The sequence below is a fragment of the Pseudomonas sp. ATCC 43928 genome, assembly GCF_005938665.2.
GTDB lineage: Bacteria > Pseudomonadota > Gammaproteobacteria > Pseudomonadales > Pseudomonadaceae > Aquipseudomonas.
This window is the reverse complement of record NZ_CP041753.1, coordinates 1,210,288-1,325,630: the sequence shown is the minus strand read 5'-3', so window position 1 is coordinate 1,325,630 and position 115,343 is coordinate 1,210,288. Positions and strand designations below refer to the sequence as shown.

Below are 115,343 nucleotides of genomic sequence, written 5' to 3'. Positions count from 1 at the left end.
GGCAGCTGAATGCGAACTCATGTCCATTCCTTCCATGGCGGCCACTTCGTGCTCTTTCTTCTCGTGGTGCACTGGCTTGCCCGGTTTCATGCCTTCGTACTTGTCGACGATGATCTGGAACAGGTTCGGCGTGACCGAGGAGTAAAGCTCGACTGGGTTGTTCTGGCTTTGTTTGGACAGGGCTGCGTATTCAGCTTGTTCAAGCTGTTTAGGTGCCTTTTTGACTTCGCTTACCCAGGCGTCGAAATCTTCCTGAGAAGTGGCGATAGCTTTGAATTTCATGCCGGTGAAACCCGCGCCGCTGTAGTTGGCGGAGATACCGTCCATTTCAGCGTTCTGGTTGGCGATCAGGTGCAGTTTGGTCTGCATGCCCGCCATCGCGTAGATCTGACCGCCCAGAGCAGGGATGAAGAACGAGTTCATCACGGCGTCGGAAGTGATCTTGAAGTTGATCGGGGTGTGCGCCGGGAACACGATCTTGTTGACCGTGGCGATGCCTTGTTCCGGATAGATGAACAGCCACTTCCAGTCCAGCGCGACCACTTCAATGGTGACCGGCTTGACGTCGGATTCCAGCGGCTTGTAAGGGTCCAGCGCGTGGGTCGACTTGTAGGTGACGTAACCCAGGGCAATGATGATCAGTACCGGAATAGTCCACACCGCGATTTCGATCTTGGTGGAGTGGGACCATTTTGGCGTGTAGACGGCGTCCTGGTTGGAAGCGCGGTATTTCCAGGCGAACAGGAACGTCATGACGATGACCGGCACGACGACCAACAGCATCAGCAGCGTTGCGGTGATGATCAGGTTTCGCTCATCCAGGCCGACCTGGCCCTTGGGATCGAGCAAGGTCATGTTGCAGCCTCCCAGCAACAACGTGCCGAGCAGCGGCAATAAGCCTAGTAGTCTGGGGTACCTGTTTTTACTCATCTCACGACCTCTAAAGCAGCTTGCGCAATGCAGTTGGGTTTTGATCGCCAACACTTCACCCTGCCAAGGGTTGGCATTTTTCTTGGATTGAATAAGGGCCTGCCCGTCGCGCGTCAGACGCGGTTCGACAATTGCTGGGCCTGCGGTGTGTTCTTATTCGAATTCGTGGTCAAGGGCCTTGTTACAGACCAATTCCATTTGGTGCGGATCGTCGGAAGGCACCGACAATGGGGGGTCGCATGAAGCCATCAGGCTTCTCGACGCCCTGTTCTACTCATAAGCCTGAGTCAGGATGAGCAGTGCCGGGAATTCAGTGCGGGCGATTGTAGATATGTAGCGATTCATAAACCATGTCTCATCCCGAAATAATTTTTATCCGTTCCAGCAACAATCATTCACGGTTTTTGCAAAAGTGGGCCATGGTATCGAAATTAATTCTCAACAAAAACACCAAAAAATGTAGGTGTACCGCGCGAAGTTCAGACAGCTTCCTGGGCTCTGCGCTCGCCTCAGACCCTGCTCTACCCCCTATGTGACAAGGGCTTTGGCCATTCGCCAGCCCCTGTTAAAACTGCCTGTTTCGGCTGATTGGCACTGAAAGCGGCAGTGGCTTGCGGGGCCTGTTTTGGGTACCTTGAGGTGTCCCGATTCCATGTCTTGAAATGACTTGCGACACTCGAGCTGTGACAACATGTCGCACACATGCCGCATCCATAATTGTCGCGCATCAAGGTCTTTTCATTTGAGCTTTGAACATGCAAAACGCCCCGGCCTCTGATCGAGGACCGGGGCGTTTTTTGTTTCCTGCAACGGTGTGGCGGACGGTCTCAGCGCAGGGCTTTGCGGTTACGCCAAGTGAGCAGCGGCACCAGCACCACGACCAGCACGAACGCCGTCAGCGCCCACTGTGCCAGGGACAAACCAAGGATCGGCGGGTACGGCGTGGAGCAGAAACCGTCGACCTGGAAGCCCAGCGGGAAGATCTTCGCCAGCGGCAGGCCGTCGACGATCGGTTGCAGCACATCGATGCCGCAGCTGACTTCCGGGTACAGCTGGGTATAGACGTGATGCCCGGCCACCCCGACGCCTGCGATGGCGCTGATCACCACCAACGCCTCGAACAGCGTGATGCTGCGGCGGGTGCGCATCGCCGCGCCGATAAACGCGAAGAGCGCGATCAGCAACAATGCGTAGCGCTGCAAGATGCACAGCGGGCACGGCGCCTCGCCCAGCACCACTTGCATGTACAGCGCGCCACCGATCAGCGCCAGGCAGATGATGCCCAGCAACACCAGATAGCGCCGTTCACGTCCCAACCGCATTGTTTCCTCGCTCATCGCGTTTCCCTTCTGTGTCCGTGGGTCAGCTCGCCGGCGGCTGCGCTTGCAGCTGCTGCATCAGGCTGATGTTGTCTTCGATATGCCAATTGGCCGCGATGCGACCGTTGTCGATCTGATAGATATCGGTTGCCCGGAAGTCTACACGCTGGCCCTGACCTTTGAGAGCCTTGAACGGGCCGGTGAAGTGCCCGCGAAAGTGCAAATGCACCACCACCCGATCACCGGCAATGATCATTTGTTCGATCTCGCAGCTCAGGTCCGGCACCGCCGTGCGAAAGAACTTCGACGCCAGCAGCGGCCCGGTCGGCCCCTGAACCCGGCCTTCTGGCGGGGTCTTGTCGACGAACTGCTCTGACAACGCAGCCTTGGCCAACCCCTCCTCCCCGGTGTTCCAGAAGCTGCCATAACGCCGGGCGGCCAATTCCATGGAATCGCGCTGCGCCTTGGGCAGGCTCTGATCGACAATCAGGCTCTTGGGCTGGAGCAAGGTCGGTTCGGCAGAGGCAAACGGACTCGCCAGCAGCGCAGCGGTCAGGCTGAAGCCGACCAGGGTTAAACGGCGGGAGATAGTGATGTGAGTCATGGGGCGATCCTGATCATGTAAACGAACGAGCGCCTATCATCAGCATCGGGGAATAAACGATAAACCGGTTAAGAACGGATTAACCTTTAAGCGTTTTTTACGAATCGGGACCGAGGTGAAGCTTGCCCGCGAAGAAAGCGACTCGGTCCCCCGACCGAGTCGCCGCACTGCTTACTCCAACGCCGCAGCCGGCCCGAAGAACTCGTAACGGCTTTGCTTCTCCGGCACACCCAAGGCCTTGAGGTGACGCTTGATCGCCGCCATGAAGCCTTTAGGCCCCAGGAAGTAAGCATCCACATCGCGTTGCTGCGGCAACCACTCGCCGAGTTGCTCCTGGCTCAGCAGGCCAACCTTGTCCGCCGCCGGGCTGACGCCATCGTCTTCGGCGTAGCAATAGAAACGCTTGAGCTGCGGATGACGCTCGGCCAGCCCGTCGATCCAGTCGCGGAAGGCATGCACGCTGCCGTTGCGCGCACAGTGAATAAAATGCACCGGCCGCTCGGTCGCCAGCGCCGCTTCGAGCATTGCCAGCGTCGGGGTGATGCCGACACCGCCACTGATCAGCACCAACGGTTTGTCGCTAGCGGTCAGGGTGAAGTCGCCCGCTGGCGGGAACAGCATGATGCTCGCGCCGACGTGCAGTTGATCGTGCAAATGGTTGGAGGCGCGGCCACCGGTTTCGCGCTTGACGCTGATGCGGTACTGGCCCTTGTTGGCCAGCGCCGACAGCGAATAATTACGCCGGATTTCTTCGCCGTCGAGGATCAGTTTCATGCCGATGTACTGGCCGGGCTCGGCCGCGAGAATCGGCCCTTTATCCGCCGGTTCGAAGTAGAACGAAGTGATTTCCGAGCTTTCCTCGACCTTGGCCGCCACGATGAATTCCCGCGCGCCGCGCCAGCCGCCCGGTGCCTGGGCTTTCTGGTCGTAGATACTGGCTTCGGCACCGATCAGGATTTCGGCCAGTTGGTTGTAGGCCGCGCCCCAGGCGCTCATCACTTCAGGCGTGGCAATTTCGTCGCCCAGTACTTCAGAGATGGCTCGCAACAGGCAGCTGCCCACGATCGGGTAATGTTCCGGGAGGATTTGCAGGGCCACGTGCTTGTTGATGATCTTGGCCACCAGGTCGCCCAACTGATCGAGCTGGTCGATGTGCCGCGCGTACATCAATACACCGTTGGCCAAGGCGCGAGGCTGATCGCCGCTGGCCTGGTGGGCCTGGTTGAACAGCGGGCGGACTTCCGGGTATTCGGAGAGCATCATGCGGTAGAAGTGAGTGATCAATGCCTCGCCACCGCTTTCCAGCAGCGGTACGGTGGACTTGACGATGGCACGGTCTTGAACGCTAAGCATAAGAGCAACTCCTGGGCTTTATATGAATACCCTTTGCTTATCAGTTTCCATGCCAACAATTAAAACCTTAAAAATCAAACAGTTAAAAACAAAGTAGTCATATCGACACTCATCCATTTATAGTCATAGCGACTACACGGAGTCATTATGACTGCAAAATTACTGCTCACGACCCTGCTGCCCCTGGTCTCCGACCTGTCCCGCGAGCTGCCCGAAGGCGAGCGCTATCGGCGCCTGCTCGAAGCCATGCGCGCCCTGCTCCCTTGCGATGCCGCCGCCCTGCTGCGACTCGACGGCGAATGGCTGGTGCCGCTGGCTGTGGACGGGTTGAGCACCGACACCCTCGGCCGCCGCTTCAAGGTCAGCGAACACCCGCGCTTCGAAGCGCTGCTCAGCAGCCCCGGCCCGACCCGCTTCGCCGCCGACAGCGACTTGCCCGATCCTTATGACGGCCTGGTCGATGGCCTGCACGAGCATTTGGAAGTCCACGACTGCATGGGCTGCCCGCTGTTTATCGACGAGCGCCCGTGGGGCCTGCTGACCCTCGACGCCCTCGACCCTGAGCGCTTCGAGCCGATCGAACTGGATGCCCTGCAAGCCTTCGCCAGCCTCGCCGCCGCCACCGTAAACGCCGCCGAGCGCATCGAACGGCTGGCCAATCGCGCCGAAGACGAACATCAGCGCGCCGAGGTTTACCGCCAGGCCAGCGGCCAGCAGAACCGTGAAATGATCGGCCAGAGCAAGACTTACAAGCGCCTGATGGAAGAGATCAATCTGGTGGGAGGCAGCGATCTCACTGTGTTGATCACCGGGGAAACCGGGGTCGGTAAAGAGCTGGTGGCCCAAGCCATCCACGCCGCGTCGCCCCGGGCCGACAAACCTATCATCAGCCTCAACTGCGCCGCCCTGCCGGACACCCTGGTGGAGAGCGAACTGTTCGGCCACGTGCGTGGCGCCTTCACCGGCGCGATGAATGATCGTCGCGGCAAGTTCGAACTGGCCAATGGCGGCACGTTGTTCCTCGATGAAGTGGGCGAACTGTCGCTGGCGGTGCAGGCCAAATTGCTCAGGGTGCTGCAGAGCGGGCAATTGCAGCGGCTGGGGTCGGACAAGGAGCATCAGGTCGACGTGCGACTGATCGCAGCGACCAACCGCGACCTGGCCGAGGAAGTACGCAGCGGCCGCTACCGCGCCGACTTCTATCATCGCCTGAGTGTTTACCCGCTGCTGGTGCCCGCATTGCGGGATCGCGGTCGGGATGTGCTGCTGCTCAGCGGCTACTTCCTGGAGCAAAACCGCTCACGCATGGGCCTCAACAGCCTGCGCCTGACCAGCGATGCCCAAGCGGCGTTGTTGGGGTATGGTTGGCCGGGGAACGTGCGGGAACTGGAGCACTTGATTGGCCGCAGCGCGTTGAAGGCGCTGGGTAATTGCACGCAACGGCCGAAGATTCTCAGCTTGAGCGCGGCGGATCTGGATTTGCCCAATAGCGGCGTAGAACAGGCAGCTGAACCCGTGGTCGCTGCGCCGGTAGCTGAGTTGATTCCAGGGGATTTGCGTGAAGCCACCGAGCACTATCAGCGCCAACTGATCAGCGCTTGCCTGGAACGACACCATCACAACTGGGCCAGCGCGGCGCGGGAGTTGGGCCTGGATCGGGCGAACCTGGGGCGAATGGCCAAGCGGTTGGGCATGAAATAGTTTCACCAGAATGAAGTAATACCCTTGTGGCGAGGGAGCTTGCTCCCGTTCGGCCGCGAAGCGGTCGTGAATTCAGCGATGGAGTTCTATCTGGAAAAATCAGGGACCGCTTCGCGCTCCAACGGGGGCAAGCCCCCTCGCCACAGGTAAGCTCCCTCCCACAGGGTCACCGTTTGGCTGGCAATGGGCATTTCCCCTAAAGCCAGCCCCCAACAAGTCGATAACCCGGCATCGATAGCTGTTGGCGATGCTCATAATCGCCTCACCTTTTCCACAGAAGGTTTTTATGTCTTCCAACAAAGCCCGCGCAGATTCACTTTCGCTTCTGCTGTTTACCTTGCGCAGCGGCAAGCTGATGGCGATCAACCTGCTGAAAGTCAGCGAAATCATCCCCTGCCCGCCGCTGACCAAGCTGCCGGAGTCGCACCCCCACGTCAAAGGCATCGCCACCCTGCGCGGCGCGTCGTTGTCGGTGATCGACCTGAGCCGCGCCATCGGCGAACGACCGCTGGAAGACCCGAACGGTGGCTGTCTGATCGTCACCGACGTCAGCCGCTCCAAGCAGGGCCTGCACGTTCAGGCGGTGAGCAAGATCGTCCACTGCCTGACCACCGACATCCGTCCACCCCCCTTCGGCTCTGGCGGCGTGCGCTCGTACATCACCGGCGTGACGTCGGTCGACGGTACGCTGGTGCAGGTGCTGGACATCGAAAAGGTCATCCACGGCATTGCGCCGGCGCAGATCGAAATGGCCCCGACCGAACTGAGCATGGAAGAGGCTGAAGTACTGGGCAATGCGCGAATTCTGGTGGTCGATGACAGCCAGGTCGCACTGCAACAATCGGTGCACACCCTGCGCAACCTCGGCCTGCAATGCCACACCGCCCGCAGCGCCAAGGAAGCCATCGACTGCCTGCTGGACCTGCAAGGCACCGCCCAGCAGATCAACCTGATCGTCTCGGACATCGAAATGTCGGAGATGGATGGCTATGCCTTCACCCGCACCTTGCGCGAAACCCCGGACTTCTCGCACCTCTACGTGTTGCTGCACACCTCGCTGGACAGCGCGATGAACAGCGAGAAGGCTCGACTGGCCGGGGCCAACGGGGTGCTGACCAAGTTCTCCTCGCCAGAACTGACCAAGTGCCTGATCGAGGCGGCCAGGGTCGTCGCCGAACAAGGTCACTGAGTGTGGCCGAGGACTTTTGTTTTCTGATGCGGCGCAACCTCGCCGAGGGTGTGCCGCCTTTCACTTGGCCAAACGACATTGAGTTGACCGAGTACCGTCCCGAACTCGCCGAAGCCGTTCATCACTTGATGGAACTGGGTTATCGGGAAGGCGGCGGTCGCGTGCCGGCGCTGGAAGTCTGGCAACAGCGTTTCGAAACCGATCCTGAATACGATCCTACCCTGTGCTTCATCGCTCTGGATGCCAAAGGCATCGTCGGCGTCGCCCAGTGCTGGACCAGTGCCTACATCAAGGACTTGGTGGTGCACCCGCGCGCTCGAGGCCTCGGACTTGGCCGTGCGCTGCTGCTCCATGCTTTCAAGGTGTTTGCGCAGCGCCGCGAAGGTTTTGTGGATTTGAAGGTGCGGGAAGACAACCTTCGGGCGCGGGGTTTGTATGAAAGTGCCGGGATGTATGTGGTCCGCCGGGAGCCTGTGCCTGTCTGACAGACCGCTTTCGCGAGCAAGCCATCAGGCATACTCCGACCTTGACCACTACACGCCAAGGATGCCTGATCATGAAAGCCACCACCCTGACCTTCCTCTGTCTCACCACCCTCGCCGCCCATGCCCACGCCTCCAGCCCCGATGCCTGGGCCGCCTTCGACAGAGCCGTGCTCGCCAGTTGCACCAAGGCCAGCGGCCTGAAAAACCCCCAACCCGTCGGCAACGCCGCGCAGTTCGATGACCGGGTCGGTTATACCGCACTCCTGCTGCAAGGCCAGTACCCGCAAAAACACATGAAAGGCCAGCAAGGCACCGAGCTGTGCCTCTACAACAAGAAAATCAAAACCGCCTACGTCACCGAATGGGACTCCATCCGTCCAACGGCAAAAGCGCAGTGACTGGCGCATAACTTGCTTCGGCACTGGCCTTTGCGGTGGCTTTCTGTCGCCGTTTCATGCCCTCACAGGTCACTGGCCGTTCAATGAATACACCGTTTTCCTGCGTCGGTTGTGGCAAATGCTGCACCGACCACCATGTTCCCCTGACACTGGCCGAAGCCCGCATGTGGGCGGCCGATGGCGGCCAGGTGATCGTGCTGGTGGAAGCCTTTCTCGCCAACGGCCTGGGCCTGCCAACACAACAACGCGAACACGCCGAACGCCGTTCGGCGCTGGTTCGCAGTGGCACTTGCGAAGCGCATGTGGCGATCACCTTTGCCGCCTACAACGTCGGCCCCTGCCGGAATCTTGACGAAGACAACCTCTGCCGCATCTACGAACGCCGCCCGCTGGTGTGCCGCATCTATCCGATGGAAATCAACCCACACATCCCGCTCAACCCGGCAGCAAAGGATTGCCCGCCCGAGTCATGGGAAAAAGGCCCGGATCTGATTGTTGGCGGTGAACTGGTCGATCAGGAACTGGCGGGATTGATCCAGCGCTCCCGCCAGGCGGATCGCGACGAGATTCAGGCCAAGGATGCGATTTGCGCGCTATTGGGGATTCGAACGACAGCGCTGAAGGGCGATGGGTTTACCGCTTATCTGCCGGACATGACCGCGTTTGCCATGGTGATTGATCAGCTGGCGCAGCAATCGCAGGCCGGGTCGGGCGGAGAATGGCTGTTTCATGTGTCTGGCGATGATATCGCCGGGCAAGTGCTGGCGGCCGGGGCGCAGGTGGTGACTGAAGCGCCGCTGAACTATGCGTTTATTTCGTTGCGGGCAGCGTAAACGCCAAACCGCTGCGCAGCATCCGTGCGCAGCGGTTCTTTTACTTTAGCGAGCAGCAACCGCCAGGAATTCGACCTCCACGCGCGCATCCAGCACCAGCTTTTGGCCAGCGAATGTCGTGCGAGCAGGCAAACGGTCCGCCGGAAAATAGCGGCTATACACCGTATTCATCGCAGCAAAATCATTGATGTCTGCAAGGATGACCGTGCATTTGACCAGCTGAGACAACGTCGAACCACTGCGGTGTAATGCGGCTTGCAGATTTTCCATGGTCTGGGTCATCTGCGGGACAATCCCGCCCTTGACCAACTCGCCATCGGAGCCCGTCCCGAGCACGCCGGACAGATAGAGGGTGGTGCCGGCTTGCACCGCTTCGGAGAATGGCAAGCCTCCTTCAGCAGGGAAGTAGCGTGGCGAATCTGGCACGGCGGGCGGTAGGTAGCGCCCGGTAATCGCCTGGTACTGGCCATTCTGCTTGAGACGCTCAAGGGCCGCATTCAGCTCATCGCGCAAGGCGGTGTCGGATTTTCGCACAGCCATCGCCACGCCACTGCCCAGCATGGGGTCCTTGAGCGCAGGCCCGGCAAAATCAAATCCTTGCCCCTGAGGCTGACTTAAAAACGCCTGGGTGATTTCAATCGAGTCTTGCAGGGTCGCGTCGATCTCACCCGCCAGCAGGCTGGCTATCAGTTGACTGTTGAAATGAAAACTGCGCACCGTCACTCCCGCCGGAGCCCAACGGGACTTGGCGAACGCCTCACGGCTGGTACCTGTCAGAACGCCGACACGCTTGCCTTTGAGCGATTGCGCATCCGGCTGCAGATTCGCCCCTGTACGCGCCACCAGACGGCTGTTCAAGGGATAAAGATTATCGGTGAAGTCGAGCCGTTCTCGACGCGCCGGCGTTGCCGTCATGGGCATGATCACATCGAAATGGTTGGCCTCCAGGGCCGGGATATTGGTGGCGTAATCCTGATCAACCCAGACACAGCGTTTTTTGAGTTCGGCACATAGCGCATTACCCAGTTCGATGTTCAATCCGACCAGCTCACCTTTGTCGTTGCGACTCTCGAAGGGGGGAACCAGGGCCTCGACCCCGAAACGGATCTGTGGATTAGCCGCAGACGAAACACAGCCGGCGGTCAGGACCACCAGCGACAACAGGGAGAAGATTTTTACCAAAGGCATTTCGGTGACCGTCATCAAGCATTCAGGGACATGAATCTTTGATGAGTGGTCACCGACTTCCCAGAGGACAAATCGCTCATCCTTGTGGGAATTGTCTCAATGACAGAAGGAACTGCTACCGACAAAAAACGCCTGGCGGTCAGCGTTTGCCCATCGAACGACGAGTGCCGGGAGGCGCTGCGCCCGGGGTCTTGGTGTGGCCGTTCTTGGCGCCATTCTTGTACCAAGGCTGGCTGGCGCTCTTCGCGGCGGCCAGTTCGCCCGGCTTGAACGGAAACTTGAACGCCGGGATCGCCGCTTTGGTTTCGCTGTCGGCGCTGGAGTCGACGCTGTCGGGCAGGTCTGCCTGGTCGTCGCGCAAAGCGTCGGCAACCGGCGGTTGTGTCGGGGAAGTCATGAAAGCTCCGGGTGATGCTAAAGAGTCGGGCCCGGTAGGCGAGCCGCGAAAGGCGGCAGTATACCTGTGTCGGAGGCCGCAAGCTTCAAGCCGCGAGCGAGTCCGTCGGGTTTTGTGCTGACGGACCTGCCGCCTTCGCGGGCAAGCCTCGCTCCTACAGGTCATGTGTCGATCACATCGAATTCTGTAGGAGCGAGGCTGCCCGCGAAGAACGATAACGCGGTCAATCTGACTGAACGCCTGCCTACGTCTGCGGATCGACGTTATCCAGCGCCCGGTTCACCGCCAGCTCCGCCAGCATGATGCTCTGTTGAATCGCCAGCGCCATGTAGCGCTGCGGGCCGGTCAGGTCGTTGGCGAAATCGCTGGCCAGGACACTCGCCGTGGCTAACGATTCGTAGGCGTGGGCCAGGAGGCTTTCGGTATCCATATTCGGGGCGACGATGAACATGGTGCTGGGGCGGCGTTTTTTTTCGGTGTAGGGCGTTGGGGGATCGAGGTAGTAGTCGAGCGCGCGTTTTATGGCTTCGCGGTCTTTGAGTAATTCTTCGGCGCGCAGGGTGTCGGCGATAGGGTTGGTTTTATTGAAGTTCGAATCAGAATTACCGTCATCCATCTGTAGCTCCTAATCTCAATTGGAGCCATCACTTACCGTTATGGTCGTGAGGCTTTCGCCTACTTATTGCGGGGATCTCACGCCCGGTCGCTGAATGTGCAGCGACAGCCAAAGACTAGAGAGCCCGCTTCCGACGGACAACCTGAAAGATACGTGGGAAAGGTCTGCGTTCAGGCACATCCATTAAACATTCAAAAGCGGAACGCGGAGCGTCCCTGGAGGCGTTCCCACGCAGGAGAGTGGGAACGATCATTCAGGGACAGACGAAAGAGATGGGTCGGCTGTCAGGCCGCCTTCGCGGGCAAGCCTCGCTCCTACGATGAAGCGGCGTACACCCGCCAAACTACAGGCCGAGCGTTAGCTCGCCTGCCGCTTTTGATCTTGATTCACCCGCCCCTTCGGGAGGCTGAGTGGAGGTGTTCATCTGGGGATTGGCGCACAGCGCCGTTCGACGCAGTCGAACACATCGCATGTAGGTCGTAGCGAAGCAGACCGTAGGGCGATGCCCCCAGATGGATACCGGAGCGAAGGAACGCCGAGCCTTAGCGAGGGGCCGTACGTTCGGGGCGAGACCTTTTGGTTACTTTTGGCTGGGCCGGCATTCCGGGCGTTTGCCAAAAGTGACCCGCTGTAAGAGCGGAACCATAAGTGGCCGTTACCGCAGAAATGGATATGTACTCAGTCAGCAAGAACCTGGTCGGCTATAAGGCCGCCAAGATCAAAACAAGATCCCGGTCCAAACTGACAGAGCCGTCAGTTACCAGTCACGCTCCTGACCGGCGAACAGGTTTATAAAGGAAGGTATAAACCTGACAAAACCAGACCACTCAGCCCGGCGCCCCACTCGCATGCGAATTCAGAAAAAAACCGCCCTGCTCGCCGCCCTTCTGATCGCCCTGGCAGCGACGGGCGTTTGGTACGCCACCAAACCCGCCGCCACCAAACTGGCCGCCCCCACCGCCATTCCCGTGCGGGTGGTCAGCGTCGTCGAAAAAGATGTGCCCCGCTACGTCAGCGGCATCGGCTCGGTGTTGTCCTTGCACAGCGTGGTCGTGCGCCCGCAAATCGACGGCATCCTCACCAAACTGCTGGTCAAGGAAGGCCAACTGGTGAACCAGGGCGACCTGCTGGCCACCCTCGATGACCGCTCGATCCGCGCCAGCCTCGACCAGGCCCGGGCGCAACTGGGCGAAAGCCAGGCGCAACTGCAAGTGGCCCAGGTCAACCTCAAGCGCTACAAACTGCTCAGTGTCGACGACGGCGTGTCCAAGCAGACCTACGACCAGCAACAAGCTCTGGTCAACCAACTCAAAGCCACCGCCCAAGGCAATCAGGCATCCATCGACGCCGCTCTGGTGCAGCTTTCCTACACACAGATTCGCTCGCCAGTCACCGGTCGCGTTGGTATTCGCACAGTCGATGAAGGCAACTTCCTGCGCATGACCGACACCCAAGGTCTGTTCACGGTGACCCAGATCGACCCGATCGCCGTGGAGTTTTCCCTGCCGCAGCAAATGCTGCCGACCCTGCAAGGCCTGATCAACGATCCACAGCAAGCACCGGTCAAGGCTTACATCGGCGCTGACACTGACGGTGAAACCGGCAACCTGCTGGGCGAAGGTCACCTGACCCTGATCGACAACCAGATCAACGCCAACACCGGCACCATCCGCGCCAAGGCCGAATTCGCCAACCCCGCACAGAAACTCTGGCCGGGCCTGCTGGTGACGGTAAAGATTCAGACGGCGCTGGATAAAAATGCGTTGGTGGTGCCGCCCACGGTCGTACAACGCGGGCTCGATCAACATTTCGTGTACAGGGTCAACGGCGACAAGGTCGAAGCCGTGCAGGTACAGATGGTTTATCAAGGCAGCGGCCAGGACATTATCAAAGGCGTTAAACCGGGCGACGTGCTGGTCAGCGACGGCCAATCGAGACTCAAACCCGGCTCGACGGTTCAGGTACTGAGCGAGCCACCGCAAGTGGTCCAGTCGGAGCCAAAACCATGAAGGGCCACGGTTCCATTTCCGCGTGGTGCATCGATCATCCGGTGGCGACGGTCCTGCTGACCTTTGCCCTTATATTGCTCGGCGTCATCGCCTTCCCGCGACTGTCGATCGCGCCACTGCCGGAAGCGGAATTCCCGACCATTCAGGTGGCCGCGCAGCTGCCCGGTGCCAACCCGGAGACCATGGCCTCATCGGTGGCCACGCCGCTTGAAGTGCAATTCAGCGCCATCCCCGGCGTGACCCAGATGACCTCGAGCAGCGCCCTGGGCTCGACCATCCTGACCCTGCAATTCACCCTCGACAAAAGCATCGACACCGCCGCCCAGGAGGTCCAGGCCGCGATCAACACCGCCGCCGGCAAACTGCCCAAAGATATGCCCAACCTGCCAACCTGGCGCAAGGTCAACCCGGCTGACAGTCCGGTGCTGATTCTCAGCATCAATTCACCGCAAATGCCCGGCACCGAACTCAGCGATCTGGTAGAAACCCTGCTCGCCCGTCAGATCAGCCAGATCGACGGTGTAGGCCAAGTGAACATCACCGGTCAGCAACGTCCGGCGATTCGCGTGCAGGCCTCGGCGGACAAACTCGCCGCCATTGGCCTGACCCTGGCGGACATTCGCCTGGCGATCCAGAAAACCAGCCTCAACCAGGCCAAAGGTGCGTTGTACGGCGAGTCGAGCATCTCGACCCTGTCCACCAACGACCAGTTGTTCCACCCCGAGGATTACAGCCAACTCATCGTTTCCTACAAGAACGGTGCCCCAGTTCATCTCAAGGACGTGGCCAAAGTGGTCAACGGTTCAGAAGATGCCTACATCCAGGCCTGGGCTGACGGCCAGCCGGGGGTGAACCTGGTGATTTTCCGGCAACCGAGCGCCAACATCGTCGAGACCGTTGATCGAATTCAAGCGGCCCTGCCGACACTGAATGCCATGTTGCCGGCTTCGGTGCAGGTCAAGGTGTTGATCGACCGCACCCAGACCATCCGCGCCTCGCTGCATGAAGTGGAAGTCACCCTGCTGATCGCGATCCTGCTGGTGGTGGCGGTGATGGCGCTGTTCCTGCGGCAACTGTCGGCGACCCTGATCGTGACAGCGGTGCTCGGTGTGTCGCTGACTGCCAGTTTCGCCCTGATGTACATCATGGGCTTCAGCCTGAATAACCTGACGCTGGTGGCGATCGTGGTGTCCGTCGGGTTTGTGGTCGACGATGCGATTGTGGTGGTGGAAAACATTCACCGGCACCTGGAGGCCGGCGACGGCATGCGCGAGGCGGCGATCAAAGGCGCCGGCGAGATCGGTTTTACCGTGGTCTCGATCAGTTTCTCGCTGGTGGCGGCGTTCATTCCGCTGCTGTTCATGGGCGGCGTGGTCGGGCGGCTGTTCAAGGAATTCGCCCTGACCGCGACCTCGACCATCCTGATTTCGGTGGTGGTGTCCCTGACCCTGGCACCGACGCTGGCCGCGCTGTTCATGCGCGCACCGGCGCATCATGCCCACAGCAAGCCGGGTTTCGGCGAGCGCTTGCTGGCGCTGTACGATAAGGGCCTGCGCCGCGCCCTCGCCCATCAGACATTGATGATCGGTGTGTTCGGCCTGTCGCTGGGGCTGGCCATTGCCGGTTACATCTTCATCCCCAAAGGCTTCTTCCCGGTACAGGACACCGGATTTGTCCTCGGCACCACCGAAGCAGCTGCAGATATTTCCTACGGCGACATGGTGAAAAAACACTTGGCGATGGCCGAAATCGTCGCCGCCGACCCCGCCGTCGAGACGTTCTCGCACTCGGTCGGCGTTTCAGGCAGCAACCAGACCATCGCCAACGGCCGCTTCTGGATTTCGCTGAAAAAACGTGGCGACCGCGATGTGTCCGCCAGCCAGTTCATCGACCGGATTCGCCCGCAACTGATGAAAGTCCCGGGCATCGTGCTGTACCTGCGCGCCGGGCAAGACATCAACCTCAGCTCCGGCCCGAGCCGCGCCCAGTACCAATATGTGCTCAAGAGCAACGACGGTGCCCTCCTGAGTACCTGGACCCAGCGCTTGACGGAAAAACTGCGCAGCAACCCGGCGTTCCGCGACATTTCCAACGACTTGCAACTGGGCGGCAGCATCACCCACATCAGCATCGACCGCACCGCGGCGGCGCGTTTCGGCCTGACCGCCAGCGATGTCGACGAAGCGCTGTACGACGCCTTCGGCCAGCGGCAGATCAATGAATTCCAGACCCAGACCAACCAGTACAACGTGATTCTGGAACTGGACACCAAACAGCGCGGCAAGGCCGAAAGCCTCAACTATTTCTACCTGCGCTCGCCGCTGAGTGGGGAAATGGTGCCGCTGTCGGCCCTGGCGAAATTCGATGCACCGACCATCGGCCCGTTGTCCATCGCTCACGACGGAATGTTCCCGGCGGCCAACCTGTCATTCAACCTGGCTTCCGGCGTGGCGTTGGGTGATGCGGTGATCATGCTCAACCAGGCCAAGGCTGACATCGGTATGCCGGCCGCCATCAGCGGTAACTTCCAGGGCGCGGCCCAGGCGTTCCAGAGTTCGCTGGCCAGCCAGCCGTGGTTGATTCTGGCGGCGTTGGTGGCGGTGTACATCATTCTCGGCGTGCTGTACGAAAGCTTCGTGCATCCACTGACGATCATTTCGACCCTGCCTTCGGCGGGGCTCGGGGCGGTGATCATGCTGTGGATCTGCGGCCAGGACTTTTCGATCATGGCGCTGATCGGGCTGGTGCTGCTGATCGGTATCGTCAAGAAGAACGGTATCCTGATGATCGACTTCGCGCTGGATGCCCAGCGCAACCGTGGCCTGCCACCGCTGGAGGCGATCCATGAGGCCTGCCTTACACGGTTCCGGCCGATCATCATGACCACGCTTGCCGCCCTGCTCGGCGCCTTGCCGTTGATGATCGGCTACGGCACCGGCGCCGAACTGCGCCAGCCATTGGGCATCGCGGTGGTCGGCGGTTTGCTGGTGAGTCAGGCGCTGACGCTGTTCACTACGCCGGTCATATACTTGTGGCTTGAGCGGATATTCCATAGACCCACACCAGCACAGCAGCCGGTGCTGGCGACCACAGACTGAGGCGGGGTCATGCGCGTTCTGATTATCGAAGACGAGGAAAAAACCGCGGATTATCTGCACCGCGGTCTGACGGAACAAGGTTACACCGTGGACGTGGCCCGCGATGGCGTCGAAGGCCTGCACCTGGCGCTGGAAAATGACTACGCGGTGATTGTCCTCGACGTCATGCTGCCGGGCCTCGACGGTTTCGGCGTGCTGCGCGCATTGCGTGCGCGCAAGCAAACCCCGGTGATCATGCTCACCGCCCGCGAGCGGGTGGAAGACCGCATCAAAGGTCTGCGCGATGGCGCCGACGATTACCTCGGCAAACCGTTTTCCTTCCTCGAACTGGTGGCGCGCCTGCAAGCGCTGACCCGGCGCAGCGGTGGCCACGAGCCGGTGCAGGTGAGCATCGCCGACCTGTGGATAGATTTGATCAGCCGCAAAGCCACCCGCGCCGGCACCCGCCTGGACCTGACCGCCAAGGAGTTCTCACTGTTGAGTGTGTTGGCGCGCAGACAGGGTGAAATCCTCTCGAAAACCGCCATCGCCGAGATGGTCTGGGACATCAATTTCGACAGCGACGCCAACGTGGTCGAAGTCGCGATCAAACGCCTGCGGGCCAAGCTCGACGGGCCGTTCGACGAGAAATTGCTGCACACCATTCGGGGCATGGGTTATGTGCTGGAGAGCCGTGGTGTCCAGTAATTCCATCGCGCTGCGCCTGAGCGAGATGTTTACGCTGGTGGCGCTGCTGGTGTTTCTGTTGATCGGCGGCGCGCTGTATCAACAGGTCGACAAGGGTTTGGGCCTGCTGCCCGAAGCCGAGCTCGATGCCCGCTATAGCGTGCTCGAATCGGCGCTCAACCGTTACGGCACGCCCGAGCATTGGGTGAAGATCAACGCCAAGCTCAAACTGCTGAGCGAAGAAGACAAGCGCATTCGCTTTTGGGTGGTCAGCGGTAATCCCGGTTATGAATACGGCCAACCCGACGCGTCGATCCGCGCGTTCGCCCAAGGCCCATTGGGCATGCGCGACATGGAATTGCCCGACCATCCGTACCCGCTGAAAGTGCTGCTAACCGAGTTGCCGGCCAAGGACCAGCGCCCACCGCTGCGCTTCATGATCGGCATCGACACCGAAACCTTTTACGAGACGCAGCACCACTTGCTGATCGCCCTGATCAGCCTGGCGATCATTGGGGTATTGCTGGCCTCGCTACTCGGGTATTGGGTGGCGCGGATCGGCCTCAAACCGCTGATCAAGTTGTCGCAGGAAGCCCAGCGCCTGGCACCACCGAGGCTGTCCGGGCGCCTGCAATTATCGCCATTGCCCCCGGAGCTCGATCAGTTCGTCAGTTCGTTCAACGCCACGCTGGAACGGGTGGAACAGGCCTACTCGCGGCTGGAATCGTTCAATGCCGACGTGGCCCATGAACTGCGCTCGCCGCTGACCAACCTGATCGGTCAGACCCAGGTTGCACTGACACGCGGGCGCTCCGCCGAACACTATTTCGAAGTGCTGCAATCGAACCTTGAAGAGCTTGAACGGCTGCGCTCGATCATCAATGACATGCTGTTCCTCGCCAGCGCCGACCAAGGCAGCAAGGCCACCCAACTGACGTCCACCTCACTGGCCGACGAAGTGGCGACGACGCTGGAATATCTGGATTTCATTCTTGAGGATGCACAGGTTCAGGTCGAGGTCAGTGGCGACGCGCAGGTGCGAATCGAGATCGCACATCTGCGCCGGGCGTTGATCAACTTGCTGAGCAACGCGGTGCAGCACACCGCGCCTGGGCAAGTGATTCAGGTGCGGATCGAAGTCGAGGAGCACCAAGTAAGCATCGGCGTCGCCAACCCGGGGTCGCCGATTGCCAATGAGCATCTGCCGCGCCTGTTCGAACGTTTCTACCGGGTTGATGCGTCACGCAGTAACAGTGGCAACAACCATGGCCTGGGGTTGGCGATCGTCAAGGCGATTGCGCTGATGCATGGCGGGGATGTGTTTGTGCGCAGTGATCATGGGATGAATACCTTCGGCATTCATCTTCCAGTCTGATAGGACGGAATCCTGTGGCGAGGGGGCAAGCCCCCTCGCCACAGGATGTCCTTCTGCAGGACTGTTACTTTTAGCGCAACAGTCCTTTATGCAATCCACTCTTTTTCCCCTCGCCCAAGCCCCTTATCGTTGCCCCATCAAACAGCACTTGCCAAGCAAGAAGGTTCAAAAGATGTCCAACAGTATGGGTATTGCCAGCGCTTTCGTTTTGTCGTCCCTGTTCCTGTCTCCGTTCGCCATGGCTGAAGAGTCGCAGACATTCGTCGCACAAAATGCCGAACGCGCCATGGCCTACGAACAGTATCAAAACGAACTGACAGCCAAGGCCCAAGAGGCTGCGCAAACCCCTCAAGCGTCGAGCACTCAAGCCCTGCCACGGGTTGAGAAAGACAGCTGATCCATACGTATCGCTCTGTTTCCCTCGACACTTTTCATCGGCTCTTCCCTTTGAAAAGTTGTCTTCAAAGCCGCTGCTATCAGCGGCTTTTTTTCGTGGTGGTTTTAAACCCCTTCAGTTCATCTTCCCTGACAACAAACATCCGCACTTCAAAACAATGAAGTACTTAGTTGACCCAAGGAGCTTTACCGCACGTGCGTTTCCCTCTCAGATTCAGTCCGCTGTTCATTGCAATCACTGCAACGATGGCCAACAACGCGCAGGCCGATGACGAATCCAGCCGCGAAGGCTTTGTCGATGGGGCGAGCCTCAACCTCAATGCCCGCAACTACTACATGAACCGCAATCGCCTGCAAAAGGCCGATGACAACATCGAGTGGGGTCAGGGCTTTCTTGGCCGCTTCGAATCGGGATTCAGCCAGGGCACCATCGGTTTCGGCGTTGATGCCCACGCGATGCTCGGGCTCAAGCTCGACGGCGGCGGTGGCACCGACGGGTCGAGCATCCTGCCGATCAGCGATGGCAACGGCAAGGCACCGGGCTCGTTTTCCACCGCTGGCGGCACCCTGAAAATGCGTGCCTTCGATACCGAATTGAAGGCCGGCGACCTGTTCCTTGCCAACCCGGTGATCGCCGGTGGCGAAACCCGCATGCTGCCGCAGACCTTTCGCGGCGTCAGCCTGACCAACCACAGTGTCGACGGGTTGATGATCGAGGGCGGTCAGGCCAGCTTCACCAAACTCTACAACCAGAGCGGCCACACCCGCATCGGCACGTCCTATGGCAGCCTGGCCGATGGCGATGAAAGCCGGCATTTGAATTGGGCCGGCGTGGCCTGGAGCGGCCTGCCGGGCCTGACCAGCAGCCTGTATGCGGCCGAACTCAAGGACATCTGGAACCAGTACTACTACGACCTGGACTACACCTATGCGCTGAATGACTTGGTCAGCCTCAACCCGGGCCTGCACTTCTATCACACGCAAGACACCGGCGATGCACTGCTGGGCAACATCGACAACAACACCTACAGCCTGCATTTCACCGTCGACGTGGGCCATCACAGCGTCACCGCCGCCTACCAGCGGGTCAACGGCAACACGCCGTTCGATTACATCAGCCAGGCCGACAGCATTTATCTCGACAACTCCCAGCAGTATTCGGACTTCAACGGTCCGAATGAGCGCTCGTGGAAACTCAAGTACGCCTACGACTTTGCTGGCCTCGACATGCCCGGCCTGACCTCGGCAGTGTCCTACTCACGGGGTGAACTGGACCTGACCAAGGTCGATCCGGACAGCCGCGGTTACGCCTCGTGGTACAGCGCCGACGGCAGAAACGCCAGGCATCGGGAACGAGACATCGAGCTCAAGTACGTGGTCCAGGGTGGCAAGGCCAAAGACCTGGCGATGCGCCTGCAATGGGCGTCTAACCGTGGCGGCAATGGTTACGGTGCGGTGGATCAGGACACGGATGAATACCGGGTAATTGTCGACTACCCGGTGAATGTCTTCTAAGCTTCAATTAGCAAAAGGCCAGCATGTTTTGCTGGCCTTTTTTTTATCCGGGATTTATATAGGCGCGCAGGACGCAACCGGTTTCTGGGACTCTGCCCGATTCTTGTAAAAGCACTTTCATAACGCCTTATTTGCAGAAGTCAGAACCATGAGTGTGAACAGTGCGAAATCCGGTGATCCGATCCGTTCGACACGCTCGGAGCGGCTTCTGGTTCTCAGTAGTGTGTTGTTGGTGATCGCAATACTGAGCATCGTCGCGTTCCTGCTGATCCGCGAACACGCCAATGCCAAATTGTCCGCCGCTCGCGCCGCCAACAATATCGTGCAATTGATCGACGCCGACGTGCTGCGCAATGTCGAACTCTATGACGTGTCCCTGCTGGGTTTGATCGCTGCCTCCCAGCGGGAAGACCTCAAGAGCGTTTCCCCAGCCATTCGTCACCTGGCCTATTTCGACCGCGCCACTGCCGCGCCGTACAAGGGCAACATCTTGTTGCTCGACAACAAGGGCTATGTGATCGCCGACTCGGCCTCGGTGGAGCCCAGAAAGGGCAACTTTGCCGATCGCGAATACTTCCAGGCCCACATCAACAATCCGGACCCGGGCATGTTCATCAGTCGCCCTTTCAAGGCCCGGCCGCCGGAACAGGATTGGCGGATCAGTTTCAGCCGCCGGGTGAACGGCACCCAGGGTGAGTTCCTCGGCGTGGCCGAGGCCGCCATGCATTTGAGCTACTTCGATCAGTTGTTCAACAGCTTGAGCATCGGCCGCGACAGTACGGTCAGCCTGATCAGCAAGGACGGGATTCTCCTGGCCCACCAACCCCACCTGGCCGAAGAGCTGATCGGCAAGGATTTCAGCAACCGCCCCAATTTCCAGCGCATCGTCAAAGAAGGCAACGGCAGCTTCACCGGCATGTCCAGTCGATACAACGATGAGCGCTTGTACACCTTCTCCAAGGTCGGGAATTTGCCGTTGATCGTCATCGTTGCGCTGTCCAGCGATGAAGTCTTTGCGGCCTGGAAGCGCACCGCGGTGGTAGTCACTTCTGCGACCGTTGCCCTGTGCGTGAGCCTGCTGTGGCTGACCTGGTTGCTCTGCCGGGAGCTGCGTCGACGCCAAAGCGCCGAGCAGGAACTGGCACAACTGGCCGCCACCGACCCCTTGACCGGTCTGGCCAATCGCCGAAGCCTGGATCAGGCTCTGCACCATGAATGGTTTCGTGCCCAGCGTTCCGGTCAGCCGTTGTCGCTATTGATGATCGATATCGATCATTTCAAGGCGTTCAATGATCGCCACGGCCACCGAGGGGGCGACGATGCCTTGCGCTCGGTGGCCAAGGTGATCGACACCCATGTTCGACGGCCGGCGGACCTGGTCGCCCGGTATGGTGGCGAGGAGTTTTCAGTGATCCTGGCTGAAACCGACAGCGCCGGAGCCCGACAGATTGCCGAAAAAATCCGTATGGCGGTGGAGCAATTGCCGTTGGTGGGAGGTGATGTGTCACCGATTACTGTCAGTATTGGTATCAGTACCTGGACGACAGCAACCGACATCAGCCTGGAACAGTTGCTGTTTGCAGCGGACAAGGCGCTGTATCAGGCCAAGGAAAACGGGCGGAACCGGGTGGTCGCTGCGGATTGATCGTTCCCGCTGGCATAAAAAAAGGCCACCCGAAGGTAGCCTTTAAAAAACTAGAGAGGTTTTTTGCTTACACGGCCGCAACAGGACGCATGTAAGAGATCGGTGCGGTGCTGGCGTCTTCGAACGTCACGACTTCCCAAGCATCTGTCTGCTCAATCAACTTGCGCAGCAGCTGGTTGTTCAATGCGTGTCCGGACTTGAAGCCCTTGAACTCACCAATCAGGCTATTGCCCAGCAGGTAGAGGTCACCAATCGCATCGAGGATTTTGTGCTTCACGAATTCGTCTTCATAGCGAAGGCCGTCTTCGTTCAGTACACCATCCGCGTCGACCACAATTGCGTTTTCAACGCTGCCGCCGAGTGCGAGGTTGTGCTTGCGCAGGTACTCGATATCACTCATGAAACCAAAGGTACGCGCGCGGCTGACTTCTTTTACGAACGAAGTGCTGGAAAAATCCACGCTTGCACTTTGTGTGCGGTCACGGAAAACCGGGTGATCGAAATCGATCTCGAAGCTCACTTTGAAACCTTCGAAAGGGACGAAAGTGGCGCGCTTGTCGCCGTCTTCCACTGTCACTTCCCGCAGGATCCGGATGAACTTCTTGGCGGCGTCCTGCTCTTCCAGGCCGGCCGATTGAATCAGGAATACGAAGGGTCCAGCGCTACCATCCATGATCGGGACTTCGGACGCGGAGAGCTCGACGTAGGCGTTATCGATGCCCAGGCCAGCCATGGCCGAGAGCAGGTGCTCCACCGTGTCCACTTTGACGTCACCGTTAACAAGCGTGGTCGACATAGTGGTTTCGCCAACGTTTTCCGCGCGGGCAGGAATCTGCACCACAGGGTCGAGGTCAGCACGACAAAACACAATGCCGGTGTCGACAGGCGCTGGCTTGAGGGTCAGGTAGACCTTCTCCCCGGAGTGCAGGCCGACACCTGTGGCACGGATAATATTCTTCAGGGTGCGTTGTTTAATCATGGCATGGGCCGCTTCAGCGCAAATTGCGAACTGGTATCAACAAAGGCTGGCGATGATAGCAGACCAGACCTTTGCTGAACACCAATCACCCTAATACCCCTGATACATTTCATCAATCGGCCTGACGACGCAGGAAAGCCGGGATGTCCAGGTAGTCCAGATCATCTTGCGGGTTCATCTTCGCGGCAGTCGCAGCACCGGCCTGAGCCTGGTTGCGCATGACGGTCGGACGGTCCAGGTCACGGTAATTCACCGCTGGCTGTTCCTGACGAACAGGGGCTTGTTGTTGTGGCTGGGAGGCCATCGAGGTGTGAACGGTATTGTCGATGACCTTCACAGGCTTCTCGATTTTAGCGCCCAGACCTGTGGCAACCACAGTCACGTGCAGCTCGTCGCGCATGTCCGGATCGATAACGGTACCGACCTTGACCATTGCGTGCTCGGAAGCGAAGGCTTCGATGATGCTACCCACGTCGGAGTACTCACCCAGGGACAGGTCAGGACCGGCAGTGATGTTCACCAGGATGCCGCGTGCACCTTGCAGGTTCACGTCTTCGAGCAGCGGGTTGCGAATGGCCGCTTCGGTCGCTTCACGTGCACGGTTCGGACCGCTGGCGCAGCCAGTGCCCATCATCGCCATGCCCATTTCGCTCATCACGGTACGTACGTCGGCGAAGTCGACGTTGATCATGCCCGGACGCTTGATGATGTCGGAGATACCGCGAACGGCGCCGGCCAGTACATCGTCAGCCTTGGCGAAAGCCGACAGGAGGCTTGCGTCTTTACCGAGGATGGTCAGCAGCTTCTCGTTGGGAATGGTGATCAACGAGTCGACGCTTTCAGACAGCAGACGGATACCTTCGTCGGCGAGCTGCATGCGCTTGCGGCCTTCGAACGGGAACGGACGGGTCACCACCGCAACGGTGAGGATCCCCATTTCCTTGGCCACTTCAGCAATGATTGGCGCTGCACCGGTACCGGTACCGCCGCCCATGCCGGTCGTGATGAACACCATGTTGGTGCCCTGCAGGACTTCGGCAATGCGCTCACGGTCTTCGAGAGCGGCCTGACGACCTACTTCAGGGTTGGCGCCGGCGCCCAGACCTTTGGTCACGCTGGTACCCAGTTGCAGAATGGTGCGCGCGCTGATGCTTTTCAGCGCTTGGGCATCAGTGTTGGCGCAGATGAATTCAACGCCTTCAATGTTGCTCTTGACCATGTGATTGACAGCGTTGCCGCCGCCTCCGCCAACACCGATAACTTTAATAACCGGGCTTGCGGGGATGTTGTCTACGAGTTCGAACATTTTCCCTCTCCTTACATTCTCTAGTTTTTTCGCCTACTGCTTTTGAAGCGGTGTTGCGGTAAAGCTTTAGAAATTGCCTTGTACCCAACTCTTGATGCGATCGAGCAGAGCGGCTTTCGGTTCGTCATTGCTGTAGCTGTCGCGGCTGCCGATGCCCGAGAACGAAATCCCGTCGGACTGCTTCTGCAGGCCGTACATCAACAGGCCAACGCCGGTGGAATAGATCGGGTTGCGGACCACGTCGTCCAGACCCTTGACGCCATGGGGCACGCCCAGGCGAACCGGCATGTGGAAGATCTCTTCGGCCAGTTCGACCGCGCCTTCCATCTTCGACGTACCGCCGGTCAGCACGATGCCGGCCGGGATCAGGTCTTCATAGCCGCTGCGACGCAGTTCGGCCTGGATCAGGGTGAACAGCTCGTCGTAACGCGGCTCGACCACTTCGGCCAGGGCCTGGCGGGACAGTTCGCGCGGTGGACGGTCGCCAACACTCGGTACCTTGATGGTTTCGCCGGCACCGGCCAGTTTGGCCAGGGCGCAGGCATAGCGAATCTTGATTTCTTCGGCGTACTGGGTCGGGGTGCGCAACGCCATCGCGATGTCGTTGGTCACCTGGTCGCCCGCAATCGGGATCACTGCAGTGTGGCGGATCGCGCCTTCGGTGAAGATCGCGATGTCGGTGGTACCGCCGCCGATGTCCACCAGGCACACGCCCAGTTCTTTCTCGTCGTCGGTCAGCACCGAATACGCCGAAGCCAGTTGCTCGAGAATGATGTCGTCGATTTCCAGGCCGCAGCGACGCACGCACTTTTCAATGTTCTGTGCGGCGTTGACGGCGCAGGTGACCACGTGAACCTTGGCTTCCAGACGCACGCCGGACATGCCCAGCGGCTCGCGCACGCCTTCCTGGTTATCGATCACATAATCCTGCGGCAGGGTGTGCAGCACGCGCTGGTCAGCCGGGATTGCCACAGCCTGGGCGGCGTCGAGGACGCGTTCAAGGTCGGCGGAGCTGACTTCGCGATCACGAATCGCCACGATACCGTGGGAGTTCAGGCTGCGGATGTGATTGCCGGCCACGCCGACGAACGCCGAGTGGATCCGGCAACCGGCCATCAGCTGCGCTTCTTCGATAGCGCGCTGGATCGACTGGACGGTGGACTCGATGTTCACCACTACGCCTTTTTTCAGGCCGCGGGACGGATGTGTACCGATCCCGACGATTTCGAGCGTGCCGTCGTCCGCGACCTCGCCGACCAGCGCCACCACCTTGGAGGTGCCGATATCGAGACCGACGATCATTTTGCCGCTTTGCACGTTTGCCATGGGTCCTGCCTCTTCTTAATTCTTTGCGACAGCGGGTTGGGCTGTCGTCGGCGCTACAGGTTCCCGCCAGCCAACGGCAAGGCCGTTGGCGTAGCGCAGATCGATGCGCGCAATGTTCGTAATCTGCTCTTTGAGCGTCTTGTCATAGATGGCAATGAAGCGGCGCATCTTTTCCACCAGGTTGCCGCGTCCCAGCAGCAGTTCGATTCCGGGACCGGCGCTGCCTGCGCCGGTGGTCAGGAACCAGCTGCCTCGTTCACGCAACTCCAGGCGTGCAATCGAGAAGCCCAATGGCCTGAGCATCTGGCTCAGCACCTGGTATTGCTGCATCACTTGTTGCTGGGCCCGCTGCGGGCCGAACAGCTGTGGCAAGTGTTCGTAGTTCGCCAGCTCGCGCGGGGTGAACGCCTGTCCCTGGTTGTTCAACAGCGACTCATCGCCCCAACGGGCCACCGGCAGTTGTTCTTCCAGGCGAATCACTACCTGATCCGGCCACACCCGACGCACTTCGGCGTGGGCAATCCATGGCATCTGTTCAAGCTCGGTGCGCATGCTCGCCAGGTCGATGGTGAAGAAGCTCGACGCCACGTACGGGGCGATCCGCTGCTGCACCGCTTGCTGGCTGATGTAACTCAAGTCGCCCTGCACGGCGATTTTGGTGATCGGCCGGTCGGCGTACGGCAGCAAACGCTGTGCGCCTTCGTAAGTACCGAACCCCAACGCCACCAGCAACACGGGCCAGAACAGGCTTTTCAGAAAACCGAAGTTGGCTTTCGGCAGGCGCACAGACATCGGCTCTTTGGCCACCATTCGGCTGGCACCCCGCGGCACCGGCTTGCGGCCGGGTGGTGCGGAGGGCTGATGTCTCAGCTGTGCGCCTTGCATGGTCTTACCCTCGTGGCTCAATGCTTGCGGCCAGAATCGCCAGAACCAGTTGCTGGAAATCCAGGCCAGCGGCACGGGCCGCCATTGGCACCAGACTGTGATCGGTCATGCCCGGTGCGGTGTTGACTTCCAGGAACCAGAACTGCCCGTCGGCGTCCTGCATCACGTCCGCCCTGCCCCAACCGGCGATACCCAGCGCCTCACAGGCTTTGGCCGTGAGGTCCATGAGTTCCTTTTCTTTGTCGCTGTCCAGGCCGCACGGAATGCGGTACTGGGTATCGTTGGCGATGTACTTGGCGTCGTAGTCGTAGAAACTGTGCGTCGTGCCCAAGGCAATCGGTGGCAACACCTGGTCACGCAGGGTGGCGATGGTGAACTCCGGACCATGAATCCATTGCTCGACCAACACTTGCGAATCGTAGGTACTGGCCGCTTTCCACGCCTCGATCAACTCGGGCGCGGTAGTCACTTTGGCCATCCCGATACTGGAACCTTCATGGGCCGGTTTGACGATCAACGGGAAGCCCAGTTCCTTGGCCGCCGAAATACAATCGGCCTCGCAGCGCAGTACCGCGTGGCGTGGCGTCGGAATGCCGAGGCTGTGCCAGACCTGCTTGGTGCGCAGTTTGTCCATGGCCAGGGCCGAGGCCAGAATGCCGCTGCCGGTGTACGGAATTCCTGCGCATTCGAGCAGGCCCTGCATGCTGCCGTCTTCACCGCCACGACCGTGGAGGATGATGAAGGCGCGGTCGATTTTTTCGTTCAGCAAGCGTTGCAGCAGGTCATCGCCTACATCAATACCGAACGCGTCCACGCCGGCGCTTTGCAGTGCTTCGAGCACCGCGTTACCCGACTTCAGGGACACTTCACGCTCGGCACTCTTGCCGCCGAACAGCACGGCAACGCGACCGAAATCCTTCGGCGCGACAGTGGAGACGAGGTTGGCGTAAGCAGCAGTCATTTCAACTTCCCCTCTACCGGTGCGGCAACGGCCCCGGCGAACAACGGACTGTTCAACAGTTTGGGTGCGAGACCGCCGATATCACCGGCGCCCTGGCACAGCAGAATGTCGCCGGCACGCAGCAGCGGCTTGACGATCGGCGCGAGGTCGATGCCGCGCTCGATGTAGATCGGGTCGAGCTGACCGCGCTGACGGATGCTGTTGCACAGCTTGCGGCTGTCGGCGCCCGGAATCGGCTCTTCGCCGGCCGGATAGACTTCCATCAGCAGCAGCACGTTGGCGTCGGCCAGCACATTGACGAAATCGTCGTACAGGTCGCGGGTGCGGCTGTAACGGTGCGGCTGGTAGACCATCACCAGACGGCGCTCCGGCCAGCCACCGCGCACGGCCTTGATCACGGCCGCGACTTCGGTCGGGTGGTGACCGTAGTCGTCCACCAGCATCACGTTGCCGCCTTCGACCGGCAGTTCGCCGTACACCTGGAAGCGACGGCCAACACCCTGGAAGCCGGACAAGCCCTGGACGATGGCTTCATCGCTGACGCCTTCGTCGGTGGCGATGCAAATGGTCGCCAGCGCGTTCAGCACGTTGTGGTTGCCCGGCATGTTTACCGAGACATCCAGCGGCTCGCGATCAGGGCGCAGCACGGTGAAGAAAGTCTGCATGCCTTGCTGGCGTACGTTGATGGCGCGTACGTCGGCGTCATCGCCGAAGCCGTAAGTGACCGTCGGACGCTTCACCAGCGGGAGGATTTCACGCACCACCGGATCGTCCAGGCACACCACCGCCAAACCGTAGAACGGCAGGTTGTGCAGGAACTCGACGAAGGTTTTCTTCAGCTTGTTGAAGTCACCGTCGTAGGTCGCCATGTGGTCGGCGTCGATGTTGGTGACCACGGCCACCAGCGGCTGCAAGTGCAGGAAGCTGGCATCGCTTTCGTCGGCTTCGGCGATCAGGTAGCGGCTGGTGCCAAGCTGAGCATTGGTGCCCGCGGCATTCAGACGGCCACCGATGACGAACGTCGGGTCCAGGCCACCGGCGGCGAACACCGAAGCGATCAGGCTGGTGGTGGTGGTTTTGCCGTGAGTACCGGCGACGGCGATGCCGTGGCGGTAGCGCATCAGCTCGGCGAGCATCTCGGCACGCGGCACCACCGGAATCCGGCGTTCCAGCGCGGTCGCGACTTCCGGGTTGGACGTGTTGACGGCGCTCGACACCACCAGCACGTCGGCGGCTGCGGCGTTCTCGGCACGGTGGCCGATGAAAATATGCGCACCAAAAGATTCCAGGCGCTCGGTCACCGGCGAAGCTTTCAGGTCGGAACCGGACACTTGATAGCCCAGGTTCAGCAACACTTCGGCGATACCGCACATACCCACGCCGCCAATTCCGACGAAGTGGATACGACGGATACGGCGCATTTCCGGTTGTGGCATGGCTTTCTTGTTCTCAACCATGGGCCACCTCAAGGCAAGTATCGACCACGTTACGAGTGGCATCGGGTTTGGCCAGGCGGCGTGCCGCGCTGGCCATGTCGTTGAGTCGTTGCGGTTGCATCAAGACCTCTGTCAGGCGAGCGGCAAGGTCCGCTGCGCCAGTCGTTCTTTGCGGCATCAGGAAGGCAGCGCCTTCACGGGCCAAATAATCGGCGTTGCGGGTCTGGTGATCGTCGATCGCGTGGGGCAAAGGCACCAGCATCGAGGGCAGACCGGCGGCCGCCAGTTCACTGATGGTCAGCGCTCCTGCGCGGCACACCACCAGGTCGGCCCAGCCATAGGCTTGGGCCATGTCTTTGATGAATGGCTGCACTTGCGCCTCGACGCCAGCCGCGCGATAGCGCTCTGCAGTCACTTCATCGTGGTTTTTGCCGGCCTGATGGAACACGTCCGGGCGCAGGTCGGGGGCGACTTGCGACAGGGCTTCAGGCAGCAACTTGTTCAACGGCTCTGCGCCCAGGCTTCCGCCCAGGATCAGCAAACGCGCCTTGCGACCGGCCAGGGCAGGTCGCGGTGTTTCGAGGAACAGCTCGGTGCGCACTGGGTTACCGGTGGTCCGACGGCTGTCCGACAGGGTAAAGGTGTCGGGGAACGCTTCACAGACTCGGGCGGCCAACGGCACCAGCAACCGATTGGCGGTACCGGCCACGGCGTTCTGCTCGTGAACGATGACCGGCACGCCGGCCAGTCTGGCTGCAACGCCGCCAGGGCCAGTCACAAAACCACCAAAGCCGACCACACAGACTGGCCGCAGCTGACGAATGATCGCCCGCGCCTGCCAGATCGACTTGAGCAACATGACCGGCGCCTTGAGCAGGGACAATTTGCCCTTGCCGCGCAAACCGCTGGCGTGGATCCGATGCAATTCAATACCGGCCGCCGGCACCAGATCGTTTTCGATCCCGCGGGGCGTGCCGAGCCAGTGCACGGTGTAGCCGCGGGCCTGGAACTCACGCGCACAGGAAAGTGCCGGGAACACATGGCCCCCGGTGCCGCCAGCCATGATCAGTACGTTAGCGCCCATGGTTCGGCTCCTCGGCGAAGTCGCTCTCATGGAATTCCATTTCTTCGCTGCCCAAATGGGTTCGACTCTCCCACTCGATGCGCAGCAACAAGCCAAGACAGGCACAGCAGATCACCAACGAACTGCCGCCATAACTGAGGAATGGCAGGGTCAGACCTTTGGTCGGCAACAGGCCGACGTTCACGCCGATGTTGATCAGGAACTGGCCGATCCACAGGAACGACAAGCCGTAAGCAACGTAGGCGGCAAAAAACTGTTTGGCTTTCTCGGCCCACAGGCCGATGTACATGCCACGAATACACACGAAGACGAACAGCGCCACCGTGCACAAGGAACCTACGGCCCCCAGCTCTTCAGCCAGCACCGAAAACACGAAGTCGGTATGGGCTTCCGGCAGGTAGAACTGTTTCTGCACGCTGTTGCCCAGGCCGACGCCCAGCCATTCGCCGCGACCGAAAGCGATCAAGGCCTGGGAGAGCTGATAGCCGGCACCGAACTGGTCGGCCCACGGATCGGCAAAGTTGGTCAGACGCGCCATTCGATACGGCTGCATCTGAATCAACAACACCACCGCCGCGACGGCCAGGACCACCATCAGGGAAAACCGGAACAGCCCGACCCCGCCGAGGAACAGCATCGCCGCAGCTGCCCCCATCATCACGACGGTGGCACCGAAGTCTGGCTCCATCAGCAACAGACCCGCCATTGGCAACAGCACGATGAACGGCTTGAAGAAGCCCATCCAGCTTTCACGCACTTCTTTCTGGCGACGCACCAGATAACCGGCGAGGTAGATCACCACGAACACCTTGGCGATCTCGGAAGGCTGAACGTTGAAGAAACTGAAGCCGATCCAGCGCATCGAACCGTTCACTTCCCGGCCGATCCCCGGGATGATCACCATCACCAGCAAGCCGAATGCACCAATCAACATCAGCCAGCCCAAGCGTTGCCAGGTGGCAATCGGAATCATCATGGTGACGACGCAGGCACCCAGGCCCAGCACAACGTAAACAAGGTGGCGAATCATGTAGTACAGGGCGCTGCCCGACTGCACCGCCCCCACCTCGGTCGATGCCGAGGCAATCATGATCAGCCCCAGGCCGAGCAGTGCCAGGCAACCGGCGAGCATCGGGAAATCGAGGTCGATACCGCGCCCGGTGATCAGCGGCGATGGATACGGCTTGATGATGTTTCTCAAGCTCATGCCAGATCCTCCACGGCGCGGACGAACTGGTGACCACGGTCTTCATAGTTCTTGAACATGTCGAAGCTGGCGCAGGCCGGCGACAGCAGCACCGCGTCGCCCTTTTCGGCGATGGCGCGGCATTGCTCGACCGCTTCGATCAGCGAGCCGACGCGAATCAGTGGCACGGCATCGCCGATGGCCTCACCGATCTTGTCGGAATCACGGCCCATCAAAATGACGGCGCGGCAGTTGGCCGCCACCGGATCACGCAAATCCTTGAATTCGGCGCCCTTGCCATCGCCACCGGCGATCAGCACAAGCTTGCCGTCGATGTCCGCCCCCAGGCCCTCGATGGCCGCCAATGCGGCGCCGACGTTGGTGGCTTTGGAATCGTTGTAGTAGCTCACGCCATCAAGGTCGCGGACCCACTGGCAGCGGTGCTCGAGCCCGGCGAAATTGCGCAGGGCTGAAAGCATGGCGTCGAACGGCAGGCCGACGGCGTGACCGAGCGCCAATGCCGCGAGGGCGTTGGACTGGTTATGCGCACCACGAACTTTCAGCTCGCGTACCGGCATCAGGTTCTGGAATTCGAAGGCCAGGTATTTCTCGCCGCTCTCTTCTCGAATGCCGAAGGCCTTGAAGTCGGGTTTGTTCAAACCGAAGGTCCAGCACGGCTGACCTTCACCCATCAGCGGACGGCTCAGGGCGTCCTGACGGTTGACCACAAACTGCCTGGCGCCCCGGAAGATCCGGTGCTTGGCCAAGTGATAGGCCGGCAGACCGCTGTAGCGGTCCATGTGGTCTTCACTGATGTTGAGCACGGTCGCCACTTCGGCGTTGAGCTGATCGGTGGTTTCGAGCTGGAAGCTCGACAGTTCCATCACGTACAGCTCGATGTCGTCGCTGAGCAAATCCAGCGCCGGCGTGCCGAGGTTGCCACCAACGGCAACACGCTTGCCGGCCGCAGCCGCCATCTCGCCGACCAGGGTGGTGACGGTACTTTTGGCGTTGGAACCGGTAATGGCGACAATCGGCGCTTTCGCGTTACGCGCGAACAGCTCGATGTCTCCGGACATTTTCACGCCACGGGCGGCGGCAGCCTGCAGGGCCGGGGTCGCCAGCGCCAGGCCGGGGCTCACGTAGAGCTCGTCGGCACGGCACAGGAATTCGACGTCCAGCTCGCCACAACGCACTTCCACGTGCGGATAGTCACGCTTGAGCGTGGCCAGTTCCGGTGGATTTTCCCGCGTATCGGCGACAGCAAACGACACGCCCCGGTTCGCCAGGAAGCGAACCAGGGACATGCCGCTCTTGCCGAGGCCGACAACGATGCGGAAGTGGTCAGAAGCGATCAGAGACACTCGTTCTACCTCAGCTTCAGGGTGGCAAGGCCGATCAACACGAGAATCACGGTGATGATCCAGAAACGGACGATCACGCGCGGCTCGGGCCAGCCCTTGAGTTCAAAGTGGTGGTGAATCGGTGCCATGCGGAACACACGGCGACCGGTCAGCTTAAAGGAGGCAACCTGAATGACGACTGACAGGGTCTCCATCACGAACACACCGCCCATGATGAACAGGACGATTTCCTGACGGACGATCACTGCGATGGTGCCCAGGGCCGCACCCAGCGCCAGCGCGCCAACGTCGCCCATGAAGACTTGTGCCGGATAGGTGTTGAACCAGAGGAAGCCCAGGCCAGCACCGATCAAGGCGCCGCAGAACACAATCAGCTCGCCCGCGCCCGGTACGTAAGGAATCAGCAGGTATTCGGCGAACTTCACGTTACCCGACAGGTAGCAGAAGATCCCCAGGCCGCCGCCGACCATCACGGTGGGCATGATCGCCAGACCGTCGAGGCCGTCGGTCAGGTTGACCGCGTTGCTCGAGCCGACAATCACGAAATAGGTCAGGACGATGAAACCTGCGCCCAGCGGAATGCTGTAGTCCTTGAGCATCGGCAGGATCAGGGTGGTTTCCACCGGCGTCGCGGCAGTCATATAAAGGAAGATCGCCGCGCCCAGGCCGAACACCGACTGCCAGAAATACTTCCAGCGGCTCGGAAGGCCGCGGGAGTTTTTCTCGATGACTTTGCGATAGTCGTCAACCCAGCCGATGGCGCCGAATAGCAGGGTCACCAACAACACGACCCAAACGTAACGGTTGGTCAGGTCAGCCCAAAGCAAGGTGCTGACGCCGATGGAGGAAAGAATCAGCGCGCCGCCCATGGTCGGGGTGCCTGACTTCGACAGGTGCGATTGCGGGCCGTCGTTGCGAACGGATTGACCGATCTGACGGTTCTGCAGAGTGCGGATCATCCACGGGCCATAGCACAGCGACAAGACCAGCGCGGTCAGTACACCGAGAATCCCGCGCAGGGTCAGGTACTGAAAGACCGCGAAGCCTTTGTAGAACTGTTGCAGATACTCCGCTAGCAGCAGCAGCATTAATGTTTCTCCAGACTGGTCCCGCACAAAGCGGCAACGATGTTTTCCATCGCAGCGCTGCGCGAGCCCTTGATCAAAAAGGTAGTGTTTGTGTCCTGCTCGGCTTCCAGGGCCTTGATCAGTTCAGCCTGTGTGCTGAAGTGAAAGGCCTGCTCGCCGAAAGCGTTCACGGCGTGAGCCATCATTGGCCCGACGGCGTAAAGCGCGGAAACCTTGCCGCGGGCGTAATCGCCCACATCGCGGTGCCCCTGCTCTGCCCACGCGCCCAACTCGCCGATATCCCCGAGCACCAAAACGGTGCGACCGGAAAAGCCGGCGAGTATATCAACGGCGGCGCACATAGAGGTGGGGTTCGCGTTGTATGTGTCATCGATTACGCGCATGCCGTTAGGCGCCAGTTGCGCGACGGTGCGTCCCTTGACCGGTTGCACCGCGCCAAGGCCGGTGGCGATGCCGAACAGCGACACACCCAAAGCATGCGCGGCAGCGGCAGCGGCCATGGCATTGGCGACGTTATGGGTGCCGAGCAGATTCAGCTGAACCCGCTCCACACCTTCAGGGCTGTGCAGGTTGAACGCCGGGCAACCGCGGGCATCGCGGTCCAGGTCGCTGGCATGGAAATCGGCGTTGACGTTGCTCAGGGCAAAAGTCAGCACTTTTCGACCGGCGGCACGGGTCTTCCAGATGTCGAAGGCCTTGTCGTCGAGATTCAGCACGGCGATGCCATCGGCATCCAGCCCTTCGAGAATCTCGCCCTTGGCTTCGACGATTTTTTCCGGCCCGCCGAACTCACCAACGTGGGCGGTCCCGGCGTTGTTGATGATGGCCACGTGGGGTTTGGTCATGGCGACGGTGTAGGCAATCTCGCCAATGCGCGAAGCGCCGAGTTCGATCACGGCGGCGGTGTGTTCCGGCGCCAGTTCGAGCAGGGTCAGCGGAGCGCCGAGGTCATTGTTCAGGTTGCCACGGGTCGCCAGCACCGGACCGCGCGTGCGCAGGATGCTTGCCAGCATTTCCTTGACCGTGGTCTTGCCGCTGGAGCCGGTAACGGCCGCGACCGGCTGAGTGAACGCGGCACGGTTGATCGCACCCAACTGGCCGAGGGCCTGGCGGGTGTCCTTGACCAGCAGTTGCGGCAGCGAGCTGTCGGCCACTTCGCGCTCGACCAGTGCACCCACGGCGCCTTTGGCGGCGACGTCATTCAGGTAGTCATGGCCATCGAAACGCGGACCGGCCAGAGCAATAAACAGCTGGCCGGGCTTGATCGCGCGGCTGTCGATGCTGACACCATCGAAGCTGGCATCGACGGAGATCAGACGGGCATTCAGTGCGCCGGTCAGTTCGCTCAGTTTCAAGGCTTTAAGCATGGGCCACCTCCCACGCGGTCAGGGCATGATCGGCCTCGACCAGATCGGAGAAAGCGAGACGCTCACCGTTGATTTCCTGATAGTCCTCATGACCTTTACCGGCCAGGACAATCACGTCATCCGCCGAAGCGCTGGCGATCAACTGGGCAATCGCCTGGCCACGACCGGCGACGAAGGTGACTTTATCCACAGCGGTGAAACCGGCGCGGATGTCGTCGAAAATCGCGGCGGGGTCTTCGGTGCGCGGGTTGTCGTCGGTGACCAGCACACCATCGGCCAGACGCTCGACCACTTCAGCCATCAGCGGACGCTTGCCGCGATCGCGATCACCGCCGCAACCGAACAGGCACAGCAACCGGCCTTTGGCGTGAGGACGCAGGGCCATCAAGACTTTTTCCAGCGCATCCGGCGTGTGGGCGTAATCGACCACCACCAACGGCTGAGTGCCGCCGCCCAGACGCTGCATGCGACCGGCCGGGCCTTCGAGTTTCGGCAGCACGTTGAGGATTTCGTCCAGCGCATAGTCCAGACCGAGCAAGGCACCGACCGCGGCCAACACGTTGCTCAGGTTGAAACGGCCGAGCAAGGTGCTGCGCAAATGGTGTTCGCCCTGCGGCGTAACAAGCGTGGCGCGCACGCCTTCGTCACTGAACTGCGCTTCGCGGCAATACAGGTAAGCGCGGGAGTCTTCCAGGCTGTAAGTGATCAACCGCGACTCACCCTCATCAGCCGCCAGTTGCCGGCCAAAATCGTCGTCGAGGTTGACCACCCGGCACTTCAGATCATTCCAGGCAAACAACTTGGCCTTGGTTTCGCCATAGGCCTGCATGGTGCCGTGGTAATCCAGATGATCGCGCGACAGGTTGGTCATCACCGCCACATCGAAGGCCAGCGCGGTTACGCGGCCCTGATCCAGCCCATGGGAAGAGACTTCCATGGCCACGGCTTTGGCACCGGCCTTTTTCAGGTCGGCGAGGGTTGCTTGCAGCGCAATCGGGTTCGGCGTGGTGTGCAAGCCGCTTTCCAGCGCGCCATGGAAACCGGAGCCCAAAGTGCCAACGATACCGCAGTGTTGACCGAGCAAATCCAAGGCTTGCGCGACCAACTGGGTCACGCTGGTTTTACCGTTGGTGCCGGTCACGCCGATCAGGTTCATGTGACGGCTCGGGTCGCCGTAAAAGCGCCCGGCGATATCCGACAGCTGCGCCGCCAGGCCTTTGACCGGAATCAGCGGCACGTCGGTAATCGGCAGCACGGTCGCGCCTTCGACTTCATAAGCCACGGCGGCAGCACCGCGCTGCAAGGCGTCGGCGATGTGCGCACGACCGTCGAACTTGCCACCAGGGACCGCAAGGAACAAATCACCTGCCCGTACGTTACGGCTGTCCAGCGCCAATTCGCGGATCAATAGATCATGGCCGGCGTGGGCGAAAATCTTGTTCAGGCTCAGCGACATCAGCCGCGCCCTCCATTAGCTTTCAGCGGAACGACCGGTGCGGCGTTCGCTTGTTGAGTGGCTGGCAGGTTGTCCGGGGTGATGTTCATCAGGCGCAAGGTCCCGGACATCACTTTGCTGAACACCGGCGCCGATACCAGACCACCGAAGTAACCGGCCTTGGTCGGTTCGTCGATCACCACCACGATCGCGTAACGCGGGTCGCTCATCGGGCCGAAACCGGCGAACAGCGAGCGGTAGGAGTTCTCGGCGTAGCCTTTGGTTCCGACCGACGTCTTACGCGCAGTACCCGACTTGCCGCCCACGTGATACGCCGGCACCTGCGCACGGAATACGCCGCGCGGGGCTTCGATCACTTGTTGCAGCATGCCTTGCATGGTTTTCGCGACGGCTTCCGGCAGCACCTGAGTGGTTTGCGGCGCCTTGTCGGTTTTGATCAGGGTCAACGGCGCGAGGCGACCATTGTTGGCCAGGGCCGAGAAGGCGTGGACCAACTGGATCGCGGTCACGGAAATACCGTAGCCGTAGGACAGAGTGGCGGTTTCAGCCTTGCGCCATTCGCGGTAGTTCGGCAGGTTGCCGACGCGCTCACCCGGGAAACCCAAGCCGGTGTCCTGGCCGAGGCCAACTTTCTGTGCCAGACGGAAAATCGTTTCGCCACCGATATCGAACGCGACCTTACTCATGCCGACGTTACTGGAATTGATCAGGATACCGGTCAGGTCGAGCACCGGACCTTCGGTCTTGGATACGTCCTTGATGGTGTATTTACCAATCTGCAAACTGCCCGGGTACACCTCGACGGTGTCGCTCGGTTTCCAGCGCCCGGTTTCGATCGCGGCGCTCATGGAGATCGCTTTCATGGTCGAACCCGGCTCGAACACGTCGATCATCGCGCGGTTGCGCATCATCGCCGGTTGCAGGTTGCGACGGTTGTTCGGGTTGTAGGTCGGCTGGTTGACCATGGCGAGAATCTCGCCGGTCTTCACGTCCATGATCACCAGGCTACCGGCCTTGGCGCCGTTCTCGATGATCGCGTTGCGCAGTTCGCGGTTGGCCAGGTATTGCAGGCGCAGGTCAATGGACAACGCCAAGGGCTTGCCGGCCTTGGCGTTTTTGGTGACCTGGACATCTTTGATCAGCCGGCCGCGCCGGTCCTTGATGACCTGTCGCTTGCCGGGCACCCCGGCCAGCCATTCGTCGTAGGCCAGCTCGACGCCTTCGCGTCCGTGATCGTCGATGTCGGTAAAGCCGACCATGTGGGCGGTGACTTCACCCGCCGGGTAGAAACGCCGGAACTCTTCGATGCCATAAACGCCCGGCACTTTCAGATCGAGCACAGCCTGGCCCTGCTCAGGGGTCAGCCCGCGCACCAGGTAGATGAATTCTTTGTTGGCCTGGGCTTCGAGACGTTCGGCCAGGGCTTTGGGATCCTGCCCCAAGGCAGCCGCCAGTGCCGGCCATTTCTCTTTGGCCAGTTGCATTTCCTTGGCGTTGGCCCACAGGGTGGTGACCGGGGTACTCACGGCCAACGGCTCGCCGTTACGGTCGGTGATCAGACCACGGTGAGCCGGGATTGGAATATGACGAACACTGCGCGCGTCGCCCTGACCTTTAAGGAAGTCACGGTCGACCACTTGCAGATCAATGATGCGCCAGGAAATCGCCACCACCATGATGCCGAGCAAGCCCAGCACCAGACGGAATCGCCACGGGAAAAGTGCACCTTCGAGTTTCATCATGGCGCCACCATCTGCACTTCAGCAGCGCCAGGAATGCGCATCTTCAGTTGTTCGGTCGCCAACACTTCGATACGGCTGTGGGCGGTCCAGGTGCTTTGTTCGAGAATCAACCGGCCCCACTCCGCCTGCGCCTTGTCGCGCACGCTCAATTCGTTGTACAGCGAATTCAACAGCTGACGGTTCCAGTGCGCGCTATAGGACACGCCGATGGCCGACACGAGCACACCGATAAACAGCAGCAGCATGAAAAAGCTTCCGCCGGGAAGTGGTTTGGCGAAAAGCTTGCTCACCGCAGTTTCTCCGCGACGCGCATGATGGCGCTACGGGAACGTGGGTTGGCTTTGAGTTCGGCCTCGGAGGCGGACTGCGCTTTGCCATGGACTTTGATTTTCGGTTCGAAGGCGACGTGACGGACCGGCAAGTTGCGCGGCAGGTTGTCGGCTTCGCCTTTCACCAGTTTACGCATGAACAGTTTGACGATGCGGTCTTCCAGCGAGTGGAAGCTGATCACCACCAGGCGACCGCCGACTTCCAGGCACTCCAGAGCGGCTTCGAGACCGGCTTCCAGATCGCCCAGCTCGTTGTTGACGTGAATACGCAGCCCCTGGAATGCACGGGTGGCCGGGTTCTTGCCCTTTTCCCATGCAGGGTTGGCGACTTTCAGCACTTCTGCCAGATCGGCAGTGCGCTCGAACGGCTTGATGTCGCGACGTTCGGCCACGGCACGCGCCATGCGGCCGGAGAAACGTTCTTCGCCGTATTCCTTGAACACCCGGGCGATTTCCTCCACCGGCGCGGTATTGACGAACTCGGCGGCGCTGATCCCGCGGGACGGGTCCATTCGCATGTCCAACGGGCCGTCGTTGAGAAAACTGAAGCCGCGCTCAGGGTCGTCGAGCTGAGGCGAAGACACGCCCAGGTCAAGCAGAACACCGCTGACCTTGCCGGCCAGACCGCGTTCGGCGACTTCCGAACCGAGCTCGGCAAAGCTGCGCTGTACAACGACAAAGCGGCCGTCTTCGGCCGCTAGCGTTTGCCCGGTGGCAATCGCTTGAGGATCTTTGTCGAACCCGAGCAACCGACCATCGGGCCCGAGCTTGCTGAGGATCAACCGGCTATGTCCGCCGCGTCCGAACGTGCCGTCCAGATAGCAGCCATCAGGACGTACGGCGAGAGCCTCGACGGCTTCGTCAAGCAGTACGGTGATGTGGTTAAAGCCGCTATCAATAGTCACAGGATCAAATCACGCAGTTCATCAGGCATGGCGCCCGGTTGTTGAATAGCAGCCAGGTCAGCGGCAGAAACCGCATTCCAGGCATCCTCGTCCCACAATTGGAACTTGTTCAGTTGGCCTACCAACATTGCGCGCTTATCCAACTTGGCATATTCGCGAAGACGCGGCGGGACCAGAAAACGACCACTGCCATCGAGCTCGAGGTCGACGGCATTACCAATCAGTAAACGTTGCAGGCGGCGGTTTTCTTCGCGAAGCGAAGGCAGTGCACGCAGTTTGGTTTCGATAATTTCCCACTCATCGAGGGGATAAACACACAAACACGGATCAACGGCATCGATGGTGACGATTAATTGACCGGAACTACGCGAAACGAGCTCGTCACGGTACCGGCTCGGCATGGCGAGACGGCCCTTTGCATCGAGACTGATAGCGTTAGCTCCGCGAAACACGTCAGCGTTTCTCCAAATATTAGCGTTTTGCGCTCAAAAAACCCACTTCATGCCACTTTCCGCCACTTGCGCACACTATAGGAATGCGCCCACCACACCGTCAAGGCGCGGATAGAAGGAAAAGCCTTACAGAACGGAGATTTAGGAGTGTAAAAGGAGGGGAAACGAGAATCTGGCGGATGAATTCGTTCAATAACTTGAATCAGCACAGAAGGCTGCGTTCAGAAGTTAAAGTAGTTTGTTAAGAGTAAGATTTTTTCGGTATTACAAAAGCGCTTCTGCTATTGATTCAGCAGGGAGGGAAACTGCCATTACGCATATCGCTGCCAATGATTGAAGCAGAGAGAAAAAAAGGTGGAGAGTCGATCTGTAAGCCGGGTTCTGTCTTGAACAGTCATTCGTCTACGATGGCCATCACTGGACATCTTTAGCAACCTACCCGGTCCCAGCGCGGGCCACGCCTTGGGACCCTATTTGGTCTTGCTCCAAGTGGGGTTTACCTAGCCACGAACTGTTGCCAGACGTGCGGTGCGCTCTTACCGCACCTTTTCACCCTTACCGGCGCCGAAGCGCTTAGGCGGTTATTTTCTGTGGCACTTTCCGTAGGCTCACGCCTCCCAGGCATTACCTGGCACTTCGCCCTATGGAGCCCGGACTTTCCTCCCCCCTCTAATTTTCATAGAGGGCAGCGACTGTCCGATCGACTCTCCGCCGCGAAGATTAACGGCAGAGCGGTCGAAGAACAAGCTCTAAAAGCCTCTGGCCAGCGCTGCGCGTCGCTTTTTTACTCGCCCTTCTGCTTATCCAGCGCAACCTGATAGAGCACATTCTTGCGCTCGCCAGTAATTTGCGCCGCCAATGCCGCCGCACGCTTGAGCGGCATTTCTTCAAGCAGCAGATTGAGAATACGCATGGCTTCGCTGCTGACAGCGTCCTCAGTCTCGGGAGCAGACCAGCCAGCGACCAGCACTACGCACTCGCCGCGCTGCTGGTTGCTGTCCGATTCGACGAACTCGCGCAGCTCGGCCAGCGGCAAGCCTTTAAGGGTTTCGAAGGTCTTGGTCAACTCGCGCGCCAGCAATGCCGGACGATCGGCGCCGAATACCAGCTCCATGTCTTGCAGGCATTCAAGGATGCGGTGTGGAGCTTCATAAAAAATCAGCGTGCGCGGCTCTTCTTTTATCAGTTCCAGGCGAGCACGTCGGCCGACAGCCTTGGCCGGTAGAAACCCTTCGAAGATGAAACGGTCCGATGGCAACCCCGCCGCCGAGAGCGCCGCAATCAATGCACAGGCCCCCGGAACCGGCACCACATTGATCCCTGCGGCACGGGCCTGACGCACCAGGTGATAACCCGGATCGGAAATCAGCGGTGTCCCGGCATCGGAGATCAATGCCACATCGTCGCCAGCGAGCAAGCGAGTGATAAAGCGACTGCCTTCATCCCTCTCGTTGTGTTCATGGCAGGCCGCCAGCGGCGTGGGGATACCGAAGTGCTGCATCAATCGCTGGGAATGGCGAGTGTCTTCGGCAGCAATCAACGAAACCTCGCGCAGGATCTTCAGCGCACGCGCACTGATGTCGTCCAGGTTGCCGATGGGCGTCGCCACCACATAAAGCGAGCCAGCAGCGGAATTCAAAGCACCTGGAGCAGTCAAAGCGCACACCTCATGATCGGTAAAAGCCGCCATTGTAGCGCGTAGCGACATTCGCGATACCTGCAAGCAACCCTCGGTTTTCCAGCCTTTTGTGCAGTGTCGCAACATTTGCATGAGCTAAATTGATCGATTCACGCCAGTAACATCGCGCCCCGGCCAGCGCTTGGGTACAATTCCACGCTTATTTGATCGAGTATCAGGAACACTTACATGATCGCTTGCCTGCGGCTGTTCTCTGCCCTCTGCCTCGCTGCCTTGCTGGCGGCTTGCGCCAGCTCGCCCTCCTCCAGCCTTGGCGAACTTCCACGGACCCCGGATGCCAGTGTCGAGCAACTGCTCGAACAGGCCACTCAAAGTAAAACGCCGGACAAGGCAGCCTTGCTGCGCTTGAGCGCGGCAGACCTGGCTTATCGTCAGGGCAATGCCGGCCAATCCGCGCAAATTCTGCAACAAGTACCGATGGAACAACTCAAGCCTGGCCAACAGGTCTTCGCCAGCACCCTGGCGGCTGAATTGGCCATGGTGCGCAATCAGCCCAAAGCGGCGCTGACGGCCCTGAGCCATCCGAGCCTGCAACGCCTGAGCGAACTGCCAGCCGAACAACAGGTTCGCACCGGCACCGTCCATGCCCGCGCCCTTGAGGCCGACGGTCAGACCCTGGCCGCCGCACGGGAGCGCATTTTCATCGCCCCCATGCTGAGCGATCAAGCTGCGAGCAAAAACCACGAAGCGATCTGGACCCTGATCGCTTCACTGCCGACCGATCAATTGCAGCCGACCACCGACGACGACCTCGGCGGCTGGCTGAGCCTGGCCCGGGCAGTGAAAACAGCCGGCACCCTGGAACAGCAGCAAGCCGCGATCGACAACTGGCGCGCGAACAATCCAAAGCACCCGGCCGCCATCCAGCTGCCGCTGCCATTGACCAAACTCAAGGATCTGGCCAGCCAGCCCCTGAGCAAGATTGCCCTGCTGCTGCCGCAAGACGGCCCGCTGGCCTCGGTCGGCAAAGCATTGCGCGAAGGTTTCATGGCCGCACACTACCAGGCGCAACAAGCCGGGCAGAAGCCGCCAGCCATCGAGTTCTATGACAGCTCGCGCCTGACCTCCCTTGACGAGTTCTATCGCAAGGCCCAGGCCGACGGCGTGCAATTGGTGGTCGGGCCGCTGGAAAAACCGCTGGTCAAACAGCTCAGCGCTCGCCCGCAACTACCGATCACCACCCTGGCGCTGAACTACAGCGAAGGCGAACAAGGTCCGCCCCAGCTGTTCCAATTCGGCCTTGCCGCTGAAGACGAAGCCCGCGAAGTATCCCGTCGTGCGCGCGCCGATGGCCTGCATCGTGCCGCCATCATGGTGCCGAAAGGCGAATGGGGTGACCGCGTACTCAGAGCATTCAGCCAGGATTGGCAAGCCAACGGCGGCAGCATTGTCGCGACCGAGCGCGTCGACCAACCGGTGCAACTGGCCCAGCAAATTGCCGACATGTTCCAGCTGCGTCAGAGCGAAGGCCGCGCCAAGAGCCTGCAAAACACCGTTGGCTCACAGGTAGCCGCCCAGCCTTCGCGTCGTCAGGACATCGAGTTCATCTTCCTGGCCGCGACGCCGCAACAGGCTCAACAGATCAAACCGACCCTGAACTTCCAGTACGCGGGTGACGTGCCGGTTTACGCCACCTCCCACGTGTTCAGCGCCAGCGGCGACCAGAACCAGTACAACGACATGAACGGTATTCGCTTCTGCGAAACCCCATGGCTGCTGGATGCCAACGACCCGCTGCGCAAACAGGTCACCGCACAATGGCCACAAGCCGCTGGCAGCCTGGGCCGTCTATACGCGATGGGCGTTGACGCCTATCGCCTGGCACCACGCCTGGGGCAACTCAAGGCCTTGCCGGACAGCCGCATCGAAGGTCAATCGGGCAGCCTGGGCATGACTCAGAATCAACGGGTCGTGCGTCAGTTGCCATGGGCAGAGTTCGTCAACGGTCAGGTTCAACGCCTGCCGGACACCTCGCACTGATGCCCGACAGGTCACGCCAGCAAAGCGGTAAGGATGCCGAGCGCCATGCGCTCGAGCATCTTCAGCAACAAGGTCTGCGCCTGCTGGCGCAGAACTGGTTATGTAAACGCGGCGAGCTTGATCTGGTCATGCTTGATGGCGATACAGTAGTATTCGTCGAAGTCCGCTACAGAAAAAACACCCAATGGGGTGGCGCGCTCGATAGCATCGATGAGCGCAAACGGCAGAAACTGATTTTCGCCGCGCAGTATTTTCTTCAGCGCGAGTCGCGTTGGGCCGATTCCCCCTGCCGCTTCGACGTGGTTGCCATCGACAGCAGCCTCGATCAGTTGAACTGGATGCAAAATGCCTTCGACTGCTGATCGCTTGCGCCCCGAACCGGACACCTACACCCAACACTTTTGCTCTTTGCTTTGCGGGCTGCACTTTCATGTGCCAAGTAGCCGCGCTAATTAAGGTCACACAGATGGACATGCAATCCCGAATTCGCCAGCTTTTTCAGGCCAGTATCGACACCAAGCAAATGGCGATGGACGTACTTGCACCGCACATCGAGCAAGCCAGCCAGGTGATGGTCAACGCCCTGCTCAACGAGGGCAAAATGCTTTCGTGCGGCAACGGTGGCTCCGCCGGCGATGCACAGCACTTTTCGTCCGAGCTGCTCAATCGCTTCGAGCGTGAACGTCCGAGCCTGCCAGCCATTGCGCTGACCACCGACAGCTCGACGATCACCTCGATTGCCAACGATTACAGCTACAACGAAATCTTCTCCAAACAGATCCGCGCCCTCGGCCAGCCGGGCGACGTATTGCTGGCGATTTCCACCAGCGGCAACTCGGCGAACATTATTCAAGCGATCCAGGCCGCACATGATCGCGAAATGATTGTCGTAGCATTGACGGGTCGCGATGGCGGCGGCATGGCATCGCTGCTATTGCCTGAAGACGTCGAGATTCGCGTACCGGCCAATGTCACTGCACGTATTCAGGAAGTCCACCTGCTGGCGATCCATTGCCTTTGCGATCTGATCGACAGCCAACTGTTCGGGAGTGAAGAATGACCCCTAATCGCCTAAGCCTTCTGGCCTTGACCCTGTGCCTCGGCATCAGCGGCTGCACATCAGTGGTTAACGCCAGCCGTGAAGCGCCGATCGAAGATGACCGCGGTACGCGCACCTTCGGCAGCAAGATCGACGATTCTCTGATCGACACCAAGGTCGGCGTGAACATCGCCAAGGCCGATCCGGCCCTGGACAACGATTCGCACATCGTCGTAACCAGCTTCAACGGTGTTGTGTTGCTCGCCGGGCAAACCCCGCGCGCCGACCTCAAGGCCAAGGCCGAACAGGTCGCCGCCTCCGTTCAGCGCGTGAAGAAGGTGCACAACGAACTGCAAGTGCTGCAGCCCTCCTCGCTGCTGGCACGCCAGAACGACACCTGGCTGACCACCAAGATCAAGACTCAGATGCTCACCGATCCCTCCATCCCGGGCTCGCGCATCAAGGTTGTGACCGAGAACGGCATCGTTTATCTGCTCGGCCTGCTGACCAAGCAGGAAGCGGCGCAGGCGACCAATCTGGTGCAAGGCGTTTCTGGCGTGCAGAAGATTGTGAAGCTGTTTGAGTACATCGACTGATACTTGCTTACGCGATGGCATCCTTGAGATCGCCTTCGCCGGCAAGCCTGGCTCCTACAGTAATAAAAAAGGCGATCCTTGCGGATCGCCTTTTTTATTACTTCACCACCTTCAAACTGGGTCGACCGCTGGGACGCGGCGGCTCGCTGTCGGGTGGCGGGATATCATCATCCGGCTCGATGTCTTCCTCGTCCTCTAGCGGCGATTCCATATCGAACACCATGCCCTGGCCGTTCTCCCGAGCGTAAATGCCCAGGATCGACGCGATAGGCACGTACAGGGTGTGTGGCACGCCACCGAAGCGCCCCTCGAAACTGACCGCCTCGTTATCCATGTGCAAATGACGCACGGCTGCCGGGGATACGTTCAGGACAATCTGCCCGTCACTGGCAAAACCCTGAGGCACCTGCACCGACGGATACTCGGAATTGACCAGCATGTGCGGGGTGCAATCGTTGTCCACAATCCACTCGTAGAGCGCGCGGACCAGATAAGGTCGACTGGAGTTCATAGCGGCTCCTTAAGCCTTAGCGCATATCGCGTTCGACACCAGACAGACTCGCCTGGAAAGCCTCACGCGCAAACTGGCGCTCCATGTAATCAAGCAGCGGCTTGGCAGGCCGCGGCAGTTCTATACCCAAAATCGGCAATCGCCAGAGTATTGGTAGTAGGCAGCAATCCACCAGACTTTGTTCCTCACTGAGGAAAAACGGCTTGTCGGCGAATAGCGGCGACACGCCTGTCAGGCTTTCGCGCAGCTCTTTACGAGCCACCACGCGAGCTGCTTCCTTGGTCCGCGAATCCAGAATCAGATCCACCAGGCCACACCAGTCACGCTGAATGCGATGAATCAGCAGACGGCTGTTGGCACGCGCCACAGGATAAACCGGCAGTAGTGGCGGATGCGGGTAACGCTCATCCAGATATTCCATCACCACGGTCGACTCCCACAACGCCAGGTCACGATCGACCAGGGTGGGCAGGCTTCCGTAAGGGTTCACTTCAATCAGTTTAGGCGGCTGACGACCAGCCTCCACGTAAATGATCTCGGCGCTGACACCCTTCTCTGCAAGTACGATGCGCACTCGGTGGGAATAGTGGTCGGCGGGGTCGGAGTAACAGGCCAACCGATTGGTCACGCCCATGGCGGTCCTCCTCGCTTGTTGAAATTATCGAAAACGGAAAAACACGCGCGCCCAGAGGGCGCCTCCCGTAACGCCTGGATCACCAGACTCGTTACACCTTCAGAGACGCCCCTGGGCGCGTGCGATTAACAGCAATGGCTTACAACGTTATCAATGGACGTCTTTCCAGTATTCACGCTTGAGCAAGTAAGCGAATACGAAGAAGAACGCCAGGTACAGCAACACATAGGTACCGATGCGCTGATGCTGCAGCTTCACCGGGTTGGCCGAGTAGGCCAGGAAGGTCACCAGATTCTTGACCTTCTCGTTGAACTGCTCTTCGGTCAGCGTGCCGGTTTTCGGCAATACGGTCAGTTGATCGCAGGCTTCATGAGTCAAAGCGGTGCCGGTCAGCGGATCGAACTGCTTCTTGCCGTCATCGACGACTTGAACCTGTTTACAGCCTACCACCTGGCGACCCTGCAAGCCGACCAGAACGTTAGGCATGCCGACGTTCGGGAACACCTTGTTGTTCACGCCCCATGGACGCGACGGGTCTTCATAGAACGAACGCAGGTAGCCATAGAGCCAATCCGTGCCACGAACGCGAGCCACCAGTGTCAGGTCGGGTGGCGCCGCACCAAACCAGGTCTTGGCGTCAGCCGGCTGCATGCCGATGCTCATGTGGTCGCCGATCTTGGCGCCAGTGAACACCAGCTTCTCGAGCATCAGCTCGTGAGGAATGCCCAGGTCATCGGCGACACGCTCGTAGCGCTGGAACTTGGCACTGTGGCAGCCCATGCAATAGTTGGCGAACGTACGTGCGCCATCCTGCATGGCAGCCTTGTCGGAAACGTCGATGTCGACTTTTTCCAGCTCTGGGCCGCCGTGTTCGGCCGCGAAGGACAGTGCTGGCAGAGCAGCAAGAATCAGTACAGCAAATAGTTTTTTCATCAGCCAGTCACCCTTTCCGGAACCGGTTTGGTCTTCTCGAGCCTGGTGTAGAACGGCATCAGAATGAAGTAGGCGAAGTACAGGAAGGTACAAACCTGCGACAGCAACGTACGTTCCGGGGTAGGCGCCATGACGCCCAGCCAGCCAAGAATCACGAAGGAGATGCAGAATACCCAGAGCCAGATCTTGCTCAGCCAGCCCTTGTAGCGCATGGACTTGACCGGGCTACGGTCAAGCCAGGGCAGGACGAACAGCAAGGCAATCGAAGCACCCATGGCAACAACACCCAGGAGCTTGTCCGGAACTGCCCGCAGAATCGCGTAGAACGGCGTGAAGTACCAGACCGGAGCGATGTGCTCAGGGGTCTTGAAGGCGTTCGCCACTTCAAAGTTCGGCTTCTCGAGGAAGTAGCCGCCCATTTCCGGGAAGAAGAACACGATCGCGCAGAAGATGAACAGGAACACCACCACGCCGACGATATCTTTCACGGTGTAGTACGGATGGAAAGCAATGCCGTCCAGCGGTACGCCGTTTTCGTCTTTGTGTTTCTTGATGTCCACGCCGTCCGGGTTGTTCGAACCCACTTCGTGCAACGCCAGAATGTGCAGCACCACCAGGCCAAGGATCACGATCGGCAAGGCAACCACATGCAAGGCGAAGAAACGGTTCAGGGTAATACCGGAAATCAGGTAGTCACCACGGATCCACTGGGTCAGGTCGTTTCCGATGACCGGGATCGCACCGAACAGCGAGATGATCACCTGGGCGCCCCAGTAGGACATCTGGCCCCACGGCAGCAGGTAACCCATGAAGGCTTCAGCCATCAGCGCCAGGTAGATCAGCATGCCGAACACCCACACCAGCTCACGCGGCTTCTGGTACGAACCGTAGAGCAGGCCACGGAACATGTGCAGATAAACCACGATGAAGAACGCCGAAGCGCCAGTGGAGTGCAGCAGACGCAGGATCGAGCCGTACTCGACGTCGCGCATGATGTATTCGACGGAAGCGAATGCTTCTTCCGCCGACGGGGTATAGCTCATGGTCAGCCAGACACCGGTAACGATCTGGTTGACCAGAACGAGCAGCGCCAGGGAGCCAAAGAAATAGAAGAAGTTGAAGTTCTTCGGGGCGTAATACTTACTGAGATGGTCTTCCCACATTTTGGTCGCGGGAAAGCGCGCATCAACCCAATCCATGAACTTGCTCATCACGCTTTCTCCGTATCGACGCCAACGACAATGATGTCATCGGTCTCATAGGAATGCGGGGGAACTGGCAGGTTCAAAGGCGCGGGTTGCGACTTGTAGACGCGGCCAGCCAAATCGTAGTGGGAACCGTGGCAAGGGCAGAAGTAGCCCCCGACCCAATCCTTGCCCAGATCGGCAGGTGCCACTTCCGGACGGAAGGTCGGCGAGCACCCCAGGTGAGTGCAGATACCGATCAGCAGCAGGACTTCTGGCTTGATCGAACGCGTCTGCGGGTCGACATAGGTCGGTTGCGTCGAGCTCTTGGAGGCGGGGTCAGACAGCTGGCCCTCAATCTTTTTCAGATTCCCCAGGATTTCCTCGGTACGGCGGACGATGAACACCGGCTGGCCGCGCCACTCAGCAATCATTTGCTGGCCTGGCTCGATTTTGCTGACATTCACTTTCACCGGTGCACCTGCGGCTTTCGCCTTGGCACTGGGAAACCATGACCCCACGAACGGGACCGCAGCCCCCACCGCTCCTGCAGCACCCACCACGGATGTGGCTGCTACCAAGAAGCGACGCCGGCCTGCATTCACGCCGTCATTGCTCATTCAGTCCTCTCCCATCAGCTTTGTGGCCTGTTAAATCAGGCGTCTACTAAGTAAAAATCTGAACTTATAAAAATTTTGCCGAATGGTAATGAAAAGCCCCAATTCTGACAAGGTAATTACCGAAGGGCTCCACTGCCAAGCCTTGTAGTATAGGGCCTCTGCGGATGTGGCAAGTTGTCACAGCGCAATTCGTTGATAAATAGCGCCCATAAAAAAACGCCCAGCTTCGCAAGGAAACTGGGCGTTCTTTTTGAACGTGAAAGCGAATTAACGCTTCGAGTACTGCGGACGCTTACGCGCTTTACGCAGACCGACTTTCTTACGTTCAACTTCACGTGCATCGCGGGTTACGAAGCCAGCTTTGCGCAGAGCAGAGCGCAGAGTTTCGTCGTAGTCCATCAGAGCGCGAGTGATACCGTGGCGGATTGCGCCAGCTTGACCACTTACACCACCGCCGATCACGGTGACGTAGATGTCGAACTTCTCGACAGTCTCAGTCAATTCCAGCGGCTGACGAACTACCATGCGGGCAGTTTCGCGGCCGAAGAAATTATCCAGCGAACGGTTGTTGATGGAGATGTTACCAGTGCCCGGACGCAGGAAAACGCGTGCGGTTGCAGTCTTGCGACGGCCAGTGCCGTAATTTTGAGTCGCCGACATAATGAACTATTCCGTTAAAACTTCAGTTCTTGGGGCTGCTGAGCAGTATGAGGGTGAGCAGCGCCCGCATAGACTTTCAGCTTACGATACATGTCGCGACCCAGCGGGTTCTTAGGCAGCATGCCTTTGACCGCGGTCTCGATCACGCGCTCAGGGGCTTTAGCGATCAGCTTTTCGAAGTTGATCGACTTGATGCCGCCCGGGAAACCGGAGTGGGAGTAGTACATTTTGTCAGTGGTTTTAGCGCCAGTAACACGTACTTGCTCAGCGTTGATTACGACGATGTAGTCGCCAGTGTCAACGTGAGGAGTGTACTCAGCCTTGTGCTTGCCACGCAGACGGCTCGCGATTTCAGTGGCCAGACGACCCAGGGTCTGACCAGCAGCGTCGACGACAAACCAGTCGCGCTTTACTGTTTCCGGTTTAGCAGTAAAAGTTTTCATTCTTTATAGCCTCAGGGGCCGCCCTGTAAATTAGACGGCGGATCTTACTGAATAGTGCGTACTTTGACAAGTCAAAGGCAGCCGGATACAGACGCTTTCGGGGGCTCGGGTCGGCGCGTCCGTTCAACGGCAAGATTCTTCGGCGGCGGCGCATCACTTCCACTGCAGAAAGAGGTGCGCAATTATGCAGATTGCGAAAAATATTTCAACCTGCTTTTATGATTGTTTTGCCCAAGGAGCACCCGATGGACTATCGCCAGCTAGGCCGTACCGATCTGAACGTGAGCGCCATCTGCCTCGGCACCATGACCTGGGGCGAGCAAAACAGTGAGACTGAAGCCTTCGCCCAGATCGAACGCGCCAAGGGCGCCGGGATCAATTTCATCGACACCGCCGAGATGTACCCGGTGCCGCCCAAGGCCGAAACCTACGCCACCACCGAACGCTACATCGGCAACTACTTCAAAAGTCGCGGCGATCGCGCCGACTGGATCCTGGCGAGCAAGATCGCCGGCCCCGGCAACACCATCGACTACATTCGCGACAAAAACCTGCGGCACAACCGCCAACACATCAGCGAAGCCGTGGACGCCAGCCTCAAGCGCTTGCAGACCGATTACATCGACCTCTATCAACTGCACTGGCCGGAACGCAGTACCAATTTCTTTGGCCAGCTCGGTTACAAACACAAGATCGAAGCCAATCTGACGCCACTGGAGGACACCCTCGAAGCGCTGGACGAACAGGTCAAGGCTGGCAAGATCCGCCACATCGGCCTGTCCAACGAAACCCCGTGGGGCACCATGCGCTTCCTTGCCCTCGCCGAAGCCCGTGGCTGGCCCCGCGCGGTATCCATCCAGAACCCCTACAACCTGCTCAATCGCAGCTTCGAAGTCGGCCTGGCGGAAATTGCCATCCGCGAACAATGTGGCTTGCTGGCCTACTCGCCACTGGCGTTCGGCTTTCTGTCGGGCAAGTACGAAGGTGGCGCGCGTCCGCCCAAAGGTCGCCTGAGCCTCTACAGCCGCTTCAGCCGCTATTTCAACCCACAGTCGGAAGCAGCGTGCAGTCGTTACGTGGCACTGGCCCGTCAACACGGCCTGGACCCGGCGCAGATGGCGCTGGCATTCGTCACACAACAGCCATTCGTGACCAGCAACATCATTGGCGCCACCACGCTTGAGCAACTGGACAGCAACATTGCCAGCATCAATTTGAAGCTGTCGGATGAAGTGCTGGCAGGCATTGAGGCGATTCACCAGGATCAGCCGAATCCTGCGCCGTAACTTACGTCGACGATCGTTCCCACGCTCTGCGTGGGAATGCATCCCGTGACGCTCCGCGTCACTTCCGAAGCGGACGCAGAGCGTCCATGGCGGCATTCCCACGCAGAGCATGGGAACGATCACGCTGCATTACAGCGACCGCGCAATAATCTCCTTCATGATTTCATTGGTCCCGGCATAAATCCGCTGCACCCGCGCATCCGCCCATGCCCGGGCGATCGGGTATTCCCACATGAATCCGTAACCGCCATGCAACTGCACGCATTCGTCGAGCACCTTGCATTGCAGGTCGGTGCCCCAGTACTTGGCCATCGCCGCCGTCGGCACGTCGAGCTTGCCTTGCAGATGCAGTTCCAGGCAGCGATCGACGAAAACCCGGCCGATCTGGATCTCGGTCGCCATTTCAGCGAGCTTGAAGCGGGTGTTCTGGAAGTCGGCGATGGCCTTGCCGAAAGCCTTGCGCTCACGGGTGTAATCCAGCGTCCACTGCAACGCCGCTTCGGCTGACGCCAAGCCTCCCACCGCGACCGTCAAGCGCTCCTGCGGTAATTCCTGCATCAGGTAAGCGAAGCCCATCCCCGCTTGGCCCAACAGGTTTTCCTTGGGCACCCGAACGTCCTGGAAGAACAGCTCCGAGGTATCTTGAGCCTTCATGCCGACCTTTTCCAGGCGCTTGCCCTTGGCGAAACCCGGCGTGTTGGCCTCCACCAGAAACAGACTGGTGCCCTTCGCCCCCGCTTTCGGATCAGTCTTGGCCACGACGATCACCAGGTCAGCGAGAAAGCCGTTGGTGATGAAAGTCTTCGAACCGTTGATCACGTATTCGTCGCCCTCCAGCACCGCGGTAGTCTTCACCCCCTGCAGGTCGGAGCCAGCACCCGGCTCGGTCATGGCGATCGCAGTGACCATCTCGCCAGACACCAGCTTGGGCAGGTATTTGTGTTTCAGCGCCTCACTGCCGTAATGCAGGATATAAGGCGCAACAATGTCCGAATGAAGAGAAAATCCGATCCCGGTCAGCCCCAGACGACCGACCTCCTCGATCACCACTGCGCTATAGAGAAAGTCTGCCCCCAGCCCGCCGTATTCTTCCGGCAGATGCGAACAGAGCATCCCCGCCTCCCCCGCCTTGTTCCAGAGATTGCGGTCGATATAGCCTTGTTTCTCCCATTGCCCATGGAACGGCACGGCCTCTTTTTCGAGGAACGTTCGCACGCTGTCGCGAAAAAGTTCGTGCTCGGGGCTGAACAAGGTTCTGGGGATCATGCGTCACCTGTCGTTATTGTCAGACGGAATTGATCTTCAGAGACTAAGCCTCGCTTCCGATACAGGACACTGGACACATCCGACAAAAAATAAGACGATCCAGCCGTCTGGTGACCACTTTCCCCTATAAGAATAAAGTTGAATTATGTCTAACCAAGCCTCCAAGCCCTTGCGGCGCATCAGCATCCTGGCTATCGACCGGGTTTTCGCTTCCACTCTCATGCAAGCCAAGGATTTCTTCCATCTGGCCAGCCTGCGCTATGGCAAACAACTGGGCCACGGCCTGACACCGGCGTTCGAAACCCGACTGGTCAGCCCCGACGGCAAACCGGTGAACAGCTTCAGCGACGTGATCATGCCGGTGGACGGCGGCCTGGAAAATGCCGACGTCATCATCCTCCCCGCCTTCTGGGACGATTTCGACACGCTCTGCAAACGTTATCCACAGGTCCTGCCGTGGCTGCGCGAACAACACGCCCGCGGGGCAGTGCTGTGTGGCGAGGCCACGGGGGTGTTCTGGCTCGCCGAAGCCGGGCTGCTCAACGGTAAGGAAGCGACCACGTACTGGCGCTTCTTCAATGCTTTCGCCGAGCGCTTCCCTCAGGTTCACCTCAACCAGGACAAACACCTGACCGACGCCGACAACCTGTATTGCGCCGGCGGCACCACCTCGGCCTGCGACCTCTACATTTACCTGATCGAGCGCTTTTGCGGTGCCAACGTGGCCCAGGCCGTGGCCCGCGACATTCTCTACGAAGTGCAACGCAGCTATGCGCCGGGGCGGATCGGTTTCGGCGGGCAAAAACTGCACCAGGATGTGATCATCCTGCAGATCCAGCATTGGCTCGAAGAACACTTCGCCGATAAATTCCGCTTCGAAGACGTGGCCCGCGAACACGGCATGAGCATCCGCAACTTCATGCGACGCTTCCAGACCGCGACCGGCGATAAACCGCTGCATTACCTGCAACGCCTGCGCATCGAGACCGCCAAGGGCTTGTTGTCCGGCAGCCGCAAGAGCATCAAGACCATCAGCTATGAAGTCGGATACGACGATGCGAGCTTCTTCGCCCGGCTGTTCCGCCAGCATACGGAGTTGTCGCCGAATCAGTATCGGCAGCAGTTTCAACAAGCAGCTTAAGGGCTGGACACCAATCCAGATTGGCTCTTCAGCGCGCATAAAAAAGGGCCTGCAATGCAGGCCCTTTTTATTTTCCGAAATGTCCTACGGCTTGTGCGCCCGGGACAGGAATTCGTGAGACTGCATTTCCAGCAAGCGGCTAAGCGTGCGCTGGAACTCGAAGGTCAGGCGACCGCCGGTGTAGAGGTCTTTAAGCTCGACTTCGGCGGAGATGATCAGCTTCACGTTGCGGTCGTAGAACTCGTCGACCATGTTGATAAAACGTCGGGCGATGTCGTCGGTGGTGACGCTCATCTGCTCGACGCCGCTGAGCAACACGGCATGGAAGATCTTGCCCAGTTCGATGTAGTCGTTCTGGCTGCGCGGGCCGTCGCACAGTTCGCGGAAGTCGAACCAGGCCACGTCATCGCAAGTGCGCACGGCGCGGATTTCACGGTTCTCGATCATCAGCACGTCGTTCTCGACGGCAGCCGTGCATTCCGGCGTCAGGGCCCGGAAACTCTTGCGCAGGCTTTCCTGGGCGGCTTCATCCAGCGGGAAGTGGAACAGCTCCGCTTGCTCGAGGTGACGCAGACGGTAATCGACGCCGCTGTCGACGTTGACGATTTCGGTGTTCTGCTTGATCAGCGCAATGGCCGGCAAGAAGCGCGCACGTTGCAGGCCGTCCTTGTACAGACCGTCCGGCACGATGTTCGAGGTCGCGACCAGGGTCACGCCGTTCTTGAACAGTTCTTCCATCAGCGTGCCAAGGATCATGGCGTCGGTGATGTCGGAGACGAAGAATTCGTCGAAACAGATCACTCGCGTTTCGTCGGAAAAGCGCTTGGCGATGATCGTCAGCGGGTTTTTCTCGCCGCCCAGAGTCTTCATCTCTTCGTGCACGCGCTTCATGAAGCGGTGGAAGTGAGTACGGGTCTTTTCCTTGAACGGCAGCGCTTCAAAGAAGGTGTCGACCAGGTAAGTCTTGCCGCGACCCACGCCACCCCAGAAGTACAGGCCTTTGACCGGCGCCTGGTCCTTCTTGCCAAACAGTTTGCCGAGCAGGCCCGGTTTGTTCTGCGAGGCCGCGACCAGATCGTCGTACAGGCGCTGCAAATGACGCACTGCCGTTTCCTGCGCAGCATCGTGGAAGAATTCCGGGCGTTTCAGATCAGCTTGGTATCGTTCTAGGGGCGTCATAATTCGTTAGCAAGGCAACAAAAACGGGCCGTCACTGTAGCGACGGCCCGTGGGAATGGCAATCGACCCTTGGTCGGACCGAACCGTTGTTTATTCCTGAACCGGTGTCAGTGCAACCCGCAATGCGCCGATGGCAGCATCGCGAGCAGCACTGTCGGCGAAGGCCGGGCTGTCGGCCACGCACTCGCCTTCCAGCCAGACGCTGAAGTTCAGGTCTTCACTGCGCACGTCCAATGGCTGGCCGGATTGCAGTTGTTTGGTCACCTGACCTGCGGTTTTGCCATCGGCGAAGTGCCGCGACAGCAGCAGCTGCTCACCATCGGCTGCCAGCAGACGGAAGCGGAAACTGCCATCGTCTTCACGGAAGCTGACAAAACGCGCGGCTTTCGCGGCTTTCTTCTTGGTGGTGGCAGCGACTTGAGTCTGGGCGACGAAAGAACGCAGGCCGACCGCTTCACGCAACTCGTTGAGGAACGGCGTGGCCACTGCACGGGCCTTTTTCGCGCCGTGTTGCAGGATGTCTTCCAGATCCGCCGGACGCTCGATCAGTTGGTGATAACGCTCGCGGGACTCGCCCAACTCGTTGTCCAGCAACTGGAACAGGCGATTCTTCGCCTCGCCCCAACCCAGGCCCTGGAGCAATTCGCTGCGGAACTCGTCGGCTTGTGCCGGTGTAGCGAAAGCCTGGAACAAGGTGAACAGGTGCGAGTTGTCCGGATCTTTGGCTTCGCCCGGGGCACGGGAGTCGGTCACGATCCGCGAAATCGCGTCTTTCATCTCTTTGGCGCTGCTGAACAACGGAATGGTGTTGTCGTAGCTCTTCGACATCTTGCGACCGTCGAGGCCTGGCAGCGTGGCGACGCTTTCCTCGATCAGCGCTTCGGGCATGGTGAAGAACTCCTTGCCCTGGCCGAACAAGTGGTTGAAGCGCTGGCCGATGTCACGGGCCATTTCCACGTGCTGGATCTGGTCACGACCGACCGGCACCTTGTGGGCGTTGAACATCAGGATGTCCGCGGCCATCAGCACCGGGTAGCTGTACAGGCCCATGGTGATGCCCGCATCCGGGTCTTCGCCATTCTCGACGTTCTTGTCCACCGACGCCTTGTAGGCGTGGGCGCGGTTGAGCAAGCCCTTGGCGGCCACGCAGGTCAGCAGCCAGGTCAGCTCCGGGATTTCCGGGATGTCGGACTGGCGATAGAACGTCACCCGGTCCACGTCCAGGCCACCGGCCAGCCAGGTCGCGGCGATTTCCAGACGCGAGCGCTGGATGCGCAGCGGGTCATCGCATTTGATCAGGGCGTGGTAGTCGGCCAGGAAGTAGAACGAATCGGCATTGCTATCGCGGCTGGCAAGAATCGCCGGGCGGATAGCCCCCGCGTAATTGCCCAGGTGCGGCGTGCCGGTGGTGGTGATGCCGGTGAGGATACGGGTACGAGTCGTCATGGGTAATCGCTTGTCAGACTGCAATCAATTCGAAAGACGCGGCAGGATCAGATCCTTGAGATCGGTCAGCTTGCCATGAAAAAAGTGTCCGCATTCTGCCACTTTCAGCAGCTCATGGGGGCGATCGAGTGCGTCGGACCAATCGTAAACGAGTTGCGGATCGATCACTTCGTCGGTTTCCGGCTGGATCAGGGTCAATGTACCTTGGTGCGGCAGTTGATCCTGATCGCCCAGACGCATGACCGCAGGCGCGACCATGAACAGATGCTTGATCTGCTCACCCTTGGCCTCCAGCCGTCCGCCGAGACTGGCTGCAACAAAACCGCCGAAGGAGAAGCCGAACAGGGTCAAAGGTAATTCAGGATGTTTGGCCCGCAGCCACTCGGCCGCTGCCTGGGCATCGTCGACTTCGCCGGAGCCCATGTCGTGCGAGCCTTCACTGGCACCGACGCCACGGTAGTTGAAACGCAAGGTAATCAAACCGGCGTCCCGCGCGGTGCGCTGCAGGGTCGAGACGACTTTGTTGAGCATCGTGCCGCCCTGCACCGGGTTCGGATGGCAGATCAGCGCCAGGCCGCGGGGCTGCTCATTGTCCGGGCTCATGTTTTCCAGATACAGGGCTTCCAACTGACCCACCGGGCCATCAATCACTACAGGGGTTTCGCGCATAAGCAAGGAAGGAACTCCGTGACCTCGAATCGGGTCGACTCGTCTAGCAAATTGTCTGTGCCAATCTATTGCGAGTGAATCGCGGTATACAGCGCAGGTTCGAGCCGTTAACGTAAAGCAAAGCCGTTTATAGAGGAAGGACTCGTGGAACACTCGCTCTTAGTTTGGTTGTTGCCGACTCTTGCCCTGGTTGTGGGTGTCGCCATTGGATTCCTGATCGCTCGCCTGGTGCCGAATGCCGCTCCGAGCAGCACGCAACGTCAGCTGGATGATATTCAGGAACGTTTTGACAAGTATCAGAACGAAGTGGTCACCCACTTCAACAGCACTGCATCCCTGGTCAAGAAACTGACTCAGAGCTATCAGGAAGTGCAGGATCATCTCGCCGAGGGTGCCAACCGCCTGGCCCTGGACGAGCAGACTCGCCAACGCTTGCTGGCTGCCCTGCACGCTGACGCGGTGCAGGCTCCACGGGAACGCCTGACGCCACCGCGCGATCAGGAACCGCCTCGCGATTACGCTCCCAAAGCCCCGAACGCGCCGGGCATGCTCGATGAGCATTACGGCCTGAAGAAGTAATCAGGTTTCGCGCGACACAAAAAGCCCTCGGACGAGTGATTGTCCGAGGGCTTTTTTATTCTGAATTTTTCATCGCCTGAACAAGCGACACAAAAAAATGCCCGATCCTTTAAGGATCGGGCATTTTCATTTCAGGGAGAGGTCAGCCTCTCATGGGTACTGCTGGACAGTGCCTTGCTGTTGCTGGCCGCCGTATTGCTGGCCCGGAATCGCCTTCAGGTTGACCTCGACGCGGCGGTTCTGTGCCCGGCCATTGGCATCACCGTTGCTGGCAATCGGGTTATCCGGCCCGGCACCACGTGCCGACAGGTTGGCGCCGCTGACACCCTGTGAGGTCAGGTAAGTCGCCACGCTCTGGGCGCGACGCTGGGACAGGTCCATGTTGTGCTGGCGGCTGCCGGTGCTGTCGGTGTAGCCGACGATCTCGATCTGGTTCTGGTTGAACTCCTTGAGCGAGCCCGCCAGGTTGTTCAGCGGCTGGTAGAAGCTTGAGGCAATGTTCGCCGAATCGGTGGCGAACGTGATGTTGCCCGGCATGATCAGCTTGATCTGATCGCCCTGGCGCTGCACCTCAACCCCGGTGTTGGCCATGCTGGCGCGCAGCTTTTTCTCTTGCTGGTCGGCGTAGTAACCGTAACCGGCAGCAGAAGCACCCACCACGGCGGCGCCAATCAGCGCGCCCTTGCCACGGTTATCGTGACTGATGGCAGCACCGGCCAGCGCACCGGCCAGGGCGCCGAGGCCACCGTATTTGGCGGTATTGCTCATGCCCGTGGAGCTGCCATCGGCCTGACCCTGGTTGTCATAAGGGTTCGGCGATGCACAACCGGACAACAGAGCCACTGCAGTAGCGACAACGATCAAACGACGCGAGGTGAACATGGAGGAGCTCCTACTTTTTTTGCATTCTGTGGTGCAACGGACTTAAGCAATGAACCTTTGCGGGTGTTGGATCATTGGCAATGACAAAAATTCCGTCAGAGCCCTTCAAGCTCTTACAAAGGGGTTACCGCGCATTTCATCGCCCAGACAGGTGTCCGGGCCATGCCCGGACACCACGGTTGCCTCTTCGTCGAGGGTATACAACCGCTGCTTGATCGATCGCACGAGTGTTGCCTGATCACCACCCCACAAATCCGTGCGCCCTACCCCACGCTTGAACAGCGTGTCACCGGCAATCAGCAGCTTAGCCTCTGAAAACCAAAAGCTCATGGAACCCGGCGTATGACCCGGCGTGTGCAACGCCACGCCACACCCGCACGCCAACTCTTCATCATCGGCCAACCAGCGATCCGGCGATGGCACCGGGGTGTAAGGCACACCGAACATCTGGCACTGCATCTCCAGGTTGTCCCAGAGAAATTGATCTTCTTTATGCAGGTGCAGGGTCGCGCCGGTTTTCTCCTTCAACTGACCGGAGGCGAGGAAGTGATCGAGGTGTGCGTGGGTGTGAATGATGCTGACCACCTTCAGGCCCAGGGCGTCGAGCCGCGCCAGGATCAGCTCGTGATTGCCGCCTGGGTCGACGACGATGGCTTTTTTGGTGATGGGGTCGCCGATGATTGTGCAATTGCACTGCAAAGGGCCGACGGGGAAGGTTTCGCGGATGAGGGTGGGGGTCGGAGCGTTCACGGGAGGCCCTGATAAGTCGATTTCGAACAGGATACCAGCGCGCATTCCTCAAGACTCACTGGCGCACGTCGACACAGATTTACTGGCCAGTTTTTTGACGCCATTATTAAAAAAATAGTGGCCATGTAATATCAATTGACGCTGACTCTGGTGCAAAATCGCGTCCTTGTAGCGGCCACATACAGGACGGTCGCAGCCTTCTCAGGATATTTAGAATGTCGTCTCCTCTTGGTTACATTTTAACAAAGCCATCTGTTCTAACCGGTAACCAACAAGTCGACAGCCTGATCTATGGCACCTCCTGGCTGAGCCCTGACTTCGGCGCAGACATCTTCGCGACAAGGCTGACCTATAGTTTCGTCACCCCCGGCCAATCGTATTTCTCTGCCAAATACAGCTTAAAAAATGAATTCCTGAACAGCTTCGCTCTGACATCGGCTCAACAAAACGCCGTGACCGGTGCGCTTGGCGCCTGGAGCGCCGTGGCTAACGTCAAGTTCACTCTGGTCAGTGACAACATCAACACTGTGGGCGACTTGCGATTCGGCGGCTATTGGGACATGGACGACGACGCCGCTGCCTGGGCCTACTTCCCCGACCGGACACCGCTGGCCGGGGATGTATGGATCAGCCCGGATACGAACAACCCTACCCCCGTCAAAGGCACTTACGACTTCATGACGTTCGTGCATGAAATCGGTCATGCCCTGGGCCTCAAACATCCATTCGAGTCGAGCCAATCCAACAGTACGCTGATCTCGCCCCTGCTCGATGATACGCATTACACGATCATGAGCTACAACAATGCGTACTCCTATCAGCCGACGACACCGATGCTGCTGGATATTCTCGCTATCCAGAAAATTTACGGCGCCAACATGCTTTGGCAAACCGGTGACAACGTCTATCGCTGGGCACCCGACCAATCAGTATTCGAAACCATCTGGGATGCCGGCGGAAACGATACGATCGATGCCAGCAACCAGCAGGCGGCTGTCAGACTGAACCTGAATGAGGGTGAGTTCAGCAACATCGGCAAGGCATTCGTCGACATCCCGAACCTGCAACTGGTCAATGACGGGCTGGCGATCGCCTTTGGCACCAAAATCGAAAATGCCACCGGTTCGGCTTTTAACGATGAGCTTATCGGCAATGCGCTGGGTAACGTTCTCGATGGTGGTGCCGGCCAAGACGTCATGATTGGCGGTGCAGGCAATGACGTTTACGTTGTGGATAACGTGGGTGACGTGGTGGTGGAAACCGGCACCTCGCTGAGCGAAATCGACACGGTTATGTCGTCGATCAGCTACACCCTGGGCAGCAACCTCGAGAACCTGACACTCACCGGCAGCGACCAGCTCGACGCCACCGGCAACGCCCTGAACAACGTGCTGATCGGCAACAGCGGCAACAACGTGCTAGACGGTGGCCTCGGCGCCGACGTGATGATGGGCGGCTTCGGCAACGACACCTACATCGTCGACAACCTCAAGGACACGGTCACCGAGACCAGCACCCTGCTATCTGAAATCGACACCGTGCGTTCCTCGGTGAGCTGGACCCTGGGTGCCAACCTGGAAAACCTCACCCTCACTGGCAGCGACAACCTCACCGGTGTCGGCAACGCCCTGAACAACGTGCTGACCGGCAACAGCGGCAACAACATCCTCAACGGTGGCGCGGGCCTGGACACGCTGATCGGCGGCGCCGGCAACGACACCTATGTCCTCGACCAGGCCGGCGAACTGGCGCTATTGCAGGATGACGTTGATCAAGGCCACGACCTGCTGTACATCAACTACACCTCGACTCCGGCCACCAACACCGTCGACCTCAGCCAAAGCAACCTGCAAAACGTCGAAGATGTCACCGTCACCGGCCTCGGCAACTTCACCGTGATCGGCAACGACCTGAACAACATCCTGCTCGGCAACAACTACGACAACACCCTGCTGGGCGGGGCCGGCAACGACTGGCTGGATGGTTGGGCCGGGGCTGACAAGCTCATTGGCGGTAGTGGCGATGACACCTATGTCATCTTGAACAATGGTGTACAAGTCACCGAACTGGCTGATGAAGGCCACGACCTGATCAAGACAGCAGTGAGCTACTTTTTGGAAGCCAACGTCGAGGATGGCGAGCTGCTCGGATCTGCAGCGCTGAGCCTCACAGGTAATGGACTCGATAACAGCCTCACCGGCAACGCCGCCGCCAACGTCCTCGACGGCAAGGCCGGCGCCGACACCCTGGACGGCGGTGCTGGCAACGACACCTACTACGTCGACAACCTCGGCGACACAGTGATCGAACGCGGCACCTCGCTGAGCGAAATCGACACGGTCATGTCGTCGATCAGCTACACCCTGGGCAGCAACCTCGAGAACCTGACCCTCACCAACTTACACGACCTGAATGCTACCGGTAATGCCCTGAATAACCGCCTCGTCGGTAACTTCGGCAACAACACCCTGGACGGAGGCCTTGGCGCCGACATCATGATCGACGACCGCGGCAGCGACACCTACATCGTCGACAACCTCAAGGATGTGGTCATTGAGACCGGCTCCTCGCTGTGGGATATCGACACCGTGCGCTCCTCGGTCAACTGGACCCTGGGTGCCAACCTGGAAAACCTCACCCTGACTGGCAGCGACAACCTCAACGGCGTCGGCAATGCCCTGAACAACGTGCTGACCGGCAACAGCGGCAACAACATCCTCAACGGCCAGACCGGCCTGGACACCATGAGCGGCGGCGCCGGTGACGACACCTATGTCCTCGACCAGGCCGGTGAACTGGCGCTGCTGCAGGAAACCGTCGACCAGGGCCATGACCTGCTGAACATTGCCTACGCCTCGACCCTGGCCAGCAGCACCGTCGACCTCAGTCAAAGCAACCTGCTGAACGTCGAAGATGTCACCGTCACCGGCCTCGGCGCCTTTACCGTGATCGGCAACGACCTGAACAACACCCTGCTCGGCAACGCCTACAACAACACCCTGCAAGGCGGGGCCGGCAATGACTGGCTGGATGGCGGCGCCGGCGCCGACACCCTCAGCGGCGGCAGCGGCGACGACACCTACGTCATCGACAACGCCACCGACACGGTCACTGAACTCGCCGACGAAGGCCACGACCTGATCCGCACGGCGGTGAGCTACACCCTCTCGGCCAACGTCGAAGACGGCGTGCTGCTCGGCACCTTCGCGTTGAACCTCACGGGGAATGAACTCGATAACAACCTCACTGGTAACGCCGCCGCCAACCTCCTCGACGGCAAGGCCGGGGCTGATACCCTGGACGGCGGTGCCGGCAACGACACCTACGTGGTCGACAACCTCGGCGACACGGTGATCGAGCGCGGCACCTCGCTGAGCGAAATCGACACGGTGCTGTCGTCGATCAGCTACACCCTGGGCAGCAACCTCGAGAACCTGACACTCACCGGCAGCGACCAACTCGACGCCACCGGCAATGCCCTGAACAACGTGCTGATCGGCAACAGCGGCAACAACGTGCTGGACGGTGGCCTCGGCGCCGACGTGATGATGGGCGGCTTCGGCAACGACACCTACATCGTCGACAACCTCAAGGACACGGTCACCGAGACCAGCACCCTGCTATCTGAAATCGACACCGTGCGTTCCTCGGTGAGCTGGACCCTGGGTGCCAACCTGGAAAACCTCACCCTCACTGGCAGCGACAACCTCAACGGCGTCGGCAATGCCCTGAACAACGTGCTGACCGGCAACAGTGGCAACAACGTGCTCAACGGTGGCGCGGGGCTGGATACGCTGATCGGCGGCGCCGGCGACGACACCTATGTCCTCGACCAGGCCGGCGAACTGGCACTGCTGCAGGAAACCGCCGACCAGGGCCACGACCTGCTGAACATCAGCTACACCTCGACCCTGGCCAGCAGCACCGTCGACCTCAGTCAAAGCAACCTGCAGAACGTCGAAGATGTCACCGTCACCGGCCTCGGCAACTTCACCGTGATCGGCAACGACCTGAACAACACCCTGCTCGGCAACGCCTACAACAACACCCTGCAAGGCGGGGCCGGCAATGACTGGCTGGATGGCGGCGCCGGCGCCGACACCCTCAGCGGCGGCAGCGGCGACGACACCTACGTCATCGACAACGCCACCGACAAGGTCACTGAACTCGCCGACGAAGGCCACGACCTGATCCGCACGGCGGTGAGCTACACCCTCTCGGCCAACGTCGAAGACGGCGTGCTGCTCGGCACCGCCGCGTTGAACCTCGCCGGCAACGAACTCGATAACAGCCTCACCGGCAACGCCGCCGCCAACTTCCTCAATGGCGGTGCCGGCCAAGACCTCATGATTGGCGGTGCAGGCAACGACGTTTACGTTGTGGATAACGTGGGTGACGTGGTGGTGGAAACCGGCACCTCGCTGAGCGAAATCGACACGGTTATGTCGTCGATCAGCTACACCCTGGGCAGCAACCTCGAGAACCTGACCCTCACCGGCAACGACAACCTCACCGGTACCGGCAACGCCCTGAACAACGTGCTGATCGGCAACAGCGGCAACAACGTGCTGGACGGTGGCCTCGGCGCCGACGTGATGATGGGCGGCTTCGGCAACGACACCTACGTCGTCGACAGCCTCAAGGACACGGTCGCCGAGACCAGTACCCTGGCGAGCGAAATCGACACCGTACGCGCCTCGGTGAGCTGGACCCTGGGCGCCAACCTGGAAAACCTCACCCTCACCGGCAGCGATAACCTCACCGGCGTCGGCAATGCCCTGAACAACGTGCTGACCGGCAACAGCGGCAACAACGTGCTCTACGGTGGCGCGGGGCTGGACACGCTGATCGGCGGCGCCGGCGACGACACCTATATCCTCGACCAGGCCGGCGAACTGGCGCTGCTGCAGGAAACCGCCGACCAGGGCCACGACCTGCTGAACATCAGCTACACCTCGACCCTGGCCAGCAGCACCGTCGATCTCAGTCAAAGCAACCTGCAGAACGTCGAAGATGTCACCGTCACCGGCCTCGGCAACTTCACCGTGATCGGCAACGACCTGAACAACACCCTGCTCGGCAACGCCTACAACAACACCCTGCAAGGCGGGGCCGGCAATGACTGGCTGGATGGCGGCGCCGGCGCCGACACCCTCAGCGGCGGCAGCGGCGACGACACCTACGTCATCGACAACGCCACCGACAAGGTCACTGAACTCGCCGACGAAGGCCACGACCTGATCCGCACGGCGGTGAGCTACACCCTCTCGGCCAACGTCGAAGACGGCGTGCTGCTCGGCACCGCCGCGTTGAACCTCGCCGGCAACGAACTCGATAACAGCCTCACCGGCAACGCCGCCGCCAACTTCCTCAATGGCGGTGCCGGCCAAGACCTCATGATTGGCGGTGCAGGCAACGACGTTTACGTTGTGGATAACGTGGGTGACGTGGTGGTGGAAACCGGCACCTCGCTGAGCGAAATCGACACGGTTATGTCGTCGATCAGCTACACCCTGGGCAGCAACCTCGAGAACCTGACACTCACCGGCAGCGACCAACTCGACGCCACCGGCAACGCCCTGAACAACGTGCTGATCGGCAACAGCGGCAACAACGTGCTCAACGGTGGCCTCGGCGCCGACGTGATGATGGGCGGCTTCGGCAACGACACCTACATCGTCGACAACCTCAAGGACGTGGTCGCCGAGACCAGTACCCTGGCGAGCGAAATCGACACCGTACGCGCCTCGGTGAGCTGGACCCTGGGTGCCAACCTGGAAAACCTCACCCTGACTGGCAGCGACAACCTCACCGGTGTCGGCAACACCCTGAACAACGTGCTGACCGGCAACAGCGGCAACAACATCCTCAACGGTGGCGCGGGCCTGGACACGCTGATCGGCGGCGCCGGCAACGACACCTATGTCCTCGACCAGGCCGGCGAACTGGCGCTATTGCAGGATGATGCTGATCAAGGCCGTGACCTGCTGTACATCAGCTACACCTCGACCCTGGCCAGCAGCACCGTCGATCTCAGTCAAAGCAACCTGCTGAACGTCGAAGATGTCACCGTCACCGGCCTCGGTGCCTTTACCGTGATCGGTAACGACCTGAACAACACCCTGCTCGGCAACGCCTACAACAACACCCTGCAAGGCGGGGCCGGCAATGACTGGCTGGATGGCGGCGCCGGCGCCGACACCCTCAGCGGCGGCAGCGGCGACGACACCTACGTCATCGACAACGCCACCGACAAGGTCACTGAACTCGCCGACGAAGGCCACGACCTGATCCGCACGGCGGTGAGCTACACCCTCTCGGCCAACGTCGAAGACGGCGTGCTGCTCGGCACCTTCGCGTTGAACCTCACGGGGAATGAACTCGACAACAACCTGACCGGCAACGCCGCCGCCAACCTCCTCGATGGCAAGGCCGGCGGCGATACCCTGGACGGCGGGGCTGGCAACGACACCTACGTGGTCGACAACCTCGGCGACACGGTAATCGAGCGCGGTACCTCGCTGAGCGAAATCGACACGGTGCTGTCGTCGATCAGCTACACCCTGGGCAGCAACCTCGAGAACCTGACCCTCACCGGCAGCGACAACCTCGACGCCACCGGTAACGCCCTGAACAACGTGCTGATCGGCAACAGCGGCAACAACGTGCTCAACGGTGGCCTCGGCGCCGACGTGATGATGGGCGGCTTCGGCAATGACACCTACGTCGTCGACAGCCTCAAGGACGTGGTCGCCGAGACCAGCACCCTGCTATCTGAAATCGACACCGTGCGTTCCTCGGTGAGCTGGACCCTCGGCGCCAACCTGGAAAATCTCACCCTGACCGGCAGCGACAACCTCAACGGCGTCGGCAATGCCCTGAACAACGTGCTGACCGGCAACAGCGGCAACAACGTGCTCAACGGTGGCGCGGGGCTGGATACGCTGATCGGCGGCGCCGGCGACGACACCTATATCCTCGACCAGGCCGGTGAACTGGCACTGCTGCAGGAAACCGCCGACCAGGGCCACGACCTGCTGAACATCAGCTACACCTCGACCCTGGCCAGCAGCACCGTCGACCTCAGTCAAAGCAACCTGCAGAACGTCGAAGATGTCACCGTCACCGGCCTCGGCAACTTCACCGTGATCGGCAACGACCTGAACAACACCCTGCTCGGCAACGCCTACAACAACACCCTGCAAGGCGGGGCCGGCAATGACTGGCTGGATGGCGGCGCCGGCGCCGACACCCTCAGCGGCGGCAGCGGCGACGACACCTACGTCATCGACAACGCCACCGACAAGGTCACTGAACTCGCCGACGAAGGCCACGACCTGATCCGCACGGCGGTGAGCTACACCCTCTCGGCCAACGTCGAAGACGGCGTGCTGCTCGGCACCGCCGCGTTGAACCTCGCCGGCAACGAACTCGATAACAGCCTCACCGGCAACGCCGCCGCCAACTTCCTCAATGGCGGTGCCGGCCAAGACCTCATGATTGGCGGTGCAGGCAACGACGTTTACGTTGTGGATAACGTGGGTGACGTGGTGGTGGAAACCGGCACCTCGCTGAGCGAAATCGACACGGTTATGTCGTCGATCAGCTACACCCTGGGCAGCAACCTCGAGAACCTGACCCTCACCGGCAACGACAACCTCACCGGTACCGGCAACGCCCTGAACAACGTGCTGATCGGCAACAGCGGCAACAACGTGCTGGAGGGCGGAAGCGGCGCCGACGTGATGATGGGCGGTTTCGGCAATGACACCTACGTCGTCGACAACCTCAAGGACGTGGTCGCCGAGACCAGCACCCTGCTATCTGAAATCGACACCGTGCGTTCCTCGGTGAACTGGACCCTGGGTGCCAACCTGGAAAACCTCACCCTGACTGGCAGCGACAACCTCACCGGTGTCGGCAATGCCCTGAACAACGTGCTGACCGGCAACAGCGGCAACAACATCCTCAACGGTGGCGCGGGCCTGGACACGCTGATCGGCGGCGCCGGTGACGACACCTATGTCCTCGACCAGGCCGGCGAACTGGCGCTATTGCAGGATGATGCTGATCAAGGCCGTGACCTGCTGTACATCAGCTACACCTCGACCCTGGCCACCAGCACCGTCGACCTCAGCCAAAGCAACCTGCAGAACGTCGAAGATGTCACCCTCACCGGCCTCGGTGCCTTTACCGTGATCGGCAACGACCTGAACAACACCCTGCTCGGCAACGCCTACAACAACACCCTGCAAGGCGGGGCCGGCAATGACTGGCTGGATGGCGGCGCCGGCGCCGACACCCTCAGCGGCGGCAGCGGCGACGACACCTACGTCATCGACAACGCCACCGACAAGGTCACTGAACTCGCCGACGAAGGCCACGACCTGATCCGCACGGCGGTGAGCTACACCCTCTCGGCCAACGTCGAAGACGGCGTGCTGCTCGGCACCTTCGCGTTGAACCTCACGGGGAATGAACTCGACAACAACCTGACCGGCAACGCCGCCGCCAACCTCCTCGATGGCAAGGCCGGCGGCGATACCCTGGACGGCGGGGCTGGCAACGACACCTACGTGGTCGACAACCTCGGCGACACGGTAATCGAGCGCGGCACCTCGCTGGCCGAGATCGACACGGTGCTGTCGTCGATCAGCTACACCCTGGGCAGCAACCTCGAGAACCTGACCCTCACCGGCAGCGACCAACTCGACGCCACCGGCAACGCCCTGAACAACGTGCTGATCGGCAACAGCGGCAACAACGTGCTCAACGGTGGCCTCGGCGCCGACGTGATGATGGGCGGCTTCGGCAACGACACCTACATCGTCGACAACCTCAAGGACACGGTCACCGAAACCAGCACCCTGGCGAGCGAAATCGACACCGTACGCGCCTCGGTGAGCTGGGTCCTGGGCGCCAACCTGGAAAACCTCACCCTGACTGGCAGCGACAACCTCAACGGCGTCGGCAATGCCCTGAACAACGTGCTGACCGGCAACAGCGGCAACAACATCCTCAACGGTGGCGCGGGCCTGGACACGCTGATCGGCGGCGCCGGCAACGACACCTATGTCCTCGACCAGGCCGGCGAACTGGCGCTATTGCAGGATGATGCTGATCAAGGCCGTGACCTGCTGTACATCAGCTACACCTCGACCCTGGCCAGCAGCACCGTCGATCTCAGTCAAAGCAACCTGCTGAACGTCGAAGATGTCACCGTCACCGGCCTCGGTGCCTTTACCGTGATCGGTAACGACCTGAACAACACCCTGCTCGGCAACGCCTACAACAACACCCTGCAAGGCGGGGCCGGCAATGACTGGCTGGATGGCGGCGCCGGCGCCGACACCCTCAGCGGCGGCAGCGGCGACGACACCTACGTCATCGACAACGCCACCGACACGGTCACTGAGCTCGCCGACGAAGGCCACGACCTGATCCGCACGGCGGTGAGCTACACCCTCTCGGCCAACGTCGAAGACGGCGTGCTGCTCGGCACCTTCGCGTTGAACCTCACGGGGAATGAACTCGACAACAACCTGACCGGTAACGCCGCCGCCAACCTCCTCGACGGCAAGGCCGGGGCTGATACCCTGGACGGCGGGGCTGGCAACGACACCTACGTGGTCGACAACCTCGGCGACACGGTGATCGAGCGCGGCACCTCGCTGAGCGAAATCGACACGGTGCTGTCGTCGATCAGCTACACCCTGGGCAGCAACCTCGAGAACCTGACACTCACCGGCAGCGACAACCTCGACGCCACCGGTAACGCCCTGAACAACGTGCTGATCGGCAACAGCGGCAACAACGTGCTCAACGGTGGCCTCGGCGCCGACGTGATGATTGGCGGCTTCGGCAACGACACCTACATCGTCGACAACCTCAAGGACACGGTCACCGAAACCAGTACCCTGGCGAGCGAAATCGACACCGTGCGCTCCTCGGTGAGCTGGACCCTGGGTGCCAACCTGGAAAACCTTACCCTCACCGGCAGCGACAACCTCAACGGCGTCGGCAATGCCCTGAACAACGTGCTGACCGGCAACAGCGGCAACAACATCCTCAATGGCCAGACCGGCCTGGACACCATGAGCGGCGGCGCCGGCGACGACACCTATATCCTCGACCAGGCCGGCGAACTGGCGCTGCTACAGGAAACCGTCGACCAGGGCCATGACCTGCTGAACATCAGCTACGCCTCGACCCTGGCCAGCAGCACCGTCGATCTCAGCCAAAGCAACCTGCAAAACGTCGAAGATGTCACCGTCACCGGCCTCGGCAACTTCACCTTGATCGGCAACGACCTGAACAACACCCTGCTCGGCAACGCCGCTGCCAACTTCCTCGACGGCAAGGCCGGGGCTGATACCCTGGACGGCGGGGCTGGCAACGACACCTACGTGGTCGACAACCTCGGCGACACGGTGATCGAACGCGGCACCTCGCTGGTCGAAATCGACACAGTCATGTCGTCGATCAGCTACACCCTGGGTAGCAACCTCGAGAACCTGACACTCACCGGCAGCGACAACCTCGACGCCACCGGCAACTCCTTGGGCAACCGTCTGACCGGTAACAGCGGCAATAACGTTCTGGATGGCGGAACCGGCGCCGACCTGATGATCGGCGGCACTGGCAACGACACTTATATCGTCGACAACCTCCAGGACGCGGTCACCGAGACCAGTACCCTGGCGAGCGAAATCGACACCGTACGTTCCTCGGTGAGCTGGACCCTGAGTGCCAACCTGGAAAACCTCACCCTCACCGGCAGCGACAACCTCACCGGTGTCGGCAACGCCCTGAATAACGTGCTGACCGGCAACAGTGGCAACAATGTGCTCAATGGTGGAGCAGGCAACGACCTGCTTGATGGTGGTATGGGCAATGACCTGCTGATAGGAGGTCTGGGCACAGACATCCTGACGGGCGGCTCTGGTGCCGACCGGTTTGTTTTCAATTTACTCAGTGAGCTGGGCAAAGGGGCAAACAGTGACGTCATCACCGACTTCAGCAGCCTACAGGGCGACAAGATCGACCTGTCAAAACTCGATGCCAATATGCTCACCACTGCGTTCAACGCCTTTACATTCATTGACTCGAATGCGTTCACAGGAGCAGGACAACTGCGTTTCGAAGATCATGTGTTGTACGGCAACGTCAACGGCAGGCTGGATGCAGATTTCGCAATCCAACTGGTAGGCGTCGATACCTTCAGTGCCAAGGACTTGGTAGTTTGACCAAAGTTTGAACAATACGCCCTGACCAATGTCGGGGTGTTTTGTTTTGTATCACCAAGACTGAACCCAAGCGCCAAAACTTGAACGCGAAAAATGTCGGGGCCCCCGTTCACCCCAAAACCCCTAACTCTTTCGCCCGAGCCACGGCCTGCGTGCGCCGCTCAACACCTAATTTGCTGTTGATATGACTGGCATGGGTCTTGACCGTATGCAGCGAAATGAACAACTGATCACTGATTTCCTGATTCGAACATCCCTGCGCGATCAGCCGCAAAACCGCCAGTTCACGCGTACTGAGTTGTTCAGCAACAGGCGATGACTCAACCACTGGACGGGAGGCCATGGCCGGAAGCTTTTCCAGCAGATGCTGCGAAACCGGCGTCGGCGCACAGGGTTGAAGTTGCCCACGCAGCCAGTCCGGATGCTCGGCCAGTAATCGGTCAAACGGTTGCAGGACACCTCCGGCGGCCGCTTCCAAAGCCTGGGCCAGCGCCTTGCGGGCCTCGGGTTCGCGTCCGCCCGCCAACAACAGCGTAACGTTCTGATTCAGCGCCATCACGCTGAGCATCTGCCGACCGCTGCGCTGACCGTGTTCATGCAGCGCATTCAGGCGCCCTTCGGCGAGCATGGGCTGGCCCTTCATCATGTCCAGCACCGCCTGTTGCAACTCAATGTGCAGCGGCAGTTGTGGATGGAATTCCGGGGGGGCAGCCGGGTGCTCGCCGTTATAGGTCTGGCCCAGTCGCGCAAGCCAGGCTTCGGCCAGATCGGTGCGCCCCTGAGCCAGCCAGAGTTCACATTTGACCAGGGTAATCATCGCCAGATAGTAAATCGGCGGGACGTCCCAGATGTGCATCAGGCGCTCGGCCTCGGCAAGTTCGGCGAAGGCCTTCGCGAATTCGCCGCTGTTGCCCTCCAGCCGGGCAATCACGCAGTGGCCGATCAATACGCTGATATCGCGACAGGCCCGGGCTTCGCCCAACCCCGCTTGCAAACGTGCCCGTGCGGCCTGGGGTTGCAAGCGCAGCGCCAGCAAAAAACCCTCGTACAAGGTCAGGCGTGCGCGCACCGCATAAAGCCGTTGTGGGGATAAACCTTGCAGGCGTTGCAGCCCCTGACGGACTTCATCCAGTGAACGAAGAATCTCCCCGCGCGCTTGCAATACCCGGGCGCGGTCGTAATGAGCCAAGGCCTCGAACAACGGATTGCCAACGCGCTGTGCCAACTCCAGCGAATCACGATTCAACCCCCGGGCACGCCACAAGTCGCCATCGGCAATCGCCAGATTGGACAATGTCGACAGGCACATCAGTCGCTGTCCATACCGTTTGGCCGGCAGGCTTTCCAGTGCTTCGGCGCAATAGAGCATGGTCAGCTCGCGATTGCCTCGCCCCCGGGCAATGATCCCGCTCAGGGCCAGCCATTGCGCCAGCATGGATTTTTGCGCAGTAGCCGACGGCGCCGGCAGGAAGCGGCTCAGGTGACTGGCCAGCTCTTCGGCGGCGTCCAGTTGACAGGCCAGCCCCAATGCCCAGCTGTAGAGCACGATCAGCCGTGGCGTGCTGATTAACAGGCTATCGGGCAAGTCCATTTTCCAGCGCAGCAACATGCCGACGTTCTGCTCGGCCAGCAGTTGCTCTTCAGAAAGGTTTTGCACCAGATTCGCCGCGACATCCAGATGCCCGGCGCGCAACGCCTGCTCCACCGCCTCATCGAGTAGCCCTTGGGCGTTGAACCAGCGGCAGGCGCGCAGGTGCAAGCTGGCCGTCGGCACCATCGCCTGGGCGGTGGGCCGGCTGCGCAACAGATCGGAAAAAAGGTGGTGATAGCGATACCAGTGACCGTGTTCGTCCAACGGCACCAGGAACACCTGATGCGCCAGCAGGAAACGCAGGATTTCGGCGCTGTCATGGGCTTCGCGCACAGCGTCGCACAGCTCACTGCAAAAGCGCTCCTGGGGCGCGGTGTCGTACAGGAATGACTGCACCTCGGCGGGCAGGCAATCGATGACTTCTTCGAGCAGGTAATCGCGAATCAGTCCTTCCCCGCCGTACAGCGACTGGGGCAATGCCCCCTCGCTGCCCACCTCGGAGGCCGCCAAGAGCCAGAAGCGCAGCCCTGCCACCCAGCCTTCGCTGCGCTGGATCAAATTCTCCAGCGCCTCGCCACGCAATGAAATGCTGTGTCGATCAAGCAGGCTCAGGGCTTCATCATGGGTCAACCGAAGATCCTGCTCATGCAACTCGAGCAGTTGCCGCGACAGCCGCAGGCGTGCCAGATGCCAGTCCGGACGCTGCCGACTGGTGACCATGACCAACAGGCCATCGGGTAAATGATTGAGGAAAAACTGCAGACAACGATCGAGCACCGGCCCCTGGGCCAGATGATAGTCATCAAGTACCAACAGCAGCGGCGTGTTGGGTGAGAGGTGCACGGCCAGTTCATCGAGCAAACCGTCCAGCCATTCTTCAAAGGCGAACGGTTGATGACGTTGGCGCATTTTCAGCAGCCCCAACGCCTGGCTGCCCAGTTGTGGAAAGTAGTCCTGAAGACCTTCGAGCAGGCGCTCAAGAAAACGGCCGGGATCACTGTCCCGCAGACTCAAGCCCAGCCACAGGCTTTGCCAGTGATCCGGCAACCCCTGACAAAACTCCACCGCCAATGAACTCTTGCCGAACCCTGCCGGCGCGCTGACCAGCAACAGCCTGCCACCGAGACCTGCACTCAGGCGCTCGCACAGACGCGGCCGCAGCACATGGCCGGCGGGCAGCGGAGGCCGGAAAAAACGCCCGTCCAGTGCCGCGACGGCAACGCTTGCAGGGCCCGGAAGTGGGGACAGATCAGTCATGGCCGGCTCTTGTTTGAAATACTGATGGCGGCGTTACAGATGTCCGCAGCCTAGCGGTAAACGAAGAGCTATTGAAGGTTATTGCTACAAATGGCTACAAAAAGACTACGAGCAAAAATGTCGGTAAACCGGACAGCCATACCGGACAACGATCTTTATGAACTGCCAAAAAAACGCCCCGAACCAGTCGGGGCGTTTTTTCGAGGATGCGGCCTCGGGTTACAACGTTTTAGCGAACGCCTTCCTGACGCAACGCGGCCGGAGTGAAGTCGGCGGTGCTGGCGGTGAAGCCGAAGTTATAGGCCGACTTCTCTTCGTTCTTCATGCCCAGTGCCAGGTAGCGGCCCGATTGCAGGTCGTACAAGGTTTCGAGGGCGTACCACGGCACTTGCTTGTCGTAGTAGTTCTCGGAGTGAGCCTCGGCGACGCGCCACAGTTGCCCGCGACCGTCGTAGTGGTCGACCACTGCCGCCTGCCAGGTGTCTTCGTCAATGTAGAAGTCACGTTTGGCGTAGATGTGACGCTGACCTTCCTTAAGCGTCGCGACCACATGCCAGACCCGGCGCAGTTCATAGCGAGCCAGGTCCTGGTTGATGTGACCAGCCTTGATGATGTCGGCGTACTTCAGCTGTGGCGAATCGAGCTTGTAGCTGTCGGAGGCGATGTACATCTCTTTCTTGCCTTCGAGCTTCCAGTCATAGCGATCCGGCGCACCGTTGTACATGTCCAGGTTGTCGGAGGTACGCAGGCCATCGGCAGCGGTACCCGGCCCGTCATAGGACACTTGCGGCGCACGACGCACACGACGCTGCCCGGCGTTGTAGACCCACGCCGAACGCGGCTCTTTCACCTGGTCGAGGGTTTCGTGCACCAGCAGCACACCACCGGCCAGACGAGCCGGCGCGGTCACTTTCTGCTTGAAGTAGAACAGAATGTTGCCCGGGTTCTTCGGGTCGTAATCCTTCATCCTGTCGCGGAACACGAACTGGTCCTCGAAGTACACCAGGCTGAACGAGCCGTTCGCCTGCGGCGTGGCCTGGGTTATCAGACGGGTCACACTGCCGCCGCGATAACGGGTGATATGGTTCCAGATGACTTCAACGCCACTTTTCGGAATCGGGAACGGGATCGCGGTTTCGAAATTCTCCAGACCGTTACCGCCGGACACCAGGTTAGTGTTGGTAGCGTTCTTCTTGATGGAGGCAAACACCTCATCCGGCACAGTGGCGCCGCGATGGGACGGGTAGACCGGCATCTTGAAGGTTTCCGGGTAACGCTTGAACATCGCGTACTGGCCCGGCGCGAGTTTGTCCTTGTACTGGTCGACGTTCTGCGCGGTGATGGTGAACAGCGGTTTTTCACTCGCAAACGGATCAGACAGAAAACCCTTGCTGTCCACGCTACCGGCGTTTTTTGGCATCGGCTTCCAGGCCGGGATCGAGCCGTCGGCGTTGCCTGCCATCTCGGCCCCCATCGGGGTCAGGCTCTTGCCCAGCTTGTCCGCTTCGGCCGCAGGGACCGCCGCCATGACAGCGGTCGCCAGCAGCGAAAGCCCCAGAACACCAACATGGAACAGACTCTTTGTTATTTTCATAAATGTGTTCGTCCTGAAAATACTGTGCTTAGAAGTTCACGCCGAAGCTGAGCGCAACGAAGTCGCGGTCATCTACGGTGGTGTACTTGCCGTCGAAGAAGTTGGTGTACGCCAGGCTCGCGGTGTAGGTGTTCTGGTATTCGGCATCGAGCCCCAGGCTTACCGCTTTACGACCTTCCTCGAAGTTGCCGCCAGGGCCTGGCGAGTAACCGCTCACGTCGTGGGACCAGGCCACGTTCGGCTTGAGGTTCACACCGGCGAATACGTCGGGGTATTCCCAAATGGCCCGGGCGCGATAACCCCACGAAGTGGCCGTAGTGAAGCCGTCGTTGTTGCAATTGCGGCTGCGGTTGTTGGTAGCGGCACCCGCGCCGGCACCATTGATGGTGCTGGTGTTGAGGATCGCCGAGCAGGTATCGAGGCCACCGGTGGACGGCAGTTCGCCAGGCCCGTAGACCGGGTCACGGCCATAACGGACATCAGAGGTGCTTTCCAGGCCACCGACGTGGGTCACGCCCACTTCGCCCACCAGGGTCAGGCGGCTGGCGCCCATGACCTGATCGAAGAAGTGCGTCAGGGTGGTCTGGAACTGGGTGATTTCCTTGCGGCGATAGCCGTGCAAGTCCTGACCCGGCACACCGTTAAGCAGCGAAGCATTGGTCAGGGTGCCGCCCAATGGACGCACGCCGGCGAACAGAATGTCGGTGGAGTTGAGCTGCACCGGCGCGTTCGGACGATAGCTGAGCTCACCGCTCCACGCCGTGCCGGTAGGCAAGGTGGTGGAGAAGCTCAAGCCGTAGAGGCGGATGTCTTCCGGGTACTCGACGAAGTAGTTCGAGTTACCCGCGACCACCAACGGCGCCAGAGCCCGAAGCGCCCCCGGCAAGGCCGCTGCCTGCGCATAGGCCGATGCTGGAGCCCCCGTAGCGCTGAAGATCGGCGCACGGCTGTGGTAGTTCATGAAGTAGGCACCGAACTCGGTGTCCAGCGGCTCGAACATGTATTTGAGGGACGCGCCCCACTGGCCACTGTCCCGTGCATCGCGATCAGGGCCACGACGCACCAGTACACCTTCGTCGTTAACGTCGACGCCCAGCCTGGCCAATGTGGGCAAGGCGGCACCCGGAATGGTCGAGCGCTTGTTCAGCACGCGCAGGTTGTTGTCGCAACCGTCGGCAATGATGTCGGGCTGGGAGAAAAAGGTGCCGCAGTTGTCGACGACGGTCTGGTCCCATTCCAGTTGATAAAAGGCTTCGGCCGACAGAGTGTCGGTGAGGCTCTGGGACACGTAGAACATGTTGACCGGGATCAGACCTTCCTTGACCTCGGCGCCGGGACGACGAAACGCGGAGACGTCGATCGGGTTGATCGAGTTGATGCCGCCGCCGATGAAAGTACTTTCACCCCAGCTCACAACCTGCTTGCCCAGACGCACGGAACCCGGCTGATCGGCAATGGAGTAGTTGTGGTAGACGAAGGCGTCGAGGAGCTCGCCGCCGGAGGATTTGGCGCCTTCCTTGCGGTTGCTGTCGCTGATGTCCTTGAATTCGCGGCTTTCATCCTTGAGTTCGAAGTCGTACCAGTATTTGCCTCGGACGAAGACACCGGTGTCGCCGTATTTCAATTCAAGGTCATGAATACCCTTGAAGATCTTCGAGAAGGTTTCGCCACTCTTGAAGTTGGCGTGACCGTCATCGGACGTCTGGGACAGGCCATGGCCCCCGTTATTGACGCCGATCAGGTTTTTGTTGGGACTCTGAGTAGACCAACTGGCTCCGATCGACAGGGATGAGTCGAATTGACCTTCGATTTCACCAACGTTGAAACTGACGCCGAATGCGGGCCCGGCGAGCGAAGAGGCAAGACTGACCGCCAGGGGCAGTTTCGCCCGGCGCCAGAACTGGTTTACTGATGTCATCGACGCTACTCCATGTGCATTATTGTTATGGCTTAGTACTTTTAAAAACGCTGTGGGTAACCGGAAGCCAAGCGGTCCGAAGTCACTCCAAAGTTGCATCGCCCCGTTTATTGCGTGAGCTCCGTTCTTAAAAATCCTTGAGCGGACTATAGCCAGCAGGTAGTAGTGCTTGATCCCTCTAAAGTGTGATTTGCGCTGCCGGCCACCCTGGAACAGTCCTTTCGCCAGTCCGACACATGTCGGCACGGCAAGGATGGCTGAAAAATCGGATTTCACAAGCCAAGCGCTTGCTTGGTGGCTCTGGCGTGCCCTTTCGGGCACGCCAGATGACGCTTAAAGCGTCGAGAGGAAGGTGCTGTTGTTGGCCTGCCATTCGGTGATGTCGACGCGGATACGCTTCTTGTCGAGCTTGCCGACGCTGGTCTTGGGAATTTCAGTAACAACGGCGATCTGACTCGGGATAGCCCACTTGCTCAGGTGCCCCTGTTCAACGTACGGCTTGAGGTGCTCCTTGAGTTCCCTGGCCCCGATCTGATGCCCTTCGCGAACCACCAACAGCGCAAATGGGCGCTCGCCCCACTGCGGATCGGCGATGCCCACTACTGCTACCTCACGTACCGCAGGGTGGCGACTGATCAGGTCTTCCAGGTCCAGGGAAGAGATCCACTCGCCACCGGTCTTGATCACATCCTTGATCCGGTCACGGATGTCGATCACGCCCATGCTGTCCAGGGTTGCTACGTCGCCGGTGTGCAGCCAGCCCCCGGCCCAGAGCTCGGCGCCTTTTTGCGGCTCGTTGAAGTAACCCTCGGTGAGCCACGGCGCACGCAGCACCAGTTCGCCCTGGGTTTCACCATCGGCAGGCAGGAAGTTGCCCTCGATGTCGACGATTGCCGCCTCGACCAACGGCCCCGGCACACCAGCCTTGATCCGGTAGGTGGTGCGTTCGTCTTCGGTGCCGGCCATCAGCTCATCGTTGAGGTGGGCGCATGATACCAATGGCCCGGTCTCCGACATGCCATAGGCGGCGGTCAATTGGATGCCCTTGGCCTTGGCGGCGTCGTACAGCGCATGGTTGAGCGCACTGCCGCCGATGACGATTTTCCAGCCACCGAAATCGACGTTTTGCGCCGCCTTGGCATTGAGGACCATTTGCAGAATGGTCGGCACGCAGTGGGAAAAGCTCACCTTCTCCTTGCGCCACAGCTCCACCAGATACTCGGGGTCGTAACGGCCCGGATAAACCTGCTTGAGCCCGAGCATGGTCGCCACATACGGCAAGCCCCAGGCATGCACATGGAACATCGGGGTGATCGGCATGTACACGTCGTTGGTGCCCAACAGCCGCACGCTGTCGATGGCGCCCATGATGGTCGCCACGCCCATGGTATGCAGCACCAGTTGCCGATGGGTGAAATACACGCCTTTGGGGTTACCGGTGGTGCCGGTGGTGTAGAACGTGGTGGCCACCGAGTTTTCGTCGAAGTCCTGGAAGTCGTACTGCGGGCTCGCCGCGGCCAGCAGTTGCTCGTACTCGCCGACAAGGTTCGGCAACTCGGCAGTTTTTTCCGGCAAGTCGGTCAGCAGCAGGGTTTTCTCCACCGTGGTCAGGTGCCCGGCAATCGCCTTGTACAAACCGACGAACTCGCTGTTGACCAGCACAAAGCGGTCCTCGGCGTGGTTCATGGTGTAGAGAATCTGTTCTGGCGACAGCCGCACGTTAATGGTGTGGATCACCGCGCCGATCATCGGGATGGCGAACATGCATTCCAGGTAGCGATGGCTGTCCCAGTCCATTACCGCCACGGTATCCCCGGCCTTCACGCCGGCCTCTGTCAGCACATTGGCCAGCCGCGCAACCCGCTCGATCAGGGTCGGATAGCTGTAGCGCAACTGATCGCGGTAGATGATTTCGCGAGTTTTTTCGTAACGGGCGCCGGACATCAGCAGCCGTTTAATCAACAGCGGATACTGGTAAGCGCCCTCGGCTGGAGGAATAACGCGAGTCTGCAACATAAGAGTCCCTTTTTGACTGCACAGTCTTGGCTGCTAAAGCTAAGCACTCTAGAGGCCTTGAACGCCAGCCAAATCAGCCAAAGGTATGATTTGCAGAACCGTACAAATGCTAGCTTTACGCCAGCACTTGCGAGAATTCGTCAGCCGTTACGCCATTTTTCCTACGGCAGCCTCGGCCGGTGTCCGGGGGAAAACCATTGCAGCCACGAAGGTCAACGCCGCAATACTCGCCAATATCAGGTAAAGACCTACAAAACCTTGGCGCGGTTCGACGAACGAAATCAGCGGAATCGCGGTAGCACTGGCACCGAACGATAAACAGTAACGCAGCGCGAAGACTCGGGATTGCCATTGCGGCGCGACAAAGTTGGCGACCATCGCATCATTCACCGTAACCTGGCCAAACACCACGAACATGAACGCCGCACCCAGCACGATCACGGCCCAGCCGTCGACATAGGCCAACCCGAACAACAGTGGCGCCTGGCACAGCGTCAACACTATGAACGGCCATTTCAGACTGAAACGATGCAAGACCCGGCCGATGCTCAACTGCGCCACGGCGCCGAAGGCATACGCCAGGCTGACCACGACGCCAAGGATTTGCGGTGAAGTAAACAAATCGTGCAGGCGTTCCTGAAACAATTTCGGATAGGTCATGGTCGTGGCGTTGAACACCACACCGCCGGTCGCGGTGGCCAAGGCCAGTACGCCGAACACCATGACCATGGAAATCCGCTGACCGGCCGCATCTTTGAGCGGTATGTGCGCACGCTTGGGGATCGGTTCTTCGCGCACCTGAAACGCGAAACCGATGCCCAGCCCAATCGCCACCATGCCAGGCAAAACGAATGCCGAACGCCAGCCGAGTTGCGCCACCAGCAACCCGGTGATCAGCGCCGAAAACGCCACGCCAAGGTTGCCCCACATGCCGTTGATACCGATTTCGCGGCCCCGGTTCTGCGCGTAAGCCACCAGCATCGCGGTGCCCACCGGGTGATAGATCGCGGCGAAAATACCGATCAGCGTCAGGCCGATTACCAGCATCGGTGCGCTGCTGCTCACGCCGGTAAAGATCGCCGAAGCGCCAATGCCGAAAAAAAACACCAGCATCATTTTCCGTCGGCTCCAGCGATCCCCCAGCCAGCCGGCCGGCAGCGAACAGGCGCCAAAGGCAATAAAGCCGCCGAGAGACAGGCCGATCAGCGCGGCGTAGTCCAGTGCGAAGGCCTGGGTCATGCCGAGAACGGCGGCGGGAAAAATCAGCATGAACATGTGATCGATCACATGAGCTGCGTTGATATAGCGGAGGACATTTCTGGACTGGTTCATCGCGGCACGCTTACGTTGTAGTGAGCGGCTTATGCTAAGTTGGCGAAAAAGAGTAATCCTGACAACAAAGTCATTGGATCTGACATGTTAATCAGCCATTTCCTGCACGGGCCGGTCAGCGCCTATCCGCGAGATTACGTGGACGGTGCTCACCAGGAACTGCATCAACACCGCGAAGCTCAGTTGCTGTACGCCGTTTGCGGCACCATGCGAGTGGTCACTGCGCAAGGTGCCTGGGTCATTCCACCAACCCGAGCCGTATGGATTCCACCATTGGTGGCGCATGAAATTTTCATGTCGGGCGAGGTGCGCATGCGTTCGCTGTTCATTGCCCCCGAACTGTCGCCGCCAACGCTGCAACAGTGCTGTGTGCTGGCCGTCACACCGCTGCTGCGCGAGCTGATCCTGCGCGCGGTGCAAGGTCCGCGACACGCGGAAAACTCATTGATTCAGAAGCTGATGCTGGAAGAGATCGCCAGCCTGGAAAACCTTCCGCTACACATTCCAATGCCCGAGGACCGACGCCTGCAGGGCATCTGCATGGCGCTGCTGCGCGCACCGAATCACTCCAACACCCTGGAAGACTGGGCACAACAGGTCGGCGCCAGCTCTCGAACCTTGGCGCGGCTGTTCCAGCAGCAACTGAAGATGAATTTCAATGCCTGGCGCCAGCAACTGCGCCTGATGGAAGCCCTGCCGCGTCTGCTCGCCGGGGAAAGCGTGCAGAGCGTGGCGCGCGACCTGGGCTACGGCAGTGCTCGGGCGTTCAGCGCAATGTTTCGCCGTTTGCTCGGGGAAAACCCTCGGGAATACCTGAACGCGCTGAACAAATTGAGCGAACTCAATCCCCCGTAGACACTCAGCGCGATCAATGCATCTCGGTGAACGCGAGTTTCACGCCGATGGCGATCAGCACCGCGCCCATGGTCCGGTCGAACCAGTGGCCCATGCGGGCGAAACCGGCGCGCACGCGTTGTTGACTGAACAACATCGCCACCAGGCAAAACCAGAGCGCCGTTGCCGCTGCCAGATAGATCCCGTAACCGGCCTGTACCGCCAGCGGCGTGTGCGGGTTGATCACCACGGTGAACAGCGACAGGAAAAACAGCGTGGCTTTCGGGTTCAGGCCATTGGTCACGAACCCCGCAGTGAAGGCGCCCCGCGCGGTGCGCTCACCCGCTTCCTGGTGCAGATCGTCAGCCGCAGGTTTGGCCGGTTGCGCGCGCAGGGCCTTGTAGCCGATGTACAGCAGGTACGCGGCAGCGGCCCATTTCAAGGCGTTGAACAGCACGATCGACTGAGACACGATCAGCCCGATCCCCAGCAGCGAATAACCGACGTGCAGGAAAATCGCCGAACCGACGCCCAGCGCCGTCCAGGTCCCGGCACGGCGACCGTGAGTCACGCTCTCCCGCACCACCACGGCGAAATCCGGGCCGGGGCTTGCAACAGCCAGCAGGTGAATCAGCGCAACGGTCAAGAATTCTGTCCAGTACATGGGGGCTCCTTTTGGCCAAGCGTAACTGCTCGTTTCATCTGGTAGGCTCGGCAGATTACGCCCTCAGTTCAATGCACAAAAGGTACAGTTGATGACGAACTCTCGCCGCGCCGTTTTCCTCGACCATCCGTCCCTGGACCTCGGCGATCTCGACCTCAGCCCACTACGCGAGTGCTTCAGCGACTTGCAGCTGTTCGCCCAGACCACGCCTGCGCAGGTGATCGAACGCCTCAAAGGCGCCACTGTCGCCATCACCAATAAAATCCTGATTGATGCGGCGGCCATGGCGGCCAGCCCCGAGTTGAAGTTGATCCTGATCACCGCCACCGGCACCAACAATGTCGACCTTGCTGCAGCCCGCGCCCACGGCATCACTGTTTGCAATTGCCAGGGTTACGGCACGCCGTCGGTGGCTCAGCACACGATCATGTTGTTACTGAACCTGGCGACGCGCCTGGGCGACTATCAAAAAGCCGTCGCCGAAGGTCGCTGGCAACAGGCGAAACAGTTCTGCCTGCTGGATTACCCGATCGTCGAACTCGAAGGCAAAACCCTCGGTTTGCTCGGCCACGGTGAACTGGGCGGTGCCGTCGCGCGGCTGGCCGAAGCGTTCGGCATGCGCGTCTTGTTGGGGCAGATTCCGGGCCGCCCTGCCCGCCCGGACCGCTTGCCGCTGGACGAGCTGCTGCCGCAAATCGACGCCCTGACCCTGCATTGCCCGCTCAACGAACACACCCGACACTTCATCGGTGCCCGTGAACTGGCCTCGATGAAGCCCGGTGCTTTCGTGGTCAACACCGCGCGCGGCGGCTTGATCGACGAACACGCATTGGCCGACGCCCTGCGCAACGGCCACTTGGGCGGCGCGGCCACCGACGTGTTGAGTGTCGAACCACCGACTGCGGGCAATCCGCTGCTGGCCCAGGACATTCCACGGCTAATCGTCACCCCGCACAACGCCTGGGGCAGCCGCGAGGCGCGGCAGCGAATCGTTGGCCAGTTGACGGAAAACGCTCAGGCTTATTTCAGCGGTAAAGCGCTGCGGGTCGTCAGTTGATAAACTGCGGCACTTTTTTTCAAGGAGCAGAGTATGGATCCGCGCAGTGAAGTACTGCTTCGTCAGGCCGAGTTGTTCCAGGGTTCGGTGCTGCTGGCCGGTTTGCCCGCCGACGACTTGCTGGGTCGCCTGCCCGAGACCCACGGCTGGTGCTGGCACGCCGGCGATCAAGCAGCACTGGACGCCCGTTTCGCCGGGCGCAGCCATTTTGGCGTGAATGCGCCCGAGCGCGAATTCGACAGCGCCGTGGTGTTTCTGCCCAAGTCCAAGGACCTGACCGACTATATCCTCAACGCCCTCGCCTCTCGTCTGGCCGGTCGTGAGTTGTATCTGGTCGGCGAAAAACGCAGCGGCATCGAAGGCGCGGCCAAGCAGTTGAACCCCTTCGGCAAACCACGCAAGCTCGACAGCGCACGGCATTGCCAGCTCTGGCAGGTCACCGTGGCCAATGCGCCAGAAGCCAAGTCGCTGGAAAGCCTGGCCCAGACCTATGAACTGCCATTGGCCGAAGGGCCGTTGAAAGTCATCAGCCTGCCGGGTGTGTTCAGCCATGGCCGACTGGATCGCGGCAGCGCCCTGCTGCTGGAACATCTGGACAAACTGCCCAGCGGCCACCTGCTGGACTTCGGTTGCGGCGCAGGCGTGCTGGGGGCCGCGGTCAAGCGGCGTTATCCGCACAACCAGGTTACCTTGCTCGATGTCGACGCATTTGCCGCCGCCAGCAGTCGCCTGACCCTGGCCGCCAACGGTCTGGAAGCGGAAGTGCTGACCGGTGACGGCATCGACGCAGCGCCCATGGGCTTGAGCGCGATTCTGAGTAATCCACCGTTCCATGTCGGCGTACACACCGATTACTTCGCCACAGAAAACTTGCTGCGAAAAGCAGCTAAACATCTGAAAAATGGCGGCGAACTGCGGTTGGTTGCCAACAGTTTCCTGAAGTATCAGCCGCTGATCGAAGAGCACTTGGGCGCGTGTGCGATCAAGGCTGAAGGACAGGGTTTTAGAATCTACCGGGCCAAGCGTGGCTGAAAACGCTTTTGTAAAAGAAGGCTTGCCCAATCGGATTTGCCTAGGCAGAATCCGCTCCGTCCTAGGGGAGTAGTCTCCCACGAGCGCCATGCTCGTCCGGCATACGTCAACATACTTGGTCCTCAGACCATGGCGTATGCGACCCACGCGTCCGCATCAGACGGATCGCAGGGTTTGACAAGACCTATGACACGAACACCTTACCCGGGGCGGGAAGGCTGTACGTGTCATAGCCGTGTCGACCCGCCCCTTAGGAAAACCCTGATGATGCTGGACTCTCTACTCGTTCCCACCGCAATCGTTGCCTTGGCCGAAATCGGCGACAAGACGCAACTGCTCGCACTCATTCTCGCCGCTCGCTTTCGCAAACCCTGGCCGATCATCGCCGGCATCGTCGCCGCGACCCTGGCCAACCACGCGGCGGCCGGTGCGGTAGGCGCCTGGTTCGGCAGTTTCTTCTCGAATGCGACGCTTCACTGGATCCTCGCCGCCAGCTTCGCCGCCACGGCGCTGTGGACACTGGTGCCGGACAAGATGGACGAAGACGAAGCCAGCACCGCCCGCAAGTTCGGACCGTTCCTGACCACGCTGATTGCGTTCTTCCTCGCGGAGATGGGCGACAAGACCCAGGTCGCGACCGTGATGCTCGCCGCGCAATACCCGGATCTGTGGCTGGTGATCCTCGGCACCACCGCCGGGATGTTGATTGCGAACGTGCCGGTGGTACTGGCGGGTAATTTTGCAGCGGAAAAACTGCCTCTGACTTTGATCCGTCGCCTGGCGGCGTCGGCGTTCTTCATCCTGGCGATTGTCGCGGTGTACAAGGCGATGCAGAGCAGTGGCTGGGTTTGACCCTGGATCTGGTGAGTAACAGATTGTGGCGAGGGGCCGTTCCGACAAGCCTCCTCGCCACAAGCCTCAGCACTTGATGATCAGGATTTCCTGGCTTTCTCGTACAACGGCATGACTTTCGGAATCGCCGCCTGCAACGACGCAATCCGACTGGCCGACGCCGGGTGAGTGCTCAAGAACTCTGGCGGTGCGCCTTCCGAGGCTTTGCTCATTTTGTTCCACAGGGTGATCGCAGAGTTCGGGTTGTAACCAGCGCGGGCGGCCAGTTCGAGGCCGATCAAGTCGGCTTCGTTTTCGTTCTCGCGACTGTTGGGCAAGGTCATGCCGTATTTGGCCACGGTGTCCGCCAGGGCCAGGCTGTCCTGCCCCAGACCGAGCAACGCACCGGCGCCCTGCTTGGCCATTTCGAGACCATAAGCCCTGGACATCGCTTCACGACTGTGCTCGCGCAAGGCGTGAGCGATTTCATGGCCAATGATGGCGGCGATTTCGTCGTCAGTGAGTTGCAGGGTGTCGATCAGCCCGCTGTAGAAAATGATCTTGCCGCCAGGCCCGCAGGAGGCATTCAGCTCATCGCTCTTGATCAGGTTCACTTCCCATTGCCACTGGGCCGAATCCGGACGAAACACCGGTGCCTGGGCAATCAGGCGATTGGAGATGGCCTGGACGCGCTTCGCATTGTTACTGGATTTATCCAGCACGCCTTTGGTGCTCGCCTCCCCGATGGTCTGTTGATAAGACTGGGCGTACATCTGGTTGACCTCGGAGGTCGACAACATACTGAACATGTATTGCGTGCGCTCAACGCCCACGGCGCCACCGCTGGTGGTGTTGACCGACTGACAACCGGCAAGCAGCAGACTCGCACTCAGTGCACACAAAACCAATGTCTTACTCATCAAGAAGCTCCCTGGAAACATGCCGCGTATCCTAGGTGGGGATTTGTATCGGCGCCAGATACAACGGACGTGTAGCACGTACATTTCAGACAAAGCCCCGATTACCGTAGGAAAAAATTCACACAACAGCGTCCACCGCGGCTGATCACGGCCAGCAATGATTCATTTACGACATCCAGCACTCTAAAACAGCCAATTCGTTACATCTGGCTCATGCCCCACCGCCCCAGTGCCGATACAGCTCTGCAGACGTCCTCTTGCGTGCGGAGCACCCATGAAATTCAAGTCGATCCAGTTTTCCGTTGCCGCCCTGGCCGGCGCCATTGTGCTCAGCGTTGTCGCAGCCCTGGTGCTGTACGCGCTGTTTTCCGGCGCCCGGACCCAAGACATGGTCCAGCAACGGACTCAGGCGCAGTTTGAGCAAGTCATCGAACAGCGCCTGACGTCGCTGGCACAAACCCAGGTCAGCCAGATCCAGCGCGAACTCGAAGCACCGCTGCTGATTGCCGGCGGTCTGGTGCGGGTCAACGCATTGATCGGCACACCAGGCGCCGACGGCCAGCCGCAACTGAGCCTTAGCCGCGAGCAACTGATCAGCCTGATCAAGGAAAACGTCGCCCGGAACCCGAAAATTCTCGGCACCTACATTGGGTGGGAAAAAAACGCCCTCGACCACAACGATGCGGCCTACGTCGACACCAAAGTAGTCGGCATCGACGCCAGTAACGGGCGCTTCCTGCCATGGTGGTTCCGTAACGAAGACGGCAGCCTGGGCCTGGACAAACTGGTCGACGTCGACGACCAGAAAACCTTGTCCACCGGTGTGCGCGCCAGCGAGTACTACCTGTGCTCCAAGGAAACCAAAAAATCCTGCGTGATCGATCCGGCGCCCTACAAGGTTGGCGACAAGATCGTCATGCTCGCCTCCTTCATTGAACCGATCATGCTCAACGGCGCGTTCCAGGGCATCGTCGGCGCCGACCTGTCGGTGAACTTCATCCAGGAAATGCTCCTGGGGGCGAATCAGAAACTGTACAGCGGCGCCGGAGAAATGGCCCTGATCGGCGGTAACGGCCGGATCGTCGCCTACACCAAAGACCCGAGCAAATTCGGCGAAAAGGTCAGCGACATCCTCGACAGCAAGCAGATTGCCAACATGGCCAATCTCAAGCGTGGCGAAGTGACTTACACCGTCGACAAGGCCCAAGGCCGGATCGAGTTGTACCTGCCCTTCGGCATCGGCCAGACCGACGCCCGCTGGACCTTGATGCTGCAACTGCCGCTGAACGCGGTGATGGCCGACCTGCAAAAACTTCAGAGTGACCTGGACGCACAGCGCAAGTCCGACACCTTTGGCATGGCCATGGTTGGCCTGCTGATCGCCGGCATTGGTTTGTTGGTGATCTGGCTGGTGGGCCACGGCATTGCCCGGCCGCTGAAGCAGATGGTGACCATGCTCGATGACATCGCCCAGGGCGAAGGCGACCTGACCCGCCGCCTGACCAGCGACCGCAGCGACGAACTGGGCTCGATCGCGAAGGGCTTCAACACCTTCCTGGCCAAGTTGCAGGCGATGATTACTCAAGTGGTGACTTCGGTGCAGAGCGTCAGCGACTCGTCGGAACACACCGCCGACATTGCCATTCGCACCAACATCGGTGTGCACAAACAAATGGCCGAGATCGATCAGGTCGCCACCGCCGTACACGAAATGACCGCCACCGCCCAGGACGTGGCGCGCAACGCCACCCAGGCCGCGCAAGCTGCCAGTCATGCAGATCAGGCGGCGGCGCAAGGCATGCAAATCGTCCGGGATACGTCGAATTCGATTGGTGTGTTGGCCATCGAAATCGGCAAAGCCGTCGGCGTGGTGCAGACCCTGGCCAAGGACAGCGAAAACATCAACGCGATCCTGACGGCCATTCGCGGCATCGCCGAGCAGACCAACCTGCTCGCCTTGAACGCGGCCATCGAAGCCGCGCGGGCCGGTGAACAGGGTCGGGGTTTTGCGGTGGTGGCCGATGAAGTACGCAACCTGGCGCAGAAAACCCAGAAGGCCACGGAAGAAATCCAGACCATGATCCAGCAACTGCAACAAGGCACCCGCGATGTGGTGCGGGTCATGGAAGACAGTCAGAACCGCACCGACGAAAGCGTGCAGCACGCGGCGAAAGCGGCCCAAGCGCTGGAGACCATTACGCAAGCGGTGTCGGTGATCAACGACATGAACACCCAGATCGCCAGCGCCGCCGAGGAACAGAGCGCGGTGGCCGACGACATCAACCGCAACGTGATCAACATCGGGCAAGTAGCCAATGAAGTGGCTGGTGGTGCGGATGAATCGAGCGCAGCGAGTGCGGATTTGACCAAGTTGGCGGAACAGCAGCGCCGGTTGATCAATCAGTTCAAGGTTTAGGGTTCAATGACGCGGAGCGTCCATGGCTGCATTCCCACGCGGAGCGTGGGAACGATCATTACGCGCTCAGCCCGGGGTCAAACACTCCGGCCCATTGAGCTTCGGATCATTCACCATGTTCGCCAGCACCCGCTCGCGCAGCGCCGCGGGTTCGCTGGCCAGCAGCGCCTGCAAGGCATGTAGCGGGGTTTCAGGATTGAGCCAGGCTTCCTGCCCCGCCGCATCGAGAATCAACGGCCGACGCTGACTCGAAGCAGGTTGGGTGATCACCGCCGTACTCAGCCATACCTGCTCCTGCACTGGATACGCTTCCCAGATCGCCGCGAAGTAAAGCGTCGAGCCCTCCCCCGGAGTCAGCCAGTATGGACGTTTGCGCGTAGTACCGCGCCACTCGTAAAAACCATTGGCCGGCAGCAGACAACGGCGCAGGCGCAAGGCTTCGCGAAACATCGGCTGTTCGGCAACGGTTTCGGCACGGGCATGGGCCGGCGTGCGGGACAGGTCGGTCAGCCACGGCGGCGTCAGGCCCCAGCGGGCGCGGGCCAACTCACGCTGCCCGTCTGCACCGGCACGCAGCATCAACACCGAATCGTTGGGAGAAATATTCCACTGGGCCTGCTGATCGGCGGGAAATCCGGGCAGGGCTGCGAAGGCGGGGTTCCAGCGAAACAGGGCATAACGTCCACACATGGGGCAATACGACTCTTGATCAAACGAACGTCAGCCTAACAGACCAGCGTGCCGGGAAAGCTGTCCGGTTCATCGCCGGACAGCGGCAGCGCGGCATTGTACGCGGCGATCAGTTCCCGCGCGTATTGCGCCTGGTCGTTATCGACCGATACACCCAGCAGGCCGAATATCGGCAATTCCCCGGTACCGCCGATCAAATCCCGGCCCACCAGATGCGCCTCGATGCCTTCACTGGCCAGCATGCTTAGCAGCAATTCGCCTTCCATCAGGTTTTCCGGCTCGTAGATACGCTGCATGGGTGAACCCCTTCATTCGTTTTCGCTGTAGACGTCGAGGTGCCACTCCTCGCCGTGAACCTGCAAGACAAAGGTAATGGGACGACAACACACCGGACAATCCTCGATATAGGTCTGATCACCGCCAGACAAATCCAGAACAGCCTCGACTTCTTCACCGCAATACGGACATTCATACTGCGCAGTTTCCAGCATCGCGGTCTCCCAGGTGACTTGTGCGTATAATCGCCGGTCTATTTACAGGGCTATTTTTGTCTGACTACCTTTCAGACCGTGCCCCGTTGGTTTTCGATCAATACCTTTACTTACCCTAGCCGTTTCTAACAAGAGAGCATGATGGGCGAATTCGATGCCATCCGACCTTACGACGACAGCGAAGTCCCAGCAGTGCTGGCACGTCTGCTCGGCGACAAGGCGTTTCTAGATATCCTCACCCACTTCCGCTTCCCGCGCTTTGCCGGTGCCTTCGGCTGGATGCTCAAACCTCTTATAGCGCATCGGCTACGCCGTGAGTTCGCCGACGTCACGTCAGTGGCCACGTTGCAGGACAAAGTCGAGTTTTACGTCGACCACACCATCGAGCGCGCCACGGACGGGGTGACCTACACCGGCGTGGAGCAATTCAAGTCCGGCAGTGCCTACCTGTTCATCGCCAACCACCGCGACATCGTGATGGACCCTGCCTTCGTCAACTACGCCGTGTACCACGCCGGCCTGCCGACCCCACGCATTGCCATTGGCGATAACCTGCTGCAGAAGCCTTTTGTCAGCGACCTGATGCGCCTGAACAAGAGCTTCATCGTGCACCGTTCGATCACCGGTCGTCGCGAGAAAATGGCGGCGTATCAATTGTTGTCGGCCTACATCAACCATTCGATCCGCAACGATTGCGCCTCGATCTGGATCGCTCAGGCTGAAGGCCGGGCCAAGGACGGCGACGACCGCACCGAGTCGGCGATCCTCAAGATGTTCCACATGAGCCGCAAGGACGAGCCGTTCGGCGAAGTCATCCGTTCGCTGAACCTCACCCCGGTGTCGATCAGCTACGAGTACGACCCCTGCGACCAGGCCAAGGCCCGCGAGCTGTACATCCGCGCCACCACCGGCACCTACACCAAGGCGCCGGGCGAGGATGACGCGAGCATCGCCAAGGGCATCACCGGTTACAAAGGCCGGGTCCACGTGAACTTCGCCGCGCCGATCACCGAACTGTTCGAAGACACCAAGCAATTGGCGATCGAAATGGACAAGCAGATTCTGGGCGGTTACCGGTTATTCCCGGTGCATTACCTGGCGTATGCGCAGTGGAAAGACGCCGACCCGCAATTGCAGGTGCCGAAAGCGGCCGAGCTGTTTGCGGCAGATGAACTGGCCAAGGCTCAGGAAGAATGGCAGCGTCGACTGGAAGCTTGCCCCGAGGAACATCGTCCGTTCCTGGTGCTGCAATATGCGATGCCGGTGCGTAATCAGTATCGGGTCAAGGCCGGGCTACCGTTGTAGGGTAATGGCTGGATACGACAACGGCGCCTTCGGGCGCCGTTTTTGTTTGTCTTGGTGCAGTAGGTCAGTCAGACACTGTAACTGTGTCAGAACTTCAGACGCGAGTACTGACCCACGACACCAGCAGCGCCATCCCAAGGCAGGCAAAACCGAAGCGATAGAAAAACCGGTTCATGCGCAAGGTCGCCCAATCGAGCGTCGGCTCTTCGCTGGGTCGGCTCTGGCGCTGGGCTTCGATACTGGCCATCGCGCGCTGTTCACGACGACGGGTGGCGTGCAGCAACCAGCCGCCCGGGCAGGCGAACAGCAAGGCCAGCAGGTTGATCAGTTTGGCGGGATGAGCGGTAAAGAGCGAAATCAATTGCAGCGACATCACAAACCTCAGGCAAACCGGTGTAACAGACGCCGGGACCGACGACCACGGCGCGGATTCTACCGAAAGCGCTCCGGCCTGCCCCCCCTTTCCGACAAATAACGAAACCATTTAGCCGATTATTGTCCTGTGTCACGGCGCCGTCATCTGAATCCGCCAGTCTGTCGCCCTTCGAAACCGACACGGACCGCGTCATGCTCCACGCCGAAAACCAGGATCGTCTTTACCTCATTGCCCAAAGCGACGAACAACAAACCTTAGTCGGCAGCCTCGCCTTCAATGTACAGGACCGGCATTGGCTGGTGTATTGCGCGTTGGGCGGGCATCAACATGCGGATTTGCCGGAGACGGATTTGCTGACCGGGGTGAGTGTTCTGGACTTCTATTCGCAAGCGGCTTGATTTCCCTTGCTGGAACGGCAGGCACAAAAAAACCCGGCGCCATCACTGGCGCCGGGTTCTTTAAACAAGCTACAAACCGTTACTCGCCAAGCACCTGACCAATCGTCGGGTCCTTGAACAAGCGGGTCAACGCATCACTCAGCACATCACTGACCAGCTTGGTATTGGTTTCCTGATTCGGCGCCATGCCAAAACGCTGATCCAGCGACGCGCCGTAGCGACCGCTGTAACGACGGTTGGCATTCTGCACATCGGAACGGAACGTCGCGCCAATTGTAGCTTCAGTCACATACAAACCTTCTTTGGGCGACTGATACTTCAGCTCGGCCAGGGTCACCGTCAATTGCGGCGCATTCAGCGCATTGGCCGTCGGCGTGAAGCCCAGCAACCGCACGGCCGCCTCAGCTTGAGCCTGCAGCTTCGGCAGAATCTGCGCGCCCTGCACCGTGATCGCACTGGTCTCCGGGTACAGACCGCCACGGGTCCCCAGGGTTGGCGATGGACGACCGTCCACCACACGCACCACCACCGGCTGACCATGGCCGACCGGCGCCAGCTGAGCCGTCAGCTTGGGTTCCGGGCTCAGTTGTTGCGGGCTGTGGGCGCAGCCGACGAGGGTCAAACTGGTCACAGTGATCAAACCGAACAACAGGCGTTGCAACATGCTCTTCTCTCCAGAATCAGGCAACTAACGATGCCCGCAGTATAGCGGTGCGCCACTGCGGCGAACTAGCTTCGCGCAACGATTACTGAAATCTCTGACAAACCCGGCGCAGCGCGGTTCCTGTCACACCTTTGTCACCGCCCGCTGGCAACCTTTATGGCAGTCACCCCCAAAAGGTACGTTGCCATGCGTTTTCTCGTCTCCCTGTTCGCGCCACGCCCGCTGCACCGCAGTTTCGCCCTGCTCGACCACAATGGCCACTGCCAGGCCTTCAAGCAGTGCAGCCTCCAGCCCATGGGCGATGGTTGGGTCGAAATCGAAGAAATTCGCCTCAACTGGCTGCACCAGCCTCTGCCCGCCAGTGCCCGTGTCAGCCAGCACCAGCCACGTGCACGCGCGCAGCAACTGCTGACCACCTGACCCGACGCCTAATAAAAGTCATTAAACACGACCATTTCCCTGCGTTTCTTAGATACAATCTCCCCCCGATTATAAGGACGTCTCCTGATCGGGCCTCGCAGCATCGTTCAATGCCTCGGTATTGACACCCCGCACCGCCCACAGAGAGCCGCCCACACAGATCGAGTGAAGCTGGCGCGCTTGCTGTTTCTCAAGCAAAACCCCCACTTTTCGCGAATCTGCAGAGCTGTCATTACGCTCGGTCACTGAGCTGTTTGCCCGTTTTTGCTGCCCATGCACCCCATGGCGGCAATCCATCCGGGCACGGTGCCAGGCTGGGACAGCCCTTTTTTGAGGTTCACGTCTTCAAAAGAGCGTGAAAAAAACGGGTTTTCACAACTTCACAAGAGTGTGGCGAGCAAATGAATAGTTTTGCGTCTGAAAATGCACCATTAGCGTCTACAACAGCCCAACGACACAGGACCGAGTACTCCTCGAACACCGGAGCCTGAAGCCTGTCCGCTACGGATTTGGTTGCACAAACGGATGTCTCGACCATAAGTCGAATTGCCAGCCGCGTGCCGAAATGAGTTCATGTGACTCTTGAAGCCAGGCCGCATGCATCCGTCGAAGTTGCGAAAAATTGCGAAGATTCGGACATGGCGATCCTGGCCATGGGTACCTGGGGCATCACTGACACGCCCCGGAACGCCTGGCAGCTATGCCGACAATTTGGTGCTGCAGATTTTGGAGACGCGTTAAATGGCGCATAACGAAGCAGTCGACGTAGTACTGGTTGGGGCCGGCATCATGAGTGCCACCCTCGCTGTACTGCTTAAAGAGCTCGACCCCGCGATCAAGCTGGAAGTCGTCGAGCTGATGGATTCCGGTGCCGCGGAGAGTTCCAATCCGTGGAACAACGCCGGTACCGGTCACGCCGGGCTGTGTGAGCTGAACTACACGCCGCAGGCCGCTGACGGCACCGTCGACATCAAGAAAGCCGTGCACATCAACACCCAGTTCGAGGTGTCGAAGCAGTTCTGGTCCTACCTGACCAAGAAAGGCACCTTCGGTTCGTGCAAATCGTTCATCAGCCCGGTGCCGCACCTGAGCTTCGTGCAGGGTGAGAATGGCGTGTCCTTCCTCAAGGAACGCTTCAAGACCCTGAGCAAGCACCATGCCTTCTCGGACATGGAATACACCGAAGACAAAGCCAAGATGGCCGAGTGGATGCCGCTGATGATGCCGGGCCGTCCGGCTGACGAAGTCCTCGCCGCCACCCGCGTGATGAACGGCACCGACGTCAACTTCGGCGCCCTGACCAACCAACTGCTCAAGCACCTGACCAGCGCGCCCGATGCCCAGGTCAAGTACTGCAAGCGCGTCACCGGCCTGAAGCGTAACAACGGCGGCTGGACCGTCAGCATCAAGGACGTCAACAGCGGCAATACCCGCGAAGTCGACGCCAAATTCGTCTTCCTTGGCGCCGGCGGCGCGGCACTGCCGCTGCTGCAAGCGTCGGGCATCGAAGAAAGCAAAGGCTTCGGCGGCTTCCCGATCAGCGGCCAGTGGCTGCGTTGCGACAACCCGGAAGTGGTCAAGCACCACCAGGCCAAGGTCTACAGCCAGGCCGCGGTCGGTTCGCCACCAATGTCCGTGCCGCACCTGGACACCCGTGTGGTCGATGGCAAAAAGTCCCTGCTGTTCGGACCTTATGCCGGTTTCACCACCAAGTTCCTCAAGCACGGTTCGTTCATGGACCTGCCGATGTCGGTTCGCGCCGGCAACATCGGTCCAATGCTGGCCGTGGCCAAAAACAACATGGACCTGACCAAGTATCTGGTCAGCGAAGTGATGCAGTCGATGGAGCAGCGCCTGGAATCCCTGCGTCGCTTCTACCCTGAAGCGAAAGCCGAAGACTGGCGCCTGGAAGTGGCCGGCCAACGGGTGCAGATCATCAAGAAAGACCCGAAGAAAGGCGGCGTTCTGCAGTTCGGTACCGAACTGGTCGCGGCCAAGGACGGTTCCCTTGCCGCTCTGCTCGGCGCCTCGCCAGGCGCCTCGGTGACCGTGTCGATCATGCTGGAATTGATCGAGAAATGCTTCCCGAACAAGGCCAAGGGCGAGTGGGCTGCCAAACTGGCGGAAATCTTCCCGGCTCGGGAGAAAGTCCTGGAAACCGACGCTGCGCTGTATCGCAAGATCAATGCGCAGAACAACGTCGCACTGGAACTGGTTGAAGCAAGCAGCGAAACCCAAAGCTACGCTTGATTCAGCCGCATAAAAAACGCCCCGTCCTCATTGAGGGCGGGGCGTTTTTTTGTGTGCGGTGAAACAATCTTGTGGCGAGGGTGCTTGCTCCCGCTTGACCGGGCTGGCGCACCAGTGCGCAGCGCTCACAAAATCTCCGCCATTCGCAGCATTTTGGGGCCGCTTCGCAGCCCAACGGGAGCAAGCTCCCTCGCCACAAAATTCCAGTGTGCCTGACGTTAACCGCGAGCCTTGTCGATCAACTCGATGTACTCGGCCGCGTTACGTTGATCCTGAATCAGGGCCACGAAGTCATTGCCGTGCTCATCCTTGCCGTCCAGATCGTAGCCGGCTTCGACAAAGAACGTCAGAAAACGCTCGAAGTCATCGATGCGCAGACCGCGGTAGGCCTTGATCAGTTTGTGCAGCGACGGTGAAGTGGCGTCGACCGGCTCAAAATCGAGGAACAGTTTGATCTGCGCATCGCCGATCTCGTCACCAATCACTTGCTTCTTATCTTTACGCATTGCCGACTCCAGCTCGCAGACATTTCACAGGGCGGGCAGTTTACCCCTGCCTTGATGCCGGGCTCAACGCGGACGAACGCTGCCGGTGTGCAGATCGGCCCAGATATGGCCGTTGGCGTAACTCAGAAACTGGCAATACACCGTGTCGTTGCGCAGCAAGTCGATCACTACCCGGTACTGGGCCAACGGGTAATAGAGCGTTAGCGTTTTGCTTTTGTTGTCGTAGATCGGCTTTTTCAGGCTTTTGCTTTCGCCATCGAAGTTGACCAGCACCTGGCTGATGGTCGCACCCTTGTTCAAGGGTTTGCCCTTGAGGCGGATCAGCAAGGGTGAGGTGACCGGGATCGGTTGTTGGTTGGACTGACGTTGGCTGCCGAGGACCACCGAATACTCGGTGACCTGCAACAGTTGTTGCTGCTCGGGTTCCGCTTCACGCAGAGTCAAGTCGTCCGGGGGCAAAAACTGCACATGCATCGGTGCCGGAGCGGCGGCCAGGGGTAGGCTGAAGACCAACATCAGGGCGGCGCAGCTGCGGATCAAAAGACTCATGACAGGCTCCTGGGACGAGGCCGAGCACTCTAGCATGATGATCAATCGGGCGAATAACCGATCCAGATCAATACTCTCGAAGACAAGGCTGGGCATACTGAAAGAGCCTTCAGCCCTATTTCGACGGCGTGCCGTCTACTGTGGAGTCCCTATGCCATTCTCCATCCCCCCGTTATTCGCAGCCTGGCGTCAAACTCTGCGTGCAGGTTATAGCCTCAGACGCTTGCGCGGCGACATCAGTGCCGGGGTGACGGTAGGGATTATCGCCATTCCCCTGGCCATGGCCCTGGCGATTGCGGTGGGAGTAGCGCCCCAGCAAGGTTTATATACGGTGCTGATCGCGGCCCCCCTGATCGCCCTGACGGGAGGCTCGCGCTTCAATGTCAGCGGGCCGACAGCCGCGTTCGTGGTGATACTGCTGCCGATCACCCAACAATATGGCCTGGGTGGCCTGCTGCTTTGCACCATGCTTGCCGGGGCCATCCTGATTGCCTTGGGGCTGATTCGGGCCGGACGGCTGATTCAGTACATTCCTTATCCGGTGACCCTGGGCTTTACCGCCGGGATCGGCATTGTCATCGCCACGCTCCAACTAAAGGATTTGCTGGGCCTGAGTACCACCGGGCATGCCGAACATTACATCGAGCAATTAGGTGCGCTGCTCCAGGCATTGCCCAGCGCCCGCCTGGGGGACGGAATCATCGGTGTCATGTGCCTGGCGGTTCTAATCGTCTGGCCGCGGTTTGTGCCAAGGGTTCCGGGGCATCTGGTGGCGCTGGCCATCGGCGCAATGTTGGGGCTGGCGCTGGAAAGCGGCGGGTTACCGATTGCGACGCTGGGCGAGCGCTTCAACTATATCGTCGATGGTGTCAGCCACCCCGGCATTCCGCCGTTTCTGCCGAGCTTCGACTGGCCGTGGAATCTGCCAGGACCCAATGGTCAGCCGCTGCATCTGTCTTACGACCTGATCCGCCAATTAATGGCACCAGCGTTCGCCATTGCCATGCTCGGCGCCATCGAATCGTTGTTGTGTGCGGTGGTGGCCGATGGCATGACGGGCAGCAAACATGACCCCAACGCCGAACTCCTGGGTCAAGGCATTGGTAACCTGGTCGCACCGTTGTTCGGCGGCATTACCGCCACCGCGGCGATCGCCCGCAGCGCCACCAACGTGCGCAGCGGGGCGTTTTCGCCATTGGCGGCAATTATCCACAGCGCGGTGGTGCTGCTGGCGATACTCGTCCTCGCCCCGCTGTTCAGCTACTTGCCGATGGCCGCGCTGGCGGCGCTGCTCGTGATGGTGGCGTGGAACATGAGCGAGGCCCGGCATGTCGTGCACACCCTGCGCATTGCACCACGCAGCGATGTATTGGTCTTGCTGACCTGCCTGAGCCTGACAGTGCTGTTCGACATGGTGCTGGCCGTTGCCGTTGGGCTGTTGCTGGCCGCCGGGTTGTTCGTCAAGCGCATGAGCGACCTCACGGACACCGCCGAACTGCCTCGAGAGTTCCATCAAGCCTTACAGGATTTGCCGGAGCATGTTCGTTGCTATGCGATACGCGGACCGTTGTTTTTCGGTGCAGCGGAAAAGGCCCTGGGCGTGCTGCGCAAATTCAGCCCGGAGGTCAAAGTGGTGATTGTCGAGATGAGTGCCGTGTCCATGCTGGACATGACGGCGTTGGCAGCCTTCGACAATATCCTCAGGGATTATCGCACCGACGGCATCGGCCTGATTCTGGTCGGGACGGCTGCGCGCGTGCGCCTGAAACTCAGGCGCGCGGGCATCCATCGGGAACAGCGTCAATTGGCTTACGTGAACAACCTGGAACAGGCTCGACGCAAAAGCGAACGCTGGCTCGTCGGGCAGGACTGAGCGCGCGGTTCAAGCGAACTGCGCACGCATTCGGATGGGAGATCTGCCTTCAAGCATCAACGTGTCTGGCGGCTGAAACCGCCCCCAGACAGTCAACCTGCTTACAGGCCTTTAACGGCAAAAATTCCGTTCGCGTTACGCCAGTAGCCTTTGTAGTCCATGCCATAACCGAAGATGTAACGGTCAATGCACGGCAGGCCGACGAAATCGGCTTTCAGGTCCGGGCGAGCCTTGCGGTCGTGGTCCTTGTCGATCAGCACGGCGGTGTGCACTTTGCGGGCGCCGGCGTGTTTGCAGAAGTCGATGATCGCGCCCAGGGTGTGACCTTCATCGAGGATGTCGTCGATGATCAGCACGTCACGGTCGATGAACGAAACTTCCGGCTTGGCTTTCCAGAACAGCTCGCCGCCGCTGGTTTCGTTGCGATAGCGGGTAGCGTGCAGGTAGGACGCTTCCAGCGGGAATTGCAGATGGGTGAGCAGCTTGCCGGCGAAAATCAGGCCGCCGTTCATCACACAGAACACCACCGGATTGCTTTCAGCCAGTTGTTCGTTGATATGTGCACCGACGCGGGCGATGGCCGCCTCGACTTCAGCTTCGGTGTACAGGCAGTCAGCCTCTCGCATGATTTGACGGATATGCTCGAGATCAGCGGACATGGCGCTCTCCAAGGGGTTTGAGGGGGAGGGACGGATTCGGAAAAGCGGGCAAAGGTACGCATCCCGCACGGCCAGATCAAGCGTTTGTGGACTAACGTACTGTATGTCTATAGGACAACACCCTCGGATAGATTAATCTAGGCCGGTTTTTTTGCCCGCCGCCGGAGCCTTTCCCCATGCCCATCCGTGAGATCCGCCATCCGCTGATCCGTCATAAACTTGGCCTTATGCGCCGCGCCGACATCAGCACGAAGAATTTCCGTGAGCTCGCTCAAGAAGTCGGCGCCCTGCTGACCTATGAAGCCACCAAAGACCTGCCGCTGGAAAGCTACGACATCGAAGGCTGGTGCGGCACGGTGTCGGTGGAGAAAATCGCCGGCAAGAAAATTACCGTGGTGCCGATCCTGCGTGCCGGTATCGGCATGCTCGAAGGCGTGCTGAGCCTGATCCCGGGCGCCAAAGTCAGCGCCGTGGGCGTGGCCCGTAACGAGGAAACCCTCGAAGCCCACACCTACCTGGAAAAACTGGTGCCGGAAATCGACGAGCGCCTGGCGATGATCATCGACCCGATGCTCGCCACTGGCGGCTCGATGGTCGCCACCATCGATTTACTGAAGAAGGCCGGCTGCAAGGACATCCGCGCGATGGTCCTGGTGGCCGCTCCCGAAGGTATCGCCGCTGTGGAGAAGGCTCACCCGGACGTGACCATCTACACCGCTTCCATTGACCAGAAACTGAACGAACACGGTTACATCATCCCAGGCTTGGGCGATGCCGGTGACAAGATCTTCGGCACCAAGCAGAAGGACGCGTGACCATGCAGCAAGAGTTCAACGATCCGCTCTGGCGCACGGTATTGTCCGGCGCGCAGATGCTGTTCGTGGCCTTCGGCGCCCTGGTGTTGATGCCGCTGATTACCGGCCTCGACCCGAACGTGGCGCTGTTCACCGCAGGTTTAGGGACGATCCTGTTCCAGATCGTCACCGGGCGTCAGGTGCCGGTATTCCTGGCGTCGAGCTTCGCCTTCATCACCCCGATCATTCTCGCCAAGGGCCAGTTCGGCCTGGCGGCGACCATGGGCGGTGTGATGGCGGCCGGGTTCGTCTACACCTTCCTCGGCCTTGCGGTGAAGATCAAAGGCACCGGGTTTATCGACCGTTTGCTGCCTCCGGTGGTGATTGGCCCGGTGATCATCTCCATCGGCCTGGCCATGGCGCCGATTGCCGCCAACATGGCGATGGGCAAGGCGGGCGACGGCACTGAGCTGATTCATTACCAGACGGCGATGATGATTTCGATGCCCGCGCTGCTGACCACCCTGATCGTCGCAGTGTTCGGCAGAGGTATTTTCCGCCTGGTGCCGATTATCTCCGGTGTGCTGGTGGGTTTTGCCATGGCGTTTTATTTCGGCGTGGTCGATACCGCGAAGATTGCCGTGGCACCGTGGTTCGCGATTCCACATTTCACCGCGCCGGAATTCAACTGGCAGGCGATTCTGTTCATCGTTCCGGTGGCCCTGGCCCCGGCCATCGAGCACATCGGTGGCGTGATTGCCGTGGGTAGCGTGACCGGTCGCGACTACCTGAAAAAGCCCGGCCTGCACCGCACCCTGCTCGGTGACGGCATTGCCACCACCGCGGCCGGTCTGTTCGGCGGCCCACCCAACACCACTTACGCCGAAGTGACTGGCGCGGTGATGCTGACCAAGAACTACAACCCGAAAATCATGACCTGGGCGGCGATCTTCGCAATCAGCCTGGCGTTCATCGGCAAATTCGGCGCGCTGCTGCAAAGCATCCCGGTGCCGGTGATGGGCGGGATTCTCTGCCTGTTGTTCGGTTCGATTGCCGCGGTGGGCATGAACACCATGATCCGCCACAAGATCGACCTGGGCGAAGCACGCAACCTGGTGATTGTCTCGGTGACGCTGGTGTTCGGGATTGGCGGCATGCTGGTCGGCACCGGTACCGGCCAGAACGATTTCGGCCTCAAAGGCATCGCGCTGTGCGCGGTGGTGGCGATTGCACTGAACCTGTTGCTGCCGGGCAATGACAGCTGGAAGCACAAGAAGGCGGATGAGCCGCTGTTGTAAGCAGGCGACTCAATCCCCTGTGGCGAGGGAGCTTGCTCCCGCTTGACCGGGCTGGCGCACCAGTGCGCAGCACCCACAAAATCTTCATTGACTGCAAAGATTTTGGGGCCGCTTCGCGACCCGGCGGGAGCAGGCTCCCTCGCCACAACCAGCCAGCCGTCACTTCAATGTACGTTCCTATAAAGCCAATGGCGCCCTTTCGCACATGGCACTCAACGCCCTGACCCACAGTGGCTCATCGTTGAGGCAAGGCACCAGCACCAACTCCTCCCCTCCCGCCTCGCGGAATTGCTCCTTCCCACGATCACCGATTTCCTCCAGCGTCTCGATGCAATCGGCAACGAACGCCGGGCACATCACCAGGACTTTCTTCACGCCGCTTTTGGCCAACTCGTCGAGGCGAGCTTCAGTGTAGGGTTCTATCCACTTGGCCCGGCCCAGACGCGACTGAAACGATACGGACCACTTGCCGTCCGGTATGCCCACACGTTTGGCAAACTCTGCGGCCGTGCGCAGGCACTGACCGCGGTAACAGGTCGCGACCACTTCCGGTGGCGCACCGGCGCAGCAATCGCCGCCACCCTCGAAGCTGTGCCCCGGATTAAGCTTTTTCAGGTGACGTTCCGGCAAACCGTGGAAGCTCAGCAGCAGATGATCGAAATCCTGTTGCAGATAAGGCCTGACACTGGCCACCAACGCATCGAGGTATTCCGGCTGATCGTAAAACGGCTGAAGAACCGAGAACTGCACGTCGAGCTTTTTATCGCGCACCACGCGCTTGGCTTCTTCGATCACCGTGGTCACAGTGCTGTCGGCGAATTGCGGATAGAGCGGTGCCAGGGTCACTTTCTTATGCCCCTGGGCAGCCAGCCGCACCAGCGCGGACTCAATGGACGGCTCGCCGTACCGCATCGCCAGCTCAACAGGCCCGTGAGTCCACTGCCGAGTCATGGCCTGTTGCAGGCGACGGCTGAGCACCACCAGCGGCGAGCCCTCCTCCCACCAGATCGACGCGTAAGCGTGAGCCGATTGTTCCGGGCGCTTGATCAGAATCAGCGACACCAGCAAACGCCGCACCGGCCAAGGCAGGTCGATCACATACGGGTCCATCAGAAATTGATTGAGGTAACTGCGCACATCCGCCACCGAGGTGGAGGCAGGTGAACCCAGGTTGACCAGAAGCAATGCGTGATCGGTCATGCAACGTCCTATTTCAGAGGCGGCCGGACAGATCGTCCAATGCCGCGCGCAAATCAGTGAACCGGAAAGTGAAACCCGCTTCCAGCAAGCGAGCCGGCATCGCCTTCTGCCCCCCCAGCAACAACAATGACAACTCGCCCAGTCCGACCTTCAAGACGAGAGTCGGCATCGGCATGAACGCGGGACGATGCAACACGTCACCCAACGTTTTGGTGAATTCGCGATTGCGCACCGGCTTGGGCGCGCAGGCATTATAGGGACCGCTGGCCCCATTGCGATGCAGAAGAAAATCAATCAGGGCGATTTGATCTTCGATATGAATCCACGACATCCACTGCCGACCGCTGCCGATCGGCCCGCCCAGCCCCAGTTTGAACGGCAACAACAGCCGCGACAAAAAGCCGCCCTCGGCGGACAACACCAACCCGGTGCGGATGAGAACCACGCGAATGCCCAAGGCGTCGGCACGTTGCGCGGTTTCTTCCCAGGCGATGCACAACTGGCTGGCGAAATCATCGATGACCGGTGGCGATTGCTCGGTCAACTCCCGCTCGCCGCCGTCGCCGTACCAACCAATCGCTGAGCCGGAGATCAGCACCTGCGGTTTCTGCTCACGACTTTCGAGCCAGGCCAACAGGGTTTCGGTCAGGGTGATCCGGCTGCTCCACAACAGCGCTTTGCGTTTGTGGGTCCAGAGCCGATCGGCGATCGGCGCCCCCGCAAGGTTGACAATTGCATCCACCGGTTCTGGCCCAAAATCCTCAAGCCGTGCGATTCCCCGTACCTGAGTGCCGCAGATTTTGGCGACTTTAGCGGGCGTGCGACTCCAAACCGTGAGGTGATGTCCCTGACTCAACCAGTGTCGGCAGAGCTGACGTCCTATCAAACCAGTACCGCCGGTCAGCAATATGTGCATGACATCTTCCTCGCGTGGCGTTTTACCCGGATCACTAGTCTATTTTTATAAGCAGGGATCTTTGGTATCGGGCAGGTTCTGTGTTTAACAATAGGCCAAGCTCTCAGAACGAGAACGCTAAAAGTTATACCAAAAAACAATATTGTACAGGTTTGAACCACGGCGTAGTCTGTACAGAAAGGCAAACGAGGCCCCTATGACTGTACCTATCGCAATCATCGGCACCGGCATCGCCGGACTCTCAGCCGCCCAGGCCCTTACGGAGGCCGGGCATGTCGTTCATCTGTTCGATAAAAGCCGCGGCAGTGGCGGACGCATGTCAAGCAAGCGCAGCGATGCGGGTGCTCTGGACATGGGCGCACAATATTTCACTGCCCGCGACCGTCGCTTCGTCACCGAAGTCCAGCGCTGGCAAGCCAACGGTTGGGTCGCCGTGTGGACACCGCAGCTCTATACCTACCACGGCGGCCAACTCAGCCCCTCGCCGGACGAACAGACACGCTGGGTCGGCACGCCGCGCATGAGCGCCATCACCCGTGCCCTGCTCGGTGACCTGGAAGTGCAGTTCAGCTGCCGGATCACCGAGGTCTATCGCGGTGAAGAGCACTGGCATCTGCAAGACGCCGAAGGCTTCACCCACGGGCCGTTCAGTCATGTGGTGATTGCCACGCCAGCCCCTCAGGCGACCGCGCTGCTGCCCTCCGCGCCGAAACTCGCCGGGGCCGCCGCCGGGGTAAAAATGGAGCCGACCTGGGCGGTCGCCCTGGCTTTCGACACACCATTGGATACCCCGATCGAAGGCTGCTTCGTGCAGGACAGCCCCCTCGACTGGCTGGCGCGCAACCGTAGCAAACCGGGACGCGACAACACCCTCGACACGTGGGTGCTGCACGCCACCAGCGCCTGGAGCCGGCAACATATCGATCTGTCCAAGGAAGCGGTGATCGAGCAATTGCATGGTGCCTTTGCCGAACTGCTGCACGACGCCATGCCTGCACCGACTTTCAGCCTCGCTCACCGCTGGCTTTACGCCCGTCCGGCCAGCAGCCATGAGTGGGGTGCCCTGGCTGATGCTGATCTGGGCTTGTATGTATGCGGTGACTGGTGCCTGTCCGGCCGTGTCGAAGGCGCCTGGCTCAGTGGCCAGGAAGCGGCCCGCCGTCTGCACGAACACCTGCAGTGAACCGCCTCGATTCGAGCACATTGCTGCTGTCGACACGGACAGCAGCCCTGAAAAAACCTATACAAAAAAATTGACTTGTACACCTTTGAATCTATGCTGAACGAATGTTGTACAGATTTAACAATCCGTACAGGTCTGGATTCGAGGTGCCCCGATGCCTGCACAATCAACGACCCCACCCAAAATCGCCATCAGCGCCTGCCTGATGGGGGCCGAGGTGCGCTACAACGGCGGGCACAAGACGTCACGGCTGTGCAGCCACATCCTTTCCGATTATTTCGATTTCGTCCCGGTGTGCCCGGAAGTTGCCATCGGCCTGGGTATCCCTCGCGAACCGATCCGCCTGGTCGGCAACCCTGAACATCCGCAGGCGGTCGGCACAGTCAACCCTGAAAACAACGTCACCCGGCCGCTGGCCGAATATGCTCGGAAAATGGCTTTGGAACTGGGCGACATCTGCGGCTATATCTTCATGCAGAAATCCCCTTCGTGCGGTCTGGAGCGGGTCAAGGTCTACCACGCCAACGGCGCGCCGGTGGACGGCGGTAGCCGTGGCATTTACGCCCGGACCTTCTGCGCGCTGCATCCCGATTTGCCGGTGGAGGAAGAAGGCCGGCTCAACGATCCGGTGCTGCGGGAAAACTTCCTTACCCGCGTATTCGCCTACAGCGCCTGGCAGCAGTTGCTGCAAACCGGCCTGACCCGGCGCGGCCTCACGGATTTTCACTCGCGCTACAAATACCTGTTAATGGCCCACAACCCGGTGCAATACAAAACCCTGGGAAACCTGCTCGGCAACATGGGCCGGACCGCCCCTGAAGTCATCGGCCCGCGCTATTTCAGCGAGCTGATGGCGGCCTTGAAAAAATGCGCCACGCGCCGCACCCACACCAACGTCCTGCAACACCTCAGCGGCTATCTCAAACAGGCCATCAGCACTGAAGACAAACAGGAAGTGCAGCATGTGATCAGCCAGTTTCGTCACGGCATCGTGCCGCTGGTGGTACCGCTGACGTTGCTCAAACACTACTTTCGCCAGCACCCGGATCCATACATTGCGCAACAGGTTTACCTGCAACCGCACCCGGAAAACCTCAGCCTGCGAAACGCAATCTAATGAAAACCCCACCGGACACCAGCGCCAGCGAAGACCTCGGCACCGACTTCAAAAAGGCCCTGGACGCAGGCTGGCTGCCCATCCGTGAAGTGGCCCGGCAGACCGGGGTCAACGCTGTCACCTTGCGCGCCTGGGAACGGCGCTATGGGCTGATCGTGCCTCAGCGTACTCCCAAGGGGCATCGGCTGTTCTGTGCCGAACACGTTCAACGCATCCTGACGATCCTCACCTGGCTCAATCGCGGCGTGGCGGTCGGTCAGGTCAAGCAACTGCTCGACACGCCTCAGGTACTTGCCGAGCCCGTCGGAAACGATTGGCTGGTGTTGCGCCAGACACTGCTACAAGCCGTTACCCAACTGGCCGAACGCACCCTCGATGACACCGTAAACCAGGCGATGGCGCTGTATCCGCCACGCACCTTGTGTGAACACCTGTTGATGCCGTGGCTGGCGGAACTGGAACAACGCTGGCAAGGCCAGTTCGGCGCGCAGATGGAGCGGGTGTTTGTCTATTCCTGGTTGCGCAGCAAATTCGGCGCGAGGATTTACCACAACAACCGCCAGTTACGTACCGCGCCGCTGTTGCTGATCAATCAATCGGACCTGCCTCTGGAACCTCATCTATGGCTCACCGCCTGGCTGATCAGCAGCACCGATTGCCCGGTGGAAGTTTTCGACTGGCCACTCCCGGCCGGCGAACTGACGCTGGCGGTCGATCACCTGCAAGCCCGCGGCGTCCTGCTGTATTCCAGCAAAGCCATGAATCTTGCAAAATTGTCGAAACTTTTGAATGGCGTCAGTTGCCCAAAAATGATCGCTGGACCAACGGTATGCATCCACCACGCCGATTTGTCCGCAAAAAACACCGCCATTGCTGATTTGATCCTGGCCGACAGCCCGTTATCGGCCCATCTGGACCTGATACAGCGCGGGCTCATTTAATGGCGCTTTTTTGATGAATCGTACGGATACGACCATGCAATTGATCTGGCTGCGCAGCGACCTGCGTCTACACGACAACACCGCCCTCTCGGCCGCCGCAGCCCGTGGCCCGTGTGTGGCGGTGTATTTGCCGAGCCCGCAGCAGTGGCTTGCGCACGACGACGCGCCGTGCAAAGTGGACTTCTGGTTGCGCAACCTCGCCGAATTACGCCGCGCGCTGGACGCCCTGAACATCCCGCTACTGATTCGCCACGCGTCCCGCTGGGATGAAGCGCCCAAGGTTCTGCTCGAACTGTGCCAGCAGCTGAAGATCGACGCGGTGCACGTCAACGAGGAATACGGCATTCATGAGACCCGCCGTGATGCGGCGGTGGCCCAAGCGCTCAAAGCCCGGGGCATCGACTTTTACAGCCACCTCGATCAGCTGCTGTTCAAGCCAGGCACCGTGCTCACCAGAACCGGAACCTACTTCCAGGTCTTCAGCCAGTTTCGCAAGGTCTGCTACGAACGCCTGCACGCTTCATTGCCCGGATTGGTCGCTGCACCCGCCCTTCAGGCTCCATTGGATATCAGCAGCGACGAACCGCCCTCCCGTGTCGAGGGTTTCGATTCTCCCAACGACAGCTTGCGTGCCCTCTGGCCAGCCGGTGAAACCGAAGCCCGGCGCCGCCTCGACACCTTTGTCGACGCCCAGATCGACTATTACCACAGCGAACGCGACTTCCCGGCAAAGCCCGGCACCAGCCAGCTCTCGGCCTATCTCACCGCCGGGGTGATTTCCCCTCGTCAGTGCCTGCACGCCGCGTTGCGAAGCAATCAGGGCGAGTTCGAAAGCGGCAAGGTCGGCGCCATCACTTGGATCAACGAGCTGCTGTGGCGCGAGTTCTACAAACACATATTGGTGGGCTACCCCCGTGTATCCCGGCACCGCGCCTTCCGGCCGGAAACCGAAGCCCTGGTCTGGCGTGACGCCCCGCAAGAACTCAAGGCCTGGCAGCAAGGCCGCACTGGCCTGCCGATCATCGATGCCGCCATGCGCCAATTGCTGGAAACCGGCTGGATGCACAACCGTCTGCGCATGGTGGTGGCGATGTTCCTGACCAAGAACCTGTTGATCGACTGGCGTGAGGGCGAGCGCTTCTTCATGCGGCACCTGATTGATGGCGACCTGGCGGCGAACAATGGTGGCTGGCAGTGGAGTTCGTCCACCGGCACCGATTCGGCGCCCTACTTCCGGATTTTCAACCCGCTGAGCCAGTCGGAAAAATTCGATGCACAAGGGGTGTTCATCAAGCATTGGTTGCCGGAGCTCAACGAAATGAACAATAAAGACCTGCACAATCTGGCCAATCTCGGCGGATTGTTCGGTGTGAGGGGCTACCCGTCGCCTATCGTCAATCTGAGTGCTTCCCGTGAACGGGCCCTGGCCGCGTTCAAGAACCTGCCATCACGACAGGGTTTATCGCCACCGTCATTAATTTGATGCTGCAGCGTTGCGTCATGAACACGGAATTGAGCCAGGGAAATATTGGGTAAATAAGGGGATTGGGATGAGTCGTACACCTCCAAGGCGATACTGGTTGACCGGCGCCAGCAACGGTATTGGTGCTGTGCTGGCTGAAGAAATACTGAAAACCGGGGCTCATCTGGCGGCCAGCTCCCGCTCGGTGGCATCACTGATATCCCTGTCTGAGCGCTATCCCGGTCAAGTGCTGGTGGTCGCGGGCGATTTGACCAACAGCCAAAGGGTGCGCGAAATCGGTGAGCAGATTGCGCAGGAATGGGGCTCTCTGGACACCATGATCCTTAACGCAGGCACCTGCGAATACGTCGACGCCAATCAGCTCGATTCGTCAATCATCGAGCACATCATGCGTACCAACTTGCTTGCCAGCAGTTATTGCATCGCAGCCGCCCGGCCTTTGCTGCAGGCGGGCACTGCGCCGCATCTGGTGGGCATTGCCAGTTCGGTGACCTGGTTACCCCTGCCGTGGGCCGAATCCTATGGCGATTCAAAGGCCGGGTTGCGTCATCTATTCGAGTCATTGCGCATCGACATGACGCCGGAAAACATCGAAATGACCGTGGTCAGCCCAGGGCTTATCGATACGCCTCTGAACGACGGCGCCCCGATACATCTCGACTGGTCGGCAGGCCAAGCCGCGCGATACCTCCTCGACATGATCAAGAATCGTCCACTGGAATGCTCCTTGCCGGAGCTGCTCATGCCTGTTCTTTGGCCCCTGCCGCAACAACCCGACCGGGCGGGACTGGCAATCGACGAACAAGCGCGAAACAAGCCGCCGATCGAGGATCTGCCGTGAAGCCTGAGCGTCTGTCAGGCCTTTTACACAGCGTGGGCCCACTGCCTTACACTGCGCGCCATGAAAACCATTCCCCACACGCAAGTCGCCGAGCCTGCGGTCACCTGCTCGACCTGCGCAGCCTGCTGCTGCCAGCTTGAAGTGATGCTGATCACTGACACCGGCGTGCCCGAACGTTTTATCGATACCGATGATTGGGGTGGTGAAGTCATGCTGCGACTGGATGACGGCTGGTGCGCCGCACTGGATCGCAACAGCATGATGTGCACCATCTATGAAAAGCGTCCGCTGATCTGCCGGGAGTTCGAAATGGGCGCACCGGAATGCATCACCGAACGCCAGGGGATTGCGACGGCGTATCGGTGAGATCGAAGTCATCCAATGCCATGTGAGAGCCCCCTCGTCACAGGTAGCTCCCACATCCAAACATTGCAGGCTTACAACGGCATCGTGTAATGCAATGCGTAGCTTTCTACACCGTCGTTCGGATTACTGATCCCGGCATTGGAGTAGTGGGTGGCGCGAATCCCGACTTCATGTCCGCCGGCAAAGCGCAGACCAAACCCGAAACGGTCTTCGAACTGAAAGGCACTGCCGAGCTTGTTATCTTCGTATTCGGTGTTGGCAAACACCGCGATACCGATACCCGCTTCGACGTAGGGCTTGATGGTCTGACCGGCAAACTCGTACACCAGTACCGGCGAGAACGACAAACTGTGATTGCTCGCCGTTTTGTCGCCTTCCCAGTAGGTGTAAGCGCCGCTCCAGTAGCCGGTCAAGCGGCCAACATCACTCTGCAACCAGCTCTTGTCCCAATCGAACTGCATGCCCAGTCGGTAGGTCATGGTCGAATCGCTGGTCTGGCCGACCCCGAACTCCACCCCTGCCGCCTGCGCGGTAAAACTGTGCCCCATTAATGCGGTCGCAATCGCGGCCAAACAGAATAGTCGCTTCATTAGAAACATCCTTTTCCGAACAATTTAGTATGATTTTTATGCTGCAAAACAAACAAAGCTATAGAAGTCACCGTTTAATCAGAAGCTCACCCCAATTATTCGTTTGCTACGCGTCTCTACTTTTCGAAGCTTCGCACAACCCCAGACATATTCCACAGGATCGGCAAGATATTTCTGAAATGTTCTGGGTCCGCACTCGACCAGAACTGTGCGGGGCGAGCAGGCCCCTCGGCCAGCAATTCACGCTCGGCCAGCAGACGCTGGAGCTGCCGCGCCACAGCGGCACCCGTATCGATCAAGCTGATGCTTTGCGGGAGCATCTGCCTTAGCAGTGGCTTTAAAAAGGGATAATGGGTACAGCCCAGAATGATCGTATCTGCACCTGCAGCCAGCAGCGGCTCGACATACCCTTGCAGCAACTGACGCAATGTCTCGCTGTGCAGATCGCCATTTTCAATCAGCTCCACCAGCCCGGGGCACGGCTGAGTAATCACCCGTACATCGGTGGCGAAACGATCGAGCAAGGCAGCAAACTTGGCACTCTGCAAAGTACCGGTGGTGGCGAGCACGCCGACCACACCGCTGCGCGTCGCCGCAGCGGCCGGTTTGACCGCAGGCTCCATGCCGACGATAGGCCACTCGGGGTAATCGCGCCGCAAGTCCGCAACGCCGGCCACCGTCGCGGTGTTGCAAGCCAGCACCAGCGCCTTGGCACCTTGCTGCTGAAAGAACTGCGCCATGACACTGCAACGCTGGCGGATGAATGCCGGGGTTTTCTCGCCGTAGGGAATATTCCCGCAATCGCCGAAGTACAACAGAGACTCGTTGGGCAGCAACTGCTGGATCTCGGCCAGCACGGAGAGTCCACCGACGCCGGAATCGAACACAGCAATCGGCGCTTCACGCATGGCGCGACCCGCAGACGCTGCAGCCCGGATCACGCTTGACCCGCAATTCACGGAAGCGTGAGCCCAAGGCATCGATCAATAACAGGCGCCCCACCAGCGGCTCGCCGAACCCCACCAGCAGTTTCAGCGCTTCCAGTGCCTGGAGGCTGCCGACCAACCCGACCAAAGGACCGACGACGCCCGCCTCGCTGCAGGTCAACTCGGCCTCGCTGCCGTGCCCGTATAAACAGTGGTAGCACGGGCTCTCTGGACGACGCGGGTCGAACACCGACAATTGCCCTTCCAGACGAATCGCCGCACCGCTGACCAGCGGCTTGCGCGCGGCCACACACGCAGCGTTGACCGCCTCGCGGGTGGAAAAATTGTCGGAACAGTCCAGCACCAGATCCACCGCGGCAACAGCGGCGGCCAGCGAATCCTCGTCCAATGCAGTGCGATGGGCGATCAGCTGAATCTCTGGATTGATCGCGGTCAGGCGACGGATCGCCGAATCGACCTTGCTCAGGCCGACGCTGTCGGTGTCATGAACGATCTGGCGTTGCAGATTGGTCAGGTCGACCGTGTCGAAGTCCGCCAGATGCAACTCACCGACACCGGCCGCGGCCAGGTACAGCGCAACCGGCGAACCTAGGCCACCGAGACCGATAATCAGCACACGGCTTTCCTTGAGCCGTAACTGGCCGTCGATGTCGACGTGTTGCAGCAGAATCTGCCGGCTGTATCGCAGCAATTCCTGATCATTCAGCACGGCAAGCGCCCCAGACTGATGCGTTGGTGACCGCCCAGATCGGTGCGGCTATGGACTTCTTCAAAGCCGCGGGTCAGCAGCAAATCGCACACTGCGCAGGCTTGATCGTAACCGTGTTCGAGCATCAACCAGCCACCCGCTTCAAGATAATCCGGTGCCTGGGCGACGATCAGACGCAAATCGTCGAGCCCATCGACACCCGCCACCAAGGCACTGGCCGGCTCAAAGCGTACGTCGCCCTCTACCAGATGCGGATCGGTCGAAGCGATGTAGGGCGGATTGCTGATGATCAGTTGAAAACGCTGGCCTTCCAGGGCACTGAACCAATGACTGCTCAACACCGTGGCATTGTTCAGGTTCAAGCGCTGACGATTGCGCTCGGCCAGGGCCACGGCTTCCAGCACGCGATCCACGGCGGTGACCTTCCAGGCCGGACGCTCGCTGGCCAGCGCCAAGGCGATGGCACCACTGCCGGTGCCCAGATCGAGCACCTTGGCTGGGGTGGCCGGCAACAGTTCCAACGCCGCTTCCACCAGCAATTCAGTGTCGGGACGCGGAATCAGCGTGTGGGGCGCGACTTCCAGGTCGAGCTTCCAGAAGCCTTGCTGACCCAGAATATAGGCCACTGGCTCACCGCTGCGGCGGCGCTGCAAATACTCGGCAAACTTCAGTGCCGCTTCGCTCGGGACGATACGCTCAGGCCAGGTGTGCAGAAAGCTGCGGGACTTGCCCAAGGCCGCCGCCAACAGCAATTCGGCATCCAGACGCGCGGTGGGCGAATCAGGCAAATCGGCGGCGCGCAGCAAGCTGGCAATGATCGTCATTTACTCACCTATCGCTGCCAATTGATCGGCCTGGTACTCGGCCAGCAACGGTTCGATCACCGCATCCACGCCGCCCGCAAGAATTTCGTCGAGCGAATACAGCGTCAGGTTGACCCGATGGTCGGTGACCCGGCCCTGGGCGAAGTTGTAGGTACGGATCCGCTCGGAGCGGTCACCGGAACCGACCAGCAATTTACGCTCGCTGGCGATGGCATTGGCCGCGGCACTGGTCTGCTGGTCGTTGAGCTTGGCCGACAGCCAGGACATCGCCCGGGCGCGGTTCTTGTGCTGGGAACGTTCTTCCTGGCACTCGACGACAATACCGGACGGCAAGTGCGTGATACGAATCGCCGAGTCGGTCTTGTTGACGTGCTGACCACCGGCACCGGAGGAGCGATAGGTGTCGACCCGCAGATCCGCCGGGTTGATCTCAATGGCTTCCTGCTCATCCGGCTCGGGCAATACCGCCACGGTGCAGGCCGAGGTGTGGATGCGACCTTGGGATTCAGTGGCCGGAACCCGCTGCACACGGTGCGCACCGGATTCGAACTTCAGTTTGCCGTAGACGTTCTCGCCTTCGACACGGGCGATAACTTCTTTATAGCCACCGTGTTCGCCTTCGTTCTCCGAGAGAATCTCTACCCGCCAGCCACGCCGCTCGGCGTAACGCGAATACATGCGGAACAGGTCGCCGGAGAAAATCGCCGCTTCGTCACCGCCGGTGCCCGCGCGGATTTCCAGGAACACGTTACGACCGTCGTTCGGATCCTTGGGCAGCAGCATGCGTTGCAGGCTGGCTTCGAGCTCGATCAATCGTTCCTTGGCTTCGCGGACTTCTTCCACGGCCATTTCACGCATGTCCGGGTCGCTGTCCTTGAGCAGTGCCTGTGCGCCTTCGAGGTCGCCCTGCACTTTAAGCAGCTGTTTATAGGTGTCGACGATCGGCTCGACCTCCGCGTATTCCTTGGAATAGGTGCGGAATTTGTTCTGATCGGAAATGACTTCGCCATCGCCAAGCAGGGCGGTCAATTCCTCGAAACGGTCCTGGAGGATGTCCAGCTTATTGAGCAGTGACGCTTTCATTGCGGTTTCTTATCCGAAAAGCTATCCGATGAGCCCTCACCGAGGGCAAAGAGTTCCTGGGCCATGGCCAGCGCATCGAGGCGGCCTTCGGCAGAGAGCTTTTTCAATTGCACGCTCGGGGCATGCAAGAGTTTGTTGGTCAGCCCACGGGCCAGTTGCACCAGCACGTCCTCGGCACTGCTGCCGTTGGCGAGCATACGCTGGGCCTTCTGCAATTCTTCGTCGCGCAGGCGCTCGCTTTGTTGACGATAAGCCTTGAGCACATCCACCGCCGCCAGTTCGCGCAGGCGAACCATGAAATCTTCGGCACCGACCGACACCATCTCTTCGGCCGCCTGGGCGGCGCCCTGACGGCTCTTGAGGTTTTCGGCGACCACTTCGTGGAGATCGTCGACGCTATACAGATAAACGTCATCCAACTCGCCGACTTCCGGCTCGATATCCCGAGGGACTGCGATATCCACCATGAAAATCGGCTTGTGCTTACGCAATTTCAAGGCGCTTTCCACCGCGCCTTTACCGAGAATAGGCAACTGGCTGGCGGTGGAGCTGATGACGATGTCGCTGCGCACCAGTTCTGTCGGGATGTCCGAGAGCAACACCGCATGGGCGCCAAACTGCTCGGCCAGGGTGCTTGCGCGCTCCAGGGTGCGGTTGGCGACCACGATTCGCTTCACGCCCAGCTCATGCAGATGGCGGGCGACCAGGGTGATGGTCTCGCCGGCGCCGATCAACAAGGCCTGGCTGCGTTGCAAATCACTGAAAATCTGTTTCGCCAGGCTGACCGCGGCAAACGCCACGGACACCGGGTTTTCACCGATGGCGGTGTCGGTTCGCACCTGTTTGGCCGCATTGAACGTGGCCTGGAACAAACGCCCGAGTAGCGGACCAATGGTGCCCGCCTCGCGAGCCACGGCGTAGGCCGATTTCATCTGGCCGAGAATCTGTGGTTCACCCAACACCAGCGAATCGAGCCCGGAGGCGACCCGCATCATGTGGCGAACTGCCGCATCATCTTCATGCACATAAGCGCTCGCACGCAGCTCATCGAGGCTCAAATGATGATAATCGGCCAGCCAGCGCAGCACGATGTCAGCCGAAAGGTGATCCTGTTCTATATACAGTTCACTGCGATTGCAGGTGGAGAGGATCGCAGCTTCGCGGCTGTCGGTGAGTCGGCAGAGCTGCTGCAAGGCCTCAACCAGCTGCTCAGGGGTAAAGGCCACGCGCTCGCGGACGTCTACTGAAGCAGTCTTGTGGTTAATACCGAGTGCAAGGAAGGCCATTCAAGGTCGCTGATGGTGACGTGAAGCCGACAATTGTCCTACTTCGACAGAGCCAGAACAACCACTCGATATCTATCGTCCCGGTTGACGCTGCCGAAGCTGCGATCCGTTCTCGTTTACACTGGCACCGGGCCTGCCGGGATTGCGTATGCGGGTAAATTGGCCGGGCGGTTATGTTTGGCCGAAGGCTTGTGTCATGATGATCCGACCGCAGGTTAGTCGTCCTCTTCCTATATGAATAGATCTTCCGCGTTGCTCCTCGCTTTTGTCTTCCTCAGCGGCTGCCAGGCCTTGGCACCCGTTTCGTCGGACGGTACGCCGCCGGTCGAAGACAGCACTCCGGCGCCTGAAAAGCCCAAGGTTTACAGCTCGTTCAGCGAAGAAACTGTCTTCAGCCTGTTGAGCGCCGAACTGGCTGGCCAGCGCAATCGTTACGACATTGCCCTGGACAACTACGTGACCCAGGCTATCAATACCCAGGATCCGGGCATCTCCGAGCGGGCATTTCGCATTGCCGAATACCTGGGCGCCGATCAAGCGGCCCTCGACACTTCGCTGATCTGGGCAAAAAACGCCCCGAACGATCTCGAGGCGCAACGGGCGGCGGCCGTGCAACTCGCCCGTGCCGGGCGTTACGACGACTCCATGGCTTATATGGAAAAAGTCCTGCAAGGCAAAGGCGACACTCATTTCGACTTCCTCGCCCTGTCTGCGGCCGATACCGACCAGGAAACCCGCAACGGCCTGATGAAAGGTTTTGACCGTTTGTTGCAGCGCCACCCGCACAACAACCAGCTGATTTTCGGCAAGGCCTTGCTGTTGCAACAGGATGGCGACGCCAAAGGCGCGCTGACCCTGCTCGAAGACAACCCGCCGGAAGAAGGCGAAATAGCGCCGATTCTGCTGCGCGCGCGCCTGCTGCAAGGGCTCAACCGTGGCGGTGAAGCCTTGCCGTTACTGCAAAAAAGCATCAAGAAATACCCGGACGACAAACGCCTGCGCCTGACCTACGCGCGCACGCTGGTCGAACAGGACCGCATGGACGACGCCAAGGTCGAGTTCTCGAGCCTGGTGCAGCAATACCCGGAAGACGACGAACTGCGTTATTCGTTGGCTCTGGTCTGCCTGGAAGCCAAGGCCTGGAACGAGGCAAAAGGTTATCTGGAAGACTTGATCGCCAGGGAAAGCCACGTCGACTCGGCGCATCTGAACCTTGGGCGTATCGCGGAAGAGCGTAACGACCCCCAGGGCGCGCTGATCGAGTACGCCCAGGTCAGGCCGGGCAACGATTACCTGCCAGCGCAATTGCGTCAGGCCGATATTCTGATGAACAACGGCAGGACCGCCGAAGCCCAAAGCCGTCTGGCGGCCCAGCGCGACGAGCAACCCGATTATGCGATCCAGTTGTACCTGATCGAAGTCGAAACCTTGTCGGCCAACAAACAGGGCGACAAGGCCTGGAACGTCTTGCAGCAAGCCCTGCAGAAATTCCCGGATGATTTGAATCTGCTGTATACCCGAGCCATGCAGGCGGAAAAACGTAATGACCTGGCGCAGATGGAAAAAGACCTGCGACTGATCATCAAACGTGACCCGGACAATGCGATGGCGTTGAATGCCCTCGGCTACACCCTGTCCGACCGCACCACGCGTTACGCCGAAGCCAAGGCCCTGATCGAACAGGCGCACCAGTTGAACCCGGAAGACCCGGCCGTTCTCGACAGCCTCGGCTGGGTGAATTTCCGCCTGGGCAACCTCGATGAGGCCGAGCGCTATTTGCGCCAGGCACTGGAGCG

99 protein-coding genes, 1 other RNA gene, 1 pseudogene and 1 riboswitch (2 of these 102 only partly in view) are annotated in these 115,343 nt (G+C 59.9%); of the genes and pseudogenes, 40 read left to right on the top strand and 61 right to left on the bottom strand.

Going from position 1 to position 115,343, the window contains the following annotated elements; translation table 11 throughout:
- The 4 genes from cyoA to hmpA form a co-directional block, all read right to left on the bottom strand.
- Positions 1-930, bottom strand: partial view of a ubiquinol oxidase subunit II gene (gene cyoA, locus FFH90_RS05940; protein WP_026286728.1) — the 5' portion only. 15 nt of this gene lie to the left of the window's left edge; the window shows 930 of its 945 coding nt (coding positions 1-930); the start codon lies at positions 928-930; the stop codon falls past the left edge of the window.
- A gap of 827 nt (positions 931-1,757) precedes the next feature.
- On the bottom strand, positions 1,758-2,267 hold the full coding sequence (locus FFH90_RS05930) for a disulfide bond formation protein B (RefSeq protein ID WP_019582334.1): 510 nt from the start codon (positions 2,265-2,267) through the stop codon (positions 1,758-1,760).
- Between the two features lie 25 nt (positions 2,268-2,292).
- A complete protein-coding gene (locus FFH90_RS05925) occupies positions 2,293-2,853 on the bottom strand; it encodes an ester cyclase (protein WP_138866842.1) in 561 nt (186 codons plus the stop codon).
- 171 nt (positions 2,854-3,024) lie between these two features.
- Positions 3,025-4,206 carry an NO-inducible flavohemoprotein gene (gene hmpA / locus FFH90_RS05920; protein WP_018930152.1) on the bottom strand — a complete coding sequence of 394 codons (1,182 nt, stop codon included), beginning with the start codon at positions 4,204-4,206 and terminating at the stop codon, positions 3,025-3,027.
- Between the two features lie 147 nt (positions 4,207-4,353).
- On the opposite strand from hmpA, the gene norR reads away from it, so the two are divergent.
- From norR to FFH90_RS05895, 5 genes are all read left to right on the top strand, one after another.
- Positions 4,354-5,907: a nitric oxide reductase transcriptional regulator NorR gene (norR, locus tag FFH90_RS05915; protein WP_111455308.1), complete on the top strand. Its 1,554-nt coding sequence runs from the start codon at positions 4,354-4,356 to the stop codon at positions 5,905-5,907.
- A 286-nt stretch (positions 5,908-6,193) separates the two neighbouring features.
- The gene (locus FFH90_RS05910) at positions 6,194-7,096 is read left to right on the top strand and encodes a chemotaxis protein CheV (RefSeq protein WP_018930150.1); all 903 of its coding nucleotides are present in this window, start codon (positions 6,194-6,196) and stop codon (positions 7,094-7,096) included.
- 26 nt (positions 7,097-7,122) lie between these two features.
- Positions 7,123-7,581 (top strand): GNAT family N-acetyltransferase, encoded by a 459-nt coding sequence (locus tag FFH90_RS05905; protein WP_111455318.1) that lies wholly within the window; start codon positions 7,123-7,125, stop codon positions 7,579-7,581.
- Between the two features lie 71 nt (positions 7,582-7,652).
- Positions 7,653-7,979: a hypothetical protein gene (locus FFH90_RS05900; RefSeq protein ID WP_111455307.1), complete on the top strand. Its 327-nt coding sequence runs from the start codon at positions 7,653-7,655 to the stop codon at positions 7,977-7,979.
- A gap of 83 nt (positions 7,980-8,062) precedes the next feature.
- A complete protein-coding gene (locus tag FFH90_RS05895; protein WP_138866841.1) occupies positions 8,063-8,812 on the top strand; it encodes a YkgJ family cysteine cluster protein in 750 nt (249 codons plus the stop codon).
- Positions 8,813-8,857: 45 nt separating this feature from the next.
- On the opposite strand, the gene FFH90_RS05890 is transcribed toward FFH90_RS05895, so the two are convergent.
- From FFH90_RS05890 to FFH90_RS05880, 3 genes are all read right to left on the bottom strand, one after another.
- Positions 8,858-10,000, bottom strand: a complete 1,143-nt coding sequence (locus FFH90_RS05890; RefSeq protein WP_138867655.1) for a transporter substrate-binding domain-containing protein — start codon at positions 9,998-10,000, stop codon at positions 8,858-8,860.
- Between the two features lie 139 nt (positions 10,001-10,139).
- Positions 10,140-10,397, bottom strand: a complete 258-nt coding sequence (locus tag FFH90_RS05885; RefSeq protein WP_018930146.1) for a hypothetical protein — start codon at positions 10,395-10,397, stop codon at positions 10,140-10,142.
- 244 nt (positions 10,398-10,641) lie between these two features.
- Positions 10,642-11,013: a DUF6124 family protein gene (locus tag FFH90_RS05880; RefSeq protein WP_111455305.1), complete on the bottom strand. Its 372-nt coding sequence runs from the start codon at positions 11,011-11,013 to the stop codon at positions 10,642-10,644.
- A gap of 848 nt (positions 11,014-11,861) precedes the next feature.
- Here FFH90_RS05880 and FFH90_RS05870 point away from each other — a divergent pair.
- The 7 genes from FFH90_RS05870 to FFH90_RS05840 all read left to right on the top strand — a co-directional run bounded on the left by FFH90_RS05870 (position 11,862) and on the right by FFH90_RS05840 (position 21,717).
- The gene (locus FFH90_RS05870; RefSeq protein ID WP_138866839.1) at positions 11,862-13,022 is read left to right on the top strand and encodes an efflux RND transporter periplasmic adaptor subunit; all 1,161 of its coding nucleotides are present in this window, start codon (positions 11,862-11,864) and stop codon (positions 13,020-13,022) included.
- On the top strand, positions 13,019-16,120 hold the full coding sequence (locus tag FFH90_RS05865) for a multidrug efflux RND transporter permease subunit (RefSeq protein WP_064616209.1): 3,102 nt from the start codon (positions 13,019-13,021) through the stop codon (positions 16,118-16,120). Before FFH90_RS05870 ends, FFH90_RS05865 begins: the two co-directional genes overlap by 4 nt.
- 9 nt (positions 16,121-16,129) lie before the next feature.
- The gene (locus FFH90_RS05860; protein WP_018930141.1) at positions 16,130-16,807 is read left to right on the top strand and encodes a heavy metal response regulator transcription factor; all 678 of its coding nucleotides are present in this window, start codon (positions 16,130-16,132) and stop codon (positions 16,805-16,807) included.
- A complete protein-coding gene (locus FFH90_RS05855; protein ID WP_138866838.1) occupies positions 16,797-18,161 on the top strand; it encodes a heavy metal sensor histidine kinase in 1,365 nt (454 codons plus the stop codon). Before FFH90_RS05860 ends, FFH90_RS05855 begins: the two co-directional genes overlap by 11 nt.
- A 172-nt stretch (positions 18,162-18,333) precedes the next feature.
- Entirely contained in the window at positions 18,334-18,558 is a 225-nt protein-coding gene (locus FFH90_RS05850; protein ID WP_138866837.1) for a hypothetical protein, read from the top strand.
- Between the two features lie 194 nt (positions 18,559-18,752).
- Entirely contained in the window at positions 18,753-20,072 is a 1,320-nt protein-coding gene (locus FFH90_RS05845) for an OprD family porin (RefSeq protein WP_138866836.1), read from the top strand.
- Between the two features lie 148 nt (positions 20,073-20,220).
- Complete coding sequence (locus tag FFH90_RS05840) at positions 20,221-21,717, top strand: sensor domain-containing diguanylate cyclase (RefSeq protein WP_028939844.1); 1,497 nt, start codon at positions 20,221-20,223, stop codon at positions 21,715-21,717.
- A 67-nt stretch (positions 21,718-21,784) separates the two neighbouring features.
- On the opposite strand, the gene lpxC is transcribed toward FFH90_RS05840, so the two are convergent.
- From lpxC to rsmI, 18 genes are all read right to left on the bottom strand, one after another.
- Positions 21,785-22,696 (bottom strand): UDP-3-O-acyl-N-acetylglucosamine deacetylase, encoded by a 912-nt coding sequence (gene lpxC, locus FFH90_RS05835; protein ID WP_007939852.1) that lies wholly within the window; start codon positions 22,694-22,696, stop codon positions 21,785-21,787.
- A 112-nt stretch (positions 22,697-22,808) separates the two neighbouring features.
- Complete coding sequence (gene ftsZ / locus FFH90_RS05830; RefSeq protein WP_007939850.1) at positions 22,809-24,002, bottom strand: cell division protein FtsZ; 1,194 nt, start codon at positions 24,000-24,002, stop codon at positions 22,809-22,811.
- 66 nt (positions 24,003-24,068) lie between these two features.
- The gene (gene ftsA, locus FFH90_RS05825; RefSeq protein WP_007939849.1) at positions 24,069-25,328 is read right to left on the bottom strand and encodes a cell division protein FtsA; all 1,260 of its coding nucleotides are present in this window, start codon (positions 25,326-25,328) and stop codon (positions 24,069-24,071) included.
- A 15-nt stretch (positions 25,329-25,343) separates the two neighbouring features.
- Positions 25,344-26,213, bottom strand: coding sequence for a cell division protein FtsQ/DivIB (locus FFH90_RS05820; RefSeq protein WP_007939848.1), 870 nt, complete (start codon positions 26,211-26,213; stop codon positions 25,344-25,346).
- A 4-nt stretch (positions 26,214-26,217) separates the two neighbouring features.
- Positions 26,218-27,174 (bottom strand): D-alanine--D-alanine ligase, encoded by a 957-nt coding sequence (locus tag FFH90_RS05815; RefSeq protein WP_018930136.1) that lies wholly within the window; start codon positions 27,172-27,174, stop codon positions 26,218-26,220.
- The gene (murC, locus tag FFH90_RS05810; RefSeq protein WP_018930135.1) at positions 27,171-28,631 is read right to left on the bottom strand and encodes a UDP-N-acetylmuramate--L-alanine ligase; all 1,461 of its coding nucleotides are present in this window, start codon (positions 28,629-28,631) and stop codon (positions 27,171-27,173) included. Before murC ends, FFH90_RS05815 begins: the two co-directional genes overlap by 4 nt.
- Complete coding sequence (gene murG / locus FFH90_RS05805; RefSeq protein ID WP_018930134.1) at positions 28,624-29,694, bottom strand: undecaprenyldiphospho-muramoylpentapeptide beta-N-acetylglucosaminyltransferase; 1,071 nt, start codon at positions 29,692-29,694, stop codon at positions 28,624-28,626. Before murG ends, murC begins: the two co-directional genes overlap by 8 nt.
- Positions 29,684-30,901 carry a putative lipid II flippase FtsW gene (gene ftsW / locus FFH90_RS05800; RefSeq protein WP_064616204.1) on the bottom strand — a complete coding sequence of 406 codons (1,218 nt, stop codon included), beginning with the start codon at positions 30,899-30,901 and terminating at the stop codon, positions 29,684-29,686. The genes murG and ftsW overlap by 11 nt, the downstream gene beginning before the upstream one ends.
- Positions 30,898-32,244 (bottom strand): UDP-N-acetylmuramoyl-L-alanine--D-glutamate ligase, encoded by a 1,347-nt coding sequence (murD, locus tag FFH90_RS05795; protein WP_064616203.1) that lies wholly within the window; start codon positions 32,242-32,244, stop codon positions 30,898-30,900. Before murD ends, ftsW begins: the two co-directional genes overlap by 4 nt.
- Before the next feature lie 5 nt (positions 32,245-32,249).
- The gene (mraY, locus tag FFH90_RS05790) at positions 32,250-33,332 is read right to left on the bottom strand and encodes a phospho-N-acetylmuramoyl-pentapeptide-transferase (protein WP_008016698.1); all 1,083 of its coding nucleotides are present in this window, start codon (positions 33,330-33,332) and stop codon (positions 32,250-32,252) included.
- On the bottom strand, positions 33,332-34,699 hold the full coding sequence (gene murF, locus FFH90_RS05785; RefSeq protein ID WP_028939846.1) for a UDP-N-acetylmuramoyl-tripeptide--D-alanyl-D-alanine ligase: 1,368 nt from the start codon (positions 34,697-34,699) through the stop codon (positions 33,332-33,334). The genes mraY and murF overlap by 1 nt, the downstream gene beginning before the upstream one ends.
- The gene (locus tag FFH90_RS05780; RefSeq protein ID WP_018930130.1) at positions 34,692-36,155 is read right to left on the bottom strand and encodes a UDP-N-acetylmuramoyl-L-alanyl-D-glutamate--2,6-diaminopimelate ligase; all 1,464 of its coding nucleotides are present in this window, start codon (positions 36,153-36,155) and stop codon (positions 34,692-34,694) included. Before FFH90_RS05780 ends, murF begins: the two co-directional genes overlap by 8 nt.
- Positions 36,155-37,894 (bottom strand): penicillin-binding protein 2, encoded by a 1,740-nt coding sequence (locus FFH90_RS05775; protein WP_018930129.1) that lies wholly within the window; start codon positions 37,892-37,894, stop codon positions 36,155-36,157. Before FFH90_RS05775 ends, FFH90_RS05780 begins: the two co-directional genes overlap by 1 nt.
- Positions 37,894-38,187, bottom strand: coding sequence for a cell division protein FtsL (gene ftsL / locus FFH90_RS05770; RefSeq protein ID WP_003205353.1), 294 nt, complete (start codon positions 38,185-38,187; stop codon positions 37,894-37,896). The genes FFH90_RS05775 and ftsL overlap by 1 nt, the downstream gene beginning before the upstream one ends.
- Positions 38,184-39,131: a 16S rRNA (cytosine(1402)-N(4))-methyltransferase RsmH gene (gene rsmH, locus FFH90_RS05765; RefSeq protein WP_018930127.1), complete on the bottom strand. Its 948-nt coding sequence runs from the start codon at positions 39,129-39,131 to the stop codon at positions 38,184-38,186. The genes ftsL and rsmH overlap by 4 nt, the downstream gene beginning before the upstream one ends.
- Entirely contained in the window at positions 39,128-39,583 is a 456-nt protein-coding gene (gene mraZ, locus FFH90_RS05760) for a division/cell wall cluster transcriptional repressor MraZ (RefSeq protein WP_003205355.1), read from the bottom strand. The genes rsmH and mraZ overlap by 4 nt, the downstream gene beginning before the upstream one ends.
- A 354-nt stretch (positions 39,584-39,937) precedes the next feature.
- An RNA gene (gene rnpB / locus FFH90_RS05755) (RNase P RNA component class A) lies at positions 39,938-40,291 on the bottom strand.
- Between the two features lie 76 nt (positions 40,292-40,367).
- Positions 40,368-41,273, bottom strand: a complete 906-nt coding sequence (gene rsmI / locus FFH90_RS05750) for a 16S rRNA (cytidine(1402)-2'-O)-methyltransferase (RefSeq protein ID WP_018930125.1) — start codon at positions 41,271-41,273, stop codon at positions 40,368-40,370.
- A 177-nt stretch (positions 41,274-41,450) separates the two neighbouring features.
- Here rsmI and FFH90_RS05745 point away from each other — a divergent pair, with 177 nt between their 5' ends.
- From FFH90_RS05745 to FFH90_RS05730, 4 genes are all read left to right on the top strand, one after another.
- Positions 41,451-43,262, top strand: a complete 1,812-nt coding sequence (locus FFH90_RS05745) for a penicillin-binding protein activator (RefSeq protein WP_138866835.1) — start codon at positions 41,451-41,453, stop codon at positions 43,260-43,262.
- A complete protein-coding gene (locus FFH90_RS05740; RefSeq protein WP_111455297.1) occupies positions 43,262-43,624 on the top strand; it encodes a YraN family protein in 363 nt (120 codons plus the stop codon). Before FFH90_RS05745 ends, FFH90_RS05740 begins: the two co-directional genes overlap by 1 nt.
- Before the next feature lie 104 nt (positions 43,625-43,728).
- Positions 43,729-44,322 (top strand): phosphoheptose isomerase, encoded by a 594-nt coding sequence (locus tag FFH90_RS05735; protein ID WP_008025961.1) that lies wholly within the window; start codon positions 43,729-43,731, stop codon positions 44,320-44,322.
- Entirely contained in the window at positions 44,319-44,897 is a 579-nt protein-coding gene (locus FFH90_RS05730; protein WP_018930122.1) for a BON domain-containing protein, read from the top strand. The genes FFH90_RS05735 and FFH90_RS05730 overlap by 4 nt, the downstream gene beginning before the upstream one ends.
- Positions 44,898-44,994: 97 nt before the next feature.
- Here the strand turns inward: FFH90_RS05730 and FFH90_RS05725 are convergent, their stop codons facing one another.
- The 7 genes from FFH90_RS05725 to rplM all read right to left on the bottom strand — a co-directional run bounded on the left by FFH90_RS05725 (position 44,995) and on the right by rplM (position 49,882).
- Positions 44,995-45,408 (bottom strand): ClpXP protease specificity-enhancing factor, encoded by a 414-nt coding sequence (locus FFH90_RS05725; RefSeq protein ID WP_064616201.1) that lies wholly within the window; start codon positions 45,406-45,408, stop codon positions 44,995-44,997.
- A 16-nt stretch (positions 45,409-45,424) separates the two neighbouring features.
- Entirely contained in the window at positions 45,425-46,042 is a 618-nt protein-coding gene (locus tag FFH90_RS05720) for a glutathione S-transferase N-terminal domain-containing protein (RefSeq protein ID WP_007939828.1), read from the bottom strand.
- Between the two features lie 150 nt (positions 46,043-46,192).
- Complete coding sequence (locus FFH90_RS05715; protein ID WP_018930120.1) at positions 46,193-46,975, bottom strand: cytochrome c1; 783 nt, start codon at positions 46,973-46,975, stop codon at positions 46,193-46,195.
- Entirely contained in the window at positions 46,975-48,186 is a 1,212-nt protein-coding gene (locus tag FFH90_RS05710) for a cytochrome bc complex cytochrome b subunit (RefSeq protein ID WP_018930119.1), read from the bottom strand. Before FFH90_RS05710 ends, FFH90_RS05715 begins: the two co-directional genes overlap by 1 nt.
- The gene (gene petA / locus FFH90_RS05705) at positions 48,186-48,779 is read right to left on the bottom strand and encodes a ubiquinol-cytochrome c reductase iron-sulfur subunit (RefSeq protein ID WP_111455296.1); all 594 of its coding nucleotides are present in this window, start codon (positions 48,777-48,779) and stop codon (positions 48,186-48,188) included. Before petA ends, FFH90_RS05710 begins: the two co-directional genes overlap by 1 nt.
- Before the next feature lie 267 nt (positions 48,780-49,046).
- Positions 49,047-49,439, bottom strand: a complete 393-nt coding sequence (gene rpsI / locus FFH90_RS05700; protein WP_003228056.1) for a 30S ribosomal protein S9 — start codon at positions 49,437-49,439, stop codon at positions 49,047-49,049.
- Positions 49,440-49,453: 14 nt separating this feature from the next.
- Complete coding sequence (rplM, locus tag FFH90_RS05695) at positions 49,454-49,882, bottom strand: 50S ribosomal protein L13 (RefSeq protein ID WP_007939824.1); 429 nt, start codon at positions 49,880-49,882, stop codon at positions 49,454-49,456.
- A 245-nt stretch (positions 49,883-50,127) separates the two neighbouring features.
- Here rplM and FFH90_RS05690 point away from each other — a divergent pair, with 245 nt between their 5' ends.
- Positions 50,128-51,168, top strand: coding sequence for an NADP(H)-dependent aldo-keto reductase (locus tag FFH90_RS05690; protein WP_111455295.1), 1,041 nt, complete (start codon positions 50,128-50,130; stop codon positions 51,166-51,168).
- A gap of 129 nt (positions 51,169-51,297) precedes the next feature.
- Here FFH90_RS05690 and FFH90_RS05685 read toward each other — a convergent pair whose 3' ends face one another.
- Positions 51,298-52,434 (bottom strand): acyl-CoA dehydrogenase family protein, encoded by a 1,137-nt coding sequence (locus FFH90_RS05685; protein ID WP_018930117.1) that lies wholly within the window; start codon positions 52,432-52,434, stop codon positions 51,298-51,300.
- 244 nt (positions 52,435-52,678) lie between these two features.
- On the opposite strand from FFH90_RS05685, the gene FFH90_RS05680 reads away from it, so the two are divergent.
- Complete coding sequence (locus FFH90_RS05680) at positions 52,679-53,575, top strand: GlxA family transcriptional regulator (RefSeq protein ID WP_172901249.1); 897 nt, start codon at positions 52,679-52,681, stop codon at positions 53,573-53,575.
- An 84-nt stretch (positions 53,576-53,659) separates the two neighbouring features.
- Here the strand turns inward: FFH90_RS05680 and zapE are convergent, their stop codons facing one another.
- The 3 genes from zapE to FFH90_RS05665 all read right to left on the bottom strand — a co-directional run bounded on the left by zapE (position 53,660) and on the right by FFH90_RS05665 (position 56,869).
- Complete coding sequence (gene zapE / locus FFH90_RS05675; protein WP_019582361.1) at positions 53,660-54,754, bottom strand: cell division protein ZapE; 1,095 nt, start codon at positions 54,752-54,754, stop codon at positions 53,660-53,662.
- Positions 54,755-54,844: 90 nt separating this feature from the next.
- Positions 54,845-56,200, bottom strand: a complete 1,356-nt coding sequence (locus tag FFH90_RS05670) for a tryptophan--tRNA ligase (RefSeq protein ID WP_111455294.1) — start codon at positions 56,198-56,200, stop codon at positions 54,845-54,847.
- Between the two features lie 24 nt (positions 56,201-56,224).
- On the bottom strand, positions 56,225-56,869 hold the full coding sequence (locus FFH90_RS05665) for an alpha/beta hydrolase (RefSeq protein WP_019582363.1): 645 nt from the start codon (positions 56,867-56,869) through the stop codon (positions 56,225-56,227).
- 144 nt (positions 56,870-57,013) lie between these two features.
- Here FFH90_RS05665 and FFH90_RS05660 point away from each other — a divergent pair, with 144 nt between their 5' ends.
- Positions 57,014-57,448 (top strand): YhcB family protein, encoded by a 435-nt coding sequence (locus tag FFH90_RS05660; RefSeq protein WP_018930114.1) that lies wholly within the window; start codon positions 57,014-57,016, stop codon positions 57,446-57,448.
- 150 nt (positions 57,449-57,598) lie between these two features.
- Here the strand turns inward: FFH90_RS05660 and FFH90_RS05655 are convergent, their stop codons facing one another.
- On the bottom strand, positions 57,599-58,330 hold the full coding sequence (locus FFH90_RS05655; protein WP_064616197.1) for an OmpA family protein: 732 nt from the start codon (positions 58,328-58,330) through the stop codon (positions 57,599-57,601).
- Positions 58,331-58,435: 105 nt separating this feature from the next.
- A complete protein-coding gene (locus FFH90_RS05650; RefSeq protein WP_064616196.1) occupies positions 58,436-59,125 on the bottom strand; it encodes an MBL fold metallo-hydrolase in 690 nt (229 codons plus the stop codon).
- A gap of 170 nt (positions 59,126-59,295) precedes the next feature.
- On the opposite strand from FFH90_RS05650, the gene FFH90_RS05645 reads away from it, so the two are divergent.
- The gene (locus tag FFH90_RS05645) at positions 59,296-70,326 is read left to right on the top strand and encodes a M10 family metallopeptidase C-terminal domain-containing protein (RefSeq protein ID WP_145227986.1); all 11,031 of its coding nucleotides are present in this window, start codon (positions 59,296-59,298) and stop codon (positions 70,324-70,326) included.
- A 109-nt stretch (positions 70,327-70,435) separates the two neighbouring features.
- Here the strand turns inward: FFH90_RS05645 and FFH90_RS05640 are convergent, their stop codons facing one another.
- The 5 genes from FFH90_RS05640 to FFH90_RS05620 all read right to left on the bottom strand — a co-directional run bounded on the left by FFH90_RS05640 (position 70,436) and on the right by FFH90_RS05620 (position 80,034).
- On the bottom strand, positions 70,436-73,174 hold the full coding sequence (locus FFH90_RS05640; RefSeq protein ID WP_138866803.1) for a LuxR C-terminal-related transcriptional regulator: 2,739 nt from the start codon (positions 73,172-73,174) through the stop codon (positions 70,436-70,438).
- A 229-nt stretch (positions 73,175-73,403) separates the two neighbouring features.
- Positions 73,404-74,768 carry a DUF1329 domain-containing protein gene (locus FFH90_RS05635; RefSeq protein ID WP_018929604.1) on the bottom strand — a complete coding sequence of 455 codons (1,365 nt, stop codon included), beginning with the start codon at positions 74,766-74,768 and terminating at the stop codon, positions 73,404-73,406.
- Positions 74,769-74,796: 28 nt separating this feature from the next.
- On the bottom strand, positions 74,797-76,686 hold the full coding sequence (locus FFH90_RS05630; protein ID WP_064616192.1) for a DUF1302 domain-containing protein: 1,890 nt from the start codon (positions 76,684-76,686) through the stop codon (positions 74,797-74,799).
- Between the two features lie 333 nt (positions 76,687-77,019).
- Positions 77,020-78,702, bottom strand: coding sequence for a fatty acid--CoA ligase (locus FFH90_RS05625; RefSeq protein WP_111454525.1), 1,683 nt, complete (start codon positions 78,700-78,702; stop codon positions 77,020-77,022).
- Between the two features lie 147 nt (positions 78,703-78,849).
- Entirely contained in the window at positions 78,850-80,034 is a 1,185-nt protein-coding gene (locus FFH90_RS05620; RefSeq protein WP_111454524.1) for an MFS transporter, read from the bottom strand.
- Positions 80,035-80,118: 84 nt separating this feature from the next.
- On the opposite strand from FFH90_RS05620, the gene FFH90_RS05615 reads away from it, so the two are divergent.
- Positions 80,119-80,889: a helix-turn-helix domain-containing protein gene (locus tag FFH90_RS05615; RefSeq protein WP_111454523.1), complete on the top strand. Its 771-nt coding sequence runs from the start codon at positions 80,119-80,121 to the stop codon at positions 80,887-80,889.
- Between the two features lie 13 nt (positions 80,890-80,902).
- On the opposite strand, the gene FFH90_RS05610 is transcribed toward FFH90_RS05615, so the two are convergent.
- On the bottom strand, positions 80,903-81,532 hold the full coding sequence (locus FFH90_RS05610) for a LysE family translocator (protein WP_019582369.1): 630 nt from the start codon (positions 81,530-81,532) through the stop codon (positions 80,903-80,905).
- Positions 81,533-81,623: 91 nt separating this feature from the next.
- Between FFH90_RS05610 and FFH90_RS05605 the strand changes: the two genes are divergently transcribed.
- From FFH90_RS05605 to FFH90_RS05595, 3 genes are all read left to right on the top strand, one after another.
- A complete protein-coding gene (locus tag FFH90_RS05605; protein ID WP_064616189.1) occupies positions 81,624-82,589 on the top strand; it encodes a 2-hydroxyacid dehydrogenase in 966 nt (321 codons plus the stop codon).
- A 33-nt stretch (positions 82,590-82,622) separates the two neighbouring features.
- Complete coding sequence (locus FFH90_RS05600; protein WP_111454522.1) at positions 82,623-83,621, top strand: class I SAM-dependent methyltransferase; 999 nt, start codon at positions 82,623-82,625, stop codon at positions 83,619-83,621.
- A gap of 52 nt (positions 83,622-83,673) precedes the next feature.
- Positions 83,674-83,796: riboswitch (yybP-ykoY riboswitch) on the top strand.
- A 92-nt stretch (positions 83,797-83,888) separates the two neighbouring features.
- Positions 83,889-84,473 (top strand): TMEM165/GDT1 family protein, encoded by a 585-nt coding sequence (locus FFH90_RS05595; RefSeq protein ID WP_026286682.1) that lies wholly within the window; start codon positions 83,889-83,891, stop codon positions 84,471-84,473.
- An 80-nt stretch (positions 84,474-84,553) separates the two neighbouring features.
- Here FFH90_RS05595 and FFH90_RS05590 read toward each other — a convergent pair whose 3' ends face one another.
- Positions 84,554-85,372 (bottom strand): M48 family metallopeptidase, encoded by an 819-nt coding sequence (locus FFH90_RS05590; protein WP_018929596.1) that lies wholly within the window; start codon positions 85,370-85,372, stop codon positions 84,554-84,556.
- Between the two features lie 274 nt (positions 85,373-85,646).
- Between FFH90_RS05590 and FFH90_RS30615 the strand changes: the two are divergent.
- Together FFH90_RS30615 and FFH90_RS30610 are read left to right on the top strand one after the other, a co-directional pair.
- Positions 85,647-86,933, top strand: a pseudogene (locus tag FFH90_RS30615) (HAMP domain-containing protein); the annotation flags it as partial.
- Between the two features lie 12 nt (positions 86,934-86,945).
- Positions 86,946-87,788 carry a methyl-accepting chemotaxis protein gene (locus tag FFH90_RS30610; RefSeq protein WP_370741153.1) on the top strand — a complete coding sequence of 281 codons (843 nt, stop codon included), beginning with the start codon at positions 86,946-86,948 and terminating at the stop codon, positions 87,786-87,788.
- Between the two features lie 66 nt (positions 87,789-87,854).
- Here FFH90_RS30610 and FFH90_RS05580 read toward each other — a convergent pair whose 3' ends face one another.
- The 3 genes from FFH90_RS05580 to FFH90_RS05570 are packed head-to-tail and all read right to left on the bottom strand — an operon-like array spanning position 87,855 to position 88,969.
- A complete protein-coding gene (locus FFH90_RS05580; protein ID WP_007939796.1) occupies positions 87,855-88,478 on the bottom strand; it encodes an SOS response-associated peptidase in 624 nt (207 codons plus the stop codon).
- A gap of 35 nt (positions 88,479-88,513) precedes the next feature.
- Positions 88,514-88,774: a putative signal transducing protein gene (locus FFH90_RS05575; protein ID WP_007939795.1), complete on the bottom strand. Its 261-nt coding sequence runs from the start codon at positions 88,772-88,774 to the stop codon at positions 88,514-88,516.
- 12 nt (positions 88,775-88,786) lie between these two features.
- Complete coding sequence (locus tag FFH90_RS05570) at positions 88,787-88,969, bottom strand: CPXCG motif-containing cysteine-rich protein (RefSeq protein ID WP_018929594.1); 183 nt, start codon at positions 88,967-88,969, stop codon at positions 88,787-88,789.
- Positions 88,970-89,107: 138 nt separating this feature from the next.
- Between FFH90_RS05570 and FFH90_RS05565 the strand changes: the two genes are divergently transcribed.
- The gene (locus tag FFH90_RS05565) at positions 89,108-90,274 is read left to right on the top strand and encodes a 1-acyl-sn-glycerol-3-phosphate acyltransferase (protein WP_064616186.1); all 1,167 of its coding nucleotides are present in this window, start codon (positions 89,108-89,110) and stop codon (positions 90,272-90,274) included.
- A gap of 94 nt (positions 90,275-90,368) precedes the next feature.
- On the opposite strand, the gene FFH90_RS05560 is transcribed toward FFH90_RS05565, so the two are convergent.
- Positions 90,369-90,647 (bottom strand): hypothetical protein, encoded by a 279-nt coding sequence (locus FFH90_RS05560; RefSeq protein ID WP_007939791.1) that lies wholly within the window; start codon positions 90,645-90,647, stop codon positions 90,369-90,371.
- Positions 90,648-90,841: 194 nt separating this feature from the next.
- On the opposite strand from FFH90_RS05560, the gene FFH90_RS05555 reads away from it, so the two are divergent.
- A complete protein-coding gene (locus FFH90_RS05555; RefSeq protein WP_018929592.1) occupies positions 90,842-91,048 on the top strand; it encodes a hypothetical protein in 207 nt (68 codons plus the stop codon).
- A gap of 79 nt (positions 91,049-91,127) precedes the next feature.
- Here the strand turns inward: FFH90_RS05555 and FFH90_RS05550 are convergent, their stop codons facing one another.
- A complete protein-coding gene (locus FFH90_RS05550) occupies positions 91,128-91,712 on the bottom strand; it encodes a YajG family lipoprotein (protein ID WP_018929591.1) in 585 nt (194 codons plus the stop codon).
- Positions 91,713-91,898: 186 nt separating this feature from the next.
- Between FFH90_RS05550 and FFH90_RS05545 the strand changes: the two genes are divergently transcribed.
- Positions 91,899-92,132 (top strand): hypothetical protein, encoded by a 234-nt coding sequence (locus tag FFH90_RS05545; protein WP_064616185.1) that lies wholly within the window; start codon positions 91,899-91,901, stop codon positions 92,130-92,132.
- Positions 92,133-92,873: 741 nt separating this feature from the next.
- Positions 92,874-94,382, top strand: a complete 1,509-nt coding sequence (gene mqo, locus FFH90_RS05540; RefSeq protein WP_018929589.1) for a malate dehydrogenase (quinone) — start codon at positions 92,874-92,876, stop codon at positions 94,380-94,382.
- Between the two features lie 218 nt (positions 94,383-94,600).
- Here the strand turns inward: mqo and FFH90_RS05535 are convergent, their stop codons facing one another.
- Both FFH90_RS05535 and FFH90_RS05530 read right to left on the bottom strand, forming a co-directional pair.
- Positions 94,601-94,888, bottom strand: a complete 288-nt coding sequence (locus tag FFH90_RS05535; RefSeq protein WP_018929588.1) for a PA4642 family protein — start codon at positions 94,886-94,888, stop codon at positions 94,601-94,603.
- Between the two features lie 63 nt (positions 94,889-94,951).
- Positions 94,952-95,437, bottom strand: a complete 486-nt coding sequence (locus tag FFH90_RS05530) for a hypothetical protein (RefSeq protein WP_019651163.1) — start codon at positions 95,435-95,437, stop codon at positions 94,952-94,954.
- Between the two features lie 151 nt (positions 95,438-95,588).
- Between FFH90_RS05530 and dauA the strand changes: the two genes are divergently transcribed.
- The gene (gene dauA / locus FFH90_RS05525) at positions 95,589-97,310 is read left to right on the top strand and encodes a C4-dicarboxylic acid transporter DauA (RefSeq protein ID WP_138866802.1); all 1,722 of its coding nucleotides are present in this window, start codon (positions 95,589-95,591) and stop codon (positions 97,308-97,310) included.
- Between the two features lie 101 nt (positions 97,311-97,411).
- On the opposite strand, the gene FFH90_RS05520 is transcribed toward dauA, so the two are convergent.
- A complete protein-coding gene (locus FFH90_RS05520) occupies positions 97,412-97,969 on the bottom strand; it encodes a hypoxanthine-guanine phosphoribosyltransferase (protein WP_007939779.1) in 558 nt (185 codons plus the stop codon).
- A gap of 176 nt (positions 97,970-98,145) precedes the next feature.
- Here FFH90_RS05520 and upp point away from each other — a divergent pair, with 176 nt between their 5' ends.
- Both upp and FFH90_RS05510 read left to right on the top strand, forming a co-directional pair.
- On the top strand, positions 98,146-98,784 hold the full coding sequence (gene upp, locus FFH90_RS05515; RefSeq protein WP_007939777.1) for a uracil phosphoribosyltransferase: 639 nt from the start codon (positions 98,146-98,148) through the stop codon (positions 98,782-98,784).
- 2 nt (positions 98,785-98,786) lie between these two features.
- A complete protein-coding gene (locus FFH90_RS05510; RefSeq protein WP_018929585.1) occupies positions 98,787-100,061 on the top strand; it encodes a uracil-xanthine permease family protein in 1,275 nt (424 codons plus the stop codon).
- A 177-nt stretch (positions 100,062-100,238) separates the two neighbouring features.
- Here the strand turns inward: FFH90_RS05510 and hemH are convergent, their stop codons facing one another.
- Together hemH and FFH90_RS05495 are read right to left on the bottom strand one after the other, a co-directional pair.
- Complete coding sequence (hemH, locus tag FFH90_RS05500; protein ID WP_138866800.1) at positions 100,239-101,261, bottom strand: ferrochelatase; 1,023 nt, start codon at positions 101,259-101,261, stop codon at positions 100,239-100,241.
- A 13-nt stretch (positions 101,262-101,274) separates the two neighbouring features.
- The gene (locus tag FFH90_RS05495; RefSeq protein WP_138866799.1) at positions 101,275-102,177 is read right to left on the bottom strand and encodes a TIGR01777 family oxidoreductase; all 903 of its coding nucleotides are present in this window, start codon (positions 102,175-102,177) and stop codon (positions 101,275-101,277) included.
- Between the two features lie 196 nt (positions 102,178-102,373).
- Here FFH90_RS05495 and FFH90_RS05490 point away from each other — a divergent pair, with 196 nt between their 5' ends.
- The 6 genes from FFH90_RS05490 to FFH90_RS05465 all read left to right on the top strand — a co-directional run bounded on the left by FFH90_RS05490 (position 102,374) and on the right by FFH90_RS05465 (position 108,108).
- Positions 102,374-103,360: an NAD(P)/FAD-dependent oxidoreductase gene (locus FFH90_RS05490; RefSeq protein ID WP_018929582.1), complete on the top strand. Its 987-nt coding sequence runs from the start codon at positions 102,374-102,376 to the stop codon at positions 103,358-103,360.
- A gap of 154 nt (positions 103,361-103,514) precedes the next feature.
- Positions 103,515-104,477: a DUF523 and DUF1722 domain-containing protein gene (locus FFH90_RS05485; RefSeq protein WP_138866798.1), complete on the top strand. Its 963-nt coding sequence runs from the start codon at positions 103,515-103,517 to the stop codon at positions 104,475-104,477.
- Positions 104,477-105,418: a MerR family transcriptional regulator gene (locus FFH90_RS05480; protein WP_138866797.1), complete on the top strand. Its 942-nt coding sequence runs from the start codon at positions 104,477-104,479 to the stop codon at positions 105,416-105,418. The genes FFH90_RS05485 and FFH90_RS05480 overlap by 1 nt, the downstream gene beginning before the upstream one ends.
- Before the next feature lie 34 nt (positions 105,419-105,452).
- Positions 105,453-106,901 carry a deoxyribodipyrimidine photo-lyase gene (phrB, locus tag FFH90_RS05475; RefSeq protein ID WP_138866796.1) on the top strand — a complete coding sequence of 483 codons (1,449 nt, stop codon included), beginning with the start codon at positions 105,453-105,455 and terminating at the stop codon, positions 106,899-106,901.
- A gap of 67 nt (positions 106,902-106,968) precedes the next feature.
- On the top strand, positions 106,969-107,742 hold the full coding sequence (locus FFH90_RS05470) for an SDR family oxidoreductase (protein WP_026286680.1): 774 nt from the start codon (positions 106,969-106,971) through the stop codon (positions 107,740-107,742).
- Between the two features lie 60 nt (positions 107,743-107,802).
- Entirely contained in the window at positions 107,803-108,108 is a 306-nt protein-coding gene (locus FFH90_RS05465; RefSeq protein WP_018929577.1) for a YkgJ family cysteine cluster protein, read from the top strand.
- Between the two features lie 71 nt (positions 108,109-108,179).
- Here FFH90_RS05465 and FFH90_RS05460 read toward each other — a convergent pair whose 3' ends face one another.
- From FFH90_RS05460 to hemA, 6 genes are all read right to left on the bottom strand, one after another.
- Positions 108,180-108,698 (bottom strand): acyloxyacyl hydrolase, encoded by a 519-nt coding sequence (locus FFH90_RS05460; RefSeq protein WP_018929576.1) that lies wholly within the window; start codon positions 108,696-108,698, stop codon positions 108,180-108,182.
- 116 nt (positions 108,699-108,814) lie between these two features.
- Entirely contained in the window at positions 108,815-109,606 is a 792-nt protein-coding gene (murI, locus tag FFH90_RS05455; RefSeq protein WP_018929575.1) for a glutamate racemase, read from the bottom strand.
- Entirely contained in the window at positions 109,599-110,354 is a 756-nt protein-coding gene (locus tag FFH90_RS05450; protein ID WP_018929574.1) for a molybdopterin-synthase adenylyltransferase MoeB, read from the bottom strand. Before FFH90_RS05450 ends, murI begins: the two co-directional genes overlap by 8 nt.
- Complete coding sequence (prmC, locus tag FFH90_RS05445) at positions 110,348-111,178, bottom strand: peptide chain release factor N(5)-glutamine methyltransferase (protein ID WP_028939864.1); 831 nt, start codon at positions 111,176-111,178, stop codon at positions 110,348-110,350. The genes FFH90_RS05450 and prmC overlap by 7 nt, the downstream gene beginning before the upstream one ends.
- Entirely contained in the window at positions 111,179-112,261 is a 1,083-nt protein-coding gene (prfA, locus tag FFH90_RS05440) for a peptide chain release factor 1 (RefSeq protein WP_007939759.1), read from the bottom strand.
- A complete protein-coding gene (hemA, locus tag FFH90_RS05435; protein ID WP_007939757.1) occupies positions 112,258-113,547 on the bottom strand; it encodes a glutamyl-tRNA reductase in 1,290 nt (429 codons plus the stop codon). Before hemA ends, prfA begins: the two co-directional genes overlap by 4 nt.
- Positions 113,548-113,781: 234 nt before the next feature.
- Between hemA and FFH90_RS05430 the strand changes: the two genes are divergently transcribed.
- A protein-coding gene (locus FFH90_RS05430) for a tetratricopeptide repeat protein (protein WP_086946020.1) crosses the window boundary here: on the top strand, positions 113,782-115,343 show its 5' portion. 163 nt of this gene lie beyond the right edge of the window; 1,562 of the gene's 1,725 nt are visible here — the first part of the coding sequence; its start codon is at positions 113,782-113,784; its stop codon lies beyond the right edge, outside the window.

What these genes read in the sequence shown, in the direction of transcription:
- FFH90_RS05735 (WP_008025961.1), top strand. Translation starts at nt 43,729, where the DNA reads ATGGACATGCAATCCCGAATTCGCCAGCTTTTTCAGGCCAGTATCGAC.
- FFH90_RS05860 (WP_018930141.1), top strand. Translation starts at nt 16,130, where the DNA reads ATGCGCGTTCTGATTATCGAAGACGAGGAAAAAACCGCGGATTATCTG.
- FFH90_RS05890 (WP_138867655.1), bottom strand. Translation starts at nt 10,000, where the DNA reads ATGCCTTTGGTAAAAATCTTCTCCCTGTTGTCGCTGGTGGTCCTGACC.
- upp (WP_007939777.1), top strand. Translation starts at nt 98,146, where the DNA reads ATGCCCATCCGTGAGATCCGCCATCCGCTGATCCGTCATAAACTTGGC.
- murG (WP_018930134.1), bottom strand. Translation starts at nt 29,694, where the DNA reads ATGGGCGCTAACGTACTGATCATGGCTGGCGGCACCGGGGGCCATGTG.
- FFH90_RS05820 (WP_007939848.1), bottom strand. Translation starts at nt 26,213, where the DNA reads ATGCAAGGCGCACAGCTGAGACATCAGCCCTCCGCACCACCCGGCCGC.
- FFH90_RS05460 (WP_018929576.1), bottom strand. Translation starts at nt 108,698, where the DNA reads ATGAAGCGACTATTCTGTTTGGCCGCGATTGCGACCGCATTAATGGGG.
- murF (WP_028939846.1), bottom strand. Translation starts at nt 34,699, where the DNA reads ATGCTTAAAGCCTTGAAACTGAGCGAACTGACCGGCGCACTGAATGCC.
- FFH90_RS05775 (WP_018930129.1), bottom strand. Translation starts at nt 37,894, where the DNA reads ATGAAACTCGAAGGTGCACTTTTCCCGTGGCGATTCCGTCTGGTGCTG.
- FFH90_RS05730 (WP_018930122.1), top strand. Translation starts at nt 44,319, where the DNA reads ATGACCCCTAATCGCCTAAGCCTTCTGGCCTTGACCCTGTGCCTCGGC.
- norR (WP_111455308.1), top strand. Translation starts at nt 4,354, where the DNA reads ATGACTGCAAAATTACTGCTCACGACCCTGCTGCCCCTGGTCTCCGAC.
- FFH90_RS05580 (WP_007939796.1), bottom strand. Translation starts at nt 88,478, where the DNA reads ATGTGTGGACGTTATGCCCTGTTTCGCTGGAACCCCGCCTTCGCAGCC.
- FFH90_RS05600 (WP_111454522.1), top strand. Translation starts at nt 82,623, where the DNA reads ATGGATCCGCGCAGTGAAGTACTGCTTCGTCAGGCCGAGTTGTTCCAG.
- FFH90_RS05840 (WP_028939844.1), top strand. Translation starts at nt 20,221, where the DNA reads ATGAGTGTGAACAGTGCGAAATCCGGTGATCCGATCCGTTCGACACGC.
- FFH90_RS05930 (WP_019582334.1), bottom strand. Translation starts at nt 2,267, where the DNA reads ATGAGCGAGGAAACAATGCGGTTGGGACGTGAACGGCGCTATCTGGTG.
- FFH90_RS05495 (WP_138866799.1), bottom strand. Translation starts at nt 102,177, where the DNA reads ATGCACATATTGCTGACCGGCGGTACTGGTTTGATAGGACGTCAGCTC.
- FFH90_RS05520 (WP_007939779.1), bottom strand. Translation starts at nt 97,969, where the DNA reads ATGTCCGCTGATCTCGAGCATATCCGTCAAATCATGCGAGAGGCTGAC.
- FFH90_RS05630 (WP_064616192.1), bottom strand. Translation starts at nt 76,686, where the DNA reads ATGACATCAGTAAACCAGTTCTGGCGCCGGGCGAAACTGCCCCTGGCG.
- ftsA (WP_007939849.1), bottom strand. Translation starts at nt 25,328, where the DNA reads ATGGCAAACGTGCAAAGCGGCAAAATGATCGTCGGTCTCGATATCGGC.
- FFH90_RS05655 (WP_064616197.1), bottom strand. Translation starts at nt 58,330, where the DNA reads ATGTTCACCTCGCGTCGTTTGATCGTTGTCGCTACTGCAGTGGCTCTG.
- FFH90_RS05745 (WP_138866835.1), top strand. Translation starts at nt 41,451, where the DNA reads ATGATCGCTTGCCTGCGGCTGTTCTCTGCCCTCTGCCTCGCTGCCTTG.
- FFH90_RS05535 (WP_018929588.1), bottom strand. Translation starts at nt 94,888, where the DNA reads ATGCGTAAAGATAAGAAGCAAGTGATTGGTGACGAGATCGGCGATGCG.
- FFH90_RS05570 (WP_018929594.1), bottom strand. Translation starts at nt 88,969, where the DNA reads ATGCTGGAAACTGCGCAGTATGAATGTCCGTATTGCGGTGAAGAAGTC.
- FFH90_RS05510 (WP_018929585.1), top strand. Translation starts at nt 98,787, where the DNA reads ATGCAGCAAGAGTTCAACGATCCGCTCTGGCGCACGGTATTGTCCGGC.
- FFH90_RS05870 (WP_138866839.1), top strand. Translation starts at nt 11,862, where the DNA reads ATGCGAATTCAGAAAAAAACCGCCCTGCTCGCCGCCCTTCTGATCGCC.
- rpsI (WP_003228056.1), bottom strand. Translation starts at nt 49,439, where the DNA reads ATGTCGGCGACTCAAAATTACGGCACTGGCCGTCGCAAGACTGCAACC.
- FFH90_RS05780 (WP_018930130.1), bottom strand. Translation starts at nt 36,155, where the DNA reads ATGTCGCTGAGCCTGAACAAGATTTTCGCCCACGCCGGCCATGATCTA.
- FFH90_RS05885 (WP_018930146.1), bottom strand. Translation starts at nt 10,397, where the DNA reads ATGACTTCCCCGACACAACCGCCGGTTGCCGACGCTTTGCGCGACGAC.
- FFH90_RS05485 (WP_138866798.1), top strand. Translation starts at nt 103,515, where the DNA reads ATGCCTGCACAATCAACGACCCCACCCAAAATCGCCATCAGCGCCTGC.
- ftsW (WP_064616204.1), bottom strand. Translation starts at nt 30,901, where the DNA reads ATGAGCTTGAGAAACATCATCAAGCCGTATCCATCGCCGCTGATCACC.
- FFH90_RS05640 (WP_138866803.1), bottom strand. Translation starts at nt 73,174, where the DNA reads ATGACTGATCTGTCCCCACTTCCGGGCCCTGCAAGCGTTGCCGTCGCG.
- FFH90_RS05625 (WP_111454525.1), bottom strand. Translation starts at nt 78,702, where the DNA reads ATGTTGCAGACTCGCGTTATTCCTCCAGCCGAGGGCGCTTACCAGTAT.
- FFH90_RS05715 (WP_018930120.1), bottom strand. Translation starts at nt 46,975, where the DNA reads ATGAAAAAACTATTTGCTGTACTGATTCTTGCTGCTCTGCCAGCACTG.
- FFH90_RS05615 (WP_111454523.1), top strand. Translation starts at nt 80,119, where the DNA reads ATGTTAATCAGCCATTTCCTGCACGGGCCGGTCAGCGCCTATCCGCGA.
- FFH90_RS30610 (WP_370741153.1), top strand. Translation starts at nt 86,946, where the DNA reads ATGATTACTCAAGTGGTGACTTCGGTGCAGAGCGTCAGCGACTCGTCG.
- FFH90_RS05910 (WP_018930150.1), top strand. Translation starts at nt 6,194, where the DNA reads ATGTCTTCCAACAAAGCCCGCGCAGATTCACTTTCGCTTCTGCTGTTT.
- FFH90_RS05665 (WP_019582363.1), bottom strand. Translation starts at nt 56,869, where the DNA reads ATGCGCGAAACCCCTGTAGTGATTGATGGCCCGGTGGGTCAGTTGGAA.
- FFH90_RS05575 (WP_007939795.1), bottom strand. Translation starts at nt 88,774, where the DNA reads ATGCAGCGTATCTACGAGCCGGAAAACCTGATGGAAGGCGAATTGCTG.
- FFH90_RS05740 (WP_111455297.1), top strand. Translation starts at nt 43,262, where the DNA reads ATGCCCGACAGGTCACGCCAGCAAAGCGGTAAGGATGCCGAGCGCCAT.
- FFH90_RS05470 (WP_026286680.1), top strand. Translation starts at nt 106,969, where the DNA reads ATGAGTCGTACACCTCCAAGGCGATACTGGTTGACCGGCGCCAGCAAC.
- hemH (WP_138866800.1), bottom strand. Translation starts at nt 101,261, where the DNA reads ATGACCGATCACGCATTGCTTCTGGTCAACCTGGGTTCACCTGCCTCC.
- FFH90_RS05865 (WP_064616209.1), top strand. Translation starts at nt 13,019, where the DNA reads ATGAAGGGCCACGGTTCCATTTCCGCGTGGTGCATCGATCATCCGGTG.
- FFH90_RS05550 (WP_018929591.1), bottom strand. Translation starts at nt 91,712, where the DNA reads ATGTTGCAACGCCTGTTGTTCGGTTTGATCACTGTGACCAGTTTGACC.
- rplM (WP_007939824.1), bottom strand. Translation starts at nt 49,882, where the DNA reads ATGAAAACTTTTACTGCTAAACCGGAAACAGTAAAGCGCGACTGGTTT.
- FFH90_RS05590 (WP_018929596.1), bottom strand. Translation starts at nt 85,372, where the DNA reads ATGAGTAAGACATTGGTTTTGTGTGCACTGAGTGCGAGTCTGCTGCTT.
- FFH90_RS05815 (WP_018930136.1), bottom strand. Translation starts at nt 27,174, where the DNA reads ATGACTGCTGCTTACGCCAACCTCGTCTCCACTGTCGCGCCGAAGGAT.
- FFH90_RS05670 (WP_111455294.1), bottom strand. Translation starts at nt 56,200, where the DNA reads ATGACGACTCGTACCCGTATCCTCACCGGCATCACCACCACCGGCACG.
- FFH90_RS05620 (WP_111454524.1), bottom strand. Translation starts at nt 80,034, where the DNA reads ATGAACCAGTCCAGAAATGTCCTCCGCTATATCAACGCAGCTCATGTG.
- FFH90_RS05530 (WP_019651163.1), bottom strand. Translation starts at nt 95,437, where the DNA reads ATGAGTCTTTTGATCCGCAGCTGCGCCGCCCTGATGTTGGTCTTCAGC.
- FFH90_RS05560 (WP_007939791.1), bottom strand. Translation starts at nt 90,647, where the DNA reads ATGTCGCTGCAATTGATTTCGCTCTTTACCGCTCATCCCGCCAAACTG.
- phrB (WP_138866796.1), top strand. Translation starts at nt 105,453, where the DNA reads ATGCAATTGATCTGGCTGCGCAGCGACCTGCGTCTACACGACAACACC.
- FFH90_RS05720 (WP_007939828.1), bottom strand. Translation starts at nt 46,042, where the DNA reads ATGGGCGTGACCAATCGGTTGGCCTGTTACTCCGACCCCGCCGACCAC.
- prfA (WP_007939759.1), bottom strand. Translation starts at nt 112,261, where the DNA reads ATGAAAGCGTCACTGCTCAATAAGCTGGACATCCTCCAGGACCGTTTC.
- ftsZ (WP_007939850.1), bottom strand. Translation starts at nt 24,002, where the DNA reads ATGTTCGAACTCGTAGACAACATCCCCGCAAGCCCGGTTATTAAAGTT.
- FFH90_RS05555 (WP_018929592.1), top strand. Translation starts at nt 90,842, where the DNA reads ATGCTCCACGCCGAAAACCAGGATCGTCTTTACCTCATTGCCCAAAGC.
- zapE (WP_019582361.1), bottom strand. Translation starts at nt 54,754, where the DNA reads ATGACGCCCCTAGAACGATACCAAGCTGATCTGAAACGCCCGGAATTC.
- FFH90_RS05905 (WP_111455318.1), top strand. Translation starts at nt 7,123, where the DNA reads ATGCGGCGCAACCTCGCCGAGGGTGTGCCGCCTTTCACTTGGCCAAAC.
- hmpA (WP_018930152.1), bottom strand. Translation starts at nt 4,206, where the DNA reads ATGCTTAGCGTTCAAGACCGTGCCATCGTCAAGTCCACCGTACCGCTG.
- FFH90_RS05850 (WP_138866837.1), top strand. Translation starts at nt 18,334, where the DNA reads ATGTCCAACAGTATGGGTATTGCCAGCGCTTTCGTTTTGTCGTCCCTG.
- FFH90_RS05465 (WP_018929577.1), top strand. Translation starts at nt 107,803, where the DNA reads ATGAAAACCATTCCCCACACGCAAGTCGCCGAGCCTGCGGTCACCTGC.
- hemA (WP_007939757.1), bottom strand. Translation starts at nt 113,547, where the DNA reads ATGGCCTTCCTTGCACTCGGTATTAACCACAAGACTGCTTCAGTAGAC.
- FFH90_RS05925 (WP_138866842.1), bottom strand. Translation starts at nt 2,853, where the DNA reads ATGACTCACATCACTATCTCCCGCCGTTTAACCCTGGTCGGCTTCAGC.
- FFH90_RS05650 (WP_064616196.1), bottom strand. Translation starts at nt 59,125, where the DNA reads ATGCGCGCTGGTATCCTGTTCGAAATCGACTTATCAGGGCCTCCCGTG.
- prmC (WP_028939864.1), bottom strand. Translation starts at nt 111,178, where the DNA reads ATGACGATCATTGCCAGCTTGCTGCGCGCCGCCGATTTGCCTGATTCG.
- FFH90_RS05480 (WP_138866797.1), top strand. Translation starts at nt 104,477, where the DNA reads ATGAAAACCCCACCGGACACCAGCGCCAGCGAAGACCTCGGCACCGAC.
- lpxC (WP_007939852.1), bottom strand. Translation starts at nt 22,696, where the DNA reads ATGATTAAACAACGCACCCTGAAGAATATTATCCGTGCCACAGGTGTC.
- petA (WP_111455296.1), bottom strand. Translation starts at nt 48,779, where the DNA reads ATGAGCAATGACGGCGTGAATGCAGGCCGGCGTCGCTTCTTGGTAGCA.
- FFH90_RS05725 (WP_064616201.1), bottom strand. Translation starts at nt 45,408, where the DNA reads ATGAACTCCAGTCGACCTTATCTGGTCCGCGCGCTCTACGAGTGGATT.
- mraY (WP_008016698.1), bottom strand. Translation starts at nt 33,332, where the DNA reads ATGCTGCTGCTGCTAGCGGAGTATCTGCAACAGTTCTACAAAGGCTTC.
- murI (WP_018929575.1), bottom strand. Translation starts at nt 109,606, where the DNA reads ATGCGTGAAGCGCCGATTGCTGTGTTCGATTCCGGCGTCGGTGGACTC.
- FFH90_RS05565 (WP_064616186.1), top strand. Translation starts at nt 89,108, where the DNA reads ATGATGGGCGAATTCGATGCCATCCGACCTTACGACGACAGCGAAGTC.
- FFH90_RS05490 (WP_018929582.1), top strand. Translation starts at nt 102,374, where the DNA reads ATGACTGTACCTATCGCAATCATCGGCACCGGCATCGCCGGACTCTCA.
- rsmI (WP_018930125.1), bottom strand. Translation starts at nt 41,273, where the DNA reads ATGGCGGCTTTTACCGATCATGAGGTGTGCGCTTTGACTGCTCCAGGT.
- FFH90_RS05710 (WP_018930119.1), bottom strand. Translation starts at nt 48,186, where the DNA reads ATGAGCAAGTTCATGGATTGGGTTGATGCGCGCTTTCCCGCGACCAAA.
- FFH90_RS05595 (WP_026286682.1), top strand. Translation starts at nt 83,889, where the DNA reads ATGCTGGACTCTCTACTCGTTCCCACCGCAATCGTTGCCTTGGCCGAA.
- FFH90_RS05605 (WP_064616189.1), top strand. Translation starts at nt 81,624, where the DNA reads ATGACGAACTCTCGCCGCGCCGTTTTCCTCGACCATCCGTCCCTGGAC.
- FFH90_RS05610 (WP_019582369.1), bottom strand. Translation starts at nt 81,532, where the DNA reads ATGTACTGGACAGAATTCTTGACCGTTGCGCTGATTCACCTGCTGGCT.
- FFH90_RS05685 (WP_018930117.1), bottom strand. Translation starts at nt 52,434, where the DNA reads ATGATCCCCAGAACCTTGTTCAGCCCCGAGCACGAACTTTTTCGCGAC.
- FFH90_RS05895 (WP_138866841.1), top strand. Translation starts at nt 8,063, where the DNA reads ATGAATACACCGTTTTCCTGCGTCGGTTGTGGCAAATGCTGCACCGAC.
- mqo (WP_018929589.1), top strand. Translation starts at nt 92,874, where the DNA reads ATGGCGCATAACGAAGCAGTCGACGTAGTACTGGTTGGGGCCGGCATC.
- FFH90_RS05635 (WP_018929604.1), bottom strand. Translation starts at nt 74,768, where the DNA reads ATGAAAATAACAAAGAGTCTGTTCCATGTTGGTGTTCTGGGGCTTTCG.
- FFH90_RS05545 (WP_064616185.1), top strand. Translation starts at nt 91,899, where the DNA reads ATGCGTTTTCTCGTCTCCCTGTTCGCGCCACGCCCGCTGCACCGCAGT.
- dauA (WP_138866802.1), top strand. Translation starts at nt 95,589, where the DNA reads ATGCCATTCTCCATCCCCCCGTTATTCGCAGCCTGGCGTCAAACTCTG.
- FFH90_RS05900 (WP_111455307.1), top strand. Translation starts at nt 7,653, where the DNA reads ATGAAAGCCACCACCCTGACCTTCCTCTGTCTCACCACCCTCGCCGCC.
- FFH90_RS05690 (WP_111455295.1), top strand. Translation starts at nt 50,128, where the DNA reads ATGGACTATCGCCAGCTAGGCCGTACCGATCTGAACGTGAGCGCCATC.
- FFH90_RS05880 (WP_111455305.1), bottom strand. Translation starts at nt 11,013, where the DNA reads ATGGATGACGGTAATTCTGATTCGAACTTCAATAAAACCAACCCTATC.
- murC (WP_018930135.1), bottom strand. Translation starts at nt 28,631, where the DNA reads ATGGTTGAGAACAAGAAAGCCATGCCACAACCGGAAATGCGCCGTATC.
- FFH90_RS05645 (WP_145227986.1), top strand. Translation starts at nt 59,296, where the DNA reads ATGTCGTCTCCTCTTGGTTACATTTTAACAAAGCCATCTGTTCTAACC.